Annotated in this window: 87 protein-coding genes; 47 read left to right on the top strand and 40 right to left on the bottom strand. The window is 69.8% G+C overall.

The window, feature by feature from the left end; translation table 11 throughout:
* The first annotated feature begins 715 nt into the window (after window positions 1-715).
* The 11 genes from JJV70_RS16070 to JJV70_RS16020 all read left to right on the top strand — a co-directional run bounded on the left by JJV70_RS16070 (window position 716) and on the right by JJV70_RS16020 (window position 11,008).
* A complete protein-coding gene (locus tag JJV70_RS16070; RefSeq protein ID WP_219048666.1) occupies window positions 716-907 on the top strand; it encodes a hypothetical protein in 192 nt (63 codons plus the stop codon).
* Window positions 908-1,353: 446 nt separating this feature from the next.
* Window positions 1,354-2,349: a hypothetical protein gene (locus JJV70_RS16065; RefSeq protein WP_219048665.1), complete on the top strand. Its 996-nt coding sequence runs from the start codon at window positions 1,354-1,356 to the stop codon at window positions 2,347-2,349.
* A gap of 910 nt (window positions 2,350-3,259) precedes the next feature.
* Window positions 3,260-3,514, top strand: coding sequence for a hypothetical protein (locus JJV70_RS16060; RefSeq protein WP_219048664.1), 255 nt, complete (start codon window positions 3,260-3,262; stop codon window positions 3,512-3,514).
* Window positions 3,515-3,517: 3 nt separating this feature from the next.
* Window positions 3,518-3,895 (top strand): toxin Doc, encoded by a 378-nt coding sequence (locus JJV70_RS16055; protein WP_219048663.1) that lies wholly within the window; start codon window positions 3,518-3,520, stop codon window positions 3,893-3,895.
* Between the two features lie 349 nt (window positions 3,896-4,244).
* The gene (locus tag JJV70_RS16050) at window positions 4,245-4,754 is read left to right on the top strand and encodes a hypothetical protein (RefSeq protein ID WP_219048662.1); all 510 of its coding nucleotides are present in this window, start codon (window positions 4,245-4,247) and stop codon (window positions 4,752-4,754) included.
* A gap of 131 nt (window positions 4,755-4,885) precedes the next feature.
* Window positions 4,886-5,707, top strand: coding sequence for a transposase family protein (locus JJV70_RS16045; protein ID WP_219048661.1), 822 nt, complete (start codon window positions 4,886-4,888; stop codon window positions 5,705-5,707).
* Window positions 5,708-5,726: 19 nt separating this feature from the next.
* The gene (locus JJV70_RS16040) at window positions 5,727-6,068 is read left to right on the top strand and encodes an SLATT domain-containing protein (RefSeq protein WP_308294841.1); all 342 of its coding nucleotides are present in this window, start codon (window positions 5,727-5,729) and stop codon (window positions 6,066-6,068) included.
* Between the two features lie 246 nt (window positions 6,069-6,314).
* Complete coding sequence (locus JJV70_RS16035; RefSeq protein ID WP_219048659.1) at window positions 6,315-7,010, top strand: hypothetical protein; 696 nt, start codon at window positions 6,315-6,317, stop codon at window positions 7,008-7,010.
* 490 nt (window positions 7,011-7,500) lie between these two features.
* On the top strand, window positions 7,501-9,435 hold the full coding sequence (locus JJV70_RS16030; protein WP_308294840.1) for a UvrD-helicase domain-containing protein: 1,935 nt from the start codon (window positions 7,501-7,503) through the stop codon (window positions 9,433-9,435).
* Window positions 9,436-9,515: 80 nt separating this feature from the next.
* Window positions 9,516-10,022, top strand: coding sequence for a hypothetical protein (locus JJV70_RS16025; RefSeq protein ID WP_219048658.1), 507 nt, complete (start codon window positions 9,516-9,518; stop codon window positions 10,020-10,022).
* Window positions 10,023-10,777: 755 nt separating this feature from the next.
* A complete protein-coding gene (locus JJV70_RS16020) occupies window positions 10,778-11,008 on the top strand; it encodes a hypothetical protein (RefSeq protein ID WP_219048657.1) in 231 nt (76 codons plus the stop codon).
* 44 nt (window positions 11,009-11,052) lie between these two features.
* On the opposite strand, the gene JJV70_RS16015 is transcribed toward JJV70_RS16020, so the two are convergent.
* Together JJV70_RS16015 and JJV70_RS16010 are read right to left on the bottom strand one after the other, a co-directional pair.
* Entirely contained in the window at window positions 11,053-11,463 is a 411-nt protein-coding gene (locus JJV70_RS16015; protein WP_219048656.1) for a thioesterase family protein, read from the bottom strand.
* Between the two features lie 19 nt (window positions 11,464-11,482).
* A complete protein-coding gene (locus JJV70_RS16010; protein ID WP_308294839.1) occupies window positions 11,483-12,754 on the bottom strand; it encodes a beta-ketoacyl-[acyl-carrier-protein] synthase family protein in 1,272 nt (423 codons plus the stop codon).
* A gap of 132 nt (window positions 12,755-12,886) precedes the next feature.
* Here JJV70_RS16010 and JJV70_RS16005 point away from each other — a divergent pair, with 132 nt between their 5' ends.
* Entirely contained in the window at window positions 12,887-13,387 is a 501-nt protein-coding gene (locus tag JJV70_RS16005) for a hypothetical protein (RefSeq protein ID WP_219048654.1), read from the top strand.
* 651 nt (window positions 13,388-14,038) lie between these two features.
* Here the strand turns inward: JJV70_RS16005 and dnaB are convergent.
* The 12 genes from dnaB to JJV70_RS15945 form a co-directional block, all read right to left on the bottom strand.
* Window positions 14,039-15,547, bottom strand: a complete 1,509-nt coding sequence (gene dnaB, locus JJV70_RS16000) for a replicative DNA helicase (RefSeq protein ID WP_219048653.1) — start codon at window positions 15,545-15,547, stop codon at window positions 14,039-14,041.
* Window positions 15,531-16,178 carry a DUF721 domain-containing protein gene (locus JJV70_RS23535; RefSeq protein WP_219048652.1) on the bottom strand — a complete coding sequence of 216 codons (648 nt, stop codon included), beginning with the start codon at window positions 16,176-16,178 and terminating at the stop codon, window positions 15,531-15,533. The genes dnaB and JJV70_RS23535 overlap by 17 nt, the downstream gene beginning before the upstream one ends.
* Window positions 16,179-16,209: 31 nt before the next feature.
* Complete coding sequence (locus JJV70_RS15990; protein WP_257574050.1) at window positions 16,210-17,223, bottom strand: DUF6083 domain-containing protein; 1,014 nt, start codon at window positions 17,221-17,223, stop codon at window positions 16,210-16,212.
* A gap of 195 nt (window positions 17,224-17,418) precedes the next feature.
* Window positions 17,419-18,765 (bottom strand): DnaB-like helicase C-terminal domain-containing protein, encoded by a 1,347-nt coding sequence (locus JJV70_RS15985; protein ID WP_308294838.1) that lies wholly within the window; start codon window positions 18,763-18,765, stop codon window positions 17,419-17,421.
* An 80-nt stretch (window positions 18,766-18,845) separates the two neighbouring features.
* Complete coding sequence (locus JJV70_RS15980) at window positions 18,846-19,928, bottom strand: pentapeptide repeat-containing protein (RefSeq protein ID WP_308294837.1); 1,083 nt, start codon at window positions 19,926-19,928, stop codon at window positions 18,846-18,848.
* 11 nt (window positions 19,929-19,939) lie between these two features.
* Window positions 19,940-20,263 (bottom strand): hypothetical protein, encoded by a 324-nt coding sequence (locus JJV70_RS15975; RefSeq protein ID WP_257574037.1) that lies wholly within the window; start codon window positions 20,261-20,263, stop codon window positions 19,940-19,942.
* On the bottom strand, window positions 20,260-20,913 hold the full coding sequence (locus JJV70_RS15970) for a GIY-YIG nuclease family protein (protein ID WP_219048649.1): 654 nt from the start codon (window positions 20,911-20,913) through the stop codon (window positions 20,260-20,262). Before JJV70_RS15970 ends, JJV70_RS15975 begins: the two co-directional genes overlap by 4 nt.
* An 872-nt stretch (window positions 20,914-21,785) precedes the next feature.
* Entirely contained in the window at window positions 21,786-22,763 is a 978-nt protein-coding gene (locus JJV70_RS15965; RefSeq protein WP_219048648.1) for a hypothetical protein, read from the bottom strand.
* A 177-nt stretch (window positions 22,764-22,940) separates the two neighbouring features.
* Window positions 22,941-23,276: a hypothetical protein gene (locus JJV70_RS15960; protein WP_219048647.1), complete on the bottom strand. Its 336-nt coding sequence runs from the start codon at window positions 23,274-23,276 to the stop codon at window positions 22,941-22,943.
* A gap of 79 nt (window positions 23,277-23,355) precedes the next feature.
* Window positions 23,356-23,913, bottom strand: coding sequence for a UTRA domain-containing protein (locus JJV70_RS15955; RefSeq protein WP_219048646.1), 558 nt, complete (start codon window positions 23,911-23,913; stop codon window positions 23,356-23,358).
* A gap of 54 nt (window positions 23,914-23,967) precedes the next feature.
* Window positions 23,968-24,777 carry a GntR family transcriptional regulator gene (locus JJV70_RS15950; protein WP_308294836.1) on the bottom strand — a complete coding sequence of 270 codons (810 nt, stop codon included), beginning with the start codon at window positions 24,775-24,777 and terminating at the stop codon, window positions 23,968-23,970.
* 589 nt (window positions 24,778-25,366) lie between these two features.
* Window positions 25,367-26,128: a GntR family transcriptional regulator gene (locus JJV70_RS15945; RefSeq protein ID WP_219048644.1), complete on the bottom strand. Its 762-nt coding sequence runs from the start codon at window positions 26,126-26,128 to the stop codon at window positions 25,367-25,369.
* 437 nt (window positions 26,129-26,565) lie between these two features.
* On the opposite strand from JJV70_RS15945, the gene JJV70_RS15940 reads away from it, so the two are divergent.
* From JJV70_RS15940 to JJV70_RS15855, 19 genes are all read left to right on the top strand, one after another.
* A complete protein-coding gene (locus tag JJV70_RS15940; protein WP_219048643.1) occupies window positions 26,566-27,174 on the top strand; it encodes a hypothetical protein in 609 nt (202 codons plus the stop codon).
* 151 nt (window positions 27,175-27,325) lie between these two features.
* Window positions 27,326-27,610 (top strand): hypothetical protein, encoded by a 285-nt coding sequence (locus JJV70_RS15935; RefSeq protein WP_219048642.1) that lies wholly within the window; start codon window positions 27,326-27,328, stop codon window positions 27,608-27,610.
* Between the two features lie 243 nt (window positions 27,611-27,853).
* Window positions 27,854-28,267: a hypothetical protein gene (locus JJV70_RS15930; RefSeq protein ID WP_219048641.1), complete on the top strand. Its 414-nt coding sequence runs from the start codon at window positions 27,854-27,856 to the stop codon at window positions 28,265-28,267.
* Window positions 28,267-28,452: a hypothetical protein gene (locus tag JJV70_RS15925; protein ID WP_219048640.1), complete on the top strand. Its 186-nt coding sequence runs from the start codon at window positions 28,267-28,269 to the stop codon at window positions 28,450-28,452. The genes JJV70_RS15930 and JJV70_RS15925 overlap by 1 nt, the downstream gene beginning before the upstream one ends.
* A gap of 25 nt (window positions 28,453-28,477) precedes the next feature.
* A complete protein-coding gene (locus tag JJV70_RS15920; protein WP_219048639.1) occupies window positions 28,478-28,795 on the top strand; it encodes a WhiB family transcriptional regulator in 318 nt (105 codons plus the stop codon).
* 291 nt (window positions 28,796-29,086) lie between these two features.
* Window positions 29,087-31,864 carry a hypothetical protein gene (locus tag JJV70_RS15915; RefSeq protein WP_219048638.1) on the top strand — a complete coding sequence of 926 codons (2,778 nt, stop codon included), beginning with the start codon at window positions 29,087-29,089 and terminating at the stop codon, window positions 31,862-31,864.
* Window positions 31,865-31,997: 133 nt separating this feature from the next.
* Complete coding sequence (locus tag JJV70_RS15910) at window positions 31,998-32,471, top strand: hypothetical protein (protein WP_219048637.1); 474 nt, start codon at window positions 31,998-32,000, stop codon at window positions 32,469-32,471.
* A gap of 2 nt (window positions 32,472-32,473) precedes the next feature.
* The gene (locus JJV70_RS15905) at window positions 32,474-33,112 is read left to right on the top strand and encodes a hypothetical protein (protein ID WP_257574036.1); all 639 of its coding nucleotides are present in this window, start codon (window positions 32,474-32,476) and stop codon (window positions 33,110-33,112) included.
* Between the two features lie 146 nt (window positions 33,113-33,258).
* On the top strand, window positions 33,259-33,816 hold the full coding sequence (locus JJV70_RS15900) for a GIY-YIG nuclease family protein (protein ID WP_219048636.1): 558 nt from the start codon (window positions 33,259-33,261) through the stop codon (window positions 33,814-33,816).
* A gap of 105 nt (window positions 33,817-33,921) precedes the next feature.
* On the top strand, window positions 33,922-35,709 hold the full coding sequence (locus JJV70_RS22855; RefSeq protein ID WP_257574055.1) for a hypothetical protein: 1,788 nt from the start codon (window positions 33,922-33,924) through the stop codon (window positions 35,707-35,709).
* A 21-nt stretch (window positions 35,710-35,730) separates the two neighbouring features.
* Entirely contained in the window at window positions 35,731-36,111 is a 381-nt protein-coding gene (locus JJV70_RS15890; RefSeq protein ID WP_219048635.1) for a hypothetical protein, read from the top strand.
* Between the two features lie 98 nt (window positions 36,112-36,209).
* On the top strand, window positions 36,210-38,543 hold the full coding sequence (locus tag JJV70_RS15885) for a hypothetical protein (RefSeq protein WP_219048634.1): 2,334 nt from the start codon (window positions 36,210-36,212) through the stop codon (window positions 38,541-38,543).
* A gap of 395 nt (window positions 38,544-38,938) precedes the next feature.
* Window positions 38,939-39,175, top strand: a complete 237-nt coding sequence (locus JJV70_RS23530; protein WP_374227309.1) for a hypothetical protein — start codon at window positions 38,939-38,941, stop codon at window positions 39,173-39,175.
* The gene (locus tag JJV70_RS23525) at window positions 39,172-39,366 is read left to right on the top strand and encodes a hypothetical protein (protein ID WP_374227308.1); all 195 of its coding nucleotides are present in this window, start codon (window positions 39,172-39,174) and stop codon (window positions 39,364-39,366) included. Before JJV70_RS23530 ends, JJV70_RS23525 begins: the two co-directional genes overlap by 4 nt.
* Window positions 39,367-39,384: 18 nt before the next feature.
* The gene (locus JJV70_RS15875) at window positions 39,385-39,630 is read left to right on the top strand and encodes a hypothetical protein (RefSeq protein ID WP_219048633.1); all 246 of its coding nucleotides are present in this window, start codon (window positions 39,385-39,387) and stop codon (window positions 39,628-39,630) included.
* Window positions 39,627-39,815: a hypothetical protein gene (locus JJV70_RS15870; protein ID WP_219048632.1), complete on the top strand. Its 189-nt coding sequence runs from the start codon at window positions 39,627-39,629 to the stop codon at window positions 39,813-39,815. Before JJV70_RS15875 ends, JJV70_RS15870 begins: the two co-directional genes overlap by 4 nt.
* A 79-nt stretch (window positions 39,816-39,894) precedes the next feature.
* Complete coding sequence (locus tag JJV70_RS15865) at window positions 39,895-40,119, top strand: hypothetical protein (protein WP_219048631.1); 225 nt, start codon at window positions 39,895-39,897, stop codon at window positions 40,117-40,119.
* On the top strand, window positions 40,119-40,595 hold the full coding sequence (locus JJV70_RS15860) for a hypothetical protein (RefSeq protein WP_219048630.1): 477 nt from the start codon (window positions 40,119-40,121) through the stop codon (window positions 40,593-40,595). Before JJV70_RS15865 ends, JJV70_RS15860 begins: the two co-directional genes overlap by 1 nt.
* 131 nt (window positions 40,596-40,726) lie before the next feature.
* Window positions 40,727-41,848 (top strand): IS630 family transposase, encoded by a 1,122-nt coding sequence (locus JJV70_RS15855; protein WP_219048629.1) that lies wholly within the window; start codon window positions 40,727-40,729, stop codon window positions 41,846-41,848.
* Between the two features lie 10 nt (window positions 41,849-41,858).
* Here the strand turns inward: JJV70_RS15855 and JJV70_RS15850 are convergent, their stop codons facing one another.
* Window positions 41,859-42,671 (bottom strand): inositol monophosphatase family protein, encoded by an 813-nt coding sequence (locus JJV70_RS15850; RefSeq protein ID WP_219048628.1) that lies wholly within the window; start codon window positions 42,669-42,671, stop codon window positions 41,859-41,861.
* Window positions 42,672-42,776: 105 nt separating this feature from the next.
* Window positions 42,777-43,373 (bottom strand): hypothetical protein, encoded by a 597-nt coding sequence (locus JJV70_RS15845; RefSeq protein WP_219048627.1) that lies wholly within the window; start codon window positions 43,371-43,373, stop codon window positions 42,777-42,779.
* A 316-nt stretch (window positions 43,374-43,689) separates the two neighbouring features.
* Between JJV70_RS15845 and JJV70_RS15840 the strand changes: the two genes are divergently transcribed.
* The 7 genes from JJV70_RS15840 (at window position 43,690) to JJV70_RS15810 (ending at window position 49,526) form a co-directional block, all read left to right on the top strand.
* The gene (locus tag JJV70_RS15840; RefSeq protein ID WP_219048626.1) at window positions 43,690-44,433 is read left to right on the top strand and encodes a hypothetical protein; all 744 of its coding nucleotides are present in this window, start codon (window positions 43,690-43,692) and stop codon (window positions 44,431-44,433) included.
* A gap of 91 nt (window positions 44,434-44,524) precedes the next feature.
* Window positions 44,525-44,737 carry a hypothetical protein gene (locus tag JJV70_RS15835; protein WP_219048625.1) on the top strand — a complete coding sequence of 71 codons (213 nt, stop codon included), beginning with the start codon at window positions 44,525-44,527 and terminating at the stop codon, window positions 44,735-44,737.
* A gap of 443 nt (window positions 44,738-45,180) precedes the next feature.
* Complete coding sequence (locus JJV70_RS15830) at window positions 45,181-45,840, top strand: histidine phosphatase family protein (protein WP_219048624.1); 660 nt, start codon at window positions 45,181-45,183, stop codon at window positions 45,838-45,840.
* Window positions 45,841-45,853: 13 nt separating this feature from the next.
* Complete coding sequence (locus JJV70_RS15825; RefSeq protein ID WP_219048623.1) at window positions 45,854-47,008, top strand: hypothetical protein; 1,155 nt, start codon at window positions 45,854-45,856, stop codon at window positions 47,006-47,008.
* Complete coding sequence (locus tag JJV70_RS15820; RefSeq protein WP_219048622.1) at window positions 47,005-47,952, top strand: phosphotransferase; 948 nt, start codon at window positions 47,005-47,007, stop codon at window positions 47,950-47,952. The genes JJV70_RS15825 and JJV70_RS15820 overlap by 4 nt, the downstream gene beginning before the upstream one ends.
* The gene (locus tag JJV70_RS15815) at window positions 47,867-48,964 is read left to right on the top strand and encodes a hypothetical protein (RefSeq protein ID WP_257574035.1); all 1,098 of its coding nucleotides are present in this window, start codon (window positions 47,867-47,869) and stop codon (window positions 48,962-48,964) included. Before JJV70_RS15820 ends, JJV70_RS15815 begins: the two co-directional genes overlap by 86 nt.
* Window positions 48,965-49,103: 139 nt before the next feature.
* Entirely contained in the window at window positions 49,104-49,526 is a 423-nt protein-coding gene (locus JJV70_RS15810; protein WP_219048621.1) for an NUDIX hydrolase, read from the top strand.
* A 752-nt stretch (window positions 49,527-50,278) separates the two neighbouring features.
* Here JJV70_RS15810 and JJV70_RS15805 read toward each other — a convergent pair.
* Both JJV70_RS15805 and JJV70_RS15800 read right to left on the bottom strand, forming a co-directional pair.
* On the bottom strand, window positions 50,279-51,403 hold the full coding sequence (locus JJV70_RS15805) for a ParB/RepB/Spo0J family partition protein (RefSeq protein WP_219048620.1): 1,125 nt from the start codon (window positions 51,401-51,403) through the stop codon (window positions 50,279-50,281).
* Window positions 51,400-52,557 carry a ParA family protein gene (locus tag JJV70_RS15800; protein ID WP_219048619.1) on the bottom strand — a complete coding sequence of 386 codons (1,158 nt, stop codon included), beginning with the start codon at window positions 52,555-52,557 and terminating at the stop codon, window positions 51,400-51,402. The genes JJV70_RS15805 and JJV70_RS15800 overlap by 4 nt, the downstream gene beginning before the upstream one ends.
* Before the next feature lie 482 nt (window positions 52,558-53,039).
* On the opposite strand from JJV70_RS15800, the gene JJV70_RS15795 reads away from it, so the two are divergent.
* Together JJV70_RS15795 and JJV70_RS15790 are read left to right on the top strand one after the other, a co-directional pair.
* Window positions 53,040-54,274 (top strand): IS3 family transposase gene (locus tag JJV70_RS15795; RefSeq protein WP_257574034.1). Its coding sequence is split into 2 segments (ribosomal slippage): window positions 53,040-53,319 and window positions 53,319-54,274, totalling 1,236 coding nucleotides; the frame shifts between segments, so codons are not numbered across the junction.
* A 41-nt stretch (window positions 54,275-54,315) separates the two neighbouring features.
* Window positions 54,316-55,119 carry an IS110 family transposase gene (locus JJV70_RS15790; RefSeq protein ID WP_308294835.1) on the top strand — a complete coding sequence of 268 codons (804 nt, stop codon included), beginning with the start codon at window positions 54,316-54,318 and terminating at the stop codon, window positions 55,117-55,119.
* Between the two features lie 154 nt (window positions 55,120-55,273).
* On the opposite strand, the gene JJV70_RS15785 is transcribed toward JJV70_RS15790, so the two are convergent.
* The 10 genes from JJV70_RS15785 to JJV70_RS15740 form a co-directional block, all read right to left on the bottom strand.
* Window positions 55,274-56,620, bottom strand: a complete 1,347-nt coding sequence (locus tag JJV70_RS15785) for a 3'-5' exonuclease (protein WP_219048618.1) — start codon at window positions 56,618-56,620, stop codon at window positions 55,274-55,276.
* 63 nt (window positions 56,621-56,683) lie between these two features.
* Window positions 56,684-58,612: an ATP-dependent endonuclease gene (locus JJV70_RS15780; protein WP_219048617.1), complete on the bottom strand. Its 1,929-nt coding sequence runs from the start codon at window positions 58,610-58,612 to the stop codon at window positions 56,684-56,686.
* A 237-nt stretch (window positions 58,613-58,849) separates the two neighbouring features.
* Window positions 58,850-59,269, bottom strand: coding sequence for a hypothetical protein (locus tag JJV70_RS15775; protein WP_219048616.1), 420 nt, complete (start codon window positions 59,267-59,269; stop codon window positions 58,850-58,852).
* Window positions 59,266-61,380 carry an integrase gene (locus tag JJV70_RS15770; protein ID WP_219048615.1) on the bottom strand — a complete coding sequence of 705 codons (2,115 nt, stop codon included), beginning with the start codon at window positions 61,378-61,380 and terminating at the stop codon, window positions 59,266-59,268. Before JJV70_RS15770 ends, JJV70_RS15775 begins: the two co-directional genes overlap by 4 nt.
* A complete protein-coding gene (locus JJV70_RS15765) occupies window positions 61,377-63,143 on the bottom strand; it encodes a hypothetical protein (protein ID WP_219048614.1) in 1,767 nt (588 codons plus the stop codon). The genes JJV70_RS15770 and JJV70_RS15765 overlap by 4 nt, the downstream gene beginning before the upstream one ends.
* Window positions 63,140-64,630, bottom strand: a complete 1,491-nt coding sequence (locus JJV70_RS15760) for a site-specific integrase (RefSeq protein ID WP_257574033.1) — start codon at window positions 64,628-64,630, stop codon at window positions 63,140-63,142. Before JJV70_RS15760 ends, JJV70_RS15765 begins: the two co-directional genes overlap by 4 nt.
* Window positions 64,590-64,937 carry a hypothetical protein gene (locus JJV70_RS15755; protein ID WP_219048613.1) on the bottom strand — a complete coding sequence of 116 codons (348 nt, stop codon included), beginning with the start codon at window positions 64,935-64,937 and terminating at the stop codon, window positions 64,590-64,592. The genes JJV70_RS15760 and JJV70_RS15755 overlap by 41 nt, the downstream gene beginning before the upstream one ends.
* The gene (locus JJV70_RS15750; RefSeq protein ID WP_219048612.1) at window positions 64,934-65,482 is read right to left on the bottom strand and encodes a hypothetical protein; all 549 of its coding nucleotides are present in this window, start codon (window positions 65,480-65,482) and stop codon (window positions 64,934-64,936) included. Before JJV70_RS15750 ends, JJV70_RS15755 begins: the two co-directional genes overlap by 4 nt.
* Window positions 65,483-65,679: 197 nt before the next feature.
* On the bottom strand, window positions 65,680-65,883 hold the full coding sequence (locus tag JJV70_RS15745) for a hypothetical protein (protein WP_219048611.1): 204 nt from the start codon (window positions 65,881-65,883) through the stop codon (window positions 65,680-65,682).
* Window positions 65,883-66,923: a hypothetical protein gene (locus JJV70_RS15740; RefSeq protein WP_219048610.1), complete on the bottom strand. Its 1,041-nt coding sequence runs from the start codon at window positions 66,921-66,923 to the stop codon at window positions 65,883-65,885. Before JJV70_RS15740 ends, JJV70_RS15745 begins: the two co-directional genes overlap by 1 nt.
* Before the next feature lie 420 nt (window positions 66,924-67,343).
* On the opposite strand from JJV70_RS15740, the gene JJV70_RS15735 reads away from it, so the two are divergent.
* From JJV70_RS15735 to JJV70_RS15725, 3 genes are all read left to right on the top strand, one after another.
* Window positions 67,344-83,123, top strand: a complete 15,780-nt coding sequence (locus JJV70_RS15735) for a hypothetical protein (RefSeq protein ID WP_219048609.1) — start codon at window positions 67,344-67,346, stop codon at window positions 83,121-83,123.
* A gap of 137 nt (window positions 83,124-83,260) precedes the next feature.
* Window positions 83,261-83,605 carry a hypothetical protein gene (locus JJV70_RS15730; protein WP_219048608.1) on the top strand — a complete coding sequence of 115 codons (345 nt, stop codon included), beginning with the start codon at window positions 83,261-83,263 and terminating at the stop codon, window positions 83,603-83,605.
* Entirely contained in the window at window positions 83,602-84,660 is a 1,059-nt protein-coding gene (locus tag JJV70_RS15725) for a zeta toxin family protein (protein WP_219048607.1), read from the top strand. Before JJV70_RS15730 ends, JJV70_RS15725 begins: the two co-directional genes overlap by 4 nt.
* Window positions 84,661-84,980: 320 nt before the next feature.
* On the opposite strand, the gene JJV70_RS15720 is transcribed toward JJV70_RS15725, so the two are convergent.
* From JJV70_RS15720 to JJV70_RS15685, 8 genes are read right to left on the bottom strand one after another with little or no spacing between them, the layout of a single operon-like run.
* Entirely contained in the window at window positions 84,981-85,583 is a 603-nt protein-coding gene (locus JJV70_RS15720) for a DUF4913 domain-containing protein (RefSeq protein WP_219048606.1), read from the bottom strand.
* Window positions 85,573-87,312 carry a type IV secretory system conjugative DNA transfer family protein gene (locus JJV70_RS15715; RefSeq protein WP_219048605.1) on the bottom strand — a complete coding sequence of 580 codons (1,740 nt, stop codon included), beginning with the start codon at window positions 87,310-87,312 and terminating at the stop codon, window positions 85,573-85,575. Before JJV70_RS15715 ends, JJV70_RS15720 begins: the two co-directional genes overlap by 11 nt.
* A gap of 36 nt (window positions 87,313-87,348) precedes the next feature.
* Window positions 87,349-88,869, bottom strand: coding sequence for an ATP-binding protein (locus JJV70_RS15710; protein WP_219048604.1), 1,521 nt, complete (start codon window positions 88,867-88,869; stop codon window positions 87,349-87,351).
* A 5-nt stretch (window positions 88,870-88,874) separates the two neighbouring features.
* A complete protein-coding gene (locus tag JJV70_RS15705) occupies window positions 88,875-90,326 on the bottom strand; it encodes an SCO6880 family protein (protein ID WP_308294834.1) in 1,452 nt (483 codons plus the stop codon).
* The gene (locus JJV70_RS15700; protein WP_219048603.1) at window positions 90,323-91,825 is read right to left on the bottom strand and encodes a hypothetical protein; all 1,503 of its coding nucleotides are present in this window, start codon (window positions 91,823-91,825) and stop codon (window positions 90,323-90,325) included. Before JJV70_RS15700 ends, JJV70_RS15705 begins: the two co-directional genes overlap by 4 nt.
* Entirely contained in the window at window positions 91,822-92,604 is a 783-nt protein-coding gene (locus JJV70_RS15695; RefSeq protein ID WP_219048602.1) for a hypothetical protein, read from the bottom strand. Before JJV70_RS15695 ends, JJV70_RS15700 begins: the two co-directional genes overlap by 4 nt.
* Before the next feature lie 19 nt (window positions 92,605-92,623).
* Window positions 92,624-92,899 (bottom strand): hypothetical protein, encoded by a 276-nt coding sequence (locus JJV70_RS15690; protein WP_219048601.1) that lies wholly within the window; start codon window positions 92,897-92,899, stop codon window positions 92,624-92,626.
* A 6-nt stretch (window positions 92,900-92,905) separates the two neighbouring features.
* Window positions 92,906-93,391, bottom strand: a complete 486-nt coding sequence (locus JJV70_RS15685) for a hypothetical protein (protein WP_219048600.1) — start codon at window positions 93,389-93,391, stop codon at window positions 92,906-92,908.
* 105 nt (window positions 93,392-93,496) lie between these two features.
* Here JJV70_RS15685 and JJV70_RS23520 point away from each other — a divergent pair, with 105 nt between their 5' ends.
* The gene (locus tag JJV70_RS23520; protein ID WP_219048599.1) at window positions 93,497-93,946 is read left to right on the top strand and encodes a helix-turn-helix transcriptional regulator; all 450 of its coding nucleotides are present in this window, start codon (window positions 93,497-93,499) and stop codon (window positions 93,944-93,946) included.
* Window positions 93,943-94,986 carry a bifunctional lytic transglycosylase/C40 family peptidase gene (locus JJV70_RS15675; RefSeq protein WP_308294833.1) on the top strand — a complete coding sequence of 348 codons (1,044 nt, stop codon included), beginning with the start codon at window positions 93,943-93,945 and terminating at the stop codon, window positions 94,984-94,986. Before JJV70_RS23520 ends, JJV70_RS15675 begins: the two co-directional genes overlap by 4 nt.
* Window positions 94,987-95,060: 74 nt before the next feature.
* Here the strand turns inward: JJV70_RS15675 and JJV70_RS15670 are convergent, their stop codons facing one another.
* Genes JJV70_RS15670 through mobC form a run of 3 tightly spaced genes read right to left on the bottom strand, consistent with a single transcriptional unit; the run spans window position 95,061 to window position 98,409 of the window.
* Window positions 95,061-96,197, bottom strand: coding sequence for a hypothetical protein (locus tag JJV70_RS15670; RefSeq protein WP_219048598.1), 1,137 nt, complete (start codon window positions 96,195-96,197; stop codon window positions 95,061-95,063).
* 14 nt (window positions 96,198-96,211) lie between these two features.
* Entirely contained in the window at window positions 96,212-97,978 is a 1,767-nt protein-coding gene (locus JJV70_RS15665; RefSeq protein ID WP_219048597.1) for a relaxase/mobilization nuclease domain-containing protein, read from the bottom strand.
* The gene (mobC, locus tag JJV70_RS23415) at window positions 97,975-98,409 is read right to left on the bottom strand and encodes a plasmid mobilization relaxosome protein MobC (RefSeq protein WP_219048596.1); all 435 of its coding nucleotides are present in this window, start codon (window positions 98,407-98,409) and stop codon (window positions 97,975-97,977) included. The genes JJV70_RS15665 and mobC overlap by 4 nt, the downstream gene beginning before the upstream one ends.
* Before the next feature lie 245 nt (window positions 98,410-98,654).
* Between mobC and JJV70_RS15655 the strand changes: the two genes are divergently transcribed.
* A complete protein-coding gene (locus JJV70_RS15655) occupies window positions 98,655-99,044 on the top strand; it encodes a hypothetical protein (protein WP_219048595.1) in 390 nt (129 codons plus the stop codon).
* A gap of 736 nt (window positions 99,045-99,780) precedes the next feature.
* Here JJV70_RS15655 and JJV70_RS15650 read toward each other — a convergent pair.
* A complete protein-coding gene (locus JJV70_RS15650; protein WP_257574032.1) occupies window positions 99,781-100,212 on the bottom strand; it encodes a hypothetical protein in 432 nt (143 codons plus the stop codon).
* Window positions 100,213-100,377: 165 nt separating this feature from the next.
* On the opposite strand from JJV70_RS15650, the gene JJV70_RS15645 reads away from it, so the two are divergent.
* A partial coding sequence (locus JJV70_RS15645) for a hypothetical protein (protein ID WP_219048593.1) occupies window positions 100,378-100,598 on the top strand: 221 nt, incomplete at its 3' end.

Here is a 100,598-nt window from a genome sequence, read left to right as displayed (position 1 = left end):
ACTACGTGGCCGCCACCTCGGACAAGCAAGGCCTGCCGCTGCGCGAGCACGCCCAGGCCGTCGCCCTGCGGCGGTCAACTGATAGGCGCCGACGAGTGCAAGCACATACCAGGGCCATTCAAGCCCCACGAGGTCCTCCCTGCATACGAGTGGGGTACCGCCGACCGCGTACTGCGGGCAGCGGCGGAACGTGCGTTCCCACCCACATCACCGAAATCGCCACCCCCCAGGGTTAACTCAGCGACACACGTTCTGAGCGGAATGTGATGTTCCGATAGCAGACAGTCCCATGACCTGCGCAAGCCCCCGTTAATGTGGCGCAGATCACAGCATTTTGGTGTTTTGGTCGCCACCGTTCACCACCCACACCCCCCTCCCCGCGGCACCTGCGCCAGGATGACGGCACAGTTCTGCACACACCCGCGTACGCACGCCGGGCATGGCGGTCGCCTGCCAGCACCACGTAAACCGCCCGCCGATCCCGCCATGGGCCCTCCACGTGTCGCTGGGTTGTGGCATTCTGAGGTCAGCTCTCGTCCGGGATCGCCCGGCAGGCGGCTCGTGACCGCCGGAGGGTACGCAGCGATGGCGTCCTGCCTAGCCGATAGGGGCGGGTGGAACCGGCCGACGATTCAAGATCGTTGGATCGGGCGCTGGATGCTGCGGTAAGCCGCCCCGTCAGTGCGGAGATTGACCAAGTACTGATGGAGCTGCTGTGGCGGCGATACTGCCGTTTTTCGCCGAGGTCCCGGCCCTTGTCTGGATGCTGCTCGCGGCCCTTGTGACCTATCTACTGTTCATCGGGGTCTTCGCGGTCACCGCGGTGTACTCCGCCAAGCCTGCCCGTCGTCGGGCGGCGGTTGAGATGGTGCGGGTTCTGTGGATCGGTCACCGCCGGAACGAGTAGAGACCGCTCCACAGAACGCCGGTCAGGGCGTTGTCCTCGCGGTAGCCGGTGGGGGTGGCCTCGCGTGCCATCGCGAGGCGGACGGTACTGTTCATCGGGCATCCCCGTTCTGTTCGGCGGTGGCGCGGGCGGCGTGCTGGGGGGCCAGGGCAGCGGCAGATCGTCACCGTGATGCGCAGGGTGTGGGGCGAACAGTCAGCGGCCCTTGCCCGAGCACACCGAGAGGGCGGTATCTGTGCCCGATGTGCGCGAAGGTCGCCCGCACGCTGGCGGTGTCCAACTCGCGGCGGAGGGCAGCAGTCAGCTGACTGTCCTTCCATCCGAGGTCTCGTCCTTACCGTACCCGCCCTTCGCGGCGAGTCCGCCTGGAGGCGGCCGGATTCAAGAACGCTGGGGTAGGTTGGCCGGTGCCGACAGGAGGTCGGCATCTTCTTTCTGGGGTGGGAATGGACCGTAGACATCTGTTGAGGAGTGCGGCTGCCACTGCTGTGGGTGCGCCGTTCGCGTCGTTGGCGCTGCCGGGCGACGCGTACGCCGCCGGCACTTACCACGTGGCCGTCTGTGAGCAAGCGGCGAACGAAATTCTCATCCATCCGGTGAACAAACCCTGGACTCCGGCCAACCGGATATGGCGCTGGTCGCCGCCCGTAGCCATCGACGAGGAGGGGAAGAACACGTGGAGGCATCTGTCGGACATCAGATTCCGTGACACCGGTGCTTTCGGATGGGTTGCCCTGGTCGCCGCGTCGGAGGGCAAGGTCGGTATCGTCGACATGCCCAACGAGGATCCGGCAGGTGCACTTCTGTGGTCCGCCAGGCCCTACGGAAAGCCGCACGCGATCGAGCGCATACCCGGGATCGGTGCCGTCGTGACCGCGTCCTCGGGGCACTCCGACCGAGTGAACTGGCCGGGTTTCCTCACCGTGTACGGGCCCACCGACGTCCATGACCCGGGCAGCCTCCGGAGGGTCCAGGAAATCAGGTTCCAGGGAGCGCACGGGCTCTGGTACGACGGGAGCCACTTGTGGGCACTCGGCACCTGGACCCTCGCCAAGTACCGGGTCGCGGGAGACCACCTCGACACCAGGCTCGAACTAGTGTGGAAACACTCCTGGCCCGAGCGGCCGTACAACGGGCACAGCCTCGATACAGATTACGGGAATTCCGCCTACCTGCTCATCACCGGAGGCGGAATCGTCCAGCGGGTCCACAAGGCGACCGGACTGATCCAGGGTTGGAACCCGACCGGAGTCGGAGTGAAGTCCTATTCCAGAGTCGCCTCCGGAAACTCCTTCTGGGTGCAGGCGAGCGAGCAGTGGTGGAGCAAGTACGTGCAGTTCTTCGACAGCACCGGAAAACCGTCCTTCAGGAGGCAACTGGAAGGCTATGGGCGTGATGCCCGGTTCTACAAGGCACGTGTTTCCAGCGTCGCCTTCTCGTGAGCCCCCGGATTCGCTTCGAGCCGGTGAGGTAACGAGCGAGGGCGGATCCGACCACGTCGGCCGAGGCGCAACGTAGGTCGCCCCCGCGCCCGCGGGGGTGGTCCACCCCCGGCTGGTGTCCACCCAACCCGGCGGGGTCGTCCTCGCAGGGTTGCTCCGTGCGCCGGGCCCCGGGGCGAGCGGTAGCCTCACCCGCACTAACCACCCCAAAAGCAATCGAACGAAAAACCACTGCCACACCCGACAAACCCCAGGCCAAGAAGCGTGGTCCCCGCGCGAGCGGGGGTGGTCCGCCCGAGGCTGGGCACAGCGGCGATGGCCGCCCGTACCCGATCAGGCCCTGGGCCCCGGCCACTGGCCCAGATCCAGGGACGGCGGCTACGAGAAGGCGGTCCCGCTACGACTGCCACAGCCGCTGGCACGCCGGGTGTACGCCGCCTGCTGGCACACCTCCACCCGCTCCATCCAGACCCGGCGCGACTGGCGTGACAGCAACCCGGGTGTGGTGCCGACGCGGGGCTGGAACAGCGCCGACGAACTGGTCGACCCCCTACGGGACGGGGTTGCTCCCCCTATACGGCGGCTGGCGCCGTAGCCGGTCCGTCGTCCCCACGCCTGCGGGGTTGGTCCGGTGCCGCGTCCAGCTCGTCCTCGGTGAGGACGTCGCCCCCGCGCGAGCGGGGGTGGTCCGGGTAAGGACGGGACGCCGGTCCTGGACGAGCAGTCGTTCCCCGCCCGAGCGGGGCGGGCCCTCCCGGACGCGGCAGGAGAGCACGAGAGGACTTACCGAGGAGTGTGAGGGGGGAGCGGTGACCTGCGCGCTGCTCGCGGCGAGATAGCCGGGCACACACCGCAGCTGTGTGCCGCTGCCCCCTGCCTTCTGTATGGCATGTGCCGTACAGTGCCGGGTATGGGCGAGAAGACAGAGAAGATCACTATCCGGGTGAGCCCGGAGACGGCCGAGCGGCTCAAGCTGCGCGCCGAGGCGGAACAGACGACGGTCACGGCGCTGCTCACGGAAGCTGCCGAGCGCGATCCGCGTCTGGAACTGGCGGCGGCCCGCTTCCGGGAGCTGACCAAGTCCGGGCTGGTGCAGGAGTTCGCGGCCGCGTTCCCCGACGAGGAACCCGACGCTACCGGCCGCCCCGGGGCGAAGGCCGCCTGAGCGATGCCGCCCGAGCTCTACATCGATGTGGCGTGGCTGCTTGAGCAGCAGGCCGAGTTCCTTCCCAAGGCGCTCGAAGTGAGCGACTTCTCAGGTCTGCTGGCCGCGGTGGCCCGCCACCGGGTCAACACTCCCCGGCTCGGGTACCTGCCCGACGCCTCATGGCGTGCGGCCGCGCTGTTCCACGAAATCGTCAGTATCCGCCCGCTGCCCGCGCGCAACCCCACCTTCGCCGCCCTCGTGGCGATCTCCTACATGCAGGCATCCGGCGAAGGCCTCGCCGAACCGTACGGCGGCTTCATCGACCTCGCCCACGCCGTCCGGACCGGCCAAGCGGACGTGTTCACCTGCGCCGAACACATCCGACACTGGCGCATCTGACCCCGCTCGTGATGGGGGGCAACTAACTTGACTCTACGTCGCGTTGATGCGACTGGTATGCGGTCAACGAAGCCGACGATGTGATCACGAACTAGCGGGGAAGATCTTGGAAGCCGCCTATCCGATTCTCGTTGCTGCTGGCGTGGGCTCACTGATCATGCTTGCCGGTGTATCCGGTGGGGTGTTCCTCGTTCTGGCGCTACAGCGAAGCACTCGTCCCGTGCAAGGTGGGGGGCTCCCCGGGGTCCTGCCCGGCGACGCGATGGCGGATGCAGCGGTGGGCCGCAGCCAGGACCCTATGCTTCACCCGACCCCCGCAGTTCAACCCCTACGAAGAGAGAGGCCGGGAATGATGGAGGGCACCCCACAGGAAACGACAGAACGGGTAAATCGCCTAATTGAGCACAAAAAGTTCATATCTGAAATCCGGGTCGCCTTACGGATCAGAACCGCCCAGACGGTAATCCGCTGGCTATCCGGCATCCTTGCCGTTGCTTTGCTCTTCACCTTCATCGTTGCGAACGTGGCCGTTGGGTGGTCTGCAATCGCCCTCGCGAACAAGATTGCCATCCCCATATTCGCGCTCAGTGCGGGAACCTTTTTGGTAATCCGTTCCGTAGAGGAGCGCGCAGAGGGGCACTACGAAAAGAAGGCGCGCGAGCTCAAAATCGAACTTGAGGCAGCGGAGGAACTGCGCCTCCTAGACGCCGCTCGCCTCGGACTTCCAGTCCCAGACCGCCAGTACTCGTACAAGGACTCAATCCCGGCGGAGCTTGACGGTCTACGCAAGGACGGAAGGAAGTACAGGAGGAAGCACAACGTCGCCCAAGCCATCATTGAGGTTTTCTCAATGAAATGATCTTCGCGTTACGGGGTGATCCCGGCGGTTGGGGATGGAACGGGCAGGCGGACCCCGGTTGTGGGCAGACGTAAAGCCCCTGGTAGGACGGTTCTCACCACAAGATCGTCCGTTGAACCAGAGGCTTCACGTTGGTCACCTATGTTGCCATGCTCGATGTCCCGCGCCACGTGGTGGAGTACCTGTCGCGGCTGCTGGCCGCGCACCGGCGCCAGATCGGTACTCCCCAGGGCTCGCGGGCGCTGGGCACCTTCCGCCAGGCCATCCTGGTGCTGCGCTGGTTCCGCACACGCGGCTGCGTGCACTGCCTGGCCCGGGATGCCGGTATCTCCCAGGCCACCGGCTACCGCTACCTGCACGAAGGCATCGACGTCCTGGCCGCCCAGGCCCCCAGCCTGCACGAAGTGCTGGAACGCTGCCGCCAGGAGGGGATGAGCCACGTGATCCTGGACGGCACCCTGATCGCCACCGACCGCCTCGCCGGGACCGCGCTGAGCGTGAAGGGCAAGGAGATCGACGCCTGGTACTCCGGCAAGCACAAGCGCTTCGGCGCAAACGTGCAGTTCCTCGCCGCCCCGGACGGCACCCCGCTGTGGACATCCGACGCCGAACCCGGCTCCACCCACAATCTGACCGCCGCCCGTACCCACGTCCTGCCCGCCCTGTACGCGGCGGCCCGCCAGGGCCTACGCACCCTCGCCGACTCCGGCTACGAAGGCGCCGGCATCGGCGTCCACACCCCCGTCAAGAAGCCCGCCGGGCAGACCACCGGCCATCTACACACCGACAACCGCACCTACAACTCACTCCTGCGCGGCATGCGCGCCCTGGGAGAACGAGCCATCGCTGAACTCAAGGAGCGCTGGCGAACGCTGAAGTACGTCACCCTCAGCCCCAGCAGGATCGGCGACATCACACGCGCAGTCCTCATCCTCAACAGGCACTGGAAATGATCTCCGTTGAGAAAACCTCATTATTCTGGGGTCTTTGGGGGGAACCTCCGTATCTGCCCTCGCTGACACTCCGGCCCCGCTCAAGTACTGGGCCATGGGCATCACCTTCGCCGTAGCTGCAGCAGCAGGTTTCGCCGGATACTACAAGTGGCGTGAGCGAGCCTTCTACCTCCAGCAGACGGCGGACGAAATTGAACGCCACGCTACGGCTTTCGACCTGGGCATTCACCCCTATGACGAGGGTGGGGAGCACTCCAGGCTGGCTAAGCTCGCCCGGGAGATCGAAATGCTACGAGTCGAGCAGCGCAAACGCGAGCAGCAACTTGACCAGCCGCATGAAGGGAACAGTGAAGCTGTCTAGGACGTCGCGAGTCAGCGGGAATCGCCGTAAGTCGCTGGTTGCTTTCCTCCGTTACGACCTGCCGCGCTCTCCGTATGACCACGAGTCGCCAGGGCTTACTCGCGGGCAGCGGGAACAAAAACTGAGCCTGCGGGAGATGGCAGCCCGGCTCGTCATCACCAGCGGCAAGAAGAAGGGCCAGCATCCCTCACCGGAAACTGTCTTGCGGATGCTGCACGAGCACGATGAGCAGACGGCCGGCCGCTGATGCTCCAGCCCGGGACGACCATCCAGTACATCGCCCCGTACGAGGACTGGGGCGCGCACGGCACCGTCACCGGCGTGCTCGACAGCGAGAAGTACACCGTTGACCTCCTCCCGCCCCGCACCGGCACCGCCGTGTGGGGCCGCAATCACGTGACCCGCGTCTGGGACGGCGCGGACGTCGTGGACGCCGTGCCGCACGCCCACCCGGGCGGAACGCTCCCGATTCCCGGGCTGCGGCCGACGCTTCGGGTACGGTGCCCGCTGCCCCGCTCCGTCGTCGGCTCCTTCAACGAGGCCCAGACCGTGGCCGACTGGCGCCCGGAATGCAGCCCGTATGACGACCCGAAGGGTTGGGAACCGGTCGGTGAAGGCGCCCACCGAGCCGTCATCCTCAACCCCGCCCGTACCACCGTCTACAAGGTCGAGACGGAGGCCGGCCGCAATCGGCGCGAGCACCGCACCCTCCGCGGACTCCGGGACCAGGGGTTCGCCCACGCTCCGCCCACCACGCTGTGGACCATGCCCCGCCCGTACGGCACCGGCGCCGACATCGAGGTCCTGGCGATGCCGTACCTGCCCAACGACGGCACCGCGCCGCGCGCCCCGTACCCCCGGGCCGGAGTGGTCGACCTCAACCCCACGAACATCACCGTCTGCCACCACCGGTACTGGCTGATCGACGCCAGCGGCCTCTGACCGGGGGATCAGCCCTCAGCACTAACCGCTGTTCCGTTGTTCCCCGAGGCCGACGGCAGCGCCTCCGCCGGGCCCTCTCCGTCACCGCTCGCCGATCGACGCCAGCTCCGGATCTGCATCGGCGGCCCGCGTCATGGCGGGGATCAACGCGGAGAGGTCATCAACGGAGGGCTCGGACCCGGGGAGGTCACTCACGCACTCCTGTAGGGGTGGGGCAGAGACGCTTGTGGCCCAGCACGGGGCGGGCTGCTGGCAGCCGGTAGCGCATAGCCGGCTCACCGGGTGCGCGGCGAGACATTCTGGGCCGCCCGGCGGGACCGGCCGGCCGGGCCGGACCAGCATCTCCGCGTGGCCCTCGCGGGGGTGTCCGCAGGCCACGAGCGGAAAGGGCCTCCCTCGGGGTGCCACGGGCCTGCTCCCACTGTCTTGCCACCCTCTGTAGTGATGCCGGTACGCTGCATTGCGCGGGGTGTTTGTGGGAGGAGAGCCGGTGAGCCGCAAGCCGCCACGCCGAGGGCACCAGGAAGTCGGGCGGGATACGGAGGATCAGATTCCCCTCTTCGCCACCCCGGAGAAGAAGGTGAGGAAGCAGCCGAGGGAGTTGTCGCTGGCTGGCCAGCTGTCCCGCCTCGTCTCGCAGATCGCCCGCCTCTCGGGGCTCCCTCATGCTGAGATCAACCGGCGGCTCAACAGCAAGCTCGGTGTGAGCACCCGGGCTGGAGCTTCCGATGCGCTGAACCAGCGCGCCCTTCAGCTGGCCGAGGACTACTTGCGCTACCTGGCCACCACTTCGGAAGGCGGCGCGGTGCCCTGGCCGCCTGCTCAGGCGGCCGGGGCACCGCGTAGGGCACCGGTTCCGCGGAAGGGGCCGCCGCCGACGCCGGAGCAGGACCTCGCGGTGGAGGTGAAGCGCCGCGGGGAACACTTCGCTTTGCAGGCCGGGGCCGGTACAGGCAAGACCACCACGCTGGTGATGCTCGCTCACGCTGACCGCCGCCGCGGGATGTTCCTTGCCTTCAACCGGTCGGTCGTCAACGACGCGGCACGCCGCTTTCCCCGGAATGTGCGCTGTCAGACCCCGCATTCGATCGCCATGAAGGCGCTCGCCTCTCGCTACGGCGAGCGCTACGAGGCGCCGCGTGAACCGGCCTGGCGAGCCGGAGAGCGTCTTGGCATCGCCCGCACGATGCGGGTGACCTTCGGCGAGCGGGTGATGACCCACAAGGCGCTGTCGTCTGCCGCGCTCGGCATGGTGGAGAAGTTCTGCCACTCCAGCGACACCGGGCTGCTGCCCAAGCACCTGCCCTACATCCGCGGCCTCGACGCCGGACAGCGCCCCAAGGTCGCCCTCTTCCTGCTGCCGTATGCCAAGCGGGCCTGGGATGACCTCCAGGACCCCGGCGGGCGCAAGGTGCGGTTCAACCCGAACCACGCCCTGAAGATCTGGTCCATGACCCAGCCGGTGCTTCCCGGCGACTTCCTGCTGCTGGACGAGGCGCAGGACACCAACCCGGTGCTGGAGGAAGTCTTCAACGCCCAGCGCTCACACGCCCAGCTCATCATGGTCGGTGACTCCGCTCAGGCCATCTACGGCTGGCGCGGCGCACGGGACGTCATGACCGGGTTCGAGGGCAGGCAGCTGGTGCTCTCGCAGTCCTTCCGGTTCGGCCCGTCCCTGGCCGGGGAGGCTAACCGGTGGCTCGACGCCGCGGGATCACCGATCCGCCTGCGGGGAAACCCGGCCATCGACACCACCATCGGCCCTCTCGACCATCCCCGGGCCATCTTGTGCCGGACGAACGCGGGCACCATCACCGAGATCTTCAGCCTGCTGGAGGACGGGATGCGCGTCGCGCTCGTTGGAAGCGCCAGAGCGCTGGAAGAACTCGCCCGCGCCGCTGGCGAGCTGAAGGCCGGCCGACGCACCGCCCACCCCGAGCTGGTGCTCTTCCAGACCTGGGGCGAGCTGCAGGAGTACGCGGAAGAGGACCCCATGGGCGGTGACCTGCTGCCGCTGGTGGACATCATCGACACGCACGGAGCGGAGACCGTGCTCAGCGCGGTGGGACAGCTTACCGAGGAGAATGAGGCTGATGTCGTGGTCTCCACCGCGCACAAGGCCAAGGGCCGGGAGTGGCCGTCTGTCAGGATCGCTGAGGACTTCGAACCGCAGCCCAGCAGCGACGTCGACGAGCACGGACAGCCAGTACCCCGCCCCTACACCGTGGACGACTACCGCCTCGCCTACGTCTCGGTGACCCGGGCCCGGCACCACCTGGACCGCGGCGGCCTGCGATGGATCGACAAGCACCCCGATCTCCTGGCCGCCCCCACCGCGGCGGCCACCGCCCCGGCCGCTTGGGAGCCCGCGCCCTCGCCTGCCGTTTCCGGCTGGGAACGCTTGGGAGCACCGCCACCCGAGTGAGCCGAAGGCCGCCAGGGAGTCCCGGTAGTACTCGCCGAAAGAGCAACGAAGTAGCCCCTGCGAGGGTGATCCGGCCCGGTGTGGTCACGTTGCTGGAGAAGGTCGGCACCGCCCGTCAGGCCGCCGAGCGGGAGACCCACGCCCGAGTGGCGCACCTGCTGACCGGTGAGCGCGCTCGCAGTCTGGACAACCTGCTGGTCGTCGATCCGGCCCTGCGGGCCTCGCGGCTGCACTGGCTGGGGACCGGGCCGGTGCAGGCGTCGCCCAATAGCGTGGGTGGCGAGGTGGAGAAGCTGTTGTTCCTGCACGGCCTGGACGCGCACGCCCTCGACCTGTCCGCGCTGCCCGCCGAACGACGCCGCCACCTCGCCCAGATCGGCCGACGCCTCACCGCGCATGCCTTGGAGCTGCGGGAGGCGAACCGGCGCCATCCGATCCTGCTCACGCTGCTGGCGCAGTCCGCAGTCGATGTCCTGGACTCCGTCGTGCAGCTCTTCAACCAGACCCTGTCGGGTTCAGAATCGCGGGCACGGATCAGCTGCGCGACGAACTCGCTGAGCGGGCCAAGCTGTCGGAGGACCGGCTGACCCTGCTGGACGAGATCCTGCCGGTGCTCGCCGATGCCGGCATCCCGGACGAGGCAGTCGGGACGCTGCTGCGCGGGAAGATCGGCATGTCGAGGCTGATCGCGGCCAACGCGGGGCCACCGTGCGGCTGCCGAAGGACCACGGGCATCTACGGCTGCTGGAGGGCTCCTACACCTACATCCGCCAGTTCGCGCCGAAGGTGCTCGCGGCGGTGCGGTCCAAGGGCGGCACCGAAGCCGCGCCGCTGATCGAGGCCCTTCAGATCCTCCGAGAGCTGAACGCGAGTGGTGCCCGCACCGTCCCTGAGACGGCGCCCACGCTGTTCGTGCCGACCCGCTGGCAGGGCTACCTGGACGAGGCCGCGGCCAGGGGGACGCGACCGCCTACCGGCACTACTGGGAGCTGTGCGTGCTGCTCGCGCTGCGCGACGGCCTGCGTTCGGGGGATGTGTACGTGCCGGGCTCGCGCCGCTACGACAACCCGGCCGCCTACCTGTTCAAGCCCGCCCAGTGGGCCACGCACCGGGCGGAGTTCTGCCGCCTGGTCGGCAAGAGCCCCGATGCGTCGGAGGCGCTGTCACTGGTGATGGACGAGCTGGACGAGGCCCTGACCGATTTGGAGGACACCCTCAAGAGCGGAGATGGGCCGGTCCGCCTCAACGACGCGGGCGAGCTGGTGATCTCCCCGCTCACCGCGGAGGACATTCCGCCGAGGCCGATGAGTTGCACGGTGAGCTGGAGCGGACGTTGCCGAACGTGCCGATCGCCTCGCTGCTGGTGGAGATGGACCGGCACACGTCCTTCCTGGACTGCTTCACCCACGTCGGCCGCGAGGTGGACGCCGAGGTCCTGGCCCACATCTCCCCGGCCCGCAGCTCAGCGGTCAACTACTACGGCTCCATCACCGTCGACTACGACCACGAACTCGCCCAGCTCGACGACCAGGGCCACCGGCCCCTACGGATCGTGGCCACCGACGACCTGTGAGCCGGACTGTCAAGCGGTGGTCGGCCCCGGTCGCCGCAGAGGGGTCACGCTTCCAGGAGCGGTGTCAGGTAGTCGCGTTCAGCGTCGCTGAGCCGGGCGGGCCGCTGCTGCACGGTGTTAAAGGAGACCAGGGTGGACGAGGCCGTCGCATAGACGTCCTCACCGTCCTTGATCTCGTACGCCAGGACGAGTGAGGCTCCGGCGATCTTCGTAACCCAGGTCTCTATGGTGACTGGCTCGGGACGGTACAGCAGGGGTCGACGGAAGGCGATCTCCTGACGGGCCACGATGTAGGCCGTGTCCTTGGGCGCGCGGTCGGCAAGGGCGCGCGTCATGTCGTACTGGAGATGGACGCGCGCCTCTTCGAGGTAGCGTGCGAAGGCGACGTTATTGATGTGCTGGTTGGTGTCGGAGTCCGACCAGCGCAGCGGGCAGTGAAAGGTGTACCGGGCCATCCGGGGCGTCCTTGAAGGTTCAGATGCTGGTGAAGACGACGGTCGCGTTCTGGCCGCCGAAGCCGAAGGAGTTGCTCAGGGCCGCCAGCGGACCCGGACCCAGAGGGCGGGGAACGTGCCGGACGATGTCGAGCTGTATCTGGTCGTCGGGGTCGTCGATGTTGATCGTCACCGGCGCGGTGCGGTGGTGGACGGCAAGCACGGTGGCCACCGCCTCCACGGCGCCGACCGCGCCTTGCAGGTGTCCGGTCATCGACTTGGTCGCCGAGACCGGGATGTGGTCGATCGCCCCGGCGAGCGTGCGGTGCAGAGCACGGGCCTCGGCCAGATCGCCCAGAGGAGTCGCGGTGGCATGGGCGTTGATGTGGCCTATGTCCACTGGCGCGAGTTGGGCATCGCGCAGGGCCCGCGTGAGGGCGACGCTGGCGCCGAGTCCTTCGGGCTGCGGCTGGGCGATGTGGTGCGCGTCGACCGATATCCCGGTCCCGGCGAAGCGGCAGTAGCTACGGGCGCCGCGAGCACGGGCGTGGGCCTCGTCCTCCAGGATGAGCATGCCCGCGCCTTCCCCGAGGACAAAGCCGTCGCGGTTCTTGTCGTAGGGGCGGGAGGCGTGTGCGGGGTCGTCATTGCGCTGGGAGAGCGCGCGCATGGCAGCGAAACCGGCCAGCGCGACGGGGTGGATCGGGGCCTCCGCGCCTCCGGCGATCACGAGGTCCGCGCGCCCCAGGCGGATCATGTCGGCAGCCAGGATGAGTGCCTCGGTGCTGGAGGCGCAGGCGCTGACCGTGGTGTGGACGCTGGCCTGCGCCCCGTAGGTGATGCCGATGTGGGCCGCGGGGCTGTTCGGGATCATCGTGGTCGGCATGTGCGGCGAAACGCCGCGCGCACCGCGCTCCATCAGCGCCGTGTGACCGTCCAGCAGGCTGGTCACCCCGCCCACCGCAGTGCCGATCACCACGCCCAGATACTCCGGGTCCACGACCGCTCCGAGGCGCTCCATGCCGTCCGAGGGGGCGGGCAGGTCCGCGTCCTTCCAGGCTTCGTCCGCGGCCAGCAGTGCGAACTGCGCCGCCCGGTCCAGCCGACGGGCACGGGCCGGCGGGAACGCTCCGCCCGGGTCCCCGGCAGCACGCGCGGCGACGCGCACCGGAAGATCACTCGCCCACTCGTCGGTGAGCGCCCGGGTACCGGAGCGGCCCGCCAGGAAGGCATCCCACATGGCGGGCACGCTCGTACCCACTGGGGTGTAGGCCCCGAGCCCGGTGACGACGATGCTCTTCCCGGCTGGCACAGCACACTCCCTGGGTCGGCCCAGCCGACCACAAGGCGACAGCAGGCATAGAAAAGACATCCGGATGGATGTCGGCCTAAAATCATACCTTCACCGCAAAGGATCAAGTGAGGTACAACGAGCATGTGGACCGTGAGGGACGCCCCCGCCGGGCTGGCGCAGCACATCGGTACGGCGATCGCAGTCCTTGGCGACGGGGCCGAGGCCGTCCCCGGCGACTTCTCCCGGGCCGGCTCCGTGGCGTTGCGCGCCGCCTGCAACTGCGGCTGGCGCGCCTCCGCCGACTGTCCCCTGCTGGACGGAGAGGCACAGGCTGAGCGGCTCTGGCGCAGCGAGCACATGCTTCCGCTGTGCGCCCTGGGCGAGGAGCCCGCCAGCGAACGCATCGGCCGCGACCTCGTCGACCGGATGCTCAACTTCCAGCACAACCTGCCTTTCGCCGAGACCAGCCCGCTGGAAGGGCTGCGTGCCGCGGCGCGAATCCGCCAGATCGCCGACCTGAGCGTCCACCAACTGCTCGCCGTGGCCCTGCGCCAGAACCTGCCCCTCCAGCAGGTTGCCGACGCGCTCGGCACGGACCCCAGCGCACTCCAGGCAGACACGGGCTACCCGGACCACCCCAGCCGCCCCTGACTGTGGACAGCCAGGTACCAGGCCGGTCTCGACGGGGACTGTTTCATAGGTGGTCGCTCGTAAAACACCCGCCCGCCCGCGGGGTTGATCGCTGGATGACGGGTGGTGGCGTGGGCCGGTGCCTTGCGGGAGCGGAGAGCAGGTTCTTCGCGCGGACGAAGAGGTTGTGCTCACGCGGCGGCTCCCCCAGTCTCCTCGTCGTCTAGGAGGTCGTCGTGGTCGGTGTCGCAGTCGTGACTGGCGTGGGCGGTGGTGCCATCCTCGAACAGGTTCGCCGCCACCCGCGCCGCAGGCCTCCCACTCCCACTCGGCGTGCCAGGTCACCGGCCCGCCCTGGCCGCAGCCGTGGCCGGAGTCGGCGGGCCACACGTCGTCCACCCACTCATCCTCACTGATGGCGCCGCACTCCTGGTGCTCCCAGATGCCCCACCACACGATCGCCTCACTGGTCACCGTGCTGGGTGTCGGCTGCGCAGGCATGCCTGCGCGGAATGGTTCGACAAACGCCCCGACCTACTGCTCGCGGCACCAGCCGGAGACGCCATGGCCCCAGTCGTGTGAGCCCGAAGCCGCCAGGTGCGTACGCCCTCTCGGGCCCGGCGGGGTGAGGATTCCACGAGCCCTTGCACCGGACAAGCAGCGGCACGGTGGCTACGCCATGTCGAGGAACCGGCCGTAGGCGCCTTGGTGGCCGAGGGTGATCTTTGCCAGGGGCCCGAAGCGGTGCTTGGCGATGATCAGGTCGGCTTCACCTGCGCGCGGAGTTTCCCGTTCGTAGGCGTCCTCGCGGTGGAGGAGGATGACAAGGTCGGCGTTGTCTTCCAGAGCACCGGAGTCCCGCAGGTCGCTGAGGTGGGGCTTCTTGTCGGAGCGTTGTTCTGGTCCGCGGTTGAGCTGGGAGACCGCGACAACGGGAACTTCGAGTTGCTTCGCCAGGAGTTTCAGGCCGCGGGAGATCTCGGAGATCTCTTCGTAGCGGGAGGCGAAGGGGCGGGTGCCGTAGGTGAGCATGTGAAGGTCGTCAACGACGATGAGCTGGATGTTGTGTTGAGCGACCAGGCGTCGGCAGCGGGCGCGCAGGTCGGTGAGGTTTGCGTATGCGCCGTCTTGGATGTAGAGCGGCGCGTTAGTGACGTGGGCGATGTGTCGGGCCAGAGTGTTCCAGTGCCCGTCGGTCAGCGAACCGGAACGCATGTTATGCAGCGGGATACGGGCTTCGGCAGCGAGCACGCGCATGGCGACTTCGGTGCGGCTCGATTCCAGGGTGAACAGGACCGAGGGAAGCTGATGGTGCACGCTGGCAGCGCGCAGGAAGTCGCTGGCGAGGGTGGACTTCCCCATCGCCGGCCGACCAGCGATGACGATGAGCTGGCCGGGACGCCAGCCGTTGGTGAGGGAGTCCAGGTCGGCGAAGCCGGTGGGGACTCCAACGATCTGGCCGCCGCTACTGCCGACGGCCTCGAGCTCATCGAGGGTTACCTCCAGGACCTCAGGGAATGGATAGGCGGGCGGCAGGCCCCCCGGATGGCTGGTGGCTGCGAAGATCTCCGCTTGGGCCGTATCGGCGATGCGCTCCACGTTCTCGGCTGTGCCGTCGGCGACCAGGTCCTCGATGTGCTCCGCTGCGGCCTTGGTGCGCCGCAGCACGGCCATAGCCCGCACGCTTTGAGCCTCTTTGGCGCGGATCTTCCCCCGAGAGGTAGTGGTGGCCAGGGTGATGAGGTAGCCCTGACCACCAGCTTTGTCTATATCACCCTGCCGGGTCAGCTCCGCGCTGACGGTGGCAGCGTCCACCTGCTCGCCCTTGGCGTACAGGCCGAGAATCGCGGTGTAGATCAGGATGTGCCCAGGGCGGTAGAAGTCATCGGGTTCGACCAGCTCGACAAGGTCGGCGATCGCCTCAGGGGAGTTGAGCATCGCGGCCAAGACCGCCTTCTCCGCGCTCAGGTCCTGGTGAGGCTGTACCGGCTGCGTCGTGGACTCGGGCACGCGGCTCCCACTGCGTTCGTTGAACTCGTTGTTCAGGTCGGCATGTCGTTTGTAGAGGGCCATGCGGTGGACGCCGGCCTGGGCGGCGAGGGCGGCGGTGGTGCGCTGTGCTTGGCGGGCTCCTGGCGGTGCCCGGACGGGTGACCGGGCCAGCCTACCCAGCGTGCTCACGCTGCTGGTCCCGCTCGCGTTGCGCGCGGTCGGCTCGAGCCCGTGCCAGCGCCCGGGCGTGGAGCGCCGCGGTGGCTGTCCGAGGGGTCTCTTGGAGCAGTCCCGTCGTTGGCTCACGGGCCATGCTGGCTTGCCTGGTGCGAGCGGCCTCCACCTCCGGCTCTGCGGGCCCCGCGTTCCTCTTTGGCACGGGGCGGCGCGGCAGCGGCGGGCAAGGGCGTTCCATAAGCTGGCGCGGCCGTGGGGCGTGAGGCGGTGGCAAAAGGCGGATGGAGGTAATGGGCCGGGTGCCCAGGCGCTGGTTGAGCGCGCGGACGAGCGTGTCGGCCAGCCCTCGCCCTTCCGCGGCCCACGCCGGTGAGGCTGGTGCCAGGGTCAGCACACCGGTGCGTTCGTCGAGGTCTACGGCAGCAAGGTTGGGGGCCACCCGCTCGCCCACGATGGTCGGCCACTTGCAGAGCAGGGTGAAGTTCGAGGCGGTGATCCAGCCCGGCCTCACGAGCACTTCCTCCACGGCAGTGCTCAGCACCGCGAGCCAGGGCGTGGTTCGGAGCGGGGGCCTGACCTGCCGGGGGCGGTAGCGAGCGTCCTCCTTCGCCCAGCGCAACGCCACGCCGGCCAAGTCGCTCATGGGCTCCGGACAGTTCATCCTCCCGCTCCTTTCACTGCCGTGGGTTCTTGTTGTTGGGCTGGCCGGACTGCCATTTGCGGTGCGTGTCGTGGCGTCGTCTGGCGCGGCGGGTGCACAGGTAGCAGAGCCAGTCAGCCGGGGTGTTTTTGATGACCGTGGAGTTGTGGCATCCGTCGGTTGCGCATTGTCGGGTCTGTAGTGGTGCGTCCGGTTCTGGTGTGGGGGATAGTGGCTGGTAGTCGTAGCCGGTGGGGCGGCGTGCGAGGACAAAGTCGCCGTGGCGCTTGGGGTCGAAAGTGACCAGTTCGTTGTCGCGGGCGTCGGGAGCTGTCGCGTGGGTGGCGTGGTCGGGGCAGCGCTGGCGCATCCATCGTGCGCTGTTTTGGTAGTCGAGGGCGTCCAGGGCCCACACCCACATGTAGCCGCCGGTGATGTTGAGAATGGTCTGGCCGGCGCGGCTTTTGTCTTCGGGGATCTCGACCTTCGTCCAGGCGCCTTCTGCTGCGTCGAAGACGAAGTTCTTGCAGCGCTCTGCGGTGGTGCTGGCGGTGGCAAGACAGCGCAGGTCTTCGATACGGCCTGGGGCGATGCGCAGGGTGCGGCAGTAGGCGATGATGTGCCGCTGGCCGCCGGCGCGGGCGGCGCTGGGCGGGTCGGGTTCCTGTACCTCTGCCTCGCTGGCTGCGGGAGGGGCGGGGACGAATCCCCGGGCGATGAACTTCTGCTGTGCGACGCCGAGTGCGGAGACGATCTGCAGCATCACCGGATCGGTCAGATCCTCGTGTTCGATCGCGGGGCACACCGTCGAGTGCTTGACGCGGCAGCGTCCCAGGTCGTTGGGGTGTGCTCCCAGGAAGGCGATGCCGGTCTCGACATGCCAGCGATACCGTGGGGGAATCTTGCGGGCCGGGAACCACTGGGGCATGAGGGGGACCCTGCCCTGGTCGAAGGAGTCGCGCCATTCCACGGGGTTCCCACACCAGCGGCATCTGCCACGGGTGTTCCGCACCAGAGTGTGGGAGGCGTTACCGGGACCGATTCGCATGGGCATGGCGACCCCTTCGGCGAAAGGCGCCGAGTCCGGCGCATCCAACCGTTAGATGAGTGCTCGTCAGCATAGGCAGCGCCCCGCCTCGGTGTGCGCTAAACGTTGCATCCCGTCCTGAACAGCTCAGTGCCGCCGATGTGCCATCGGAGATGAGATTGTGCCGCGAAATCTGAGACCCTACACACGCGCTCATCAGACGCGGGCCATGTCGACGAAGCGGCTGTAGTGGAGCTGACTGGCGACGGTCACGGTCGCCAGCGGTCCGAACCGGTTCTTGTCGAGTACGAGGTCGACTTCACCGGCACGCGCTGATTCGGGCTCAACCACGTCGGGCCGGTTGACCTTGATCACGACGCTCGCGTCGTTCTTGATGGCCCGCGACTCGCGCATCAGGCCGTCGTCGTTGAGCTGGGACAGGGCGATGACATGGCTGTCGAGTTCGACCGCCAGGTTCTTCAGGCCGCGGGAGACGGATGCGACGGCCTGTTCGCGGGTGATGTTGCGGCGCTGCTCGACTTCGACGAGCTGCAGGTAGTCGACCACCAGGAGCTGAAGGCCGGCGTCGCGTGCGCAGGCGCGCGCCGCCGACGCGATGTCTGCCAGCGACGCGCCGTCGGGCCGGTAGATCCGCAGCGGCAGCGTCCTGAACAGCTCCGGGCCCAGCCGGTGGACGGTTTCCCAGCCCTGGGAGGTGAGGCCACCCTGGTGGGTGAGGTGGTGCAGCGCGATCTTTCCTTCAGCGGCGGTGATCTTCTGCATCAGCTCGGTGGCGCTCATCTCCAGGGAGGAGAACAGCACGTGGGCGCCGGTCTTGGCGGCGGCGACGGCGGCGTTCAGTGCCAGTGTGGACTTGCCGACGCCGGACTGTGCCGCGATGACCGTCACGTTGCCCGGGTGCATTCCCGAGGTCGCGGTGTCCAGGTCGGCGAAGCCGTAGGTCAGGCCCATGCGCTTGCCGTCCTGGACGGCCTCCAGCTCCTCCACGAACTCCAGATAGAGGTCGCGGACGAAAGGCGGCGCCTCATGCAAGCCGGGGGTCCCCGCGATGATCTCGGTGAGCTGCTGCTCGACCAGCGCGCGCACCTCCTCTTCTTCGCCTTCCTCGCTGTAGGCGTACTGCAGGATGCGCTGCGCCGACTCGATCACCCCACGCCGGTAGGCCTTGGCCCGCACGATCTCGGCGTAGTCCGGGCCGTGCGCGACGGTGGGGGCGGCCTGGACGCAGTGGTGGAGGTAGCCGGGGCCTCCAACGCGGGTGAGTTCCCCGCGCCGGGTCAGCTCATCCGCGACGGTCAGGGCGTCGACGGGCTCACCGGCCTCGTGCAGCGCGTAGATGGCGTGGTGGATGGTGGCGTGTGCGGGCCGGTAGTAGTCCTCCGCGCTGAGGCCGGTCTCCAGCGTTTCGGCGAAGTACCGGTGGCCGCCGGTACTGCCCGCCAGGAGCAACGCGCCGATCACGGCCTGCTCGGCCTCGAGGTTCTGCGGAGGCGTGCGGGTGAACGAGCCGTCAGCGGTCTGCTGCTGCGGGATGGTGGACACTAGTGGTCTCCTGTCCAGTAGAGCGTGCAGGGGATTTAGCGGGCCGCTCCCGGGCGTGGGAGCGGCCCGCACGTCGTTGATCAGTCATCGGGGACGGCCATAGCGCACTCCAGGCAGCCCTTGCGGTAGCGGCGCGGGTGCTCCGGGCACATCTCACGCCCGCCAGCGCCGTGCGATTCACCGCTGCCACCGGCGGCATGCGAGACCTTGCCGTACAGCCGCAAGTCCTCCACCCAGCCCGGCAAGCACCTCGTCCACGACTTCGCACGGTCGGTGTTCTTGAGGATCTCGGTCTCCAGCAGGGCCCGCTGCGCGTCGGCCATGTCGGCCAGCGTCGGCCAGCCCTGCTCGCGCATCGCCCGCAGCAGGCGAGGGGCGCACTTGCGTGCGGTGGCGGCTCCCGGCTGCCACCGCTCCATGCCCTGGAGGAACCGAGCGGCAGCGGTCGTCTCCTCGGAGGAAAACTCCGCCTCCGCCTCCTCCCGCTGTGACGGAAGCGACCCCTTGGTGCTGGAGGGGGTAGGGGGAGGAGGAGGTTTTACCTCCTCCTCCGGGGGGTGTGGGGGGGGAACGGCATTGCCGGAAGTGGCTCCGACCTGCGGAAACACCTCTTCCAGGGTGCCACTTCCGGCAATGCCGGATCCGGTATTGCCGGAAGTGGCGTTGACCTGCGCAGATCGAGTTTTTGTCCTTTTCTGCTTCCTGCTTCCGGCATTGCCGGATCCGGTATTGCCGGAAGTGGCGTTGACCTGCGTGTCTTCGGTAGACGGCTCAGGCGTCCAGTCGGGGTTCCAGGTCGGCCACTCGTAGAACTCGTAGCTGACCGGACCGACGCGCTTGCCCCGCTCCCGCGGCTCGATCCGTCGCAGATAGCCCTTCTCCCGCAGCCGAGCGAAGGACTCGTAAACCGCGTCCCGGCCCACGACCTTCCCGTTGCCGCTGACCACGCCCAGCTCCTGCAAGCGCTTCATCACCGATGCGGGGGTAACCGTCAGTGGCTCGTCCTCCGCCCCCTGGCGAGCCTTCTCACCGAGCATGAACATCACCTCGATCACCACCCTCAGGTCCAGCTGCACAGGCAGCGCCTGTGGGCCGTACACCATGTGGTGGTGCACGTGGACACCACTCACCGGGCCCTTCGCCGTGATCTGTCCGTGCTCCACGACTGCCGTACTCACAGCACACCGCCGATCAGCAAACCGGCGTCCGTAAGATGGCCGAACGCCTCGTAGACCTCGTTCCTGCCGACCAGCTCCTTCGCGTCCTTCGCAGAGCGGATGCCTCGCTGCTGGAGCTGCTGCCACACCGCCACAGGCGTGCACTCGATACCGGACGCGAGGTTGAACATCACCTGCAACATCACGACGTAGTCCAGAGAATGGGCCAGGTCAGATCCCGCCCCCAGATGCCGGGGAACCGACACGCCGGACGCGGGCGCCCGGCTCTGGACGATCCGGCTTGCGCCGTCCACGATGCCGTCGCGTTTCTCGGTGCTCACTGCTCACCCCCGAAGCGAGCAGCGGCCTGCTCGACAGCCTGCTCTGCCTCGAGTCCGGTGAAGTCGAACCACTCGCCGTTGAGGCGACGGTCCGCGAACACGGTGTGCAGATACTCCTCCAGCGCTACGCCGCCTTCTGTCTGCCAGACCAGCCTCAGTGGCTCCGGCGAGCTCGTGCTGAGGACCTTCAGGCGCCTTGCAGGGTCCTGGCTATGGCCGATCTTCACGCGGCCGGAAAGGGTCTGCTGGATGGCGTAGACCCAGCTCGTCTTCTTCAAGGCTGGGGCAGCCTGGGCGGGCAGGGAGGAGGGAACCTCGGCCCAGGGCCGCTGACGGAGCACAAGGCGCCGGGCGCTCTGGCCAGTGGCCGGACTGTCGTCCGTAACGGTCTCCAGGTGGCCGGCCTGCTGCAACCGGTCGAACACCTCACGTAGGCGCACACGGTCGATATCCCAGCCGAGGTCCCGCATGACCGATAGAAGCGCTGCGACGGACGGGCACTCTTGGTGAGGCTGCAGGAAAAGCAACGCGAGAACACCAAGGTCTTCGGGCTGAAGCCCCCGCGTGCAAACCAGGCGACGGGGGAAGACGGCGTAGTCTGGCGGCTCAGGTGCGACGTGGACGGCGTCGCCAAGGGGCGAAGAGCTCATCGGCGCGCCTCCGTCAGCATCGCGGCGGAAGGGCTGGGAGCAGCGTGCGGGCTGACCGGCAGGTCAGCGCACGAGGGCGTACGGGCAGGGAGGCAGGCTGTGGAGGGTGCTTCGTTCACACCTGCTACAGGCGTCGAGAACGCCTTCGGTGTGACAGCTGCGGCCAGGTCAATTTCGGAACACGTCTGGCCGTTGGACGCGGAGGCGGGCGTAGAGCGGTACATGGGCGCAAGCCGACCGGAGTCTGCCTGTGGACAGAGTCCTGTGCGCGCGGCGGTCTGGGACGAGCTGGAGTCCACTGCGGCCCGGAGGCACTGGCGGTGGCGGACGGTGTGCACGGTGTGTTCTCTCCCCGAGAGGGTGGTGGTGTGACCCCACCTCGCCCCCGCATAGGTGACCTTCGTCACGTGATAGGCCCCGACACGGCCCTTACGGGCCTGCCGGGGCTGACAGATGTCAGCCCTCTCGTGCATGATGAGCACGGCTCCTCTCGAAAGGGAGGGCACGACAAAGGCCCTCGTGGTGCTTTGTGGTTCCGTCCAAGAACCTGAAGATCGAACTGTTCGAAACCGGGTGGCACCGGGTCGAACAACTCCTCCGGGAGGCTGTGGCAGGCCGAACCGGAGAGCAGATGGGGCGCTGAGCCGTGGTGAGTGCTGTCACCGCGAGTGCACAGGCCCCGGGCGGCAGAGGCCGCCCCTACACCTACGTCATCCCAACCCCCTCGGCAGAGGGCTGGTTGGGTGCGCTCGAAAACACGAACGCCCCGTCGACGGGCCAGCGCTCAAGGCATCGCTGACCCCACGGCGGGGTGCTGTATGTGTGGAGCCGGGTACGGGTACCCTGAATCACGTCGATCACCTAACTGTCTTCTAAAGGGTGGTCGCTGGCCTCGGGGACTGACCGCCAAGAAAGTCCCCCGGCCACCATGTGGCCCCGTCCGGCAAGCCGGGAGGGGCCACATCAGTTTTCTGATCAAGCTTGGGCGTCACCCTACCCCCCCTCCGCGCCGCGTGGGGCGCCTGGGGGCAACGTGTCGTTACGGCTAGTGAGAACCGAGACCCCGTCAGCCCCGAGGCAGAGATGGGTCGTACCGCGTCACGAGACACCGCTACCCCGGCCGGCGATGTCCGGTAGGGGGCGGGCCTGCTGCGGGTTGAGGACGCGCTCACTGGCCACTCCGCAATTCGCGGAGCCACAGCGAGGCCAGCCTCCGCAGCCGCGATAACACCGCGGTAGTCGCCCCGGGTCAGGGAGAACCAGGCACGCATCTCGTGCGCCCAGCCCTGCACGCTCACCTCCCCCGCCTCCTCACCCAGCATCAGCGCGGCCTGCCGAGTCGCCTCCGCGTCGCGCGGGCGCCCGGAGTCGTACTCGACACAGCCAACCAGGAGCGACAACTTCCCGGCCAGCGCGATGATCTCGCGATGCTGCGCCAGGTTCACTCGCTGGTGCTGGAGTCCGACGACCCGGGCCAGCCACGCTTTGCCTTCAACGAGCAGCTGGTCGGTGGGCATGTACGCGTACTCGCAGCACAGCCGGTCCGCCGTGATCCGCAGCGCATCCAGGGTGGCCACGTCAACGTCGGAGGCCCGCAGTCGGGCGATGATGTCCACGGTGTCCATGCCGCTGGCCTGCAAAGTCTCGGCACGCCCGTCGCGGCGAGACCGCTCAGGGAAGAAAGCACCCGTCGTCGTGCCGAAGGTCTGAGCGATAGCTGACTTGTACTTGAGGGGCTGCGCGTCCCCCGAATCCCAGCGCTTCCACTGCCGGAGCAAGTCCTGCTCGCTCACGGCCTGGTCGTCGGGGAGCCGGACCATCAGTGCACGCACCGCATCGGTCTGCGTCACCGGTGATCGTCACTTTGCGAAGCGTCCCAGGTGGCGCACGGTGAGTGCCGTTCACGAGTTGATCCCCGTACCAGTGGAAGAGGAACGGTCCATGCTGAGTCCCGTCCGACAGCCGCGAGCGACGAACGCAACGGGTGCTTCACGGCTCCTCCTTCGCGATGGTTGCGGGGTTCGGAATCAGCTGGTGGTGACGTCGCCAGCGGCGCGATGCGCCTGGATCACGTATGCGTACGCGGCTCCCAGGTGGCCGTACGCCGTGGTGGAGTCCGCGGAGATCGCGGCGGCGGCCGACTCCCCGGCCCGGCGCAGCTGCTCGGTAACGGCGGGGAGCAGGGTCGGCGTGTCCGCGAACTCGTCCAAGCGCCGCGCGATCTCGGAGAGGGGAGCGTCCTCGAGTACGCCGACCGGACCGTCCGGGCCCGAGAGTGCGGGGATCCACCCGTTGGTCACGGTGAGGGAGCTGCGGATCTCGTCCACGAGCTCGGAGGCAGTGAGCCGCTTCTCGGTGTTCATGCGGGGATCGGTCTCCAAGGACTCGAAGGGGCCAGTGGTACGGGCGCCCCGGCGAGACCGGGGCGCCCGAGGCACTTCGTCAGGCGAGCGGAGCGGCGTAGCGCAGCTTCCAGTCCCTGCCCAGGACGTGCTGGGTCACCTCGACCACGCGCCCGTCGGCGATGCCAACGTGATTGATGGTGAGGATGTCCGCTCCCTCGGGAAGACCGAGGCGAGCCGACTCCTCCGAGGTGGCGGGACGGAGTTCGACGTCCTCCACGGCGGTGTCGCCCTGGTCGAACCCGGCCTCCTTCATGCGGCTGATGATGCCGCCGACGCCGGTGTCCACCTGCTCGATGCCTGCGGCCTCGGCGACGTCGACCGGGATGTACGTGGTGACGAGCTGGATGACTCGCTCACCATCGAACATCTCTCGGGCACGCACGACGACGTCACCGTCGACGCCCAGGAGCTGAGCCACATCCGTCGGCGCAGTGGTGCGGCTGACAGCGACCTCGGTGCGCGGGGTGCGGCCGGATCGGCGCAGTTCGGCGTCGAACGCACCGTGCGCCCCGTTCTCTTCGCGCTGGTCGGCGGTGTACCGAGTGCGCGCGTCCCGCAGGATCACGCCGCTGTCGTCGATTCGGTTGCTAGCCATGTGCTGGATGCTCCTTGCTGGTGTTATGTCGGAAGATTGGGTGTCTCTTGCTGGTCAGCCGGTTCCCGGCGTGTCTATGGCCCACTCGTAGGACAGGCGCCACTTGGCACGAGGCAGCACGTGCAGGCAGATCTCCACGACCCGGCCTTCGGCCGTCAGTCCCATGTGGGTGATCTCCATGACGGCCTGCTCGGCGGCGATGCCGAGAGCTGCCGCCTCTTTTCGGGTGGGGGAACGTACTTCGATCTCCTCCCGGAGGCGGACCTGCGCGAATCCGGCCTCAGCCATGCGGGACTTGCTGCCGCCCGTGCCGGTCTTGACGGCGGCGAGCGCGGGACAGGCGTCGGCGACATCCGCAGGGATCCAGGATGTCGCCACCTGGACGACCTCCAGCGCTTCAGCGTTGCCGGGTACAAACACGGACATGATTCGCTCGCGCTTCAAGGTCTTCGCCCGGTGATGCATCTCGAAGATGCCGGCGACCTTCTTGGGCGGTACGTCCCTGGCGATGGTGACGGTGTTCTTGAAGTCGAACCCCTTTGCCCGCATCTCGGCCTCGAACGCGCCGACAGCGCCGTCGGCCTCGCGGAAGCCGGGCTGGTATCGACTGGTTCGATCCGACATGATCTTGTCGATCACAAGCGAGACGTAGGTTCCCTTGCCGCGACGAGAGAAGACAAGACCTTCGTCTTCGAGCAGGCCGTAGATGTCGCGCGCAGTTTGATAGGCGATGCCGTGTTCCTGCTGGAGCTGAGGCACGCCAAGCAGGCGCGACCCAGGCGCGAGCGCGCCCCGCTCGATCTTCGCCCGGATCTCGGATGCGATCCGTTCGACCTTCCCAGGTTCCTTCTGCTTGGTAGCCACTACTCCCCCTCCCATGCGCGTCGTGAGGACAGCGGATCTCGCTGCCCGGTGCTCACAGCATCGCATGTCTAGTTCTTCCCCGAAAGCCGGGACGCACAGGCGGCTCGATCTGCTTTAACTACGCCCAGAAAAGGCCAGCTCAAGTGGGGTTCAGGAAAGAAATTAGCTAGACATGTTGACTGCGGGGCAATAGCAGGGTTCTAATCGAGGTGCCCCAGCATGCGGTGAGTAGCCGGATGCGGGGCGTAGCCGGTGCTGCACCTGCACCTTTGGTGCACCTTGCCGGCCGTAAGACCGCAGTAGTCGTCCGCCCTCCGGGGCGGCCGGGGTAGCCCACAGCTCGCCTGAGGGCACGTCCTCAGGCGAGCTGAGGACGCGAGAGCACCACCGAACTCCCCCGGAGCCTGACGGCCGCGACGACTGTGTGCACGTCACAGCGCTGTGCGCTGTCTGTCCTGCGGGACGCCGGCCTAGTGCCGTGCGGCCCGCAGGGCGGAGAGAGCACCGCGACCCGCATCTCCGCAACTCCGCCCCATGAGGAGTCCAGATGTCTCCCTCCACCCTTGAGCGCACCGCCCGTCCCCGGGTGTTAGCCGATGATCTCCATCGTGACGCGATGGTGAAGGGGGGCCGTGGTCACCGTGGCGTAGACGACACTGTCGGCCCCATCTCGGGAGACGTTGACGACCCGAAAGCCCGGGGAGCCTTCTGGCATGAGCAGCGCCGTGCATGCATCGGCTGCCATCGGTTCGGCCGTAATCGCGCAGTCGGTCTTCTGTACGTCCCATCCCAGCCAGTCAGCGACTCGGGTCCCGCGCGGTGGCTTCATCGGTGCCGCCCCTACGGGGGCCAGCATCGGGGGCACCCCTTCATAGCCCTCAGGCCGCCGAGAGGCGAGATCGTAGGGCACCACGGTGATCTTGTGCTGTACCGGGATCCCCTCCAGCGATCGGATTCGCGTCCGCTCAACTACGTCGCTGCCCGACGGGATACCCCACTCGGCCATCTCGTCGGTGGCGACGATCTGGCGGACCAGCGTCGTCTCCTCCGTGGCTGTGGCTCCTTCGTTGGTTGCTCGCCATGCCTGCGCCCCAGGCGCATCGAGGTCTGGAGGGGTGTAGGTGCCGAGGTAGGCATCCGCAGCCGGTCCTGCCGCCACAGTCGTACCGCTTCCTCGTTCGCTGCGGGCCAGCCCGAGAGCGGCAAGTACCGCGTAGGCGGCAGCCGCGGTCTGCTGACTCACTCCGTACTGATCGGCCAGGTCGCGCACGCTCGGCAGGCGGGTGCCATGACGGTATTGCCCGTCGGCGATGCCCTGGCGGATGTCCGCCACGATCCTGCTGGCAGTCATAGTCGATCTCCTTCCTGTCCGTCACGTGTCTCCAGGCTAGACGCGTCAACTCTTCAAGGCCCCATCCTGACATTAGTCAAGATGAGTAGCAAGTGTCTTGACACTTGGGTTAGGCGTCTCTACCTTCGAGGTTGTGCGGCTGCCCACCACGGTTGAGCAGCAGCTCCTCGGTGATCCTCCGGGAGCACCGAGTAAACACCCCCTTAACCGCAGTAGTCGTCCGCCTCTCGGGGGCGGCCGGAGTAGTCCTCAGCGAGCTGAGGACGCGAGAGCACCACCGAACTCCTCCGGAGCCTGACGGCCGCGACGACTGTGTGCACGTCACAGCGCTGTGCGCTGTCTGTCCTGCGGGACGCCGGCCCCGTGCCGTGCAGCCCGCAGGGCGGAGAGAGCACCGCAACCCGCACCCCCGCAACTCCGCCCCATGAGGAGTCCAGATGTCTCCCTCCACCCTCGAGCCCACCGCCCGCCCCCGCCGGAGCCGGACCCGCTCCCGCACCGTCAACGCACGCCCCGCGCTCGTCCTCTCCACCCTCCGGCCCCACCAGTACGACCTGCGCCCCGCCTGCGCGTCGCTGGTCTGCCCCGACTGCGGGACGTGGGTGCCGATCACCGGTTTGCAGACCAGGAAACCGAAGGTGGTGCCGCACGGCCCCATCACCGCAGGCCAGGCCCCGGCTGTCCGCTGCCGCCTGGGCAGCAACCGCCTGGTCAGCGTCGACATCACGGTCCGGACGTGGCAGGAGCGTCTGGAGACCGGACACGCCGAGACCGTCCACCGCTGCCGCACCACCGTGCGCCGCAAGCCCAGCGTCGCGGTTGCCCCGGCCGTCAGCCAGATCGCCGCGCAACAGCACACGCCCATGATCGACCAGCCTGGCGACGGCCAGCCCGAGTGGCTGCGGCGCAAGGGGCAGTGGGCGTCGAGCGAGACGGCGGTCCGCGACGCCGACACCCGACGCGCGCAGCTGCCCGACGGCGATGCGCCGCAGGGCGCGCCGCCGGTCCCGCTCACCACGCTGCACCCAAAGCGCCGCACGGGCTGACCCGCTCCGCACACGAACGACCACGGCCGCTCCCACCCGCAACATCGGGCTGGGGGCGGCCGTGGCTGCTCGTACAGCAGTCAGATGAGGATGCGTCGCCCGGGATTGCGCCCCGGGCGACGCGCACAGGCACCACTACAAGGAGACACCTGTGACCACCACGATCTCACGGCCGGTGCTCGGCTCCGAGCCCGAGCCCCAGCACGACCGAATCCCCGACAACCCGCCCGCGCTGCCGCCGCTGCCGCAGCGCGAGCCCGGCCGGTCGCTCCAACACCGCGCCGACGACCGCGCCGACGCGCTGAACGAACTGCTAGCCCGCCTGGTGGCCGAGGGGGACCGCCGCGCGGCCGCCGCCGGGCGGTGCGCGCCCCGCACGGTGGCGCAGATGCGCGCCCGCCTCGCCGCCCCCGCTACCGCGGGTGGTGCGCGGTGACCCCGGAAGCGGCGGCCATGGAAGCCGCTCGTCAGCAAGCGGCCGCCGATCTCGCCGCCGCGCAGGAAGCAGCCGCCCGCCTGGCCGAAGCACAGCGGGCCGCGCAGCAAGCCGCCCAGAAGTAGTAGCTGCCTTGCGGGCCCCGGAAGGTCATTGCCCAGCGCCGTCGGGCGGGGCGGGATCACCGGTGCCCGCCCCGCCATGCCTTCACACCGCTACACCTCGTCGAAGGGAACTCCTGTCGTGACCGTGACACCGCTCGCGTTGCTGTCCGCTGTCTGCCGCCCGCATGAACCCGCCCTGCTCGCCTACATCAACAACCGCCTCCAGCCGACCGAATGGCGCCGCTGCGACCAGCTCGCCCGGCGGGTGTGGGAGTACGCCCTGGCCCACGCCGACATGTCCGCACCCGGCTGGGACACCGACGCAGGGCTGCCGGTGTGGCTGGCCGCCGCCGCCCGCACCGTCATCCGCCGCCACCTCACCCCCGGCCCGGACCCGGCCGCCGTGGACTGGGCGGCGCTGGAACAGCAGCTGGGCCGCGCCCACACCTGGCCGCCGCACTGGGGCCGCCTGCTCGCCGCCGCCGGGCAGGCCGCGCTCCTCGCCCAGGCCGCCGAGGACCTGCACGCGATGCCGTCGTCGATGGCGGCCTGATGCCCCGGCCCGCCGACGATCTGTTCGACCGTTACATGCAGGCATTCCAGGCATCCGAGACCCACACCGCCGACTGCCACACCTGCCAGAGGGGCCAGCCCTGTGAGAGCGGGACACCCCTGCACCAGCGCTTCGCCCGGCTCCAGGACGCCTGGACGCACCGGCAGTCCCGCAAACAACCCTGACCAGGCCCGCCTCTGGAGGCCCTTCATGTCCCGATCACACCTCATCCCCACCCCTCCCTCCCCCGCCACACGGCCCGCCGGCGACTGGCGCCACCACGCCGTCTGCCGCGCGGTGGAAGACCCCGAACTGTTCTTCCCGCTCGGCAACACTGGACTGGCGCTGCTTCAGCTCGAGGAAGCCAAGACGTTCTGCCGCAGTTGTCCCGTGCAGGAGATGTGTCTGCAGTGGGCGTTGGAGACGCGTCAGGACTTCGGTGTCTGGGGCGGCCTGAGCGAGGACGAGCGCCGCGCGATGAAGCGTCGCGCCGCCCGCCGCCGCGCTCGCGAGTCCGGCTCGGCCTGATCCGGTGTCCCATCTCCTGCCGCACCCGTGCCGCCTTCAGGCGTGTGGGCAGGCGCCGGATCGTCCGGACGGTGCGACGGGGCACATGGTCCGTGCCGTCACCGGCGGCACCGCGACGCCTGGCCCAGCCAGATCCGGCGGGTCGGGTTCTGCGGACCGCCGCCGCCAGGCCCGCCTTGTGACCGTATGAGACGCGTCAGCTCTGCACACCATGTACACACCATCGCCCGCGCGGCGCCCCTGGGGAAGACACGGGGCGCCGCGCGGGTCTGTTTGAAGGGAGGGCGCGGCGTGGCTCGCGCATCGACGAAGAAGAGGCAGCCGCCGCAGCGCCGTCCGGCGCGGCGGACGGCTCCGGTGGCCGCGATCATCGCGCCGCGCACCGAACCCGCACCGGCCGCCCCCGTCCCGGAGCCGGTCACGGATGTGGGTGTGCAGGTGCGGACGGAGGCCGACGCTGCCCTGGCCGATGCCCGCGACCGTGCCGCCGACGTCACCGATCTGGCCCGCGACCGTGCCGTGCACCTGACCGCGCAGGCCCGCCTGGAGGCCGCCCGCGCGGTGCGCACCGGCCGGGAGGCCGACGCCCACGCCGCCCGCGTTCGCGCGGACGCCGACGAGCTGCTGGCCGAGGCCGCCGTCCGCGCCGAGTCCGTCGTATCCGACGCCGCCGACCGTGCCGCCGATCTCCGGGACCAGGCCGCCGACGGCGTTGCCCGCATCCTTGCCGACGGCGAGACCCGCGCTACCGCGCTGCTGGAGGACGCGCGCACCGAGGCGGCCTCGATCACCGAGGCGGCTACCGCCGAGCAGGCCCGTGTCCTGGCCGCCGCCCAGGCCGACGCCGACCAGATCCGCACGGAGGCCGCGAGCACCGCGGCCTCCGACGCCGACCAGGTCCTGGCCGGCGTCGACGCGACGGCTAAGCAGCTGCTCGCCGACGCCCGCGCGGAGGCCGACACCGTCACGGCAGCCGCGGCCGGCGAGGCCGACCAGGCCCTCACCGACGCCCGCACGGCTGCCGAGCAGTTGGTCGCCGACGCGCGCCGCCAGGCCGAAGGGGTCGCCGCCACGGCGGCCGCGCAGGCGGAGCAGGTCCGCACCGAGGCCGCTCAGGCCGCGGCGAAGGCCCTCGCTGACGCGGAGAGCGTGCGTACCGAGCTGCTCGCGGCGGCGGAGCGTACCGCGGTGGAGACCCGCACCCGCGCCACCTCCGACGCCGAACAGCTCCTGGAGCGGGCGCGGGGCGAGGCCGGCGGGCTGCGCGAGAGCGCGGACGCCCAGGCCGCGCAGGTGAAGGCGGGGGCCAAGAGGGCGGCGGCCGAGCTGCGTGAGGACGCGGCCCGCGAGCGGGAGGCGTCCCGCGCGGATGCGGCGCGTACGCGTGCGCTGGCCAGGGAGGACATCGGCCGGCTGCGGGCGACGGCGGCCGAGGACGCTGACCGTGTGACTCGCACCGCCCGCGAGGAGGCCGACCGCATCCTGGCGGCGGCCCGCACCACGCGGGATACGCAGCTTGAGGAAGCCGAGCAGGTGCTGGAGCGGGCCCGGGTGCGGGAAGCGGACGCGGAGGTCGCGTTGAAGGCCGCCGACGACAGGGTGGCCGAGGCCGCCGCCCGGATGAAGCGCGCCACCGACCGCACCGAGCGCCGCATCGAGCGTAAGCGCCTCAAGGCCGAAGCCCGCCAGGAGCGCGAGGACGCCCGGGCCGCCCGCAAGGCCAGGGTCCGGGAGCTGCGGGCCGCTGCCCGTGCAGGGAAGCCCACCCGTACCGAGCGGGTGAAGCGGTTCGTGCTCGTCAACGCCGAACGGCTGCTGGTGGTCCTGCCGATCACCGCGCCGATGGCGGTCGCCTGGACCGGGCAGGCCGGATTCGCCAAGGACATCCTCGGCTGGGTCGTCCCCTTCACGATCCTGTTCGCCGCAGCCTGGGAGCTGTCGACCGCGTTCGTGGGCTGGATGTACCACCAGGCCCGCCAGAGCGGCGATGCCGGAACCCTTTACCGCGTCTCCACCTGGGTCTTCGCTCTCGGGGCGGCGGTCATGAACTTCTGGCACGCCTCCGGGATGCCAAAGGAGGGCAGCCGGGTCTGGGACGCGAAGGCGGAGATCTGGACGGAGCAGATCACCTACTGGCACTTCACCCCGAAGGCGGTGGCGTTCGCTGCCATGAGCATCGTGGGCATGGTGCTGTGGGAGCTGTACGCCTCACTGATCCACCGCCGCAAGCTCCGTGAGGACGGCAAGGTCGCCAGGGCCCGCCCGTCCATCGGGGCGGTCCGCTGGTTCCGCTACCCGGTCCACTCCTTCACCGCCTGGTCCCTGGCGATCACCGATCCGGGTCTGACCACGCTGGACCGGGCCTGGACCGTGGCCGGGGCACAGCTCGCGGACCGCAAGGCGGTCCGGACCGGCCGGGCCCTGCACCGGGTCGTCGTCCCCCGCCTCGCGGCCGACGACCACGGACCGGCCGCCATCCCCACCGTGCTCACCCTGATGCGCACGGACCGGAACGGACCGCTGGAAAGCACCACTGCGGTCCGCCCGGTCCAGCACGACGGTTACGCGGTCCGGTCCGGTCCGGCCGACCGGAAGGCGGTCCACGGCCCGGTCCGGACCGCAGGAGCGGCGGACCGGACCGGCGGACCGGCGCTTGCCCTTCAGGCCGGTCCGGCCGGACCGCAGAGCGCTGACCTGCCGACCGGCCCCGGTCCGGATCGTGGACCCCGGACCGTGCCCGCCACCCAGAACGGGGCGGCCACGCGCAAGGTGACGGTCCAGACCGCCGACGCCGCTCCCGGACCACGGGGCGCGGACCGCACCGGACCGGCCGACCAGGAAACACCGCACAGCGCAAACGGTCCGGACCGGGGCGAGGGAGACGGTCCGGACCGCACGGTCATCACGCTCACGGGCCTGGAGCGGACCGCACTGGACCGGCTCCGGACCGTGAAGGAGCCGCTGAACCGGACCAACATCGCCAAGGCGGTCCGGGCCGAGGGCGGCTCCATCGCCACGGACCGCGCCGGACAGATCGCCGTCGCACTCAAGCAGCACACGGTCCGCTGACCGGACCACCCGCACAACCGTCCTGCCGCTCATGGTCGCCACCGGACCGGCGCTCGCCCACCGAGCGCGGACCGGTGACGGCCACGGCCGGCAGGCCGCTCGCCCGCGCCCCCACGCAAGAAAGGAGCACAGCATGGCACCCACGACGACCGGGCCAGCCCCCGCGCTGGCACCGCCCGCGGTGATTCCGTCGGCCTTGGAGATCTGGGCGCCTGACCCCCCGACCTGGGGCCAGCGCCTGATCCCCAAGGGGGTCCGGTCCGCGATGGCTGACCTGGGGCTGTGGCAGGAGCCCCGGCCCCTCAAGCCCTCGTTCCACCTGGTCCAGGTGATCGAAGTCCTTATCCGCTACGGCTGGTGCCAGAGCTTCGATTTCTCCCCCACCGGACGTATGTGCATCCGGGGTGCCCAGACCTTTCTGGAATCCACCGGGCACGTCACCGCGATCGACCGGGGGAAGGCCGTGCATTACCTCCAGACCCAGCTGGCCCGCCAGGGCGTGCACCTGCGGTTCTGGGAATGGAACGACCTTTCCAGCAACACCTTCCGGGGTGTGGAGGCCACCATCTCGGCGGCCTCTGACCTAGCGCGTGAGAACGGAGACTAAAAATGACACCCGACGAAGAGAAGGCATTTGAAGGAATCCAGGCCGGAATGGCGGCCGGAATGACCTTCGGAAACAGCGCTCCGGACGCCTCCCCGTACGCCGATGAAGGGCCGTACGGAACCCCGGTCGTCACGCAGAAGAAGGCCGGTCTGACCCGCCGTGGGAAGGTCGCCGTCGCGGTGGCCGGGGTGGCGATCGTCGGCGGCGGAACCATCTGGTTCCAGGTTCATTCGGCGGCCGTCGCGAAAGACGAGAAGGAGGCCGCCGCGCTCCAGATCCAGATGAAGACGCTGGAACTGGAGGAAATGCGGCTCCGGAACGAGCAGGCGCGCACCGACAAGAAGGCCGCGGCCGCGGCCGCCGACAAGACCCAGGCGGCCGTCGACCAGTGCGTGAAGGACTCCTCCGACCTGATCGGCAAGGGGTTCGGAGCGCCCTCGCGGAGCGACGTCGTGGCGGACTGCAAGCAGCAGTACGAGGCCGTCGACGGGTCCGACATGGCGGCCGCCAGCCACGCCCGGGACGCCGGTGACGGCGGCGGCGGTGGTGGGATCAACTCCTCCGCCCTGCTGGGTCTGGTCGCCGGTGGCGGCCTGGTCATCGCGGTGTTCGCACGCAAGGGCAAGCAGGCCCACACGTAGTCACGCACGGTAGTCGAGGTGGTTACTCCTTACCTACTCATGACCGCCTGAACAGCGAAAACACGCCTTCTGGGGCGTCCCGGGCGCTCTTCTCGGCTGGGAAGTAGGTAGGGAGTAACCACCCTTAGTAACGATCGAGGAAGCAGATGCGGCATGACAGAGTCGGCCGGAGCAACGCGCACGGTGTGGTGTACGTGGTCGGATCCGCAGCTGACCGACGAGTAAAGATCGGCTCTGCGGGCAACGCGCGCAACCGCCTAGTGGAGCTGCAGTCAGGTAGCCCGAACCCTCTCCGGATCCTGGTGACCATCGAGGGCGGGCGCCTTCTGGAGGGACTGATCCACGATCACCTGAAGCGGTTCCGGGTGATCGGCGAATGGTTCGACTTCGGTGAAGCGAACCCCGTCCATATCGTGACCGACGCGGTTCAGGTCCTCCGGAGCAAAGGGCTGTTCCCATCCCCGGAAGGTCTGGAGGAACTCCGGGAAAGCCAGAAGCGAGACCCTTCAATGCCCACGGTCAAGGAGAAGATCCTGGCCGCTTTGAAGGCTGGTATCGCGCCGATGACGGTGCATGAGGTAGCTGCGGCGACAAATTTTTCTGTGCCCCATCTGGCCGTGAAACTGTCCGAGCTCAAGAGCGCCGGGCTGGTCAGCAATTCACAGCGCCAATGGTCACTGGTAGTACACGAGAAGGGGGAATGAGACATGGCGACCGATACGGCGCCCCCGGTCCCCGCGGGACCGCCCGATCCGCCCGCTTCGCCGGCCGCCCCCGCCGCGCCGGCACCCACTGGAGACACCGGCATCATGGCCGCCCTGATGGCCGCGGTGGAGCCCGCCCGACCGGTCACCGCCACCGCCGGGGCCCGGCCGGACGGTGACGACCCGGCCGCGAAGGCGGACGCCGACGGCGTGGTGGACCGCTCCTCCCCGGGCGTCACCAGCGAGTCGTTCAAGGCCCCGGAGGACCTGACCGGAGCCGGATCCGACGCGGCCGGTGCCCGGCACAAGGAGGGCGTGTTTAAAACCCTGCTCCGGGCGGGCGCGACCCGCTGGGCAAAAGGCGGAGGAACTGCGAACAAGCGGCTGGATCTGGAAAAGGCCAGGGCCAGTGCGCACCAGGTGAAAGAGGCCCGGACCACCACGGTCATGAAGTCGCCTGGGCTTCCTACCCGAAACGGCTCCGGAGGGGCCGGTGGAGGGGGCCGTAATTCCGGCGGAAACAGCGGCGGAAACTCAGGCCGCAATTCCACGGGGAACGGCTCAGCGGGCACCGGACGCGGCGGAAGCGGCGGCGCCACCGGAGGCGGCGGGCGTGGCTCGTCCGGCTCGAATGGCAGCGGTGGATCCGGCGGCGGGCGCGGCACCAGCGGAAATGGTGGCGGCGGCTCGTCGAAGGACACCAGCCCCAAGGGTGCGAAGGACTCCGGGAGCAAGGGGAAGGACGGCTCCTCGGGAAACACCGGTGCTGGCGGAAAGGCGGGCAAGGACGGAAGGTCCGGTGCCTCCGGAAGCGGCGGCGGATCGTCCTCGGGCGGCTCGTCCGGCGGTCATTCCGGCACCTCAAAGGACAAGGCCGACAAGGACAAGGGCTCGAAGGTCGACCTGAAGAAGGGCGGCGGCAGCGGCCAGGGCTCGGGCGGCTCCTCCGGGAGCAGCGGCGGATCCGGCAAGAACGGCGGATCCGGGAAGAGCGGCTCCTCCGGGAGCGGCGGCGGGTCCGGCAAGAACGGCGGGTCCGGGAGCGCCGGCGGATCCGGGAAGAGCGGCAGCTCCGGCAAGAACGGTGGATCCGGGCACAGCGCGAACGGGACCGACAACCGGACCCCGCTCCAGCGGTCGCGGGAGACGGGCCACGGCGACGGCTCCGCGGTCCGCAACGCGGTCGACCACGTGAAGGCGTACGCGCAGGGCGCGAAGGACGGCTACCAGGACAAGAAGGAGGAGAACGGCAAGGAGCACGCGCGGCTGGACAAGGCGCGCACCGATCACAAGGCGAAGCAGCAGGACCCGAAGAAGGACGACCCGAAGCAGCAGGGGACGACGGTGACCGGGCCCAGCGGCCAGACGATCGTCATCGCCCCGCCGGACGAAGGAGACGACGGAGTGAGCACGGACGTGAAGCCCCTCCTGGTCAAGGAGATCGACGCGAACACGCTGACCCTGGGCACAGACGGTGCTCGTGGGGCGGTCAGCCGCAAGGAGCTCCGCAACTTCAAGCAGTACGAACGCAAGCTGGAGGCCAAGGAGAACCACCTGATCAAGGTGGCCGACGCGTGCAAGTCGCTCGAGGCCGCGGCGGAAGACGAGGCGAAGGACTGCCAGGAGCTGGCCGACCAGGCCAAGGCCGTCGAAGGCGGGGAGAAGCTGGCCGCGAAGCTGACCAAGCTGTCCGACAGCGCGAAGGCCCAGGCGACGGAGGCCGCCGAGCTCCACAAGCGCGCCAAGCGGGCGGCGGAGATGTGCAAGGTCGTCCTGACCAACATCGGGACCCGGTACGCGCCGCTGTACAAGGCCGTGGTCGACAGCGACGAGACGAAGCCGGCCGAGCTGCGCTTCTACAACGACAAGGGCTCTTACGCGCCCGCCGCGTAAGAGAAGACGGGAGAGCCGACCATGGCGGAGCTGACGTACAAGGTCCTCGTCCGTAAGACCGAGGCCAAGGAGAAGGCCCTGGCCCGGAACGCGGAGGGCGTCAAGAAGGCCGCGGAGAACATCAAGGAGCTGGCCGACGACACGGCCTCCGACGCGGACGCGCTGGGGGCCAAGAGCGTGGACCGTGACTCCCTGGCGGAGTGCCAGGAGCTGTCGAAAATCATCCGCGGAGTGTCGGACGGCGCGATGACCTACGCGTCGAAGACGGCCGACACCGCGAAGACCGCGAAGGCGGCCGGGGACCAGGCCCGCACCACCCACGCCGGGTTCCAGGAAGCCTTCGACCGCTCGGACGTGACGGACCTGGAGAAGGTCAGCCGCGACTGGTTCGAGCAGGAGTAGCACCACCCACCACCGGCACGGCCGGCCCCGGGGTCCACATCCCTGCGGGCCGGCCGCACCTTTGCGGATCCTCCGTAACCAGACAGGAGATTCCCCCGATGTCCACCATCACCAAGACCGTGCCGAACGCGGAGCCTGCGGAGCGCGCTGCCGCGGCGCTCCAGATCGTCCTCCCCGTCGGGGTGGGCATCCTGGCCCCTTACCTGGACCCGAACGCGGCGGCCTACGCCGGGGCCGGGTTCCTGGTCGGTGCGACGTTCGCCGGAGCCAACTACATGAACCGCCTGGGCCGCTGGGCGAACCAGCTCCCCGGCATCGACATCGCGCGGGCGCACCGCGACACCATGGGGATCTCCACGATCACCACCGGCATGGGCCTGGCCCTGGGTCAGCTGGGCGGAGCCGAGGCGTCCGACGCGCTGATGGCCGGCGCCCTCGAGCCGACCACCATCCCCGGCATCCTGTCGCTGGGCTGGTGGGCCGCGGTGGTCTTCACCGGCTGGCGCCTGCGCCGCGTCTTCGGCAGGCAGAAGATCGAGGTGGAGCAGGCGCCTCAGCCGGTGCAGGCCGCCCCGGCCAACACCGGCACCCCGGGCCCAATGTCCCTGGCCGACAAGATGATCGCGGCCTGGGGGCGCGTGATCAGCGACCCGGAGAACGGCCGCTACCGCAACCAGGTCCTCTCCGACGTCGTGATCTACGCCGACCGCTGGGAGGGGCGGATCACCGCAGCCCTGGGCGACTCCGTGAACGTCTCCAAGGAGGCCGTCTCCAGCCTCTTCGGCCGCTCGGTCGACGACATCACCATGAACTACGGGGCGCACTCCGGGGAGGCGTTCATCACCGTCTGGTACACCCAGCGCCCGGAGCTGGATCCCTCCACCCTCCAGGGCGCCTGGAAGCGGGTGCGGGCGCGGGTCCTGTCGAAGACCCACCTGGAGGAGGTCGGCGACGACGTGAACACCGGCGGCCAGGTCGCGCGCGTGGTGGCCGACGACGACCTGGACGCACTCCCCCGCGTCGTCAACCTCGGGGAGCTGGCCGGGGCGCTGCGCCGCTCCATCGACCTCGTCTCCTACGAGCCGGGACGGCGCGACCCCCGGCGCGCGGTCATCCGCGTCATGGACCACAACCCGCTGGAGGCCGGCCACGACTTCCCGGGCCTCGACTCCCTGGTGGCCACCCCGGGCGGCTGGGTCAACATCGGAAAGATCGTCTCCGGCTTCCCCGCGAAGATCCAGCTGTTCGACCCCAAGCTCGGCGCCCTCCACGTCGTGATCGCCGGTACCACCGGCTCCGGCAAGGGCGGCACGGGCCAGATGATCAGCCTGGCCTACCACGCCAACAAGATGGCCCAGCTCTACGGCGACCCCAAGGGCGCCTCCAACCCCGCGATCCCGAAGATGGCCGTATACAGCGGCCTGACGCAGCACGGCGCCCTGGGCGCCATGCGGATCTCCTGGTGGGTCCTCCAGCACCGGATCGAAGAGGCCGCCCGCCTGGAGCTGAAGAACTTCGAGCCGACCGCGATGCGGCCGTACTGCGCCACGATCCTGGACGAGGCCGCCCAGATGCTGGCCCCGGGCGCACCGAACCGCAAGGAGGCCGTGAAGATCGTCAAGGACGGCGCCTCCCTGACCCGCTCCATGGGCATGCCCTGGGTCCTGATCAACCAGACCGTCAACCTGGACCAGCTGGGCGGCGAGCAGGCCATCCGCGCCAACCTCCTGGCCGGCGGAACCTGGATCATCCTGCGCACCGACAGCGACCAGATCAACCTGGGCGACCTTCCCCCCGGCTTCGACGGGATCGACCCCTCCCTCATCCCGCCGGTATGGGTGGAGGAGGACGACGCGCTGGTCTACGACCCGACCATCGAAGAGTCGGACCCGCGCCGCACCTTCGGCCTCGGCTACGTCGCGGCCCCGGGCGGGCGCGCGGGCATGATGCGCATCGACAACCTGGAGGACGCCACCGAGCACATCCGGCCGGAGAACATCATGGCCCCGGCCGACGTGCCCTGGTGGGGCGACCAGGCGTACATGGAGGAGCTGGCCATGACGCCTATCCCCGGCTTCGAGGAGAAGGACGGCGAAGGCGGGACCGGCGAGGCCGGGACCTCGTTCCCCGGTGTCGACCTCCCGAGGGCCAAGGAGCTCACCTCGGAGGAGAAGGTCCTGGCCGCCCTCCGCGACGAGTCCGACCCCATGTACGTCGACATGCTCGACCAGGGCGACGACATCGACCCCGACGATATCGACTACGTGGAACGGGGCAAGCTGCAGGCCGCTTGCGGGGTCGCGGAGTCGACCTTCGCGAACGTGCTGAACAAGCTGGAGAAAGCCCGGAGGATCCACCGGATCAAGGAAGGAAAGACCTCGAAGGTGGCCCTGGGCCCCCGGCCGGAGAACACCAGCGAAGAGGCCGCCTGACCGCTGCCACACCACGGCGCGCATCCCACACGGGAGGCGCGCCGTTCCCGTCCCGCTCAAGCACCGCCCGCCGCTGACCTGACGCTCTGCCTGGCTCTCGCCCGCCCCGCTTCGGGGCCGGGCGAGGACCGGACAGGCCGCCTGGCCGCACGCCTCACCCCTTCCGCCCCGCCGGCAGTGCTGCGCCCCGCCGGCAGTGCTGCGCCCCGCCGGCAGTGCTGCGCCCCGCCGGCAGTGCTGCGCCCTGCCNGCAGCACTGCCCGCCATAACCCCTGTTGGAGGACACCCGTGCTCATCCCTCGCCCGCGCCGCCGGATCGGCCGGCCCCGCCCGCAGCGCCCCAAACCCCGCTACCCGCAGCGCCCCGACCGGCTGCCCGGCGCCTTGAGCAGGTGATGGCCGGCCAGGACGAGGACCTGGTCGAAGTCGACCCCTACGACCCCGGCGACGGCTCTCTACCGGTCTACCGGTGGAAGCAGGCCGGACGCGCGACCCTTGCCACCCGCCGCCAGCTACGCCAGATGGGACTGCGCCCCGCAGGAGCCGAGCCGGTCGCCCGGATCGCATGCCGCGGCGGCAAGCGGTGGGCGTGGCTGTACCGGATCGACCTGGCCAAGCCCAAGTTCCGATGACCCTCGCGAAGGAGGCCGCGCTCGACGCCGCGATGGCCAAGCGCCAGACCTGCGGCGCCTGTGGCCGGCGCTACTTCCACTGCATCCCCTTGAAGACCTTGGGGTCCTGTCTGGAGTGCCACGACGGCACGCCCGCCGACCCCAACTCCTACATCGCTCCCCCGGCGCCGGATCACCGGCTCGCCGCATGACCTGAGAGGACCACCGCCATGAGCACAACTGTCCGCGTCTCCGCCTTCACCGAGCCTGAGCGGCCCAAGAACCTCCAGATCCGGTTCGTCACGATCGGCGGGTCCTTCGTCGACGTCACCGGCCTCGGTGAGCACCCTAAGAACCGGTGGAAGTGCCACGGCTGCAAGGCCACTTCGCAGTTCCCGGAAGAGGACTACCTGTTCAGCATCCGCGAGAACGCCAACGACCACGCCGCCGCCTGCCGCGCCATCCCGCTGACATGATCGCCCGCGACAACGAGGTCCTGGTCCTCGCCTGCGAGGACGACCCCCGTGCCGAAGGCCGCGTCGGATACGTCCTGGACGAAGTCCCGCCCGGCGAACTCACCGACTACCGCTGGACCGTGGCCGGGCTCGGCCTGTTCATCGGCAACGTCCTGTGCCACGACGACGAACTCGAATGGCTCTGACCAGCACCACCGCGCACACCCCGGCCCCGCCCATGGGCGGGGCCGACCCATTCCGTCTTCGAAATCAGGAGTACCCCGCATGCAGCGTCGCGTCGTCGTCGCCGCCCTGCTCGGCTTGACCCGCGCCGCCAGCGCCGCTGGCGACTACTGGGTCAACGCGACAAAGGCCGTGCTTACCATTCGAAGTGTCTTGGTCTCCTGGCGCTCGCGCAGTAGCACCGGTTTCCCGTCGCAGGGCGCCGGTGTCGCGGTCGTCCGGCGTCGCGGTCTCGCCTCGCGATTCGCTCTGGTGGGTGGTCGCTGATGACCTCCATCGATCAGATCGCCACCCTGGCGACGTTCGGCTCGGTGTGGGCCGTGCTTGCTGTCGGCCACAACCTCGCGGACCACGTCATCGGACAGACCGACCGCCAGGCCGAGGGGAAGGCGGCGCCGTCGGCGGCAGAGATCGCCGACGGCGCGAGCCCGCGACGGGGCTGGGATACGTGCCTGCGACACGTCGCCCAGTACCACCTGGTGATGGCCGTGATACTGGCGCTGGTCTGGGGCGTCCTGCCGCTGCAGATGTCCTGGTCCGGCCTGGTGGCGGGCCTTGCCGTGTCGGCCGCGACCCATGCCTTCTTCGATCGGCGATGGCCGGTCCGCTGGCTCCTGGAACACGTCGGCTCCAAGGGGTTCGCCGAGCTGAAGGCGGCCGGGATGAACGGCATGTACCTCACCGACCAAGCCCTCCACCAGACCGCGCTGCTGGTCTCCGCCCTGCTGATCACGTTGCTGTGACGGAACTTTGACTGCTCGCCGTCGGCCCGCTAGTGCTGTGACCGCATAGGTTCGCCGGGTTGCGGTTGGCGCTCGTGGTGGCTGGGCCGGTTGGATGTCGGGAGACGTTCAACGCAGTGTCGGGAGGCGTGGTGGCAGAGCCGGTCAAGGTCCGCAGACTGACCGATCAGGAGGGCCAGCAGTTACGGCGGATCGTGCGGCGGGGCAGTACCAGCTCGGTGCGCTACCGGCGGGCGATGATGTTGCTGGCCTCGGCTGGCGGCAACCGGGTGCCGGTCATCGCCCGGCTGGTGCAGGCCGACGAGGACACTGTGCGGGACGTGATCCACCGTTTCAACGAGATCGGCTTGGCCTGTCTGGACCCTCGCTGGGCGGGAGGCCGTCCCCGCCTGCTCTGTCCTGACGACGAGGACTTCGTCATCAAGACGGCCACCACCCGCCCGGCCAAGCTCGGCCAGCCCTTCACCCGCTGGTCGATCCGCAAACTGCTCGCCTACCTCCGTCGAGTTCATGGCCGGGTGATCTGCATCGGGCGCGAGGCCCTGCGCTGCCTGCTCGCCCGACGCGGCGTCACCTTCCAGCGCACCAAGACGTGGAAGGAGTCCACCGACCCCGAGCGGGACGCCAAGCTCGACCGGATCGAGCATGTCCTGGAACGCTTCCCCGACCGGACGTTCGCGTTCGACGAGTTCGGCCCGCTCGGCATCCGTCCCACCGGCGGCAGCTGCTGGGCCGAACAGAGTCGCCCCGACCGCCTGCCGGCCACCTACCACCGCACCCACGGCGTGACCTACTTCCACGGCTGCTACTCGGTGGGCGACGACACACTGTGGGGTGTCAACCGCCGCCGCAAGGGCGCCGCGAACAGCCTGGCCGCGCTCCGGTCGATCCGCGAGGCCCGTCCCGACGGCGCCCCGATCTACGTGATCCTGGACAACCTGTCCGCCCACAAGGGCGCCAAGATCCGCCAGTGGGCCAGGCGCAACAACGTCGAGCTGTGCTTCACCCCGACCAACGCCTCCTGGGCCAACCCCATCGAGGCGCACTTCGGACCGCTGAGGCAGTTCACCCTCGCTAACTCCCACCACCCGAACCATACGGTCCAGACTCGCGCGCTGCACGGCTACCTGCGTTGGCGCAACGCCAACGCCCGCCATCCCGACGTCCTGGCCGCCAAACGCAGGGAAATCGCCCGCATCCGCAGCGAGAAGGGCATCCGCTGGGGCGGACGCCCCCTTCAAGCCGCAGCTTGACCGAATCCGGCTAAACCTGTGCGTTCACAGCAGGGCTGCGGATCATCGACATCAGCAGCCCATGGGTCTCGGCGTCAGCGGCCACCACAAGCCCACGGCCTGCCTGCCCGACAGGGGCGCCGTCGATGCCGGTGACTACGCAGCCGGCAGCCCGGCACAGAGCGATGCCGGCGGCGAAATGCACGCTACCGGACAGGTCGCCGCCGTCAGTGACGTACGCGGCGCGCTTGCCGGCCGCGACCCAGGCCAACGCCAGCGTCGTGGACACGACCCGCGGCCGGAACCGCTCGACGAACTCAGGGTGGGCCAGCAGGTCCACGGCTCGGAATCCGGGCGCGCTCGGGAACGGCGGATCCAGGTTGACGTCCACCAGCCGGGTGGCGGGCGTGGGTGCCAGTTGCTCATCGATCCCGTCGTGCCGCACCCAGGCGGTCTCGCCGTCGGTGAAGAAGACCTCGCCGCTGGACGGGTCGGCCACCGCCGCCGCCCCGTCGCGCAGCGCCACGTTGACGGCCACCAGCATGTTGCCGACGGCGTAGTTCAGAGTGCCGCACAAAGGATCCACCAACCACTGGCGCACAGTGTCGGCCGCACCCTGCTGCCCGCCTTCCTCGCCGAGAACCGCGTCATCGGGCCGAGCGGTACGGATGACGCCGAGGATCGTCTCCTCGGCTTCCACGTCGGCCGCGGTGGCGAAGTCACCGGCGCCCTTGTCAATGCGGGTGAGCCGCTGGCCGTACATGTTGCGCACCACGTCCGCTCCGGCACGTGCCCCAGCTATCGCAACCTCAGCATCGTCCGAACTCGCGTATGAGTTGATCACGCCGTGCAGAATATCGGGGCGAAGCCACCAACCCGGCGAACCTATGCGGTCACAGCACTAGCTGCGGTCCGGGCGGCGGACCACCGGACCGACCCGAACCGCCAGTTAGGGTCGGTCGGGAGTGGCGCCGAACAGGGGGTCGAGCGGATCGCCCTCGTACCCGAGGACGAGGCAGGCCGCGGCGACCGGTCCTCGGGAGAGCTCTGCGAGCCGGGCCAGGGCAGCCGCGTCAGTCGGCAGTCCAGCCGGATCGAGACCGAGCGCCCGGGCCGCAAGGTCGCGTCGCCGGTCGAGGTCGGGCACGTTCTGCCGATACTCGTCGGCGACCGCCTGGAGTTCTCTGGCTGTCCGTCCGGGAGCATCCCGCCACCACGGTGCCACCAGACACAGCCGCACCAAATCCGGCAGTCCGACCGCAAGCGGTCCGGCCTCACCGTCAAGGCTGACGTACACCACGGGGCGTTCCTCACCGCCCTCACCAACGAAACAGAACGCGTCCCCTGAGCCCGCCCGCGCGAACTGCTCCAGCCGGGCCCCGGAGGCGAGCCGGACCCCGTCCTCCAACTCGTGATCGGCTGGATTCGTCACGTCGAGGTCCGCGACCCCGGCAAAGAAGCCGACGACGCGCCCGTCGCTAGCCAGGAGAGGCAGCAACGCGCCCGGGTGGGCGGGCACGTCGGCTGACGCATTTGACCTGTGCATCCGACAACCGTAACCAGGTCATCCGACACCGCTGCGGCCTGGTCCTCCGCGACGTCCTGGCCATCGCCAGCGTCGGCTACCCGCAGGAAGCCAGCGAGGACCTGGACTCCGCCGTCACGTACCTCACCGACGCGCTGATCAGCCCCGAGGGTGACCAGCGCTCGCTCGCTCCTGGCATGGGCGCGCACCCACCTGCGCATCGGCATCGAAGCGACCCGCTGACCCGTGCGCTGAGCACACTCTGTACCGCCCCGGCCCGTTCCGCCGGGACGGTCGCAGTGGCCCCTAAGCCCGACACCACAAGGAGGAACACCTCGTGCACCACCAGCCGACCACCGCGTACCCGGACGCCTACCGGCCCGCCCCCTCCATCTCCCGCCTGATCACCGAGATCACCCAGGAGACCTTCTGGGCTCGCCACGGCTTCGTGCGCGGCGACCGCGTGTTCAGCTCGGAGTACCTATGGCGGCGGGAACGCACCGCGCTGCTGCTCCGCGCTGTCGTGAGCGACTTGTTCGCCCTCGAGCGGCCGGGCGATGAGCAGGCCGCGAACGACGCCGTCCGGGCCGCGCTCGCCGTCCGTGACGCGGACGGACTCCGGCCGTGCGACCGGGAAGAAGTACGCGCCTGGCTGCGGAGTGAGTTCACCAAGCACGAGACCAGCGAGGCGCCGCACCCGCCGAACTGCCCCGGCGGGTGCGGCGGATGCGGCGAGGTGATGGCGATCCTCACCTACGACGCCGAGGGCGCGCCGGTGCACCAGGAGCCCGTGCAGTGCGATCGGGGCGAGCCAGCGGACCCGCACCCCGAGGACTGCCGCTGCGGCGGCACCGGCCGCTACCGGCCCTACGGGGAGCGGGGGGACCGGGAGGTGTGCTTGGGCTACGTCCCCGGCCCCCACTGCGAACGCTGCGGCTGCACCGAGGAGGCACCCTGCCCGGGCGGCTGCTGGTGGGTTCCCAGCGATGGGATGTTCGACCTGTGCAGTGCCTGCACCCCCGCCCGCGACGACGGCCAGACGGTGCCGGCCGCAGCGTGCTTCGACGAGGCGCCGTTCTAGACCCGCCCATACCTCTCCGGCGGCCCACAGGCATCCGGCCTGCGGGCCGCCACCGTGTTCCCGCCCACCATCCACTCTCAGGAAGGGTTTTGTGAATCTCAGCATCTCCACTTTCACGCCGGGAAGCGTGACCGCGCTGGTCGACCTCTCCGACAGCGGCAAGTCGACCTCCGCCCGTCGCTTCCCCGCACCGTGGCGGATCCACCTGGACACCTACCGCGAGATGGCCACCGACTCCTTCTCTGTCAAGTCCTGCGTTTTGAACGAACCCGCCTCAGATTCAGACACTCCTATTCAGTCGTGACCAGCGTCGATGACTCCGACCTGACGTCAGCATTGCCGCCGTTGGCGGGACGTCGAAGGTGACCCGGCCTGGCACCCCCACTCGCCGCACATCGACCTCGAGCACGACGACGGCGTCCAGGAGCACGAGGTGGACCTCACTCAGCTCGCGGTCTACCAGCTCACCGGATGGAACCGCCAGGAGCCTCCCTGATGGTGCTGTACGTCGACGGCCTGGCCGACTACGGGCAGCCCGCCCTCGACCGCGGCCTGCCCGACCGACACTCGTGCCACCTGCTCGCTCACCCCCGCCGCCCGCACGGCGGCCCGCCGGGCAGCTCGGACTGCTCCCCGAAACCGACCTCGTCCGTATCGAGCCGCCTACCCCACCGCGCCCAGCACAGAACCGCGCCCGAACGTCCGCGCTGCACCAACCCCCCTTCCCCGAATCTGAAGAGGATGGCGATGCTCCTCCTTGTACGTCACGCCGAATCGATTGAGAACGCCACCAAGTACACCGGCTTCTACGCGAACCCCCGCCCGTGGACCGGGCCGGCCGCGCATGCCCTGTCCCGGGATGTCGTCGGTCTGACGCCCCGTGGCTTCCTCCAGTGCCTGTGGCTGCGGCAGACCCTGGCGGATCTGACCGGCCCCGACCCCGTTGTCCGCACCTCGCAGTACCGTCGCGCCCTCGATACCGCCGAACTCGCTCTGCCCGGTCTGTCCTACGAGGTGACCGCGCTCCTCAACGAGCAGCACTACGGCGCGGCCACCTACATGACCAAGCACGAGCTGTACGCCACCTATCCCGAAGGGGCGGAGGACCGGCAGACCCGTAAGCACCTGTGGACGCCTCCCGGTGACGGCGGGGAGTCCCTCGCTGGCGGCGTTCTGCGGCGGGCCTCGGCGTTCGTCGACGGACTGCACACCGCGCCGGCGGCGGATGTCGTGGCGGTCACCCACCACACCGCGATCCTCGCGCTGCGCGCGGTTCTGGAGCGCCGGCCGGTGACCGAACTGGTAGACGAGGCCCGGGAGCACAAGACGCCCAACGCCGCCGTCCTGGTCTACGAGCAGTCCGACGGCCTGTTCCACGCCCGCGGCACCATCCCACCGGACTGCTGAGGAGCTCCGAGCTGTGAACTTCCTGTACCTCAACGGGCCCGTGCAGAACGGCCCCTTCACCCTCGCCGAACGGCCGGGCAAGGCTGCCGGCATCCGCGCGTCCGACGCGCTCAACAACCTCCTCGATGTGGGGCCGGCCCCGCACCTGTGGAACACCGCCACCTTGGCCGGAGACCTGCGCCACCGTGACGCCCCCGACCGGGACACCATCGGCCGGCACGAGCGGGAAGAGCGTGCGATCGCCGCCAAGTACGCACCGGGCGCGGCTCCGGCCGGTGGCGTCCTCACCGACACCGCGCCCGCCGTGGCCGCCCTCGCGCTGGAGATGACCGAACACCTCCTGCAGGACGGCGTCCTGACCCTCACTCCCGTCGCGGTTCAGCTCTGCACCCTCTGCGGCCACATGACCGGCACCGTTCCCCACGCCTGCCGCGCGTGCGGGCACCCCGGCTCCCGGCCGCTCACCCGGAACCTGCTGGTCTGGGACCGGCCTCACGATACGCCGGTGCTCGCACGTGACGACGTCCACGCCCACCAGGCCAAGCCACCAGGGCATCTGCTGACCATCGCCTCGAACGTCCCGGATCGGCTGATCCTGTCCCGCACCCGCGACCACGGCATCAGCCTCGCGCCGCTCGGGCTCGACGGCCTGGTCCTGGACCCGCGGGCCGGCGTGCACGTCGCCGTACTGGCCGCAGCCGCCCGGCACGGCGCGGAGCGGCCGGTGATGACGGTCACCGAGAACGCCGCGGCGAACGTCGCCGCCTACGGAGCCCTGTTCCGGCGGCACAACGGAACGCGGCTGCGGTACGCGCTGCACGGGCGCATCCCGTACGACGACACCACGGCGCTGCAGCGACTGTGCGAGGTACACCGCGTCAGCCCGCCGCAACGGGAACGGTTCCTCACCTGGTTCCTCCCCCTGTGCTCACTGCACATCCGGGCGGGCATCACCGCGGCCCAGCTCCCCGCCCTGCTGAAATTCTGGCGCCGCGCCCACCTGGCCCGGCCGGACACACCCGGGAGTGACGACCTCGCCGAACTGCGCCGCCGCGTCGCGGCGGGTGATATGCGCTGGGTCATGGACGTGAGAACCCTGTCCCGCGCCATCCCCGAGCCCCCGGCCACTGACGCCTTCACCAAGGAGCCGGAAGGAGCGAGCAGATGAACGACAACAACAACTCCTGGCGGTTCGTCAAGAAGCGGACCGCCGCCGACGGCGCGGTCTACGTCTCCGCCGACGGAACACGCTACCGGCGCACCGGCGGCACCGAACTCCAGGCCGAGGCCGCCTTCCAGCGCCGGATCGCAGACCTGGACTACCCGGTCCCGCACCTCCTGGAGGAGGGCGTCACCGACGACGGCCACTACTACGTCGTGGAGGAGTCCCTGGGCGACCAGACCCTGCACGACCGCGCGCTGGCGTCACTGGACGGCGGCCGCGCCCTGCACGACGACGTCACCGACACCGCCGCACAGGTCGCAGCCCGGCTGCTGCGCGCCCAGGCCGCCCACCGTGTCGAGCCCACGCCCGGCGCACTGCGGCAGTGGCTGGAGAGTGCCGGGTTCACCCAGAACGTCTTCCAGGAGAACCCCGACCTGGACAACACCCGCACGCATACCGCGCTCGACCGTGCGCTGGACCGCCTGGCCACGGCTCCGCTGGCGGCTGGCCACCTCGACTACGGCCTGCCCAACGTCCTGCCGGCCGGAGTCATCGACTGGCAGCACCACGGCCTGGTCCCCCTCGGATACGACGTCCTCCCGGCCCTGGAGATCATCGCCTTCAAGGGCGGCACCAAGGGCTACATGGCCAGCCCCAGCCAGCGGCACCGCTACCTCGCCGTGCTGGACGACGCGGCCCGCAACACCACCGGGCAGCCCATCAGCCAGAACCTGGGCGCATACCTGCTCGTCAAGGCCCTGTTCTTCCTCGCCCTGATGCGGCCCACCGACCCCTCCCGCACGGACAAGCACCTGAAGTGGCAGTACCGCCGGCACCTCTTCACGAAGGGACTCGAGCAGTATGAGCACACCGGGACGGTCGATACCGCCCTCTTCCCCGGACTCGAAGAGTTCGCCGCTGGGCACCGCGCTGGCGACCATCCGTGACCGCGACTACCTCCTGGACCGCGCCGGGGTGATCTTCAAGGTCATCGGCGATGTCCACCCCGGCACGCACTTCCTGGGGTACGTCAAGTACTACCCGGACGTCCGCGGTGACCGGGTGCTGTTCGGCCGGACGTACCGGCAGAACAGCGTGGTCTCCAAGGCGTTCGGGCTCCTCGCTGACCGGCCCGAGTGCTACATCTACTCCCCCGCCGTGGGGTGCGTCATCACCGGCGTTCCCCGCGAGGACATCGTCACCCACTACTCCTGCCGCCAGACCCTCGCCGCACTGCACCAGGACCCTGGCCTCCTGGACCAGACGGCGGTCAGCGAGGACCTGCTCGCCATCATCGACTGGATCGTCGCGGCCGGTGCCGCGGACGTCATCGGGGTGACCGGGTCCTTCCTGGTCGGTGCCTGCAACGCCCGCTCCGACATCGACCTGGTCTGCTACGGTCCGCGCGGCTACGAGGCGGCACAGGCCCTGTTCGCCGAACGCACCCTCATTCGCCCGTACGAGGGTGAGTCCCTGACCCGGCTGTACGTGCGGCGAGCCAAGTACATGGTGGGGGGAAGTTTCGACGCGCTCATGCGGCAGGAGGCCCGCAAGCTGCAGGGCCTGACGGCCGGTGCGGGGGCGCACATCAACTGTGAGCCGCTGAGGGCCGACGGCGACAAGACGTTCGCCGGGGTGGTCGCCAAAGAGGTAGGGGCGATCTCCGTCCTGGCCCGGATCACGGATCACTCCGAGGGGCTGGTCACGCCGGCGCTCTATGGGATCGAGGTGGACACGGTCACGGAGTCCACGGTCGAGGAGCCGTCCGTGTTCGCCCGCCGGATCACCCACCTGCGCAGCTACCTCGGTGCGTACACCGGGGCGTTCCGCACCGGCGACGTCGTCTACGTGTCCGGTCGGCTGGTCCACATCCAAGGACCCGACGCACACCGCGGCTTCGGCATCGAGCTGACCCCGTGGTCGGCAGCCGAGTCCTTCCTCGCCAACCTGACCCGCTGAGCCGCACGTACAGCGTCCATGACCCGCCGACGAATACGCCGCTGCCCAGCGCGCCCAGGGCACCAACGCCCGCGCCGCGATGGACCTGTCCAGCGACCAGTTCCTCGTCATCACCGACACCACCCACTGAGAGGCCCACATGACCGACACCGAGACGCCCGAGGCCATCCGCTACACCGCCGACGTGGTGGCCCTCACGCCCGACGGCAGCGTGCTGCTGATCGAACGCGACTGGCCGCCGTACGAGGGCACCTGGGCACTGCCCGGCGGGCACGTCGACTCCGGCGAGACCAGCCGCGCCGCCGCCGCCCGCGAACTGGAAGAGGAGACCGGCGTCCGGGTGGCTCCCGGCGACCTGCGCCCCATCGGCGTCTGGGACGCACCCGACCGCGACCCGCGCGGCCGGTACGTCACCGTCGCCTTCGCGGCCGTCGTCCCTGCCAGCACCCGGATCATCGCCGGGGACGACGCCCGCACCGCCCGCTGGTGGCCCCTGAGCAACCTGCCGGAGCGCCTGGCGTTCGACCACGCCGACATCCTCCGCGCGGCCACGACCTCCTGACACTCCCGCACGAGACACTGCGGCGCCGCGCCCCGAACGGAAGGCCGGGGCGTGCACCCACCTGCGTGACGGCATCGAGACAGCCAGCTGATTTCGCCCCCGAGTTGAGCACACTGTGCCGTTCCGGACCCGCGCCCGCGGGCCGGGGCGGTCGCCGCGGCCCCCAACCCATGGACATCGAGAGGAGATGGACGTCATGCACCGCACCGGTCAACCCGGCCTGAGCCGCGTGCACCTCTTCACCGGCCGCACTCCCTGCAGGCGCGCGAGAACCAGGCCGACGAGCTCAAGCCCCGCCTCGGCGCCCTCCACCCGCTGCACCGCCGACCCCGTGCCGGCGAGCACCTGCACGACCCCGAGCCGTGCCACCCCGGCCACCACGGCTACTGCCAGGCCCACTACTGGACGGACACCGACTGCCCGCACGGCCGGGCAGCCGCACTCCTGCGCCAGGTCAACACCACCGAGGAAAGGCCCGCCCAGTGAAGCTCTTCCGCCGCAACCACACCACACCCAACATCGACACCGAGGACCAGACATCGCCGTGAGGGTCGGCCCGTTCATCGAGCGCGCCGACCCCAGCGCCCAGTCCACCTGACCCACCGCGACCTGCACCGGCCCGTCGTCCACCGCTGACCATGGCAAAGGCGCCCGTACCCTCGCGTAGGGGGTACGGGCGCCTTTTTGTGTTCTGCAGGAAGCGCGGCCTTCCCGCCTCGGCCATGTTGTCCGCGGACAACACTCGGGGCTGACTATGCGCGGATGCTCAGGGCTTCCAGCAGCGCGGTCAGTTCCTCAGCGGAGAACGCCTCAGCCAGGGCAGCGGCCTGATCGGCCGCGGTCTCACCCAGGAGCTGCCGCAGAAGCAGCACGTTGGAGCTCTCCCCACCGGCCCCATCGGTTGCCTCGCTCCCTTGGTGCGGGATCGCGCCGCTGGTGGAGGGCTCACTGGTCTCCGTGTTGTCCGCGGACAACACATCCGCGTTGTCCTTCGCCGGCTCATCTGTGTTGTCCGCGGACAACACGGTGTCGGGGGAGGAACGGGCGTGGCTCGGCTCCTGCGTGGTCGTCGTGTTGTCCGCGGACAACATCTGAGCCTCTCTGGCCGCGCGGAGCAGCTCCTTGTTCTCCTCGCGCTGGGCAGCTTCCTGGGCCTTGATCTCCTTCCAGAGCGAGACCAGGTCGGCGGCATCAAGCGCCGGGTTCTCCTTGAGCCTGCGGGCGAGCTGCCGCCCATCGCGCTCAGCCATCTCTCCCGCGCTGAGGAGGGCCTGAACCTCCTCAGGGAGGGTGAGAAGGGCGAGCTGATTGGTCACCCAGGAGCGGTCCTTGCCGAGACGAGTAGCAGCTGCACTCTGGTTGCCGTGGCAGACCGCAACGAGCTCCTGGACGCCGCGAGCGCGCTCGATGGCGTCGAAGTCCTCGCGGTCCAGGTTCTCCTTCAGCAGGTTGTCGATGAACTCCTCACGTGAGACGGCGAGCTCGTCACGGACGACGAAGTCCAGGGCCTCCAGGCCCACCTGCAGGGCTGCGCGGTAGCGGCGCTCCCCGTTGACCAGCACGAACTGGGCAGATCCGATCCGGTCCTCGTGGTCGGGCCACAGCTTGAGGTACACGGCGCGGGTGACGGCCGTACAGGCGGCGAGCTGCACCTTGCGGAGCTTCTCGCCGAACTCGGTCAGTTCGGCCTCGCTGCCGAAGTTTCGCCGCGGGTTCAGCGGTGTGGGGGAGACCTCGGCAAGGGGCAGGCGTACGAGCTCGTACTCGGGGATGTCGCCCTGCGCGACGGCCTTGGCGCGGCCGCGCTCGCTGCGCTGCCCGCTGCGGGGGATCCGCCCGAAGGAGGAACCGGATCCGAGCTTGTCGGCGACGCTCATGCGACGCTCCTTGCGATGGTGCGCATGGCGGAGGCCTGATCGCAGGTGGGTGCGTAGGAGAGCAGCGGCTGCTTAAGCCGCACCGCCTCGAGCTGGTCCTTCATCTGCGGGATGACCGCGATGACGGGCGGGTCCCCGACCTGCTTCCAGTTGTCCAGGGACGATGTGGCGACGTAGCCGCGGCGGGCGTCGTAGAGGGTGACGATGAACCCGAGCAGCGCGATGTCGAGGTCGAGGTCGTTGCTCAGGTCCTGGATCTGGTCGTAGAGCATGTCGAAGGCGTCGGCGGAGGAATCCTCGGCCTGTACAGGGATGAAGATCCCGGAGGTGCCTTCCTCTTCGCCGTCGCGGGTGCGGGCGTAGTAGATGGCGGTGTCCATCGTGTAGCCCAGGCTCGGAGGGCAGTCGATGATGATGTAGTCGAAGTCCTGCTCGATCGGCTCCAGCGCTTTCTCCAGGGCCGTCTCCTTCACCCGGACGTGGCGGGTGGTCGCGAGTTTCGCATCGAGCAGGAAAGCGTCCTTGCAGCCGGGGAGGACGAAGAGCCGCCCGCCGAACGTCTCGGCTTCGATCGGAACCAGGAGGTCGGCAAGCTCGCCCTTGGCCTCCCCCAGCATGTGCTTGGCGACGCTCGGTTCGTCAATGCCGATCATCTTCAAGCCGAGCTGCTGGGTCAGGTGGCACTGCGCGTCGAAGTCGACGACGCAGACCCGGTAGCCCATCTCCGCCAAGGCCTCTGCGACGCCGGCCGCCGTCGTGGACTTGCCGACACCGCCCTTCTGGTTGCCCATGATGATCCGGCGGGCACCGGTGGGCCGCTTCTGTCGGCGGTTCGTCGAATACGGATGCGTGTCGAGCCACAGGCGGATGGCCTGAGCGATGCCCTGCGTGTAGGACAGGCCATGGCTCGCGCAGTCCGCCTTGAAGTCGGCGTTCAAGCCGGTGGGGATGTAGGTCGAGAAGGGCGTGCCGCCGGAGGTGTCGACAGTGGCGAGCGGCTCCGTCGTGGAGCGCCAGGCTTGGATGCCCTCGGTCACGGCATCCTTGATATCCACCGAGAGTTGAGCGGCGCGTACCTTGAGCTCCTGACGGAGCATGGGTGGCAGCTTGGAAACTACCTTTTCCCGCTCACCGGGGCCGTAGGGTGCAGTCATGGCGGTACTTTACTAACTTCATGGCTGGTTGTAAGGAACCCGGGCACGTCGTGTTGCATCCCGCGCGTCGCGGCGGCCGGCACCGGCGTTGTGGCGCCAGGCACGGCTGAGGTCGTGCTCCAGGAGAGCGGCGGGGGGATGGTCGCCCTGCCGTCGACATCGACGGGCGGCTGGACGGCGTGTGCACCGCTGCGATCCTCATGATCGGCCACGGCCCGCGTATCAACCGGTAGCGGGGCCAACCCAGGGCCGGACGTTATGGGTCTTGGGGATCAGCCAGGACATCCCCAGGGCTCGGCTTTGTGGAGTCGCGTTGTCCCACGACGGCGCGACTCCGGTGCCACGGCTCCACTGGACCCGCGAGCCTGGCCTGATCCGCCCTCAGCGGAGGGCCTTGATGGCGAAGCCGCACTACTGCGGCTGCCGGATGTGAACCGCCCCGGGTTTGTTGGAGGCATCGAAGACCCGGAAGGATCCCGGCCATGGCTGCACCCAGGAAGTACTCCGACGAACTGCGCGAGCGTGCGACGCGGATGGCGATTGAGGCCCGCAAGGACGCTGCCGGCCGGGCGGGAGCGATCAGGCGCATCGCCGATCAGCTCGATGTGCACCCCGAGGCCCTGCGGACGTGGGTGAAGCGGGCCGAGACCGACGAGGGGCTGCGCGAGGGCGCTACGAGCCAGGAGGCGGCCCGGATCGCCGAGCTGGAACGCGAGGTCAAAGAGCTGCGCAGGGCGAACGCGATCCTGAAGTCCGCCTCGGCTTTCTTCGCCGCGGAGCTGGACCGCCCACAGCGTTGAAGGTCGCCTACATCGACCAGCACAAAGAGGAGTTCGGCGTCCAGCCGATCTGCACGGCCCTGAAGGACACCGAGGCCGAGATCGCGCCGAGCACCTACTACGCCGCCATCAACCGTCCGCCCTCGGACCGCAGCGTGCGCGACGCCGAGCTCACCGAGGAGATCCGCGTGATCCACGCCGCGAACTACGGCGTCTACGGCGTCCGGAAAGTCCACGCCGCCCTGCGCCGAGCCGGCCGGAAGGTGGCTCGCTGCACCGTGGAGCGGCTCATGCGCGAGGCTGGGCTGCGCGGCGTCAGCAGAGCCAAAGGGCCACGCACCACCCGGCCCGCTCCCGAGACGAGCAGGCCCACTGACCTGGTGAAACGCGAGTTCACCGCAAGCGGACCCAACCAGCTGTGGGTGGCGGACATCACCTACATTCGCACCTTCTCCGGCTGGGTGTACGCCGCGTTCGTCATCGACGTCTTCTCCCGCATGGTGGTCGGCTGGCAGGTCGCCACCAGCCTCTACACCGACCTCGCCCTCGACGCACTCGACATGGCCCTGTGGCGCCGCCGCCGCGACGGCGCGGACCTGACCGGGCTCATCCACCACTTTGACCGCGGCGTGCAATACCGCGCTGTGCGCTACACCGACCGTCTTGCTGATGCTGCCGCCGTGGCATCGGTCGGCTCACGCGGCGACTCCTACGACAACGCCCTCGCCGAGGCGTTCAACAGCCTGTTCAAGGCCGAGCTGATCCGCAACAAGGGGCCCTGGACATCCATCAATGACGTCGAGATCGCCGTCGCCGAGTACACCGACTGGTTCAACCGCAGGCGCCTCCACGGCGAGCTCGGCCACCTCCCACCCGCCGAACTCGAGGCCCTCCACACGACAACACCCACACCAGAACCCGCCCTCAAAACCAGCTAACCCACCGTCCACCAAACCCAGGGCTTGACAACGTGGTCGACGTGCCCTCGACCCTGTCGGCCCGGGCCCGGCTGCTGGCCACCGGCGGCGACCGCAAGACTGGCGCCAAGGATGCCCTCCATGTCGCCCAGGTCGCGCTCTTCCGCCACGACCTGCGACCCGTGGTCCCCGAAGATCAGACCACGATCCTGCGGCTGCTGACCGAGCGGCGGGACGACCTGGTCCACGAACGCACTCGCGTCCTGAACCGGCTTCATGCCGTCCTGCGCGATCTCCTGCCCGGCGGAGCACCCGCCGGCCTGTCGGCCGACAAGGCCGCCGCCTTGATGAAGGGCATCCGGCCGGTCACGGCCACCGACAACTGCCGCCGGGACATAGCCCGTGACCTGCTGGCCGACCTGCGCAGACTGGACCGGCAGGTCAAGGACAACGAAGCCGAGATGCGCGAGGCCCTCGCCGCGACCCGCACCACACTGACCACCCTGCCGGGCCTGGGCACCGTGCTGGCCGCCAAGGTCATCGGCCACATCGGGGACGTCAGCCGGTTCCCCACCGAGCACCACTTCGCCAGCTACACCGGCAGCGCACCCCTGGACGCCTCCAGCGGCAACAACGTCCGCCACCGGCTCAACACCAGCGGCAACCGCGCGCTGAACTCGGTGCTGCACACCATCGCCGTCTGCAAGATACGCGACGGCGGACGCGGACAGGACTACTACCTGCGCAAGATCAGCGAGGGGAAGACGCCTTCGGAGGCCCGCCGGGCCCTGAAACGACGGCTGTCCAACGTGGTCTACCGGATCATGAAACGAGATCAACGGAACCGCCTTGCTCAGGCCGCTTGACACACAGAGGCGCTATAAGGTCACAAACGCCCGTCCGGCCGCGTGCGTGGTGACGCCACCCGGTGGGCCGACAAATCCCAAACAGGACAGTCGAGACGTCAGTCAGGCGGAGGGTCAGTCCCACCAGCAGCGTCACCACGTCACATCCTCACTGTCAGGCGTGCGGCACGGCCGTGGCCGCGAGGACCGTACCCGCGGGCGGGTCGCTGACCGGGTCCCCCGGCGCGGGCGGGGTCGGCGTGAACGCGGTGCCGCGCCCCTTCGAGATCTCGATCAGGACCTGCCGGGCCGACTCGCAGTCGCCGGCGGCGCGGTGACTGCCGCCGAGCCGGAGCCACCGGCGGGAGCCGAGCCACTGGGCGTACGCCTCCATCAGGCAGTACCAGCTGTCCCAGGGCTCCAGGCGCATCGGCCTCTTCCCGGCCCGGGCGATGTCGCGGAGCACGGTGGACCTGTCGAACTCGGCGTTGTACGCGAGAACGACGCGCCTCTTGGTGACCTTGCGGAGCCGGGGTAGCACCTTCTCGAACGGCCGCTTGTCGGCGACCATCTCGTCCGTGATGCCGTGCACCCAGCGGGCCCCGTCGCTGATCTCGGCGTCGCCGGGGTTGACCAGGGTGTCCACCAGCTTCTTGCCGGTGGCCGCGTCGATCACGGCGATCTCGACGGTGTAGCCGGACAGGTCGGTGGTCTCGGTGTCGAGCACGACCGCACGGCCCGGCTCCAGCAGGTCCCGCGCCTCCCGGGTGATCTCGCCCCACGCCGGGCACAGCTCGATCTCGCCTGCGTACGCGCCTGCCTCGGGATCGTCGGCCAGCTCCCGCCGCACCGTGGCCTCGGTGGGCAGGTCCTCGATCCGCTCCCAGTCCAGCTCCCAGCGGTCGGAGTACGGCGAGTGCCAGGCCCAGACGGTCACGCCGTGCCGGTCGGCGAGGCCCTGCGCGAAGCCGCGGACGGCGGCGGCCCGGGTGGGGGCGAGCCGGGCGTACTCGCGCAGCGGAGACGGCTTCCCCCTCGGCAGGCCGCGGACCGCCTCCCAGTCGACGCCGGGCAGCTCCAGCAGTGCGCGGACGTCACCGAGCCGGTAGAGCGAGACGGTGACCGTGCGGTAGCGGCCGACCTCCTTCTCGTAAACGTGCGCCGGGCGGACCCACCCGGCGGCCTCGACGTACTTCCAGTCGCTCGCCCGGATCTCCAGCACGTCCGTGGCGGCGGCCTGCGCGGTGACGTACTGCTCGCCGTCGGCCTCGGCGGCCATCGTGTCCAGGTCGGTGATCAGGTACCGGCCGCCGCGACCGGTGGTGATGCGGCCCTCCTCCCCCATCCGCACCAGGTCGCTCCAGTGCCAGCCGATCCGGTCGGCCGCCGCGTCCCGCGGCAGGCTCGCCGCCTCCCACGCCAACCGGTCGGCGACCACCGACCGCACCAGGTCGACATCGAGGGCGAGCGCGGCCGCCGTGGAGTACATCGGCCAGCCCTTGTAGTGGTCGTTCTCTGTCAAGTTCTGCTTGTTGAACCGACCGGAAAGATCAGGGGACAGGGCGACGCTTGGTGCAGACTCGGCTCAGCGCCCAGGAATGAGGGAGTTGAGTCGGGTGAACAGCTGATCGGCTCGCGCGATCGTTGCCGGGTCGATCAGCGGTGTCAGGGCTGCCTGCTCGCGAAGGAGAACGGCCGCCGGCTTGTAGTGGTTGAAGCGCGCGGTGATGTTCCGCTTCTTGAACTCGGCCTCGATCTGGCGAACAACGCGGGGATCCTTGGCGTTGAGGTCCGCTGCCGTGATCGGGGTGGTGAGATCGGTGGCGTAGGCGCGGTTGACCAGGTCCAGGTAGAAGTCACGGTCGAAGAGATCCTCAACGTCCGCGTCAGCCGCGCTGGTGAACTCGCTGATCTCGACGAGTCCGTTCCTGGCGAGCTGATCGTTGTCCCGGAGCCGCTGGATGGCCCCGACGTCCTTGGTGCTGGAGTCGACGAGGACCGCAACGTTCAGCTTGTTCGCACCCAGGAGGGTCACGAAGGTGGACAGCTTCCCCGATCCGCCGATGGGGGTCTTCACCCAGCAGGGGTCAAGCCCGGTGGAGCCGTTCGCCTCAGCGATCTCCGTGAGGACGTCCAGGTAGATCAGGTCACTCGGGCCTTCGAGAAGCAAGACGTGCTCGCCCACGAACAGCGTCTGGGTCATCTCGATCCCCATCGCGGTCAGCAGGGGGAACACAGTGTCCTCGTCGGCCTTGAAGATCTCCGAGGAGACCTTCGCACCGCCGCGTTCCATGTCGATGACCGTCCGGACCCTCTGGATGTGGTCGGGATCGACCATGAACGGGGAGTGCGTGGTGTAGAGGACCTGGTGCTTGGGAGCCAGCCGCTCGTCGATCAGACGGAGCAGGTCCGCCTGGGCTCGGCCGTGCAGGGACAGACCCGGCTCGTCCAGCAGCAGGATCAGGTCCGTGGTGCCGGCGTCCTCCAGCTCATTGAAGTAGGCCAGGAAGCTGAAGAACCAGACGAAGCCGCGGGAACGGTCGTCGAAGGGGACCGATGCCTTGTGGCGGGTGTTGAAGACGCGAACCTGGAGGATCGGCCCCTCGTTGAAGGGCGGCTGGGCCCCGGTTTCGGGGGTCAGGACCTTCAGCTGGACTTCCAGCTCCTGGTTCTGCGACCAGTAGTCGAAGACCTCCTCCGAGATGACGTTGCCCGCGTTCTCCAGCTCACGGATGAGCCGTTCGTGCTGATCGGAGTCCTGGAAGTCCTCTGGTGCGACTCCCGCCATGTCCAGCAAGCTCAGCAGAGCGCGCTCACCGCGCTTGAGGTCTCCCGAGTCCCTTCGCCGGACCAGATCGGGCAACGAGACCTTGCCGGGCATCGTGTCGTAGTCCGCGAAGTAGACGAACTTCGGCATGAGCGGGCTGGCGTACTTGTCGATCAAGTACAAGCCGAGATCGCAGTCGCGCCAACCTCGGATGCGGTCGGCCAGCGCGGACGCGGCGGACGGGGGCTCCTCCAGCGCGTCGAGAGCATCGAGGAGGTCCCCGATCGTCTTCGCGTCGCTGATGGCCTTGGCGGCCGCGGCCGGCAGGTCCAGAGCGGAACGCAGGTGATCGACGACCGCCGCCTCGTTGTAGTGGAGCTCGAAGGTCTCGTCGTCGTCCCGGTAGCCGATGACGACCTCGAATTCGGGGCTCCTCATGGCCTTCGGGCCGAGGTCCTCCTCGATGGTCTTGATCTCGGTGTCGTCGAAGCGGAAGGTCGCCCGGACCACCGGGATCTTCTGGTTGGCCGGGAGCTTCTTGCGGTCGCGAGTCTTGCGGGCAGGGAAATCGACCACTTCGTCGAAGGCGGCGGGCTCCACGGGGTTGAGCCGGAAGAGCGCCTGGAGGAGCGTCGTCTTGCCCGACTCGTTCTTCCCGACGAAGCAGGTGACGTCCTCCTCGACGTCGAATATGGAGGAGTCCTCGACGGAGCGGTAGTCGGTAATACGTGCCTTGATCAACTGCACTGTGCTGGGGTCCTTCCTCGTTTTCAGCGAGGTGGCCCGGCGTGCCAGATCGAGAGGCAATGATCACAACGACATGACACTGGGTGCCTTAGGCGCTGTGTTCGAGGTATGTTCCAGATGCCAATCAGGAGAGACCCCGGTGCCCGTCGACCTCGACGCCGCCGGGGTCCTCTTTGAGCTAGATCTGAGGGTAACGCCCGGCACCGACAGTGCCGCACGAATCGTCTTCGAGCGTGATCACTGCGCCGACGGCCGCGGCTGCGTCGGAAGGACGCGCAGGCTCCCCGGCTGTTCGGTCAGCTGGAGCCGGAGCTGACGGTTCTCCATCACCACCTGATGCAGTGCGCCGACCAGCGCCTCGTTGTCGGCCTTGAGGCGGTCGATCTCCTTCAGCGCCTCGGCCCGCAGCTCCTTGGCCCTGACCAGCTGCCGCCGGAGTCGCTTCTCGCTGTCGGGCATCTCACCGCGGGTCCGGACCTTCTCGTAGAACTCGTTCTTAAGGTCCAGGTGCCGCTGGGTGAGGGCATTGCGGGGGACGTCGGCCTCCATCGCGAGGGCGACGATGGTCAGGGCTCCGTTCGACCGCTGCGGGATTCCGCCGAGAATGCGGTCCATGGCCGCGCGGATGCGATCGCGTTCGTCGGCTGCGGGGCTCATGCGGGTGCCTCCAAGAGGGTGATCCGTTCGCGGTAGTGCTTGTCCACGAGGTCACGCAGGCCCGCGGCATGGTCCCGAAGCCGTTCGGCCAGGGGGCCGGGGACGAGTTCACCGTTGGCCTGCTTGTCGAGCTCGTCGGCCTTGAGGACGAGCTGGACCGCTTGCTGGTCGGTGCGGGCGATGTTCGCGCAGGTCGACACGCAACGCTCAAGACTGGGGGTTTCCTGGCTCCCCCGGAGCTGACAGAGCGCCTTGTCAGGGTTATAGACGCAGGTCAGGAACGCGTTCGGGTTGTCGTGAACGGCCAGGATGGGGTTCGTCAGGAGCTTGCGGGCCTGTCGGGCGGTGAAGAGGATGCCTTCGAAGGCGGGGGCCTGGCCAGCGGCGAGGATGGCCCGCCGTGCGGCCGGTCCGGAGATCCCACCTCCGGCGGCCCGGTCTGCGGCGAGGGCCGCGAGGGTGTCGGCGGTTGCCCTGGCGGTTTCGATGTCGAGCAGGTCGTGGATGCCGTCACGGCTGCGGGAGGCATAGCCGACGCTGACCGCGGTTCGCATGTGGCCGTACTGAATCGCCAGGGCGATCAGTCCTCCCGGTCGTCGGGCGATGTGCCAGGCCAGGGTGCGGCGGAAGCGGCCCGTGCCGATCGCGCCGTGCGGGTCCGGCGGGATGGCCTCGTGCGGACGGTCCAGGCGGTGGGCCAGCTGCGAGGCCCAGCTGACGAAGTGCTCGACCCGTTCGCGCAGGGTCTCGGCGCGAAGCGCGACCTTGGTCCGCTGGCCGAAGCCGCCGAACTGGTGGAACTGGCTGCCGAAGAGGAGTTCCCCGGCGGGGACCATCTGCTCCAGCACGCGTATGGCGGAGACGACCGGGGCGATGGCGACCCAGGGAACGTCTCGCTGTTCACCCGTGGAGAGGTGGTTGCCGTCCTCGTCGACGGCCGTCTTGTAGACGTACCCGTGGATCACGTGCCGCTGGCCGGGTTCGTCCGGTTCGGGGCAGCACCCCGACCGCAGGCCGAGTACTTCGCCGGGCCGCATCCCGGTCAGGTAGGTCAGGACGATGAAGCAGGCTGTGCCCAGGTGGCGCATGAGCAACGGCGCCTCGTCGAAGTCGATGTCCTCGGTCCATCTCGCCTCACCGACCGTGCCGTTGATGGGCGAGGGCAGCGGACATCCCCCCGGGTGGGCGGCCAGATACTCCTTCCACCGCTTCCGCTTGCTGGTGGCGATGTTGATCTGGGCCAGGGCCGAGCCGGTGAGGCCGGCGATGTAGAGGGACGCGGCCAGCCTCCGCCCGTTGACGTTGATCGTGGGCATCGGCCGACCGTGCTCGGCCAGCTCGGCGAGGTAGGTGTTCAGCCGGGCCAGGCCTTCCTTGGTCCGCGGGGCCGTCTTCGCGGCCGTGGTCAGCCGCCGGTTCTCGTCCCAGGCGGCGAGGATGTCCTCGGCGAAGTCGTCGACCACCCGCAGGGCCCAGGTCAGCAGCGGGCCCATCGTCTCCGGGCTGATCGCCTCGGTGAGGTTCTCCCCGCCGACCGACGCGGCCGGGAGAAAGTCGTCGATCCCCTCACGTTCCCAGGGAGGTTCGGGGATGTTCAGCGGGAACGGGCTGGTCCGGTCGAACATCCACAGCCGTGTGAGACCGATCAGGTCGGCGCTGACCGTGTTGCGGTTGGCCTTCTTCTTGCGGTTCAGCGACAGCGCATAGTCGCGGAAGTGCTCGTCGGTGCAGGCCGCCAAACTCGTGACGTCGTGCTTGTTCAGCCAGATCGCGAACCGTCTCCACTGCAGAACCGTGCGATAGACCGTGGCCGCCGACTGTCTTGTCCGCATCGAGGGAGCACGCCCCTCCAGGAAGATGTCGGGCAGCGCGATGTTGATCATCAGCCAGGCCAGGTAGCGGAACTCCTCGCGCATCGAGGCCGGGAAGGGTTTCCAGAGGACGCGGACCCGTTCCGTACTCGGATTGGCGTTGATCGGGTCTGTCGACCAGGCGTCATCGCCGTAGCGGGACACCGGCCCGGTGTAGCCGTCGACGAACAGCTCCTCGGGGATGACGGGGGTGTCGGAGGCCGGGATGGTCAGGGGAATCTCGGCGGTCAGCGTGCTCACGAGTCGAAATGTCCGTTCAGAAGGTCGTCGATGATCTGCCGGTCCCAGTCGCTGACCCGCTGCTGTGCCTGCTTCCAGACCTCGGTGCCGAGCCGCTGCCGCAGGTCTTCCAGCCGGGCATGGGCGTCGTACCAGTCCGCCATCCAGGTTGCCGGGTCCAGGACACTGCGCAGGTTTTCCAGGGCGGCGTGCAGATGGGCGAGCCGGGGGTGGTGGCTCGGGGTGACCCGGGCGTTCGGGCAGGCGGTGCAGAGCAGGAACGATGCCCCGCAGCCCGCGCCGGGCGGCGTGAACGGACTGTGCTCGAAGTCCGAGCACGACGCCGTTGCCGTCTCCTGGTCGCCAGCCTGCGGAGCGTCGGCGAGCTGGGCCTGCAGCACGGTCCGGCGGGCCGCTTCGACAGCGTCGGTCACGCCGTCCGCGATGATGTCGGCTGCGGCCTCCTGGGCCTGAGGCTCGGGCAGCACATAGACACGGTCGTGGGTGTCCTGGGTGTTCTGGCCGGGCTCGCGGCGGTGCACCACATTCACGGTCTTGCGGCCCCGCCGAAGCACCTTGCCCGGCAGCCCCTGCTCTTGTGCCCAGAGGGCGGCAGCGTCGGTGCCGGCGCCGAGCCCGAACGGGCCCACCCGGATCAGTTCGCCGACCGAGTTGGTCGCCGCCTCGCTCCTGTTGCCCTTGCTCCTCCAGACCAGCAGGCGGTCGATCTCGGGGGCCCGGTCCGCGACGTAGGCGCGGGCATTCGCCGTGGCCTCCAGGGCGTCCGAGATCAGTCGCCCGGCAGAGTCGGCTCCGTGGTCGGTGATGTTGCGCGACTCGAAGTGGTGTCCGGCATGACGCCGACGCTTCTCCAGCTCAAGCCGGTAGACCTTCGCTCCGCTCTTCTCCCCGGAGTCGGGCACGGCCCGCGGGACCGGTATCTCGGACATGGTGGTGCCGTTGAAACCGAACTCCGTGACCAGCAGAACTCCGAGCGCAGCCGCCTCCAGCCGCGTCAGGAACAGCCGTTTCCAGGTGTGCTCCGGCCTCCCGCCGCCCAGCACGTTCACGTAGTGGGAGACGACGGTCCGTGTCCTGCCGGTCGCGCTGGTCCGGCGGGGCAGGTCCCCGGTCCGTGCCAGCACGTCCAGGGCCTCGCCGACCGCCCACTCCTTGCTGCCCCGCACGAACTTGCCTTGGCGCCAGGCGTTCAGGTGCTCGGTGTTCTCACGGATCCGCAGCAGCGCGGACCGGAAGGTCCGCCTGGCCGCGGCCTTGATCTGGCGGAACTCGTCCGGCTCGAAGGCTCTCTCCTGCACCTTCGGCTCCGGCAGCCGCCGGGCCATCACCGCCCTGACCTCCTGCGGCAGGCGGCTGTCGGCCCGCAGGAGCAGCTGCGTGACCATGATCTGGTCGTAGCCGGTCTGTGCCTTGGTCCGTCGGCTCAGCCGCCAGGCCGACCACATCGCGGCTGTCAGATCCGGGACGTCCGTCGGCGGATTCTCCTGACCGGACAGGAACTCGCCCAGGGCATGCAGGTGCCTCCACGTGTGCTCACTCGACCTCAGCGACGTCCAGGCGCCGCTGGTGCACTTCGCCGCGAAGAGCACCGCCAGCGAGCGCTGCATCGCCGCAGCCGTCGGCAGCCGCCCGAAGTCGTAGGCGCGTGTGGCGCCCCGCTTGGTCGTGTGGCGTACCACCACGTCGCTCGGGTCCTCGCCGAGAACCGGGGGACGGCGAAAGGGTGTCGTGGGCAGGGCGGCCTTGCGGCCGCGGCGGCTCATGCCGGCCCCGCCGGGATGAGCTTGGCGTCGATGTCCTGGATGCCCTCGCTCTCCTCGGCGATCCGCGCCAGCAGCGAGGTGACCCGGTCCTGGGACCACCCCTCGCCGCCGCCCTCCACCGGCTCGGGATCCGCTATGAGCGACCGCATCTGGAGGTCCGAGACGGGTGCGAGGTAGATCTCCCGCGTCGTCTCCAACTGGGCATGTCCCAGCAGGTCCTGGACCATCCTCCACGGGTCTCCATAGAGCAGCCGGAAGTCCCTCCTCTCCTCCGGTGTCAGCCCCATCCGCAGGTCAACGACGTGGTGCAGGACCACCAGCATGAACAGGGCGAAGGAGTGCCTGGCCATGTGCGGGGTGCAATACGGCGGTTCGGCGACGACGCCGTCCAGCACCTCGGCGCATCTCAGCGAAGCGGTGCGAAAGACGTTCTCCCACGACGCCGGGCGAAACGGCAGACCGGACTCGTTCAACCACAACCACAGCGGTTCCGGCCCCGCCAGACCCTCGATGAACAGCGTCATCCGCTCGGCCACGTCCGCATCGGACAGCGGCGTCCGCCCCTCGACTCCGTCCTGGTCCCGCCAGTGCAGCACCTTCTTGCGCAAACCCGCGACCTTCGTGACCAGCCGCATCCGCGGCAGACGCTCGTAGCGTCCCTTGGCCTGGGCCCGGCGGACCGCGTCCGCCCGCGACGACTCCATATAGCCCTCGACTCCGCCGACCACGGGCGCCGCGGCGTAGAAGGTGCGGGCCCGCTTCGACTTCGTCACCACAGGCGCCAGGCGCCCCGAGTAGTAGCGGGCACCGCCCAGCCGCGTGCGCGGCATCTCGATGGTCAGCAGCGACGCCGCCTCGGTCAGCCGCATTCCCGACGACAGCAGCAGGTCCGCGAAGGCCGAGTTGCGGTCCTCCAGCCGCCCCACCCAGTCCGCCGCCGGCACCCCCTGGGCCGTGTAGCCACGCAGACCGACGTTCACCCAAAGCCGGAACGTCCGCGGCGTCAGCCAGTGGACATCGCTGGCCTTGGCGTCCTTCGCCCGTGCCTGCGGGACCCGGATCACCTTGCCGGTGCGGCCGATGACGTCGCGCATCAGCACCGGATTCCGTACGACGTGCTCGCGCCGCTCGGCCCACTCGTAGAGGCGGGTGAGCGCGGCCAGTCCCCGGTTCCAGCGGGACCCGCCGACCTTTCCCGGGTTCGAGCTGGCCCGGGTCCGCCAGTACTCGAAGTCCGCGAGGTCGTCGTCCGTGGCCTGGTTCCAGACCTTCCCCCGGTCCCACAGGAAGTCGAAGAACAGGCAGTAATCGTCCGTGTAGTTGCGCTTGGTCTCCGGCGCCAACTTCGCGAACCCCGACCGGCACAGGTACAGGCTCAGCAGCTCGTCGATCCGGTAGTCCGGCGACAGCATGATCGGGTCTCCCGGATGGATCCCGAGCCGGTCCTCACGGTCGGACAGGTCCTCCATCCCCACGAGTACGGGCATCCGATCCGCTGGTATCGATCGCCGCTCGGGTACCCAATACACCTGCCACCCCACGTGCTCCACCTGTCAGTCGTGCCGTATCAACACGCTGATCCAACAGGGAATGGTCGACCGCCTTCATGTGCTCCTGGGCGACCAGGTCGTCGACGTCGGCGGCGGTGACCGGCTCACCGGTGTGGTCGGCGAGCAGGCCCGCGATCCGCCGGGCGCCCAAGGCCGGGGGCAAAGACGGTTCCTGCTGTGGGACCACCAAAGTGGTCTCGGTCGTGGCGGTCTCGATCGTCGTGTCCTGCATGGTCTCCGTCACGGGCGGTGCTCCTTCTCGGTGGTCGTGGCGCGGTGGTCTTTCTGGGCGCCGAGTCGGGCGACGGTGTCGATCTCGGCGGTGAGTCGGGCGCGGGCACCGGCGAGCCTTTCGCCGGCCGCACGCTTGGCGGCCCGGGTGCGGGCCAGGGCCTGGGCCTGGCGCTTCTCTCGCTCGGTCAGGGTCCGCACCACCTCCTCGTAGTGCGCCGCCTTCTCGGCGGCGATCTGCGCGCCGGGGCGCTGCGGGCTCTTGCGGCCGGTCCTGGGCTTCCTCGCACGCTGGAGGCGGGCGAAGTCGACCAGCTCCGTCGCGACGACCCACTTGGTCCGCTTGTGCAACGAGCCGGTGAGGAGCACGAGCCGGGGGAAGTTCGCGTGGCGCTTCTGCCAGTTCGAGATCGCAAACTTGCTGACGCCGACGAGCCGGGCGCCGTCGGCCAGGGTGACCAGCTCGCCGTGACGGCCCTGATACTCGGGCCGGAGCCAGACCACACCGTCGGCGCTGGCTTCGGGCGGGGACTCGGGGGGTTTCACTTCCTGGTGCATCTGCGGGTCTCCTCGATGCGCCCGGGGCCGGGGCCGGTGGCTGCTGGGGGCTTCGCCGCCCCCAGGCCCCCGCTCCCCCGGCACCGCCCGGCGCGGTCAGCGCTCCCGTGGTGCGGGTGCGTGCGCGCCGGACGGCACCGGGACTGCGTGTCCCTGGCCTGGGCAAGTTCCTGTTTTCCGAACGGAGATGAGGCGGGTCAGTCGTCGTCCGGGTCCGCCGCGGTGTTGCCGGTGTCGAGCCGGAGGTAGCTGTATCCGCTGTCGTACGGCTCGGGTTCGGTGATGTTGAACTCCCGGCGCAGGACTGCGACGACCAGGGCAGTGGTGGCCTCGTCGGCTGCGATGCGGAGGTCGGTGATCCCGGACAGGTGCTGACGGGGGCGGCGCTCACGGCGGGCCATCAGTGGAAGCTCACTCGCGCGATGACGGCGAGCAGCTCACCCGCGTCGCCGGCGGCCTGGAGCGCCTGGTGGTCGGCTTCCTTGACGGGGCCGACGACCAGGACGTGCTGGGCCCCGTCGAGTAGGGCCCACCAGTCCGCGGGCAGGCTCACGGTCTGCGCCGCCCGCCACAGCTCGATGTCGTCCTGGCCGTCGTCGCCGACGTGGACCAGGCCGCTCAGGGAGCGGTCGGCGATGGTGGCGCGCAGTCGCCAGGACGGGTCCACGTCCGGCATGCCGTGCAGCCCCCAGTGGTCCCAGTCGGTGCGGGCCTCCAGGTCCTCGATCCCGGCACCCTCGCTCTCCGGGTGCAGCGTGAGCATCGGCAGGGGCTGGCCTTCGGGAGTCGTCGTCTGCCCGACGAACACCCCGTAGTTCTCCGCGAGGTGGTAGGCGTCGACGTCACCCAGGTCCAGATCGTCCAGGGTGAAGACGTCGATCCCGGCCGCCCGGAAGGCGTCCATCGGGTCGGTGGTCCCGCGCCGTGAGGCACCCTCGGCGACCTTCCGGACGGCTTCCGCCAGGACGGGGCCGTCCCCCATCGCCCAGTGGTCGAGCGCGTCGTCCAGCAGCGCGGCCGCGGCGGACTCGTCCATCGCATCGACGGCGGCGAACGCCTCGTCACCGCTCCCGGCCTGCATGGCCGTACGGGCCAGGGGGGCCCACTGCCGGGTCGTGTCGGAGGCGGCGAACCCGACGGCGGGGACCGCGCCGTAGACGGCTCCGGCGAGCGCGGCGAGCGTCACCCGGTCCTCCTTCACGACCTTCGGGATCAACGTCTGCTGGCACGGCTGGCACCCGGCCCGGCAGGCGGCGACCAGCCGGGCGGCGAGGTCGAGATCCAGGACCCTCCAGCTGCCGTGCGGCACGAGCGGCAGGGCGCTGAGGTCGGGGAGCGGGGTGTGCGTGTGGGTGGTGCCGGCGGCCGCGGAGCTGTACGCGGCTCCCGTGCGCTGCGCCTTCTTCTTGGCGCGCTGCTTCTTCCCGTGCTTCTTGACCACGAGTTCTCCTCGTCGGCGTGCAGCGGTTACCCATGACCCGATGCACGCGAGCAAGAACGTGGTGAGCTGCGCGGGCATACGGAAGATCCGTCGGGACGGACCGGTGGTGCTCTCTTCGCACTGATGCGCTGGGACCGTGTGGTCCTGGCACCTTCGCCTCAGATCGCTCCCAGTCATGGGCTGAGGCTGGCTTGGGCCTGTGCGTGGCCTTGCTCGAAAACGATACCCACCGCAACTGACAAAAACGGTGAATTCGGCCAAGGCGCGGCCAAAGACAGTGTTCGGAAACACCCGCATTCACCGAACTGGCCCCGGCGTATCTGGATCGAGGTTTTTGACCTTGATCGGTAGGGTCCGGTGGGGAGAAGGTGGCGTGTGCTTGCTGACGTGCCACGGGAGTACGGCACGGGGAGAAAGCGCATGGGGGAACGGTTCGCGACACCGGAAGACGTGCATCGCCACTGGTACCTTGAATCAGGCGACCCCTACCGGATCGCGGAGACGAAGGACGAGGCGGCCAACCGTAAGGCCACCGTCTGGCGCCGCGCAGAACGCGCGAGCGAAGTCGAACTGGTCGGCGAGCACTTGGTCATCGCCCGTATGGGCTACACCGACTCCGGACGGTACCGGTGGGGCGTCTTCCACGCAGGGACCGCCCAGCCGGTGCTGATGCTGGAGTATGAGGACCGCAACCCCGAGGACAACGGGGCGCGGGCCCGTGCCCTGGCGGAGGCACTCGACCTGTGGCGGGACACGGCGACCGGCGAGCCGTTCGACTGGACCAGCGAGGGCCTGATCGACAGACTCCGCTCGCCGTACGGGTACGGCATGCTCGATCAGGTCCGTGGCCGGGACCCGGAAGCCCGCTGGGCGGGCACGGCGCCGGCGGACGTGACGGCCTGGCCGACCGACGATGGGCAGGAGTACGCCTACGACAGCTCCCTGGACAAGGTCACGGTCTACGACCCTGACGGGCTGTTGATCGCCCGGGGAGAGCGCAAGTTCGACCCGAAGACTCGGAAGAGCGCGTTCCTCGGCGAGATGCGCGACGGGCGGCGCATCTCCGGGCAGCGCTCAGACCACTTCGTGCAGAACGCGGTGTGGCAGCACCGGATCGCCCAACTGGAGCCCGGAGCCCGGGACGGGCTGTGGATCTACTACTTGGACCACCGTCCGATCGTGCACGGCACCGACAGGTCCGCCGACGACTGGCCCGACATGAAAGCTCTCCTGCGGTCGGCGGGGTTCACCTACAGCAGCTTCGCCAAGGCGTACGTCACGGCGGGCACCACCCGGGCCATCGCCCGGGCACAGAGCGTCGACCGGCTGGCTCGGGCCCTGTACGCGCAGGGGCGCATGGTAGAGATCCGAGCGGACGAGGACCGGCTGCGCGGCGTCCTCGCGCCCGCTGCCCCCGCCGCGGCCCGCACCGCCGTCCTGGTCCCGGCGCGGGCTGCGGAGGCCCCGCCCGCACCGGAGGCTCCGGCCGCATCGGCGCCGACGGCCGTGCCGGTGCTGAGCCCGCCGGACCTGACGGACGACCAGCTCGCCGCCGAACTCCAGCGGCTGGAAGAGGAGCGCCGGGGCGCGGCGTACGGCAGCGCGCGGTACAAGCAGCTCGACGAACGGATCGCCCCGCTGAAGCAGGAGACCGAGCAGCGCCAGGTGGCGCAGGTGGAGAACCGGCCCGATCCGGCCGGGATGGAGGACGGCGAGATCGCCGCCGAGCGGGAGGCCCTGGCGCCCACCCTGGGGCGTCGCGTCATCGGCCACGAGAACCGCACGCCCCTGGCGGTGGCCCGCCGGGAGCGGGACGAACTGCTGCGCGTCGAACAGGCCCGGCGCACGGCGACGGAGCTGGAGGCCCGGCCGCCGGTCGTGCAGCTGACGGACGAGGAACTCCAGGCGGAGGGCGCGCAGCTGGTCAAGGACCGTCACCAGCGGCCGCCGGAGGCCGCTGACGCCTTCGGTGACCGGGTGGCGGCGGTCGGGGCGGAGATCGCCGACCGCAGGCTGCACGCCTGGGGGGAGCAGCCGCCGGCGGAAGGCCTCGACGACGTCGAGCTGACGGAGTCCTTGGAGGCGCTGCGCGGGCTGCGCCTGTCCGACACCGAGTTCGCGGGCTCGATCAAGGCCAAGGACCGCGTGGAGAAGGTGTTCAAGGCCCGCCGCCACGTTCTACAGGAGGAGATCAAGCAGCGCGACGAGAAGGCGTTCCGGGCGCTGCTGGAGACGGACGGCCGGATTCGGCTGGAGACCTACAGCCACAGCAGCACCGTCAAGGTCCGGATCGACAACCGCTACTACGGCGAACTCACCGACAACTACTCAAGCTGTCGGGCGCGGCTGTGGCGTGGCAGGGACAGTACCCGCGAGGAAGCGTGGCGCACCGATGCGCTGCGCTGGCTGATCGGGGAGTACGAGAAGGACCCCGAGACCCGCGATACCCGCACCTGGGGCGCCTACGTGCCGGTCGAGCTGCCCCCGGCGTTCGTCGACCACCTCACCATCCGCTTCAGCTCCCTGACGCTGTCGGGTGAGGCGGAGAAGTACCTGATCACGCAGGTCACCGAGTCCTCGCGGACCCAGTCGTGGGACGAGACCGGCAAGAAGATCATGGTGCACGCCCTTGACGTGCCGGAACGGGCGCTGCCGGTCCTGGAGCGGATGGGGCGACGCCTGGCCGACCGGCTCGACGACGATCTGGACTCCGACGACAGGAAGACCCGGGACCGGGCCAAGCGAGCCCGCCCGAACGTGCTGCGCGCCCTGGACGACATCGTGGCGCTGACGGAGGACCGCGGTCTGAAGCCGCTGGGCCCGGATAATGCGAGTGCAGGGGCACCGCAGGACGGAGAGGCAGACAGTGAGCGAGTACGCGAAGACGGCCCGCCGGCACTGGGAGACGTTCCGGCCGCGGGAGCTGTCGCAGATGGAGGACCCGGAGGCGTTCTTCCAGGCGCTGGCGACGGACGTGCAGGAACGGATCGCGGAGCTGACCGAGGAGAAGATGGGCGAAGCGATGCGGGAGACGGACCACCAGCGGCGGGCGGGCAAGCTCAAGGCGGCCCAGCAGATGGCCCGGGAGCAGGCGCTGAGGGAGATCGTCTTCCTGGAGCCGGAGGAGGAAAGCCGGGACGCGGAGCTGCCCCGCTAGTCTTCCGGACCGCCTCCCAGGAGGACCTGGCCCCGGCGGGCGAGCGGGCCAAGGCTGCCGCCAACCTGGAGACGGTCCGCGTCCTCAAGCGGGCACAGGAGGAGAAGCGGGCGGCCACCGCCGCCGAGCAGCAGGTGTTGGCCCGCTGGTCGGGCTGGGGCTCGGTCCCCGAGATCTTCGCCGCCCGCCCCCGTGAAGACGATCCGGTCTTCGGGCCAGGCGGTGAGCGGGAGGGCGGCTACGCGGCCGCCGTAGCCCGCTGGGAGTCCTTCGCGGACGTGCGTGACCCGCTGCGCGTGCTGCTGGACGATGAGGAGTGGCGGGCGGCCGCCGCCTCGACCCTCAGCGCCCACTACACCCCGCCGGAGGTCACCTCCGCCCTGTGGCAGGCGCTGGCCGACCTCGGGTTCGACGGCGGTGAGGTGCTGGAACCCGGCAGCGGCGCGGGCGTCACCTTCGGCACCGCGCCGGAGTCGGCCCGGCTGACCGGTGTCGAGATCGACCCGACGTCCGCGGCCATCTCGCGGCTGCTGGCGCCCGGCGTGACGGTCCTGAACGAGTCGTTCGCCGACACCGTGGCGCCCGACGGCTCGTTCGACGGCGTGGTGGGCAACGTCCCCTTCGCCCGGGTCTCGCTGTACGACCCGAAGCACAACCGCGGCCGCCATCGCCTGCACAACCACTTCCTGATCAAGTCGGTGGCGTTGACCCGGCCGGGCGGCGTGGTCGCGCTGATCACCTCCCGGCACACCCTGGACGCCGAGAGCGCCGGGGCCCGCAACGAGCTGTTCGAGATGGCCGACCTGCTGGGCGCCGTACGTCTGCCGAACAAGGCCTTCGCCCGCTCCGCCGGCACCGACGTGGTCACCGACATCGTCGTCCTGCGCCGCCGGATGGACGGCGAGGAACCCCTTGACCGGTCCTGGCTGACCTCCAGCAAGCGGGCGGTCGGCGAGCACCAGCTGCCGGTCAACGACTACTTCGCCGCCCACCCCGAGCACGTGCTGGGCACCCTGACCAGCCGCATGGGCGCGTACGGGCCGGAGGTCGCCGTCGAGGGCGACCCGGACGTTGGGGAGGCACTGCGTACTGCTCTGCGGCAGGTTACCGACAGCGCGGTCCTGGCGCGGCGCTGGTACGCGCCGCATCCCGAGGGGCCGTACCGGCCGCGCCTGCGGCTGAAGCCCGCAGCTGACCTCCAGGACTTCACCGGCCGCTTGTCAGCCGACGTGGAGGGCAAGCTGTGGCGCACCTCCGGCGACGGCGAGCTGGTGGCCGTCGAGCTGCCCGCCAAGCAGCACGCCCAGCTCGCCGCGCTGATCGAACTCAAGGACCTGGTGCGTGGGCTGAACGAGCTGGACCGCTCCGGCTCCGACCTCGCCCTGGCCGACGCCCACCGCCGTCTCACCAAGGAGACCTACGAGCGGTACGTCGCCGCCCACGGGCCGCTGTCCCGGCCAGGGCAGCAGCAGAACGTCACGACGCGGACGGACGACGGCGAGAGCGTCGCCGGGCTGACCGCCTGGGGCTACTTCCTCAACGATCCGCAGGCCTATGAGGTCCTGGCGCTGGAGATGTGGGAGGCGGGCTCCGAGACGGTGCACGTCTCGGAGATCCTCGACCGCGCTCCTGCCGCCCGCCGCAGCATCCTCGGGCAGCACACCGACGACCCGCAGCAGGCGCTGGACGCGGTCGTCGCCGAGCGCGGCCACGTCGACCTCCCCCACATCGCCTGGATGCTCCAGGTCGACGAGGACGAGGCCCGCCGGCGGCTGGCCCGCTCGGTGTTCACCGACCCGCTCACCGGGGATCTGCTCTACAGCGCCGACTATCTCTCCGGAGACGTCCGCACCAAGCTGGAGATCGCCCGGCAGGCCGCCCAGCGCGATGCGGCCTTCAAGGTCAACGTCGCCGAACTCGAACGCGTCCAGCCGCGCGAGATGCTGCCCGGCCAGTTCGCCGTCCGCCTGGGCGCCGCCTGGCTCCCCGACGACCTGGTGCAGCAGTTCTTCCGGGAGTACCTGGGAGACGCACACCTGACCATCCAGCACTCCGGCAACGGCAACTGGCACATCCTCAAGGGCCGCGGCCTGAGCGAAGAGGACGAGGTCAAGCACAGCGCGGGCGGCCTGCACCCGCTCGCTCTGCTGAACCGGGTCCTCAACGGCGGCTCGATGGCCGGGCGGCCTGCCGACGATGAGGAAGCCGCCCGCGCGGTGCGGGTCAAGGCTGAGGAGTGGCGCGACGCCTTCGAGGCGTGGGTGCTCGACGACTCCGTGCGGGCCGCCCGGGTCGCGGACGTCTACAACCGGCAGATGAACAACCGGGTGGTCCGGGACTTCACCGGCACCCGCCCCTCCCTGGCCGGGCTCGATCCCGACTTCACGCCGTACGACCACCAGCTGTCGGCCGCAGCCCGGATGGCGCACGAACGCTGCCTCGTGCTCTCCCACGTGGTCGGCGCGGGCAAGACGGGGGCGCTGGCCATCGGCATGATGGCCATGAAGAACACCGGCCAGATCGAAAAGCCGCTGGTGGCGGTCCCGAACTACCTGGTCGAGCAGTGGGAGGGGGAAGTGCGACGCCTCTTCCCGGCCGCCCGCATCCTCACGCTGACCAGTGCCGACCTCGCCGACGGCAAGCGCGACCAAATGCTCCAGTACGTCCGCGCGAACAGCTTCGACCTGATCATCATGTCGCACTCGCTGTTCGACTCGATCTCGCTGAGCCCGGAGTTCTACGAGTTCTACAACGACGAAGAACTGCGCAAACTGGACGCGCAGATCCTTCACGAGCGGCGGCGTGAGGGAAAGTCGATCAGCCTCAAGCAGCTCCAGGAACGGCGCCAGCAGCACGAGGAGAGCCTCAAGGAGAAGGCGGCCGCCGTCCGCACCCCCGGACAGGTCTACATCGACGACCTCGGCCTGGACTTCTTCGCGATCGACGAGGCCCACGAGTACAAGAACCTCGCCGTCCGCTCCAAGATCCCCGGCGCCCGAGTCGCCGGGTCCGCCAAGGCTCAGCACCTGCACGCGGTGCTGGAGTGGGCTCGCCGCAACAAGCCCACCGGCCCGATGGGCTGCCTCGCGACCGGCACCCCGTTGTCGAACGCCATCGGCGAACTGCACACGCTGTTGCTGCTGGCCAACCCGGACCTGCTGCGCGACCTCGGCATCGAGGAGTTCGACGCCTTCGCCACCATGTACGGGAAGATGGTGGAGCGGCTGGAGATGACCGTCGACGGCAAGGGCTTCAAGTCCGTCGAACGGTTCGCGTCCTTCCACAGCGTCAACTCGCTGCTGCGGCAGCTGTGGCTGCCGGTGGTCGACTACAAGGACGAGGAAGACCTCGGGCTGCCACTGCCGGGTATCAAGGGCGGGGAGCCTGAGCTGATGCTCGTGCCGGCTACCGCCGAGCAGCAGGCGCTCATGCGGGAGCTGGGCGAGCGGTACGAGGCCTATCACCTGGGCGAGGTCGACAAGAGCGAGGACAACCCGCTCTCGATCAACACCGACGCGCGGGTCATCGCCCTCGACCCGCGGCTGATCGACGCGCAGGCGGAGCCCGGCAACAAACTCCGGATGCTCGCCGACCGCATCGCCGCGAAATACCATGAGACCAAGGGCAACCAGTACACCTACAGCACGAAGGACCGGCGACCCCACCCTGTGCCCGGTGCCCTCCAGATGGTCTTCCTCAACCAGGGCACCCCGGGCGGCAAGAACCGCGGCAACTTCAACGCCTACCAGGAACTGAAGGACCTCCTGGCGGAGCGTGACGTACCCGCCGAGAAGATCGACTTCATTCATGACGCGTCCCGCGCCGACCAGCGGCGCAAGCTGACCGCACGCGCCAACCACGGCGGCAGCAACGTCCTGATCGGCTCCACCCAGCGCATGGGCAAAGGCCTGAACGCGCAGAACCGCGCCGTCGCCCTGTACCACGCCGATCCGGACTTCCGGCCCGCCGACATGAAGCAGAAGGACGGCCGGGCCCTGCGACAGGGCAACCAGAACAAGGTCGTCGAGATCGTCTGGGCGGCCACGGAGAACACCTTCGACTCGCGGATGTACGGCATCCTCGCCACGAAGGCCAAGGGCTTCGACCAGCTCTACAAGGCCCGGCTGGACACCGGAACGGACGAGATCCAGGAAGTCGACGAGGCGATCGTTCCCTACGAGGAAGCGATGGCGATCATCTCCGGCAACCCGTACCTGATCGCCCAGGAGGAACTGCGTAAGCAGCTGCGCACCCTCACCCTGGACCAGAACAACCGGGCCACCCAGCGGGCCATCGTCCACAAGAAGGTCCAGCAGCTCGACAAGGACATGGCAGCCCTGGCCCAGGACATCAACCAGCGCGGCGCCGTCCTGCCGTCTCTTCGCCCGGTCCTGGGCAACGACTTCGAGATCACCTTGGGCGGCGTCACCTACACCAAGCACAAAAACGCCGCCGCACCCCTCACCGACGCGCTCGCCAGCGTCCTTGAGGGCTTGCCGGAGGAGCGCGCCTTCACCCCCGACACCGTCCTCGGACGGCTCGGGGGGCGCGACCTCGTCGCCGTGGCCTCTCGTGAGGACGGCCAGGAGGTGCCCTTCGTCCGCGTCCACCTGGACGGCCTGCCGGGCTCTCTCCAGCGCTTCGACGCAGTCGAGCTGAGCATGCTCAAGGGCGAGACACTGCTTCGGCGGCTGACCAAGACCATCGCGGAGGCACCCGAGCGGCAGATTGAGAACGAGGGCAACCTGACGGCCAAGCGGGCCACCCGTGACGAGCTGCTGGTGTACTCCGAGCAGCTGCGCGGACAGGTGCCCGGCCTCGGGCGAGCGCGTGAGCGCCTGAGCCTGGTCGATGCCCTGGTCGCCGCGCAGATCGCGGTGAACAAGGCGGGCGAGCCCACCAAGGACGAGTCGGCCGCCGAGACGGAGAAGCGCAAGCAGGCCATCGAACGGCGCGACGGACTGCAACGGCAGCTGGACCAGCTCGACGCCACTCCCCCGGCAGAGACCTCTCCGGAGGCTGGCGAGGCCCTGCTCTCCCCTCAGCAGAGGGAGAGGGAGGCGGAGACCGCGGGGAGCACGGAGGCCGGGCCCGCCGGTTCCGGAGGCACTTTGCAGGAGCTGATCGACGGCTTCGGCGACCGTGTGATGGTCGGGCACATCGGTGGTCAGCAACCGGCACCCGGATCGCCCGGCGAAAGCAACGAGCAGCCGAGCAAGCAACCAGCGGAGCAGCCGGAGGGCCCTGCCGAGACGGCGGCCGCGCCGCCCGTCGACGAGGCCCTGGACGACGAAGAGGCCGGCGCCCCGGCGCCGGACGGCGACGGGTACGGGACGGCCGATCTGTACGAGTCGTTCGGCCTCACGCAGCCCGAACGCGTGCCGGTGCCCGATACTGGGCCCGAGGCGCAGCCGGAGGCGGAGGAGGCAGCCGGCGTCTCGGACGGGCAGATGACCGTGGAGGAGGTACAGCCCGAAGCCGCACCGGACAGCCCGGGCGACGTCGCTTCGCGGGGGGACGGGCGGGTCCGCCTCACCAGCACGGACGGGCGGCTGACGTTCACCCTGCTCGAAGTCCCTGCGGACGCGGGGCTTGCCCCGGAGGCGGTGGACGGGTATCAGCGGCGGCTCAGCGAACTCATGGCGGTCGTCGAGACCAAGAACGAGCAGACGGCGCAGACCCCCGACGAGCAGGCCAAACATCTGGCCCGGTGGCGCCGCACACACAAGGGGGACAACCGCCTGGAGCCGTTCCGGCCGCTGCCCTCCCTGCGGTTGACCCCGCAGGCGGACGCTCCCGGCCTGACCCCTGCGGAGTACGGCATCGGCTCGTGGGTGACCTGGCGGGACGGGCAAAGCGGCGAGCAGGTGACCGGTCAGGTGATGGGTCCGGGTCCGGCCGGTAACACCTGGTTCGTCAGCACGGACCGGACCGGCCACACCGGCGAGTACCACGTGCTGTCCCGCAGCGGGAAGAAGGCGACCGGCTACACCTACTCCCTCAACGGCGCGGCCACGGATCTTCGGCCCGCAGACGGGCCCGGGCAACAGCTGCCGCTGGAGAACCTTCCGGGGGTGGACGCGGTGCCTGCCAGGCCGGTCACGTCGTACGCCGACTGGCTGCCGACAAACGGACTGGCCCCGGTACGCGAACCGATCCCGGTGACGGTTGGGGAGATGGGTCCCCGATTCGATCCGGCGGAAGTGGCCTTCGACGTCGTCGCCGACGGCATCCCCTTCCTGGTCAGGCTGAGCCAGGACGACGAGACGCTGACCTCGACCTTCGTGCCGCGCATCGAGTCCGACGGCAAGGTCGTCGTCGAGTTCGGCCCCCTGGACAGCCGGGGGGAGGCCGTGGACTTCTGCGTACGGGTGGCCCGTGAGGCGCGGGAGATGGCCGACAAGCCGCTGTACGCGCAGAACCGCTACTACAACTTCGACCTGGCGGGCGAGGGAGTCTGCGGCCGGTGCAGTCTCCACCTCGACGACAACGACGTGAAGCCGCTGTACCGGGTGGACGGCGGCGACGCCGACTGCGTCGCCCACCTTCACCTCCGCTTCCGGGCGGCAGAGGACGACATCGCCGAGCTGGCCCGGGCCCGTCGCATCTGGGCGGTCCGTACGGACACCGAGCCCGAGACCGCCGACGCGGCACCGCCAGCCGACACGGTGGAGTCCGCGGAAGCGACCGCCGCTCCGGAGGCGGTCGTAGCGTCGCAGGACCCGCCCGAGGTCGCCCGTGAGGCACTGCAAGGCGGCAACCGGATCACGGCCGTCATGAGCGGCCGGAGCATCGAATGGGACGCGGACGCCTGGGGGGTGCCCGTGCCGGAGACGGTCACCCTCACCGGCACCGTCTATCCCGGGCATCGCGACTACCGCCAGAACACCACGCTGCTCGACGCCGAGATCCGCGGCCAGGCCGGGCAGGAGGTGATCGCCACGGCCAGTGTCTTCGTCCGGCTGCTGCCTGCACAGGTGCAGCTCATCCCGGCCGAACACCGTGAGGACCTACGGCCGGAGACTCGCACCGTGGCGCAGGTCCGCCTCGGTGACCTCATCGCCGAGGGCGGCACGCGCGGCGAGTCCGTCACCGAGCTGCGGTTCGCGGACGGCAATCGCCGTGGCAGCGTCATGGCGTTCTCCACCCAGGACGTAGCCACCGGCGGCAGCAACAGCTTCGCCCTGAACCTCACGGAAGAGGTCATGGTGGTGCCCCGCGAGCGGCGGGCACCGCAGGACGTCGCCGCGGTGTTCGGCCGCCACGGCAGCCACGAGCATGTGGCGTCCGAGACCCAGCGGACCTACGACCTGCACGCCGCCGTCGCGGAGGTCGCCTCACGCGTCTGGCCGGACGGCAGCGGCCCCCAGGACGAGGTCCAGGCACTGAGCACAGCAATCGGGGCGATCGACGCCACCGCGAGGGGCGCAGATGCCTACCGGGCCAACGCCGCGGCAATGGAGACTGCGGCGGCCACCGCCGCAGCACTGTTCGCCGCCACCGACGACGACATGCTCAGTCGCTACGTCGGCCAATCCCTGCACCGGCTGCGTCAGCACCTGGACGTTCAGGCCCACCGGCTGAGCGCGTCCGCCGCACACCTCGACGAGCGCGCGGCCGCCGCCCCGGCGGCGAACCCGAGCACGGCCGACGAGCCCACCCCGCCCGCCCCTGAGGAACAGGGAGCACCGGACCAGCCAGTCGAGCGCCCCCAGGAAGCGGAAGACGTGGCCTCGCAGGGCACCGGCGAGATGGAACAGCTCGGGCTGTTCGGTGATACGGCAGAGGGCCCGGCGGAGCCGGAGACGGCTCCGGGCAGCGAGGCCGTTCCTGCTGATGAACTGCCTGCCCAGTCAGTGTTGACCGAGGACAGGCGAGGGGCACAGCTTCGGGCGGCGCTCATCGAGGGCGAGACGATCGCCCCGGCGTCGTTCACCGACCGGGGCCAACCGGCGGCGGGCTGGGTCCTGACAACAGCGGGCGGGCACACGTTCCGGCTGCGCTCCGTGACGTACTCCCGTCCGGATGAGGACAAGTGGGAGGCCGGACACGAGGCTGACGGCTCCCACTGGTGGAACGGGGACCCGGAGGACCGGCCCCTCAAGGCCGTGCTGGCGCGGGTCCGTGAGGACACCGCGACCCGTACCCGATTTGCCTCCCTGTGGGCCCAGTACGGACACCTGACAGAGCAGCCAACGCAGTTCGAGACGACCACAGACCGTATCCAGCTCGAAGAGGGCGTATACCTGATCCGGCGGTTCGGCCGCACCGGCCTCATCGCTTCGTGCCGGTGGGGTTGGGAGCACCTGACCGACCCGGACGGCGCGCAGGGCCACACCGGTGAGAACTGGGCCCGGACGGGCCCGGACAATCGGCAGTACGTCGCCGAGTGGAAAGTCTGGAACTCGGCCCAGGGCGCCATTCCGACTGCGCGGCTACGCGTCGTGGCCCAGCTCACAGATGACATGGCCGACACGCCGGACGCCTACTGCGACGCGTCCGAGCCGTACGTCGGCAAGTGCAGCGCGAAGCGCTCCGGAGCCCGGTACACGGTCGCCGTCGACACGGACCAGGGCAGTGAGCTTGGCTGCTACACCGTGTGCGCGCGGTGCCTGTCTCACCGGCTCCTGGGCGACGAGGACAGGCAGATCGGCCACCGCGACGTTGAGAGCTTCGCTCAGGCCCTGGCCAAGGGTGATCCAAGGGTGGGCGACCTGCACTGGAAGCAGTGGCCCGACCGAGCCGCTGAGCTTGCCGGACAGATGCTGTCGACCGCGCTGGAGGCCGGAGAGACCGCCCCATGGCCCGCCCAGGCTCTGACGAGCCAGATCCTCACCGAGGCATGCGAAGCCGGTGACGGCCGCGCCATGCGTGAAGCGCGAGCGGAGGTGAAGGCTGCGGGCGGGGACGCGAAGGCACAGAAGCGGGCAGCGGATGAGGCTTTGGCAGCCCGCCAGGACCGGGCCGCGCTGGTCGCCCGGCGTGGCGCGACCCACACGGATGCGGCGATCGAGGCCGACCGCGTGGCCGTCGCGATCCTCGGACTCGCCGGCTGGGGGGCGGCGGGTAGCGACACGGTGCCGGAGCCTGCTGAGGATGCGGCGCCCCAGCTCATCGACGTCGAGTCGCTGACCGTCAGCCCGCAGGTCCGCAATGGCGAGCCGTCCTCGCGCGAGTTCACCGTCACCGGGCCCGGGCTGACCGTCGGCGAGTACGGGATCTCCCACGACGCCCAGGGCAGGGACGCGCGGGGGATCGTGTGGAGGGCGACCTGGCACGGTGTAGAGCCGTCGGGCCGGTGGGGCGTGATCAGTATCGGTTCCGGCGAGGGCCAGAGCGCGGCCCTGGCGGCAGTCGCTGAGCATGCGGCCAAGGCTGGCGGGGATGTGGCCGCCGGGTTCTCCGTCGCCCGCCGCATGCACTATGACGCCGGGCTGTGGGTGCTGCCGAAGGTCGGGGAGTCGGAGGCGATCCAGTACCACCCTGACGGCTCGTGGACGATCACCGCCGAGACCGGCGCCCCGTACACGGTCCGCCGGGAGTGGCGAGGCCGCACCGCCTCCGGTGACCTGGCACCGCTCCTGATCGAGGACCAGGCGGGGACCCTGATCGCGTCCTGCACCGCCGTCGACAGCTACATGTCCGCATGGGCGCCGATGCTCGACCGCCTCCGCCTCCACGCCACGGCGGTCGCTGACGGGGTGCAGCACGCGACGGCCGTCACCATCGGCGGCCCGACCCAGGAGTGGGTTGAGGCATGGTGTGTGTGCAGCTGGACCGAGCGCGCCGACGTCGCCGGGTACGCCGACCGCGTCCCCGCCGGCGAGGCAATGGCCCTGGCGCACCGTCAGGAGATGTCGGCGGTGGCTGAGGCACCGGCCGCCGCCGAACTGCCGGAACTCGACGTGGTGCTCCTGGACGTGGACGTGCCGCCGCTCGACCCCGCCGAGCCGTACGACACCGACGAGGAAGCGCAGGCAGACATCGGGCGCCTGGGCGAGGCGTTCGCACGGTGGGACGCCCTGACCACGGTCCAGCGCTACTACGAGGCCGACCGGCAGCAGCGTCCCGACGGCGCCGGGACCCCGACCAACTCCGTCGCGCAGCTGGCGGCGGCATACCGGGACGCCGAGCAGTCCCGGCATGACGGCCCGGCGGGCTCGCCGGACGACCTGGTACGTCAGGTCCACACGGTGGCGGTCTGGAGCGACGCCCTGGAGCCCGTGGTCGACGAAGAACTGCGCGGTCCGCTGAGAGAGGTGCGGGCGGCCGCCACCCTGCTGGCCTCCCGTTCGCAGGCGACGGTGGAGGCCTTCGAGGCGGAGCTGGCCGCCCTCTCCGAGAACCCCGCAGAGGAGAGCGCGGCCGCCGAGACGGCGCCTGCCGAACAGGTCTCCGTGGCCGTCGACGACGAGCCGGAGGCCCCGGCGGACACCACCGAACCGGGTCCCGGCGAACCGGCCGCCGACACCGGAGCTGCGGAGTCTCCCGCGCCCGCACAGTCCACGACGGCCCCCGAGACGGACGGCGTCACGGACGACGATCCCGCGCCGGTCGCCCAGGAAGCCCCGGAGCCGCCGGCCGCCGCCGGTCCCCCGGAGAACACCGCGGCGGACAGCGCTCCGGAGCCGGATCGCGCGCCGGACCCCCAGGAACCCGCAGTCGCGGTCCCGGATGAGGGGATGCACGAGGCACGGCGCGAAGCGTCGTTCCTCGAGCAGGACCGACCCCAGCCGACGGACAGCGACCAGCAGACGCCGGAGCCCGGCACGGCGGCCGCACCGCCGGAGCCGGACCCGGACCCGACCCCGGCGAGCGAGGACGCCCCCGGTGACGAGACGGCGCGAGACGCTTCGGAGGAACCGACCATGACCACCCCGCCGATCCCGGAGACCACCGACGCACCGGCGCCGGACGAGCAGATCACCGAGGAACCGCCCGCACCCCAGCGGTACTTCGACACCGTCGCACTGGCCGGGGACCTGGACTACCGGATGCGCCTGTCCGGGCTGGACGGTCAGCCGGTCGACTCCGGAGACGTACTGCGGGGCGACCTCGTCATCGCCACGCTTCACCCGGGCCCCGAGGGCGGATGGTTCGCCCGGCTGGACGCCGTACGCCTGCCCAATGACGTCACGTACCTGGTCGACACACCGCAGGACGCAGCGGCCCAAGCGGCGGTCATGCACTCCGCGTTCACCGGCGCTCCGTACGGTCCGGCGCCCGGGGCGGCCGTCGGCGACGAGACCCGGCAGCGGGTGGACGTGCTGCGGGCCGACCTGCGCGACGCCGCCGTACGGCACCGCGACGCGGTGGCCGGTGCGGCCGCCCGGGCCTACCCCGACCTCGGGCAGAACGAGCACTTCCGGGCGCTGGTCGGCCACCTCGACGGCCTGGCGGCCGCGGTCTCCGACGCCCACGGATCGCAGCAGATGACGCAGCACCTCGACGACGTCCAGGGGGCCGTCAACGCCTGGGGCGGCGCACTACCGAACGACCCCGGGCACCCGGAGCGCCGTCAACTCGCCTTCCCGCTGGCCCATCTGCTGTACGACGCCCGGCGCATGCAGGACCAGGTGCAGGCCACGCTCGCCGTGATGCAGGCAGAGCGGGAGGCCGCCCGGGCCGAAGAGGCCGCGGCCGCCGTCGCGCTCAACGAGAGCTATCTCGCCGACTACCGGGCCGGGCGGCCGCCTCGCGACGAGGCGGCCGCGGCGACCTACCGCGAGTGGCAGCAGCTGGACGCGGAGGACCAGCAAGCGGCCCTCGACTCGCAGGGCGAGGAGGACGAGCACCGGTCGGCCGACGTCGGCGAGTGGACCGCCGCGGCGACGGACACCGGGCCCCGGCAGGAAGGCACGGAGTCCCAGAGTCCCGAAGTCCCGGACTCACAGAGCACGGACACGGCCCGCGAGGAAGCACCAGCGGCCCCAGCAGGGACGGCAGCGGACGCACCGGCCCCGGAGAACGCGGAGAAGGATGCCGCTCCCGAGGACGGCGGCCCGGCTCCCGAGGACGCCGTCGACGCCGTTCGCCAAGCGCTGGAAGACGCCCTGCGGGCCGCCGATCAGCCGGGGCCTGCCGCGCCGGAGTCCGGTGAGCTGCCGCTGTGGACCGGCCCGGAGGCCTCGCCCGGGGACACCGCGGCGACGGCTCCTACGGCCGGGCCGATGGACGTACGTGCCGAGTTCCAGGCGGTGCTGGGTGCCTGGGACGAGCACGTGCCTGCGGTGAACGGCACGGCCCAGGACCTGGTCGCCGACCTCGACGCCGACCTCGCCACGTTGCGGCGGGCGTTCGCTGAGGCGGTCGCCCCGCCCGCGCCGGCGGAACCGTCCACCCCTGCGGCCCCGGCGGCCAGCACCACGGAAGGGGCGGCGGCCGCGCCCGTCCCGCAGCAGGCCTCGGACGTCAACTTCGCACTCCAGCAGGCCGATACGCACGGCGCCGCGCTCCAGGACCTCCCGGAGTGGCAGAAGATCCAGACGGTGCGCGGTGCGGTCGGTCACCTGTTCCGCGTCATGCGGGAGCGGGCCGGGGAGCACTTTGAGCGCCTGTTGGGGGACAACCGCGTCGGCGAGTTCTTCCGCAAGGTCTCGATCAACGCCTGCGAGAAGGTCGCCGGGTGGGCGCAGGCGGGGGCCGACCGGCTCCGGCGCCGGGGCGAGGAGCGGGGGGCGGACGCCGCGGCCGCCAACTCGCTGGGGGACGTCGCCGATGCCGCCTCCGCCTATAGCTCCTCCGGCGGCGGACGTGTCGGGACACCGCCGGCGGAGCGGGGCGCCACGGCGACCACGGTGCACATCCCGGAGATGCGGAAGCTCGGGGCTGCGTTGTCCCGGCCTCTCCCCGGCGCCAGAGACGGGCGCGGTGCGCGCGTCTCCACGGCGGCCGCGCGGGGCAAGTCGACTACGCGCGGCGCGGTAAAGAAGCCGGGCGGCTCCGGGAAGAAGAAGGAGGGTGGCTCTGCGGAGGAGGCGGGGCACCTGCGCCGTGGCGGTACCGACCCGCAGCAGCAGAACCCCAAGCCGTCCCAGCGGTAGGGACACGAACGACACTGCGCTGGTGGCCCCGGTAGACTCACAGGTCCACCGCCACGGGGGCAGTCAGCCGCGCACGGGAGGGTTGCACATCTGACGGGCTGGCTGCGTATCCCGCGAAGGACCGTCCGTCTACGGCAATGATCAGCATCGTTCTGAAGGGGGAAGTCATGGCCACGCCCGGCAGCAACGGGGTCTCCGTCACACACGCGCTGGAGCCGCACCACTGGTCGAACGAGGAGACGGCCGCGTACGAGGCCGCGGTCGAAGCGGTGAACGGCGCGGTCGGTGCCTACAGCGCCCTGATCGCCGCAGAGGAGGCCAAGCCGGAGCTCGACCGGCAGACAGTCCAGAAAGCACGTACAGCTCAGGCAAGACTCGCCCGGGAGCGTGAGGAGCTGCGCTCCAGCGACCGGGAGCAGATCGCCGCAGCCCGGCAGCGCTACTCGCAGCTCGCCCGCGAAGTACGGGGAAGCCTCGCGTGATCGACCCGGCTGAAGTCCAGCGGCACCGGTTACCGGAGACAGAGAACCAGCGCATCTTCCATGAACGGATCGTTCCCGACCTGCTGGCAGGGTGCGCCCCGCAGGAGACGTCTACCGTGGTGTTCCTCATCGGCCAACCCGGTGCCGGCAAGAGCCGGGTCACCGAGGTCGTCGCCGCCACGCTCAACCAGCATGGCGGCTTCGTGGACATCGACAGCGACCTCTACAAGCCCTACCACCCCGCCTACGACGCCCTGATGGCGCAGGACGACACCCTCATGGCCGCTTACACCCGAGCCGACGGCCGGGCGTGGATGGCACAGGCCGAGGACTACGTCCGCTCCCATGGACTCCACGCGATCATCCAGGAGACGTCCCAGAACGCGCAGGCCGTGGAAGACAAGATGCGGGCCTATCGTCAGTCCGGTGCCCGCGTCGAGGCGCTGTTCATGGGAGTGCCCAAGGCGCTGAGCGACCAGGGGATCGTGAACCGGTACTTCGAGCAGCTCGCCGATCGAGGCCAGGGCCGTCTAACTGTCCAGGCCAACGCCGACGAGTCCTTCGAGGGCATCCTCGACCTGGCCGACCGGGTCGACCGCGGCGCCCTTGCCGACCTGGCAAGCGTCTACCGCCGCGGCGAGAACAAGCCCCGCTACGCCAACAGCCTGGACGAGACCGGGCAGTGGGTCGCACCGCCGGCCTGCCGTGACGGGGTCGAGGCCGAGCGCACCCGTCCCCTTTCAGCACCCGAGAGCAAGGGTTTCGTCGATACCCAGCTGCGGCTGCGTGAGGCCAGCCGTGGACTTGGCCTAGAGTGGCCCCAGCGACTGGCTCGGATCGAGCGGAGCGCGGTCCCGATTCTGCGGCCCGCTGACGCGCAGCGGCTTGCGTCGGCGGCGCGGCCGTCCTCCGCTGCCGCCCGGCTCCGGAGTACCACCTCCTCCCGGAAGCCGGACCAACCTGGGCGCGGCCCCGCCCACGACACCGGCTCCACGCGCCAGCCGCCTCGGTACCGGCCGGATGGCCCCGAAAGTGGACGTGGCCGCAGCAGGTAGCCCTGGTGCCAAAACGGCGGCGGCCTACGGGACTCCCTAGGCCGCCGCCGTAGCCGAAGGCCGTGGCTCCCTTCTCCCTCCTTGCCTGCCCAGTTCCCTCGTCACAGGCCCATCCCTTCGGTTGCGACGCCCGGCCGGGCAGCTCTACACCGGCTCCCTGCACACCCACGCCCGGTGCACCGCCGACGCCCTCACCCCCGTTGGACCAGGTCATCGAGCCGTATGACCACACATGGAAGGGCGCCGGCAGCGTCAAGAGGCCACCAAGGCAACGGCCGCCGCGAGACGCGGGCTGGGGAAGCCCACGGTGTGGGGCTGCGTCAGTTCTCGGCGTGCATCCAGGCGCTGGGCACCAAACTGGGCATGCGGTGCTCGATCTGATGCTCACCCTTGACGCAGCCACCGAACGGTCCGGTGGACGCGCGCAGCTCCCGCATGGCGGGGTCCAGGTGGTCGCGGTGCCACACCGAGGGGCCGGTGTACCCGCAGGACGCCGGGTCTGTCAGCTCCTGCCAGGCGAGCCACACGGCGTGGAGGCGGGCGATGGCGACGGGGTGCTCCCACCACAGGTGGCACCACCGGGCATCGGCTGACGGCTCCGCGAGGTAGCCGGGTACCAGCACCCCCTCCACCCACTCGATCAGGGCGCGCAGCTCGTCGTCGTACTCCGGCGGGTCCAGTAGCAGAATGAACGGCGGGTACTGCCACTCCTCGTCGTCGCCGTCCTCGTCGGGGGTGGCCTCCGTGCCGGCCGTCTCCTCCGCAGCGCCCGCGTCGGCGGATTGTTCCGCGGGCTCGGTGTCCTCGTCCTCGCTAGCCGTGAGCGTCTTTACCAGGGCGGACAGGCTCGCCACCTGGGTCTTGAGGTCTTCTATGTCCTCGAACATGCCGATCGGCACGTTCAGCTCTGGCTCATCGGGCATGGCGGGCCGCCTTCCGTTCCTCGTATGCCGCTACGGCCCGTTTGGTGATGGCGGCCTCCTCGTCGCGCATCTGGGGGCCGATGTGGGCCATCACCTTCTCCGCGTACCAGGGGCGCAGGGCGATCTGAGCGACGGGCATGCCGGTGGACAGCAGCAGGGCCGTGCCCTTCTTCATGGCGCGGATCTCGGCCGGATCGAGGACCTGCTCGCGCTGCTCGGAGACGCTGCGGCTGTAGCCTTCCTTGCTCTTGGAGTAGGAGCCGCGGTCTACGTAGTGCGCGCCGGTCAGGGTGCTGACGTCACCCGCGAACTTGGCATCGTCCAGGCCAACGCCGATCAGTTTCTTGGTGGCCGCGCTCCACATCGCGTCCATGCCCACTTCGCCCCACGCCTTCACGCCCTGGCGGTAGGACTGGAGGATGACGAAGGGGGTGATGCCGCGGCTGCCGAGGTGGCTGTAGAGGTCGGGCAGGTCCGCGATCCGGCAGATGTTCGCCGCCTCGTCCAGGACTGCGCGCATCGGCTCGGGAAGGCGTCCGCCGTGCCGCTCTCCGGCCTCGGCTCCGGCGGTGAATACCGCGTCGGCGAGGGCGGCCACGACGGCGCTGGCCGGGCCGCCCTTCTTGCTCAGCAGGTACAGGGTGTCCTTGCTGGTGGCGAAGTGTTCGGGGTCGAACCGCGGGTGGCGCCGGTCCGGGGTGACCCACGCCAGCACCTTCTCGTCCCGCAGGGCGCTGACGGCGGTACGCGCGTTCTGGTAGATGCCGGACTGGGTTTCCTCGGCGATGTTGATGGAGGAGTCCACCTGCTCGGCGAGCACGGGTTCGCGCTCATAGAGCACGCGCAGCGGCGCCTTCTCCTTCGGGTCGGCCAGCCACTTCATGACGTCGCGGACGGTGCCGCCCTCCCACCAGGCGGCCCGGAACAGACCGACCAGGAGGTCCCCGGCGGCCTGGGACCAAAACGGGTCGGCTTGCTCGCTGGTGATCTGGGTGACGAAGTGGGAGGCGAGGCGTTCAGCGCCCTCCAGGGTGTCCGCCTGGGCGATCATGTCCCACCACATCTGCCGCTCGGCCTGGGCCACGCCCTGGGTGTCCAAGATCCATGCCTGTCCCAGGCGGGAGCGGCTGGCGAGGGTCGCGGCGTAGACGTCGGCCTTGTTGGACGTCATCAGCAAGCTGCCCGGGGCCTCTTCGGCAACCGGAATGGCCAGGGAGGTGGACTTGCCCGCGCGCGGGGCCATGATCGCCACGTAGGTGTCCTCGTCCGAGCCGCGCAGCTCCACTTTCGAGGGCAGGTGGTCCCCCAGCAGCACACCGCGGTCGGCCGGTGCCACGTCCTTGGGTGCCACGTCCTTGAGGGAGGCCCGCAGCCGGGTCGCGGTGCGGGCCGCGGGTTTGGGGGTTAGCTCGCGCACCTGGTGCAAGCCAGCCAGGCTGGCGGGGTTGCGGAACCAGCGCAGGCCCCAGCGCAGGCCCCAGATCACGGCAGCGAGCACCAGGACGTTGGCGGTGATGGCACCGGCCAGGGACTCCGTGGGCGACTGCGCCCACACCGCGTCCCAGTCGCTCACCATCCGCGCTACGGTCAGCGGGGACGGTGGCGCGGCCTCGGCGCCGGTCACGGCGGCGCCGGCAGCCGCCCCGGCCCAGGTGGCGGCCGACAGCAGCGCCGCCCCGCCCACCAGGGTGCCGCCGACCAGCCAGTGGCGGTCATTCTCCGTCATCATCAGCCCTGAAGCCCCCTTCGTGGTCTGCTGGTCGGTTTAGTCGGACGCGGTGTTGTGGTCGGTGTGGTAGAGCCTGGCCTCAACGGTTGTCAGCTCGGTGGCGGCCGCGATGCCGGGCCGGGTGCCGATTTTGATGAGGTATTTGCCGCGCCCGGGGTGCACCTGGTCGCTGGTGTCCAGGCCGGTGCTGGTAGCTGAGGACCAGGACTGGATCATCAGCCGTTCCTGCTCGGTCAGGGCCCGCTTACCGGTGACGCGAGTCAGTTCCTCGGAGGTGGAGGCGCCGATCACCCAGGTGTCGCAGCGGTCCATCAGTCCGCGGGCTTTGGCGCGGTCTTCCTCGGTGGGCAGGGACTCGCTGTCCAGCAGGGAGTGGGTGACGTAGACGGTAACGTCGTCGGTGGTGCGGTTCAGGCGGCTGATCGCGTCCATGGCGTCCACCAGGCCTGGGCCCGAGCGCAGAGCGCGCCACATCTCGTCCATGGGCAGGACCAGTTTGCGGCGCATCATGCCGATGCTGCGGGCGCTGTCGATGGAGGAGTAGGCATACGCCCAGGTGGCGATCATTCCGGCGGAGATGACGTCGTTTCCGCGGGCGCGCAGCCCGGAGATGTCCACCGACACCGCAGGGGCGTCCAGGTCCATCGGGGCGGTCGTCGGCCCGTCAAAGAGCCCTTTGAGCGGCCCGTCGCACAGGTTGTCCAGCCCGGCGATGACCGAGCGGGTCAGGGTTTTGTAGGCGTCGCCGTCGGCGGCGAGCTTGGCCCGCAGCGGTTCGGGGGCCTGCCGCAGCACCGTGATCACGTCGGGGATGATCGGGTCGGCGCCCGGGTGTGCGTCGGCGGCCAGCTGCACGGCGGTGTTCAGCGCGCTGCGCTCGATCTCGTTCGGCGCCCGTCCAAGGCCGTTCTTGGTGGACAGCAGCGCGCCGAGGGTCTCCAGGCGGCGGCCGGTCAGGACGTCCAGCAGTGCGTCGCGTTCGGCCGCGGGAAGGGTTTGCGAGCGGCCCTTGAGCGGACCGGAGTCCAGCGGGTTGATGCGCCCGGCGCCGTCGCCGATGCGCACCACGCTGCCTCCCAGCTCGCTGACCAGCGAGCTGTACTCTCCCTTGACGTCGCCGGGCACACACACCATGTAGCCGTAGGCGCAGTAGACCAGGCACACCCGTTTGACCAGGGCGGACTTGCCCGCGCCCGGCTGCGACATCACCCACACGCCGGGGTTGGTGGTCAGCCGCCCGGTCCAGCCTGAGGGGTCGATGCACACCAGCTCGCCAGTGAGCACGTCCCGGCCCACCGGCACTCCCCTGGGCGGCAGTCCCGCCCCCAGCAAGAAGGGGTAGACGCCGCCGACCTGGCTGGACGGCCCGGTGTAGACGGTGCCGGAATCCTCGGCCGGGGCTCGGCCGCTGAACCGCCCGCCCCAGCCCAGCCGTCCGGCGAAGGTGCGCCGCCGCCGCTGCGTCTCCTGCTTCTCGGCCCGCGCGGCGGTCTTGTCGACGGCCCCGGGGACCGCCATACGCCGTGGGGTGGTCACCTGAGAGGGTTTGCGCGCCATCGGCCTCAGTCCTTCACCAGCGGGTTGTAGCCCAGCGGCAGACCGGCGGCGAAGACGGCCGCCTGGGCCCCGAAAGCTGGCCGCATCCGGATACCGCGGGTGGCCTTCACCGCGCGCTCGGTCTCCTGGCGGGCGGCGGGCAACTCGACCGTGCTGCGCGCGGTGGTGGTCACCATCAGCGTCCAGTCCACGACCTGCGCGCCACTGGCGGCCTGCACCGCGGCCTTCTCCGCCCGGGCGTAGTCGGCCTTCTGCGACCACTTGGCCCGGCCTTTCACCTGCGCGGTGGCCTGCGCGCGCTGCTCGGCGTTGCTGATCTCGCGCTCCAAGACCGCCTCTCCCTCGTGCGGGTCGAGTACCCGGTAGGCCAGGGTGACGCGCCGCTGGTAGCGGCCAGGGCTGAGCAGCGGCAGCAGCACGCTGTAGGGGATGGGGCGGCGCGGCATCTCCCGCAGCACCCAGGAGAACGACACGCCCCCGTCGTGGGCGTACTCCTCCCAGCCGTCATCGGCGGCCTGCGGCCCGCACTCCGACCAGCCCAGCTCGGCGAACTCCTCATCGCGCGCGTGGAAGGCGTCAGGGTCGTAGGCGGAGCGCACCAGGCGGCGCACGTCCACGTCGGTGGCGCGGCGGTAGATGTCGGTGCCGGTGCCGCTCAGGTCGAGCGAGTCCACCACCCGCAGCGCCTCGGCGACCTGCTCGTGCAAGTCGCTGGGCGGGTTCGCGGCCGCGCCCGGATCGACGGTGACGCTCATCCACGGCGCCACCGACGCGGTCGCGTGCGGCGTGGTCCTCACCAATTCGTCGATGGTGGTCCGCGCCAGCGCTGGAGCCTCAGGCCGCTTGCGCCGCTTGACGTCATCCCCGAGTGCTTCCCCGGCTCCAGGGGTCACCTGGATGGTGACCGATGCGCCCTTGATCTGCTCATCGGTGCTCATGGCGTCCAGCACGCTGCCCCAGGTGCGGATGTTGCCCTGCACCGCGTTGGTCGGGGCCATCAAACTGCCGCCGGGAGCCAGCAGCGTGGAGACCGTCATACGGCCCGTCGCCCGGTCGTGCACGACTCCGACCGTCTTGCCGCTGGTCGGGTCGTGGGCCTTGATCAACGTCGAAGACGCGCCCACGCCCGGCAGGTCCAGCGCAAATGGGTGGGGCAGCAGCACCCGCCGGTAGGCGGTCGCCTCCGACCGTGTCGCCCGCCGCCAGGAGAACTTCGCCCAGTAGTACGACATCGCTGACATCCCGTGCCGCCGCGCGGCCGCCAGCCCGATCACCCCCAGCGTCAGCGGCAAGGTGACCACCAAGGTCAGCGGCTCGGTGGAAGCGATGATGCCGTCCGCCGCCAGGGCGAGGGCGGCGAGCATCGTCCCGCCCTTGGACAGGTTGCCGAATCCGAAGTCGCGGCGCGTGCGGAACCCGTCCACCCGCAGCGCGCCCGGCACCTCATGTGTGCTCACAGTTTGCCCCCGTTGCCCAACTCATCCGAGCCTTTCTGCATGGTGTCGTTGACCCCGTCGAGTACCTCGATCGCCAGTCCGGCCGCACCGGCAGCTGTCGAGGCCCCCGCGCTCGCGGTGCCCGCGCCCACCGCGCCGGTGCCCGACTTGGCCGAACCTCCCACGCTCACGCCCACATCCACGCCGGGGTCGGTGGTACGGCCCTGGGCGGGCACCTTGGCGCCCGCCCAGGTGCGGGTGGCGTGGGCCACGGCTTCTCGACCGCCGGCGGAATCATCACTGCCGCCGTGGCCCCCGTCGCCGTTCTTGCTGTAGCCGCCCATGGTCTTCTCCACGTACTGGGCGTGCTTGACCGCGTCAGTGATCTCCGAGGAGTCCTCGCGGGACTCGGTGGTCTCGGTGGTCTCGCTACTGCGGCGCTCGAAGTAGGAGCCGACGCTGGCGGCCGCACCCAGCGCCCCGCCAGCCCCCATGCCCGCTCCCACTTCCGCCCCGATCGGGGCGAACAGCCGGGTCAGCGGGCCCGGAGCCAGCACGCCCAGGACCAGCGTGGCCAGGCCGCGCAGCCACTCCGCCAGCGTGCTGGAGTGCCCGAACTCGGCAAAGCCGGTGCAGATGATGATCGCCAGGATCGGCTTGTAGGCGATCACCACCAAAATGGAGGTGATCAGCCGAGGAGCCCACTGCCGCGTCGCCTCCCCGCCCATGCGTCCGGCGCCGGCGATCGGCAGCAGCAGGCACTGGATCGGGATGGCTGACTGGCGCAGGAACACCAGCACCATCTGAATGAAGCCGACCAGCAGCAAGGCGATGACGATGCCCAGCACGAGCATCGGGTTGGCGACCGAGGGAGGCATCAGCACCGTGATGAACCGATCGTAGGCCGGGCCGCCGGTGCCGAACACGGCGTCAACCAGCCCGTTGGTAAAGGCGTCCCCCAAGGCCAGCAGGGACGCGACGATCGTCAGCCCGATGCCGGTCAGCAGCGCGTTTTGCACCCAGCCGACCATCGCCTGCCCGGCGTACTTCAACTGGCCGGTCAGGGCCATCTTGCCCAGCTGCCACATCAGCCCGAACGTGGCCAGAACCCAGCCCAGCCACACCAGCATGCCCGCCAAAGACACCTGGCTGTCCTCGCCGAACAGCCCGGTGGCCTCCAGGTCCAAGGACGGGCCGATCAGCGCCACGGTGAACATTTTCCGCAGCAGCCACGTCACCGCGTCCTCAGCCGAGCGGATCACATCACCAAAGATCGAGTCCCATACCGCGTCCCATGCCTCATCAACCTTCTTCTGCGCGACCTTGCCCACAGCTTCGCAATAGTCAATATCGAAGTCGAGGTCATCAACAGCATCAAGAAGCCAACCGGCACCGGAGGCCTCGCACGCAAACTCGGTCACGTCACCGGTGATGCCGTCATCCGCAACCGCGAGCGGCGCGGACACCAGGCACAACACCGCCATGAGCCCAAACAGCAGCGCCAGCAGACGCCGCCTCACGACGCCTCCCGAAGCGCAGTCCACCCGGCCTCGTTGAACGCGGCATCGCCGGGAGCGGCAATCCCGGGTTCCTCTCCCTTCGCCTGCTGCGCGGCGCGCGCCGTCCCGTCCAGCGACAGCTTCCAATCCCCGCCCTCCCACACAGCAGCCATGAGGGTACGCGTATAGGTCGTACTTTCCTGAGCCCGCTCGTTGCCCCTGGCCACGGTGCGGCCCAGCAGCCACCCGCTGACCTCCCCCGGCGACTCCTCAACGACCTGAAACCCCACCACATAGCTGCGCAGGTACGCCCCCTGGGGCAGCGGCCCGTCCACGTCAGCGCCCATACGTCGGCGCAGATCCTTCTCCCGCTCCCGGGCCTGGAGTTCGATCCGCTCGGCGTAATCCTCGCTTCGGCGCGCCGCAGACAGGTAAGAGTCGTAGATGCCCAGCTGCTCCTCGACAAGCGTCCGGTCACCCTCCACAACGGTGGTGTTGACGCTGGCCAGCATCGCCACCGCACCCTCGGTGCTGCGGGGGAAGCCGACCTCGTTACCGTTGCCGTCCGTCTCCTTCCCCCGGGGCAAAACAGCCCACCGCTCCGGCTCGGTCCACTCCTGCGGCGTGCTGTAGCTCGGCCCGGGAGAGGGCCCGGCGGAGGGGCTGCCGCCAGCCTCGTCCGGCGGGGCGGCAGAGCCGTCACCACCGTCGAAAACGGCGTAGCCGGTCAGGGCGAGCACGGCGATGGCCGTGCCGCCCGCGGCCCACATCGCCGCCCGGTTCAGCTTCGTCCTGCTCATCCTCGCCATAACCCCTGCCTCAGCTCGCGATGCCGTTGATGATGGCGATCAGCGACCCGGACAGCAGCACGGCCGCGATCCCGCCCCCCATCCATTTGAACGGCTCGGACCCGCCACCGTGCCGCGACTTGTCGGCCACCGCAAGCTTGTAAACGCCGAAGCCGGTTGCCGCAGCACCGGCGAGCACCAGCAGCCACAGCGCATAGCCGAACAGCTCCGAGACGGTGCCGTCCATACCAGGGATCGGGGTGGGGTCGGCCCCGGGAACGATGTCGGCCAACATGATCAGATCCATCGCGGGTCACTTTCCTTCGAGTTGGCGGCGCAGCTTGGCGGCCGCGATCTGTACGTCCTTGTGCTCCAGGGCGGCCTCGGCGTCCTCGACCGTGCGCAGACTCGGCAGGTACGGGATGCGCGCCACGCCCACCACACGCTCATGCAAAGCGCGGAACCGGTAGCGGGCCGGGGCCGCTGGCCGCGCGGGAGCATCCGAGACCAGCACCAGCCACGGCTTAGGCGGGCGATGCACAGCCGACCCCCACGCCTGGAGCAGGCGCTCCACGCACACCGCGCCGTACACGGTGGTCTCCGCCAGCAGCACCGGCTGGGCCCCGTACGGAATCGCCTCGTTGGGAGCCAGCACGCGGGCCACGCCGTTGCCCTCCACATCGAGCATGCGGGCGACCGTGGCCACCGCGATGCCGTATCCGTGCACAGGGATCAGCACATACCTCGGGCCGAGCCCGGCGCCGTGTGGAACCGACGGCGCCGTCGGTTCAGCGATCATCAAACCTCCCCCGGTTACAGACACCACCTTTGGACGGTGGGACCACTGAGGGTAGCGTGATCAGGCGGTCACAAGTGAGTAGCATTTTCTGGACGCGGAGGTCAGGTGTCCTGGTTCGACGGAACGCGCGTGCGCACACTGCGGTGCCAAGCCGGTATCTGCGTCGAGGACTTAGCCGCCGCAGCGGGCGTCAGCCCCAACACGGTCCGCGCGGCCGAGTCCGGCCGCCACCAGCCACACCCCCGCGTTGCCGCCGCCCTGGCCACCGCCCTCGGCGTCGAAATCGCTGATCTCTCCACCCCATGCCCCATTCTGACCCTCCGGGAGGTCAGAGCCCGCATGGGGCTCACCCAAACGGAGATGGCCGCCCGCATCGGGGTTGCTCGGCAGATGGTCTCCCGCGTCGAACGGGGTGTGGGCGGAGTGGGCGCCCCTACGGCCTGGGCGGCCGCCTACGGACTGGCGGCTGAGCAATGGAAGCGCGCGTTCCGGGCCTCCCGTGATGTAGTACGCGCGAAGGTCACAGCGCGAACCAGTCGGGGGGAAAGCGGGTGAAGGTCCTCAAGGCCTGCACACTGGCCGTCGCCACCACCATGGCGACGGCCTTCGGCTTGCTGGTCCTGGCCCTGACCGACGCCGACGCCGAGGCTTTCGAGTTCACGCCCGCAGGCGGCGAGCTGGCCGCAGTGCCCGACGCGTTCCGGGAGTGGATCGCGAAGGCCTCTGAGGAGTGCCACCACCCTGAGCTGTCTCCCGCTCTGCTGGCAGCCCAGCTCCAGCAGGAATCCGGATTCCGTACCGACCGCAACACCGTCTCCAGCGCCGACGCCCAAGGACCGGCCCAATTCATCCCCAGCACGTGGGCGACCTGGGGCCGCGACGAAGACGGCAACGGTGTCGCCGACCCCTTCGACATCGGCGACGCCGTAATGGCCCAGGGCCGCTACATGTGCTCGCTGCTGAGCGACGCGAAGACATCCGGCTACGGCGGCGATGTCCGCGCCCTGGCCCTGGCCGGATACAACGCTGGCTGGGGCGCCGTAGAAGACTACAAAGGCGTCCCGCCCTACACCGAGACGCAAAACTACGTGCGGATCATTCTGGCCAGCATCAAAGACTTCCAGGGCCCCGCCCCGCTGGACGTCCACGGCTCGGGCACCGGCCCCAACGCCCTGCGCAAGGCCGCCACCCAACTCGGCCTGCCCTACGCCTACGGCGGCGGCACCCCCAACGGCCCCTCCACCGGATTCTGCGACGGCGTCAACGGCTACACCAGCGGCACGTGCGTCGCCGACGACACCGTCGGCTGGGACTGCTCATCACTGGTGCAGTACGCCCTCTGGCCCGCCACACAACTCCCCCGCACCGCAGCCGCCCAGTACGGAGCCACCTCCAGCCGACCCGTCGCCCGCGCCGACCTCCAGCCCGGCGACCTGATGTTCTGGCGCGACAGCTCCGGTTTCATCTACCACGTCGCCCTCTACGCCGACGACGGCAACGTCCTGCACGCACCACGCACCGGACAGAACGTCAAGATCGAAGCCATCGACACCGCCATGCCCGCCGCCGACTACCTCGGCGCCACCCGGCCGTAAGGCCACCGCAACACGAGGTGCCGCAGCCCGGGCTTCCGCCCGGGCTGCGGCACCTCGCTTCGTCGACCAGCGTGCTACCGGGTCTTGCCACTCTTCGAAGCAGGCCCGGACTCCCGGTGCGCGGTCACTGCGGGGTCGGCCGGCGCCGACCCCTTCGCGGCCGCCTTAGTAGGGCCCAGACTCGGCGATGTCGACCGGGCCGCCGCAGTGTTCACCTTCGGACCCGGAACCGCCGGTGCACCCACCGGCTTACGCAACGCGTCATTGGCAGCCTGGACCAGCCGCCGTCCCATCTGCGACTGCGGACCCGCCTGCCATGAGGGGTCCTTCGACAACCGCGCCAGGTGCTCCGCGACCGGCTGCCCCTTGCTCTCCATGTCCGCCATCCTCGCGGCAACCAGCGGCCACTGGCGAGCCGACACCAAAAGGTCCGCCTCCCGCTCCGCCCCAGACATCACCTCGCGCACCATCCGCGCAAACCGCTGATTCTCCGACGGTGAGACAGCCAGCTGCCGAAGCGCCCGCTCCCGCACCCCCAAATCCAAATCCTTGGGGATATCCAGCCCAATCGTCAGCGGCCCATACGACAGCTTCGCGTCCCGGCTCGTGGTCGGCCCCTCCGCCGCCGCCAGCACCTTAGCGACGGTTTGGTCGACCCCGACGCCCTCCTGGTGCGCGGACGCAAGGATCGCCCGCACATTGACTCCCCGCTCCTCCAGCGTCGCCATGGTCCGCGCCATCTCCGGCCACGCGGGGGAGGACAAGATCGCCTCACGCACCGGCCCCGCCGGCAGCGTCTCCCGCAGTGCCTTCGCCCACTCCTCGGTGCCCTCGCGGGTCACCTTCTCCGCGTTCGCAGCGACCTGGTCCCGTACCTCCACAGTGATCTCACCGACGCGCGGAAGCATCGCCTCCAGATCGACCCCGGCGTCCTGGAGCGCCATAAGCTGCTGGGCGAGGTGGGGCCAGTCCGCGCCCCCCACCAGCGCCGTGGCAATGTCGTCCGGAAGGAACTTTCTGACCTCCTTCGCGGCCCCGGTTGCCGACTTCCCGGCGTCCGGAAGGTGCTCTACTTTCCCTGCCTTCTTCTGCTGCTGACGGCGCACCGCATCCGCCATGGCCGTTACCAGACGGAACGCCATCGCGGAGGTCTGCACCGCCTCAGCGGCGGCCTGCGCGAAGGCATCCCCTTCCGGCATCGGTGTTGCCATGTTCGCTCCCCTCGTTAGCGGGCCCGTCGCGGACCCTTACGCTGCTCATCACCCGGCGGCCGACGTGCCGCTCCGGGCGCCCCCGTCTTGCGCGGCCCACCGCTGCGGCCAGTGAAACCCGTGGACGTCGGCGACGAGATCTTGCCGGTGGTTGTCGCTGTCGCACCGCGCTGACGACTCCACCCGTCCAGTCGCCATGTAAGCACCTCGGCGACCGAGTCCGCTGAGTTCAACTCCCTGCGGGCCGCGACCGTCGCCAGGACGTCGCCCGGATCGTCGCCCGCCTTCTCGACCTCGACCAGACGGGCTTTCAGGGTCGGCCACGCCGGATCGGCCAGGACCTCCCGGGCGTGATCGGGGATGGCCATCTGGACCGTGCCGACCATCGGCCGGGTGCCCGGCGCCGTGACCGCGCGCCGTCCGGTCCCCGCCCGGGCCGCGGTGCGCCTGGACCGGGGCTTGTATTCGCGTGCCGCGTTGACGCCGACGGTCACCTCGACGGCCTCGTGCAGCAGTCGTCCGGCCCGTCCGGCGGCCTCCGCCTGGACCCGGTGCTCCTGTGTCTGATGCCAGCGCCGCGAGGCCTCCACGGCGGTCACCAGGGCGAGCAGCAGACCGAGGGCGGCGACCGTGTCGTTGCGGCCGACGGCCGACACAGACCGGGCGAGGACCTGGTTCGACTCCCGGTAGAGCTGGCGTGCCTGACCCTCCATCTGGCGGGCGGCCGGGGCACGGGATGCCCGCTCGTACTCGTACGCGGCCCTCCGCATCTGGCTGCGTACCAGGTATGGGGACACGACGGCGGCCGTCACGATCAGGTCTCCGAGTGCGGCCACGTCTCCGGCACCGTCGTGCAGTCCTCCGGCCCCGAGCTGGTCGGCGGCGGCACGGACCTTCTCCGCCGCCGTACGCCACGCATCCGCCGGCGCGGCCGCAAGGTTCACCGGCGGTCCGCTCCAGCGTTCGCGCACGCGCGGCAGGGACAGGTCCGGGGCGAGCTTCGTGCCCGGAAAGAACACCGGCTTCTGTCCGCTGTCGCGATCTCCGGGCAGCGCCACGGAGTAGCCGGTCGTGTTGCCGTCCGGGGCGATCCGCTGTTTCACGCGCAGCCCGGCCGCGGCGAGCCGGGCGAAGAAGTCGGCGTCGCTGACGGCGGCGGCCGCCGCCTCGCGCACGGTGCGCTGGAGCGTCTCGCGGACCGGTTCGGATAGTCCCCGGCGCGTTGCCTTGTCGGCCTCTCCGGTCTTCGACCACCTGCGGGCGGTTCCGTCGGCGTGGGCCAGGCGGCGCAGACCGAACTCGATCTCGAACCCGCGCGCGGCTTCCTGCATCCGGAGCTTGCTCCAGCTCGTGTCCGGCTGACGGTCGTCCTCGCGGGCACGGGTCGCCACGATGTGAATGTGGTCGTCGGCGTGGCGCACGGCCACCCACCGGCAACCCTGGTCGTCGGTGTACGGGGCGATGCCGGCGGCGTGCATCATCTCGCGCGCCACCCGGGCCCATTCCTCGTCGGCGAGGAGTCTGTCCTCGGGCGGGTTGCGCACCGCCACATGGAAGACGTGCAACGGCGGCTTCCTGCCCGTCAGGGCGCGTACGGGTGCGTCCAGCAGCATCGCGAGATCGGGGATTGAGAAGTCCTTCGACTTCACCGAATCGGCTACGGAGGGGTCCCACGCGGCGACCATGTGCGGGTCCACGTGTTCGTCCCGCTTGCCCGGCCCGTACAGGTAGTAAAGCAGTCCGGCGGTGTCGTCGCCGGGCGCTGCTTCCTTCGGGATCACGAGCGCGGCCGCCGCTCTCTCATCACCTGGAGGGTGGCCTCGTCGACGTGCCGGACGGTCTCCTGGACCAGTGCCAGTACCGCCCTGATCTGAGCGTTGTCCACCTCGCACTCGGCGTGCAGCCCGTGGGCCACCTGGTTGAGGTTGTTGCCGACACGGCGCAGCTGCGCGCGCTGCCGGATGAGTTCCTGCAAGACCACCTTGGAGTCCGCCGAGACGGGGACCACCTGTTCCGTGGCGACGGCCAGTGACGCCTTGCCGACCCACGCGGCCAGTGCCTGGTTTTCCCGGTCGGCGGCCTCCTGCACGATCGCCAGTTCGGCGTCGTTGAAGGAGACCTTGAAGCGGTGCGACCGGGTCCCGCCCGGCTCGCGCCCACGGCGCCGCACCGGAGGACGCGACGCCCCCTCATCCGCCGGCGACTCGTCCACGCTGGCGCCCCCTCTCCTACCCCTCCCGGCCCATCCCTGGACCAAGTCGACGACATCCAACCTAGTGCAGACCGGCGAGCGATATCCGATTACTGGCCCCAGTAACCTACAACTCGCTTCGGGTGGCTGAGGCCATGGGGAGGCGCACACGGTGCGTATGGCCACCCGTCAAAGGCCGCCGTGGCCTGCGGTGATGGGGCCGTCCCCGCGGCCGCTATCCGGCCGGTTGCCAGTACGATCACGGCATGGCGAGCGCGCACGACATCATGCAGCGAATGAGGGAAGTTCAGGCGGCCCGGGAGGAGGCGTTCAAGCCGCTGGCGGAGATCCTGGGACAGCGCAAGGAACTCCAGCGTCAGTTGGCGGAGACGGACACGCCGTACGGCGAGGCGTTCGCCGCCGCCGAGGCAGCGGGCTGGACCGCAGAGGAGCTGAAGGCGATCGGCGCGGAGGAACCCGCGAGGCGTCCGAAGGCCCGCACGCGCGCGCGGCGGGCGCCGAAGAAGGAGACTGGGAGCGGAGCGTCAGGGCCGTCCGTGCCGGAGCCTTCGGCGGCCCCGCCGGCGGTTGTGATCCCCGGCCAGGAAGGTGCCGCTGAGTCTGCGGCGACGACCGCCGGGAGCACGTCCGACTGACCACGGCAGTCAGAGAGGGGTGCCCGTTGCGCGGGGCCCGTTCGCGTTGCGCACGTATCCCTTTCTGGCCTCTCCCGTGTCCGGCTGGGGCCGCCTTCGAGCCGGTAGCGCCAGGTGAACCGGACCGTTGCAGATTTCTGGAACAAGCGGCGGCTCGCCGAGCCGCCGCTGTTGCCATCGGCTCGTTACAGCAGCAGGCCGCTGCTGCGTGAGCGCGTCGGTCTGCTGTACGAGCAGCAGCCGTGTCCGCCTGGTCTATGCGAATGCTGTGCTGCCCCCGGAGCCGGTCGTGGCGCAGACCGCGAGCACGACCTGGACCACGGGCAGCATCGACTACAGCACTGTCCCGGCCAGGGCCCGGCGGTCCCTGGGCAGGGCGTAGTGGCGGGCAGCGAGGCCGTTCTCGACGGTCTCCGGTCTCGTCGCACAGGAGTGCCGGGACGTCGGCGGCCTCGGTGTCGGAGAGGGTGGGCGGGGGCGACTTTGAGCATCGGCTCACGGAGCTGGTGCGAGCACGCGGCCAGGTCGTCGACGATGGCGCGTAGCGCGGCGACGGCCGGGTTTGCCGGTGGTTCGTCGGGTGCCGGGGGTGGTGCGGTGCGGACGTCGCGGATGGCCTGGCGGACCACGGCGCGTACCGCGGCGGTGTCGCGGGCCTGGGGGCCGCTGTGGGTGAGCGCGGCGAGTCGGCGGGTGATGATCTCCGCGACGGCGTTTGTACGGCCAAAGACGGCGATCAGGGCCCGCTGGGACAGGCCGTGGTCGAGCGCGGCCGCGGCGCCGGGGTCGGTGTCTCGCGTGCGGGACGTCTCGGGGCTGGTGATGCCGCGTCGTGGATCGCGGCGAGCGCGTGGGCGACATCGAGGAGCCGGTACGCCTGGGCGCGGCTGATGCCGAACTCCGCACGGCAGTACGACTCCCAGCTGCTGTGCCCGAGCGACATCCAAACGCGGGCGGTGTGCACGTCGCGGACCCGGGCGGCGAGAACCGTCACGGAGCGCCGGACGTCGTCCATCGCCTCGCGCAGCCCGGCCGTCATCTCCCGGGCGCGAGTCTCGCTCGGCGGCGGCCGCGCCGGTTCGACGCCGTGCTCCTGGCCCTCGTGCTGCTCGCCCACGACTCCATCGTCCTCCGCGCCGGCGGGCGCCACCAGGGCGTGCGGGAGCACGGGGCGCGAGCTCCACCTCACAGGCTCACAGTTCACCCCGCCCACCCGGGGAAACGGCCTGTGAGTCTCCTAGCCTCACAGCATGACACCGCGCGCGGGGCGGGTCTGTCACGCTGATCCGCGACGGCGGGCGCGGGCCTGCCGCACGGCGCGAGAGGGGGCCCGGTGGCGGGGATCGAGCGGGAGCCGGCGGAGGTGCGGATACCCAAGGCGGCGCTGGACGCCTTCGCCGCGGCGCTGAGCGTGCGCACGGTGGCGATGCGGACCTGGCCCGACGGCATTGAGTGGATGTACCCGGTGGGCACGTGGGAGGAGGCGCACCTGGAGGTCGCGCTCATGCCCGGCGGCGAGGAGGTGTGGCTGCGGATGTCCACCGACCGCTCCAG

The sequence above is a fragment of the Streptomyces sp. JJ66 genome, from assembly GCF_019303495.1.
GTDB lineage: Bacteria > Actinomycetota > Actinomycetes > Streptomycetales > Streptomycetaceae > Streptomyces.
The sequence above is the reverse complement of the archived record's forward strand: the minus strand, read 5'-3'. Positions and strand labels throughout refer to the sequence as shown.

What these genes read in the sequence shown, in the direction of transcription:
- JJV70_RS22855 (WP_257574055.1), top strand. Translation starts at nt 33,922, where the DNA reads ATGGCCGCCCTGATGGCCGCGGTGGAGCCCGCCCGACCGGTCACCGCC.
- JJV70_RS15695 (WP_219048602.1), bottom strand. Translation starts at nt 92,604, where the DNA reads ATGAGCAGGACGAAGCTGAACCGGGCGGCGATGTGGGCCGCGGGCGGC.
- JJV70_RS15870 (WP_219048632.1), top strand. Translation starts at nt 39,627, where the DNA reads ATGATCGCCCGCGACAACGAGGTCCTGGTCCTCGCCTGCGAGGACGAC.
- JJV70_RS15720 (WP_219048606.1), bottom strand. Translation starts at nt 85,583, where the DNA reads ATGCCCGATGAGCCAGAGCTGAACGTGCCGATCGGCATGTTCGAGGAC.
- JJV70_RS15940 (WP_219048643.1), top strand. Translation starts at nt 26,566, where the DNA reads ATGTCTCCCTCCACCCTCGAGCCCACCGCCCGCCCCCGCCGGAGCCGG.
- JJV70_RS15775 (WP_219048616.1), bottom strand. Translation starts at nt 59,269, where the DNA reads ATGAGCCCCGCAGCCGACGAACGCGATCGCATCCGCGCGGCCATGGAC.
- JJV70_RS15685 (WP_219048600.1), bottom strand. Translation starts at nt 93,391, where the DNA reads ATGATCGCTGAACCGACGGCGCCGTCGGTTCCACACGGCGCCGGGCTC.
- JJV70_RS23535 (WP_219048652.1), bottom strand. Translation starts at nt 16,178, where the DNA reads ATGAGCGACTTGGCCGGCGTGGCGTTGCGCTGGGCGAAGGAGGACGCT.
- JJV70_RS15710 (WP_219048604.1), bottom strand. Translation starts at nt 88,869, where the DNA reads ATGGCGCGCAAACCCTCTCAGGTGACCACCCCACGGCGTATGGCGGTC.
- JJV70_RS15690 (WP_219048601.1), bottom strand. Translation starts at nt 92,899, where the DNA reads ATGGATCTGATCATGTTGGCCGACATCGTTCCCGGGGCCGACCCCACC.
- JJV70_RS15875 (WP_219048633.1), top strand. Translation starts at nt 39,385, where the DNA reads ATGAGCACAACTGTCCGCGTCTCCGCCTTCACCGAGCCTGAGCGGCCC.
- JJV70_RS15820 (WP_219048622.1), top strand. Translation starts at nt 47,005, where the DNA reads ATGAACGACAACAACAACTCCTGGCGGTTCGTCAAGAAGCGGACCGCC.
- JJV70_RS15655 (WP_219048595.1), top strand. Translation starts at nt 98,655, where the DNA reads ATGGCGAGCGCGCACGACATCATGCAGCGAATGAGGGAAGTTCAGGCG.
- JJV70_RS15955 (WP_219048646.1), bottom strand. Translation starts at nt 23,913, where the DNA reads ATGGCTAGCAACCGAATCGACGACAGCGGCGTGATCCTGCGGGACGCG.
- JJV70_RS16015 (WP_219048656.1), bottom strand. Translation starts at nt 11,463, where the DNA reads ATGGCCCGGTACACCTTTCACTGCCCGCTGCGCTGGTCGGACTCCGAC.
- JJV70_RS23525 (WP_374227308.1), top strand. Translation starts at nt 39,172, where the DNA reads ATGACCCTCGCGAAGGAGGCCGCGCTCGACGCCGCGATGGCCAAGCGC.
- JJV70_RS15745 (WP_219048611.1), bottom strand. Translation starts at nt 65,883, where the DNA reads ATGGCCCGCCGTGAGCGCCGCCCCCGTCAGCACCTGTCCGGGATCACC.
- JJV70_RS16050 (WP_219048662.1), top strand. Translation starts at nt 4,245, where the DNA reads ATGATGGAGGGCACCCCACAGGAAACGACAGAACGGGTAAATCGCCTA.
- JJV70_RS16060 (WP_219048664.1), top strand. Translation starts at nt 3,260, where the DNA reads ATGGGCGAGAAGACAGAGAAGATCACTATCCGGGTGAGCCCGGAGACG.
- JJV70_RS15735 (WP_219048609.1), top strand. Translation starts at nt 67,344, where the DNA reads ATGGGGGAACGGTTCGCGACACCGGAAGACGTGCATCGCCACTGGTAC.
- JJV70_RS15860 (WP_219048630.1), top strand. Translation starts at nt 40,119, where the DNA reads ATGACCTCCATCGATCAGATCGCCACCCTGGCGACGTTCGGCTCGGTG.
- JJV70_RS15670 (WP_219048598.1), bottom strand. Translation starts at nt 96,197, where the DNA reads ATGGCAACACCGATGCCGGAAGGGGATGCCTTCGCGCAGGCCGCCGCT.
- JJV70_RS15810 (WP_219048621.1), top strand. Translation starts at nt 49,104, where the DNA reads ATGACCGACACCGAGACGCCCGAGGCCATCCGCTACACCGCCGACGTG.
- JJV70_RS15730 (WP_219048608.1), top strand. Translation starts at nt 83,261, where the DNA reads ATGATCAGCATCGTTCTGAAGGGGGAAGTCATGGCCACGCCCGGCAGC.
- JJV70_RS15765 (WP_219048614.1), bottom strand. Translation starts at nt 63,143, where the DNA reads ATGAGCCGCCGCGGCCGCAAGGCCGCCCTGCCCACGACACCCTTTCGC.
- JJV70_RS15800 (WP_219048619.1), bottom strand. Translation starts at nt 52,557, where the DNA reads ATGACTGCACCCTACGGCCCCGGTGAGCGGGAAAAGGTAGTTTCCAAG.
- JJV70_RS15920 (WP_219048639.1), top strand. Translation starts at nt 28,478, where the DNA reads ATGTCCCGATCACACCTCATCCCCACCCCTCCCTCCCCCGCCACACGG.
- JJV70_RS15960 (WP_219048647.1), bottom strand. Translation starts at nt 23,276, where the DNA reads ATGAACACCGAGAAGCGGCTCACTGCCTCCGAGCTCGTGGACGAGATC.
- JJV70_RS15905 (WP_257574036.1), top strand. Translation starts at nt 32,474, where the DNA reads ATGACACCCGACGAAGAGAAGGCATTTGAAGGAATCCAGGCCGGAATG.
- JJV70_RS15970 (WP_219048649.1), bottom strand. Translation starts at nt 20,913, where the DNA reads ATGAGCTCTTCGCCCCTTGGCGACGCCGTCCACGTCGCACCTGAGCCG.
- JJV70_RS15715 (WP_219048605.1), bottom strand. Translation starts at nt 87,312, where the DNA reads ATGATGACGGAGAATGACCGCCACTGGCTGGTCGGCGGCACCCTGGTG.
- JJV70_RS15830 (WP_219048624.1), top strand. Translation starts at nt 45,181, where the DNA reads ATGCTCCTCCTTGTACGTCACGCCGAATCGATTGAGAACGCCACCAAG.
- JJV70_RS15805 (WP_219048620.1), bottom strand. Translation starts at nt 51,403, where the DNA reads ATGAGCGTCGCCGACAAGCTCGGATCCGGTTCCTCCTTCGGGCGGATC.
- JJV70_RS15865 (WP_219048631.1), top strand. Translation starts at nt 39,895, where the DNA reads ATGCAGCGTCGCGTCGTCGTCGCCGCCCTGCTCGGCTTGACCCGCGCC.
- JJV70_RS15990 (WP_257574050.1), bottom strand. Translation starts at nt 17,223, where the DNA reads ATGCGAATCGGTCCCGGTAACGCCTCCCACACTCTGGTGCGGAACACC.
- JJV70_RS16065 (WP_219048665.1), top strand. Translation starts at nt 1,354, where the DNA reads ATGGACCGTAGACATCTGTTGAGGAGTGCGGCTGCCACTGCTGTGGGT.
- JJV70_RS15815 (WP_257574035.1), top strand. Translation starts at nt 47,867, where the DNA reads ATGAGCACACCGGGACGGTCGATACCGCCCTCTTCCCCGGACTCGAAG.
- JJV70_RS15750 (WP_219048612.1), bottom strand. Translation starts at nt 65,482, where the DNA reads ATGCACCAGGAAGTGAAACCCCCCGAGTCCCCGCCCGAAGCCAGCGCC.
- JJV70_RS15900 (WP_219048636.1), top strand. Translation starts at nt 33,259, where the DNA reads ATGCGGCATGACAGAGTCGGCCGGAGCAACGCGCACGGTGTGGTGTAC.
- JJV70_RS15760 (WP_257574033.1), bottom strand. Translation starts at nt 64,630, where the DNA reads ATGCCCGTACTCGTGGGGATGGAGGACCTGTCCGACCGTGAGGACCGG.
- JJV70_RS15945 (WP_219048644.1), bottom strand. Translation starts at nt 26,128, where the DNA reads ATGACTGCCAGCAGGATCGTGGCGGACATCCGCCAGGGCATCGCCGAC.
- JJV70_RS15885 (WP_219048634.1), top strand. Translation starts at nt 36,210, where the DNA reads ATGTCCACCATCACCAAGACCGTGCCGAACGCGGAGCCTGCGGAGCGC.
- JJV70_RS23530 (WP_374227309.1), top strand. Translation starts at nt 38,939, where the DNA reads ATGGCCGGCCAGGACGAGGACCTGGTCGAAGTCGACCCCTACGACCCC.
- JJV70_RS16055 (WP_219048663.1), top strand. Translation starts at nt 3,518, where the DNA reads ATGCCGCCCGAGCTCTACATCGATGTGGCGTGGCTGCTTGAGCAGCAG.
- JJV70_RS15845 (WP_219048627.1), bottom strand. Translation starts at nt 43,373, where the DNA reads ATGCACAGGTCAAATGCGTCAGCCGACGTGCCCGCCCACCCGGGCGCG.
- JJV70_RS15910 (WP_219048637.1), top strand. Translation starts at nt 31,998, where the DNA reads ATGGCACCCACGACGACCGGGCCAGCCCCCGCGCTGGCACCGCCCGCG.
- JJV70_RS16035 (WP_219048659.1), top strand. Translation starts at nt 6,315, where the DNA reads ATGCTCCAGCCCGGGACGACCATCCAGTACATCGCCCCGTACGAGGAC.
- JJV70_RS15925 (WP_219048640.1), top strand. Translation starts at nt 28,267, where the DNA reads ATGCCCCGGCCCGCCGACGATCTGTTCGACCGTTACATGCAGGCATTC.
- JJV70_RS15890 (WP_219048635.1), top strand. Translation starts at nt 35,731, where the DNA reads ATGGCGGAGCTGACGTACAAGGTCCTCGTCCGTAAGACCGAGGCCAAG.